Origin of the sequence: Micromonospora sp. WMMC273 (genome assembly GCF_027460285.1) — a bacterium.
GTDB classification, from domain to species: domain Bacteria; phylum Actinomycetota; class Actinomycetes; order Mycobacteriales; family Micromonosporaceae; genus Micromonospora; species Micromonospora aurantiaca.
The window spans coordinates 3,983,178-4,096,717 of record NZ_JAPZBE010000001.1; the positions used below are offsets into that span (position 1 = coordinate 3,983,178).

Annotated in this window: 106 protein-coding genes (2 of these 106 cut by a window edge); 44 read left to right on the forward strand and 62 right to left on the reverse strand. The window is 72.7% G+C overall.

Features of this window, described 5'->3' with window-relative positions:
* Together O7611_RS18285 and O7611_RS18290 are read left to right on the forward strand one after the other, a co-directional pair.
* Positions 1-344, forward strand: the 3' portion of a protein-coding gene (locus O7611_RS18285; RefSeq protein ID WP_135241096.1) for a DUF6230 family protein. The gene continues 286 nt to the left of window position 1, outside the view; 344 of the gene's 630 nt are visible here — the last part of the coding sequence; its start codon lies off the left edge, out of view; its stop codon occupies positions 342-344.
* Between the two features lies 1 nt (position 345).
* On the forward strand, positions 346-921 hold the full coding sequence (locus tag O7611_RS18290; protein ID WP_269697297.1) for a DUF6114 domain-containing protein: 576 nt from the start codon (positions 346-348) through the stop codon (positions 919-921).
* Between the two features lies 1 nt (position 922).
* Here the strand turns inward: O7611_RS18290 and murD are convergent, their stop codons facing one another.
* Positions 923-2,269, reverse strand: coding sequence for a UDP-N-acetylmuramoyl-L-alanine--D-glutamate ligase (gene murD, locus O7611_RS18295; protein WP_194803072.1), 1,347 nt, complete (start codon positions 2,267-2,269; stop codon positions 923-925).
* 83 nt (positions 2,270-2,352) lie between these two features.
* Here murD and O7611_RS18300 point away from each other — a divergent pair, with 83 nt between their 5' ends.
* Positions 2,353-3,702: a hypothetical protein gene (locus O7611_RS18300; RefSeq protein WP_194803071.1), complete on the forward strand. Its 1,350-nt coding sequence runs from the start codon at positions 2,353-2,355 to the stop codon at positions 3,700-3,702.
* Positions 3,703-3,922: 220 nt separating this feature from the next.
* On the opposite strand, the gene O7611_RS18305 is transcribed toward O7611_RS18300, so the two are convergent.
* From O7611_RS18305 to O7611_RS18315, 3 genes are all read right to left on the reverse strand, one after another.
* Positions 3,923-5,722 carry a PucR family transcriptional regulator gene (locus O7611_RS18305; protein ID WP_442929356.1) on the reverse strand — a complete coding sequence of 600 codons (1,800 nt, stop codon included), beginning with the start codon at positions 5,720-5,722 and terminating at the stop codon, positions 3,923-3,925.
* A 104-nt stretch (positions 5,723-5,826) separates the two neighbouring features.
* The gene (gene argG / locus O7611_RS18310) at positions 5,827-7,278 is read right to left on the reverse strand and encodes an argininosuccinate synthase (RefSeq protein WP_194803069.1); all 1,452 of its coding nucleotides are present in this window, start codon (positions 7,276-7,278) and stop codon (positions 5,827-5,829) included.
* Between the two features lie 45 nt (positions 7,279-7,323).
* A complete protein-coding gene (locus O7611_RS18315; protein WP_228532936.1) occupies positions 7,324-8,136 on the reverse strand; it encodes a TrmH family RNA methyltransferase in 813 nt (270 codons plus the stop codon).
* Between the two features lie 102 nt (positions 8,137-8,238).
* Between O7611_RS18315 and O7611_RS18320 the strand changes: the two genes are divergently transcribed.
* Positions 8,239-10,071: a thiamine pyrophosphate-requiring protein gene (locus O7611_RS18320; RefSeq protein ID WP_194803067.1), complete on the forward strand. Its 1,833-nt coding sequence runs from the start codon at positions 8,239-8,241 to the stop codon at positions 10,069-10,071.
* A gap of 4 nt (positions 10,072-10,075) precedes the next feature.
* Here the strand turns inward: O7611_RS18320 and O7611_RS18325 are convergent, their stop codons facing one another.
* The gene (locus tag O7611_RS18325; RefSeq protein ID WP_194803066.1) at positions 10,076-10,636 is read right to left on the reverse strand and encodes a dihydrofolate reductase family protein; all 561 of its coding nucleotides are present in this window, start codon (positions 10,634-10,636) and stop codon (positions 10,076-10,078) included.
* Positions 10,637-10,750: 114 nt separating this feature from the next.
* Here O7611_RS18325 and O7611_RS18330 point away from each other — a divergent pair, with 114 nt between their 5' ends.
* Positions 10,751-11,350 (forward strand): thymidylate kinase, encoded by a 600-nt coding sequence (locus tag O7611_RS18330; protein ID WP_269697298.1) that lies wholly within the window; start codon positions 10,751-10,753, stop codon positions 11,348-11,350.
* 9 nt (positions 11,351-11,359) lie between these two features.
* On the opposite strand, the gene O7611_RS18335 is transcribed toward O7611_RS18330, so the two are convergent.
* From O7611_RS18335 to O7611_RS18350, 4 genes are all read right to left on the reverse strand, one after another.
* Entirely contained in the window at positions 11,360-13,561 is a 2,202-nt protein-coding gene (locus O7611_RS18335) for a transglycosylase domain-containing protein (RefSeq protein ID WP_228532927.1), read from the reverse strand.
* 91 nt (positions 13,562-13,652) lie between these two features.
* Positions 13,653-14,456, reverse strand: coding sequence for a hypothetical protein (locus O7611_RS18340; RefSeq protein WP_194803064.1), 804 nt, complete (start codon positions 14,454-14,456; stop codon positions 13,653-13,655).
* A gap of 128 nt (positions 14,457-14,584) precedes the next feature.
* On the reverse strand, positions 14,585-15,691 hold the full coding sequence (locus tag O7611_RS18345; protein ID WP_013287363.1) for an SPFH domain-containing protein: 1,107 nt from the start codon (positions 15,689-15,691) through the stop codon (positions 14,585-14,587).
* Positions 15,692-15,696: 5 nt separating this feature from the next.
* The gene (locus O7611_RS18350) at positions 15,697-16,170 is read right to left on the reverse strand and encodes an NfeD family protein (RefSeq protein ID WP_194803063.1); all 474 of its coding nucleotides are present in this window, start codon (positions 16,168-16,170) and stop codon (positions 15,697-15,699) included.
* A gap of 98 nt (positions 16,171-16,268) precedes the next feature.
* Between O7611_RS18350 and O7611_RS18355 the strand changes: the two genes are divergently transcribed.
* The gene (locus tag O7611_RS18355) at positions 16,269-17,579 is read left to right on the forward strand and encodes a serine hydrolase domain-containing protein (RefSeq protein WP_194803062.1); all 1,311 of its coding nucleotides are present in this window, start codon (positions 16,269-16,271) and stop codon (positions 17,577-17,579) included.
* Positions 17,580-17,981: 402 nt separating this feature from the next.
* On the opposite strand, the gene O7611_RS18360 is transcribed toward O7611_RS18355, so the two are convergent.
* Positions 17,982-18,794, reverse strand: a complete 813-nt coding sequence (locus O7611_RS18360) for a DUF3097 domain-containing protein (RefSeq protein WP_194803061.1) — start codon at positions 18,792-18,794, stop codon at positions 17,982-17,984.
* 161 nt (positions 18,795-18,955) lie between these two features.
* On the opposite strand from O7611_RS18360, the gene O7611_RS18365 reads away from it, so the two are divergent.
* Positions 18,956-19,750 (forward strand): hypothetical protein, encoded by a 795-nt coding sequence (locus tag O7611_RS18365; RefSeq protein ID WP_135241109.1) that lies wholly within the window; start codon positions 18,956-18,958, stop codon positions 19,748-19,750.
* Between the two features lie 138 nt (positions 19,751-19,888).
* Entirely contained in the window at positions 19,889-20,344 is a 456-nt protein-coding gene (locus tag O7611_RS18370; protein ID WP_269697299.1) for a GNAT family N-acetyltransferase, read from the forward strand.
* 224 nt (positions 20,345-20,568) lie between these two features.
* Here O7611_RS18370 and O7611_RS18380 read toward each other — a convergent pair whose 3' ends face one another.
* The 7 genes from O7611_RS18380 to O7611_RS18410 form a co-directional block, all read right to left on the reverse strand.
* Positions 20,569-21,348, reverse strand: a complete 780-nt coding sequence (locus O7611_RS18380; RefSeq protein ID WP_269697300.1) for an HAD-IIA family hydrolase — start codon at positions 21,346-21,348, stop codon at positions 20,569-20,571.
* A gap of 33 nt (positions 21,349-21,381) precedes the next feature.
* Complete coding sequence (locus O7611_RS18385; protein WP_194803059.1) at positions 21,382-22,413, reverse strand: ferrochelatase; 1,032 nt, start codon at positions 22,411-22,413, stop codon at positions 21,382-21,384.
* 135 nt (positions 22,414-22,548) lie between these two features.
* Entirely contained in the window at positions 22,549-23,316 is a 768-nt protein-coding gene (gene fabI / locus O7611_RS18390) for an enoyl-ACP reductase FabI (protein WP_135241111.1), read from the reverse strand.
* Between the two features lie 23 nt (positions 23,317-23,339).
* Positions 23,340-24,095: a beta-ketoacyl-ACP reductase gene (gene fabG / locus O7611_RS18395; RefSeq protein WP_194803058.1), complete on the reverse strand. Its 756-nt coding sequence runs from the start codon at positions 24,093-24,095 to the stop codon at positions 23,340-23,342.
* A 555-nt stretch (positions 24,096-24,650) separates the two neighbouring features.
* Positions 24,651-25,601, reverse strand: coding sequence for a VWA domain-containing protein (locus O7611_RS18400; protein ID WP_194803057.1), 951 nt, complete (start codon positions 25,599-25,601; stop codon positions 24,651-24,653).
* Entirely contained in the window at positions 25,598-26,554 is a 957-nt protein-coding gene (locus O7611_RS18405) for a DUF58 domain-containing protein (protein ID WP_194803056.1), read from the reverse strand. Before O7611_RS18405 ends, O7611_RS18400 begins: the two co-directional genes overlap by 4 nt.
* Complete coding sequence (locus O7611_RS18410; protein WP_269697301.1) at positions 26,533-27,639, reverse strand: AAA family ATPase; 1,107 nt, start codon at positions 27,637-27,639, stop codon at positions 26,533-26,535. Before O7611_RS18410 ends, O7611_RS18405 begins: the two co-directional genes overlap by 22 nt.
* A gap of 254 nt (positions 27,640-27,893) precedes the next feature.
* Here O7611_RS18410 and O7611_RS18415 point away from each other — a divergent pair, with 254 nt between their 5' ends.
* From O7611_RS18415 to O7611_RS18425, 3 genes are all read left to right on the forward strand, one after another.
* A complete protein-coding gene (locus tag O7611_RS18415) occupies positions 27,894-28,103 on the forward strand; it encodes a hypothetical protein (RefSeq protein WP_120568985.1) in 210 nt (69 codons plus the stop codon).
* A 73-nt stretch (positions 28,104-28,176) separates the two neighbouring features.
* Positions 28,177-28,704 (forward strand): PH domain-containing protein, encoded by a 528-nt coding sequence (locus tag O7611_RS18420; protein WP_194803054.1) that lies wholly within the window; start codon positions 28,177-28,179, stop codon positions 28,702-28,704.
* Positions 28,701-30,194, forward strand: coding sequence for a PH domain-containing protein (locus O7611_RS18425; protein WP_442929357.1), 1,494 nt, complete (start codon positions 28,701-28,703; stop codon positions 30,192-30,194). Before O7611_RS18420 ends, O7611_RS18425 begins: the two co-directional genes overlap by 4 nt.
* A 90-nt stretch (positions 30,195-30,284) precedes the next feature.
* Here O7611_RS18425 and O7611_RS18430 read toward each other — a convergent pair whose 3' ends face one another.
* A complete protein-coding gene (locus O7611_RS18430; protein WP_194803053.1) occupies positions 30,285-31,349 on the reverse strand; it encodes a phosphatase PAP2 family protein in 1,065 nt (354 codons plus the stop codon).
* A 115-nt stretch (positions 31,350-31,464) separates the two neighbouring features.
* Between O7611_RS18430 and O7611_RS18435 the strand changes: the two genes are divergently transcribed.
* Together O7611_RS18435 and O7611_RS18440 are read left to right on the forward strand one after the other, a co-directional pair.
* Positions 31,465-31,869, forward strand: a complete 405-nt coding sequence (locus O7611_RS18435) for a thioesterase family protein (RefSeq protein ID WP_194803052.1) — start codon at positions 31,465-31,467, stop codon at positions 31,867-31,869.
* The gene (locus tag O7611_RS18440; protein ID WP_194803051.1) at positions 31,866-32,693 is read left to right on the forward strand and encodes an MBL fold metallo-hydrolase; all 828 of its coding nucleotides are present in this window, start codon (positions 31,866-31,868) and stop codon (positions 32,691-32,693) included. The genes O7611_RS18435 and O7611_RS18440 overlap by 4 nt, the downstream gene beginning before the upstream one ends.
* Before the next feature lie 13 nt (positions 32,694-32,706).
* Here the strand turns inward: O7611_RS18440 and O7611_RS18445 are convergent, their stop codons facing one another.
* Both O7611_RS18445 and O7611_RS18450 read right to left on the reverse strand, forming a co-directional pair.
* The gene (locus O7611_RS18445; RefSeq protein WP_194803050.1) at positions 32,707-33,609 is read right to left on the reverse strand and encodes an aminoglycoside phosphotransferase family protein; all 903 of its coding nucleotides are present in this window, start codon (positions 33,607-33,609) and stop codon (positions 32,707-32,709) included.
* A 7-nt stretch (positions 33,610-33,616) separates the two neighbouring features.
* Positions 33,617-34,117, reverse strand: coding sequence for a MarR family winged helix-turn-helix transcriptional regulator (locus O7611_RS18450; RefSeq protein WP_194803049.1), 501 nt, complete (start codon positions 34,115-34,117; stop codon positions 33,617-33,619).
* Positions 34,118-34,200: 83 nt separating this feature from the next.
* Here O7611_RS18450 and O7611_RS18455 point away from each other — a divergent pair, with 83 nt between their 5' ends.
* Positions 34,201-35,427 carry a multidrug effflux MFS transporter gene (locus O7611_RS18455; protein ID WP_194803048.1) on the forward strand — a complete coding sequence of 409 codons (1,227 nt, stop codon included), beginning with the start codon at positions 34,201-34,203 and terminating at the stop codon, positions 35,425-35,427.
* Between the two features lie 16 nt (positions 35,428-35,443).
* Here the strand turns inward: O7611_RS18455 and O7611_RS18460 are convergent, their stop codons facing one another.
* The gene (locus tag O7611_RS18460) at positions 35,444-36,373 is read right to left on the reverse strand and encodes a carbohydrate kinase family protein (RefSeq protein WP_194803047.1); all 930 of its coding nucleotides are present in this window, start codon (positions 36,371-36,373) and stop codon (positions 35,444-35,446) included.
* 337 nt (positions 36,374-36,710) lie between these two features.
* Between O7611_RS18460 and O7611_RS18465 the strand changes: the two genes are divergently transcribed.
* Positions 36,711-37,847, forward strand: a complete 1,137-nt coding sequence (locus O7611_RS18465; protein WP_269697302.1) for a lytic polysaccharide monooxygenase auxiliary activity family 9 protein — start codon at positions 36,711-36,713, stop codon at positions 37,845-37,847.
* A 60-nt stretch (positions 37,848-37,907) separates the two neighbouring features.
* On the opposite strand, the gene asnB is transcribed toward O7611_RS18465, so the two are convergent.
* Positions 37,908-39,869, reverse strand: a complete 1,962-nt coding sequence (gene asnB / locus O7611_RS18470; RefSeq protein WP_194803045.1) for an asparagine synthase (glutamine-hydrolyzing) — start codon at positions 39,867-39,869, stop codon at positions 37,908-37,910.
* A gap of 113 nt (positions 39,870-39,982) precedes the next feature.
* On the opposite strand from asnB, the gene O7611_RS18475 reads away from it, so the two are divergent.
* From O7611_RS18475 to O7611_RS18485, 3 genes are all read left to right on the forward strand, one after another.
* Positions 39,983-41,458 carry an aminopeptidase P family protein gene (locus O7611_RS18475; protein ID WP_194803044.1) on the forward strand — a complete coding sequence of 492 codons (1,476 nt, stop codon included), beginning with the start codon at positions 39,983-39,985 and terminating at the stop codon, positions 41,456-41,458.
* A 263-nt stretch (positions 41,459-41,721) separates the two neighbouring features.
* The gene (locus tag O7611_RS18480) at positions 41,722-43,497 is read left to right on the forward strand and encodes a hypothetical protein (RefSeq protein WP_269697303.1); all 1,776 of its coding nucleotides are present in this window, start codon (positions 41,722-41,724) and stop codon (positions 43,495-43,497) included.
* A gap of 291 nt (positions 43,498-43,788) precedes the next feature.
* Positions 43,789-45,651 (forward strand): hypothetical protein, encoded by a 1,863-nt coding sequence (locus O7611_RS18485; protein ID WP_269697304.1) that lies wholly within the window; start codon positions 43,789-43,791, stop codon positions 45,649-45,651.
* A 70-nt stretch (positions 45,652-45,721) separates the two neighbouring features.
* On the opposite strand, the gene pulA is transcribed toward O7611_RS18485, so the two are convergent.
* Both pulA and O7611_RS18495 read right to left on the reverse strand, forming a co-directional pair.
* Positions 45,722-51,217 (reverse strand): pullulanase-type alpha-1,6-glucosidase, encoded by a 5,496-nt coding sequence (gene pulA / locus O7611_RS18490; protein WP_269697305.1) that lies wholly within the window; start codon positions 51,215-51,217, stop codon positions 45,722-45,724.
* Positions 51,218-51,360: 143 nt separating this feature from the next.
* On the reverse strand, positions 51,361-52,005 hold the full coding sequence (locus O7611_RS18495; protein WP_228533114.1) for a cellulose binding domain-containing protein: 645 nt from the start codon (positions 52,003-52,005) through the stop codon (positions 51,361-51,363).
* 196 nt (positions 52,006-52,201) lie between these two features.
* Between O7611_RS18495 and O7611_RS18500 the strand changes: the two genes are divergently transcribed.
* Positions 52,202-52,801 (forward strand): GNAT family N-acetyltransferase, encoded by a 600-nt coding sequence (locus O7611_RS18500; RefSeq protein ID WP_194803551.1) that lies wholly within the window; start codon positions 52,202-52,204, stop codon positions 52,799-52,801.
* 39 nt (positions 52,802-52,840) lie between these two features.
* Here the strand turns inward: O7611_RS18500 and O7611_RS18505 are convergent, their stop codons facing one another.
* Positions 52,841-53,494, reverse strand: coding sequence for a GOLPH3/VPS74 family protein (locus tag O7611_RS18505; RefSeq protein WP_128137146.1), 654 nt, complete (start codon positions 53,492-53,494; stop codon positions 52,841-52,843).
* Between the two features lie 198 nt (positions 53,495-53,692).
* On the opposite strand from O7611_RS18505, the gene O7611_RS18510 reads away from it, so the two are divergent.
* The gene (locus O7611_RS18510) at positions 53,693-55,204 is read left to right on the forward strand and encodes an APC family permease (protein WP_194803552.1); all 1,512 of its coding nucleotides are present in this window, start codon (positions 53,693-53,695) and stop codon (positions 55,202-55,204) included.
* Between the two features lie 52 nt (positions 55,205-55,256).
* Here the strand turns inward: O7611_RS18510 and O7611_RS18515 are convergent, their stop codons facing one another.
* Positions 55,257-55,646, reverse strand: coding sequence for a hypothetical protein (locus O7611_RS18515; RefSeq protein WP_194803553.1), 390 nt, complete (start codon positions 55,644-55,646; stop codon positions 55,257-55,259).
* A 41-nt stretch (positions 55,647-55,687) separates the two neighbouring features.
* Positions 55,688-56,512: a hypothetical protein gene (locus O7611_RS18520; RefSeq protein ID WP_269697306.1), complete on the reverse strand. Its 825-nt coding sequence runs from the start codon at positions 56,510-56,512 to the stop codon at positions 55,688-55,690.
* Here O7611_RS18520 and O7611_RS18525 point away from each other — a divergent pair.
* Together O7611_RS18525 and O7611_RS18530 are read left to right on the forward strand one after the other, a co-directional pair.
* Positions 56,511-56,699, forward strand: a complete 189-nt coding sequence (locus tag O7611_RS18525; RefSeq protein WP_141708223.1) for a hypothetical protein — start codon at positions 56,511-56,513, stop codon at positions 56,697-56,699. The two genes, O7611_RS18520 and O7611_RS18525, sit on opposite strands and share 2 nt — an antisense overlap.
* Before the next feature lie 41 nt (positions 56,700-56,740).
* Entirely contained in the window at positions 56,741-57,628 is an 888-nt protein-coding gene (locus O7611_RS18530) for a hypothetical protein (RefSeq protein ID WP_228533116.1), read from the forward strand.
* Between the two features lie 729 nt (positions 57,629-58,357).
* On the opposite strand, the gene O7611_RS18535 is transcribed toward O7611_RS18530, so the two are convergent.
* Entirely contained in the window at positions 58,358-59,011 is a 654-nt protein-coding gene (locus O7611_RS18535; protein ID WP_194803130.1) for a DedA family protein, read from the reverse strand.
* Positions 59,012-59,034: 23 nt separating this feature from the next.
* Positions 59,035-59,391 carry a VOC family protein gene (locus O7611_RS18540; protein WP_194803131.1) on the reverse strand — a complete coding sequence of 119 codons (357 nt, stop codon included), beginning with the start codon at positions 59,389-59,391 and terminating at the stop codon, positions 59,035-59,037.
* 156 nt (positions 59,392-59,547) lie between these two features.
* Here O7611_RS18540 and O7611_RS18545 point away from each other — a divergent pair, with 156 nt between their 5' ends.
* On the forward strand, positions 59,548-62,403 hold the full coding sequence (locus O7611_RS18545; protein ID WP_194803132.1) for an aconitate hydratase: 2,856 nt from the start codon (positions 59,548-59,550) through the stop codon (positions 62,401-62,403).
* Positions 62,404-62,468: 65 nt separating this feature from the next.
* Here the strand turns inward: O7611_RS18545 and O7611_RS18550 are convergent, their stop codons facing one another.
* Complete coding sequence (locus tag O7611_RS18550; RefSeq protein WP_013475922.1) at positions 62,469-62,783, reverse strand: hypothetical protein; 315 nt, start codon at positions 62,781-62,783, stop codon at positions 62,469-62,471.
* Between the two features lie 88 nt (positions 62,784-62,871).
* Between O7611_RS18550 and O7611_RS18555 the strand changes: the two genes are divergently transcribed.
* Entirely contained in the window at positions 62,872-63,639 is a 768-nt protein-coding gene (locus O7611_RS18555; RefSeq protein WP_269697307.1) for a DUF5753 domain-containing protein, read from the forward strand.
* Positions 63,630-63,815, forward strand: coding sequence for a DUF397 domain-containing protein (locus tag O7611_RS18560; protein ID WP_194803134.1), 186 nt, complete (start codon positions 63,630-63,632; stop codon positions 63,813-63,815). Before O7611_RS18555 ends, O7611_RS18560 begins: the two co-directional genes overlap by 10 nt.
* A 6-nt stretch (positions 63,816-63,821) precedes the next feature.
* Here O7611_RS18560 and O7611_RS18565 read toward each other — a convergent pair whose 3' ends face one another.
* Positions 63,822-64,337: a GNAT family N-acetyltransferase gene (locus O7611_RS18565; RefSeq protein ID WP_269697308.1), complete on the reverse strand. Its 516-nt coding sequence runs from the start codon at positions 64,335-64,337 to the stop codon at positions 63,822-63,824.
* Between the two features lie 274 nt (positions 64,338-64,611).
* On the opposite strand from O7611_RS18565, the gene O7611_RS18570 reads away from it, so the two are divergent.
* Both O7611_RS18570 and O7611_RS18575 read left to right on the forward strand, forming a co-directional pair.
* Complete coding sequence (locus O7611_RS18570; protein ID WP_194803136.1) at positions 64,612-65,577, forward strand: trypsin-like serine peptidase; 966 nt, start codon at positions 64,612-64,614, stop codon at positions 65,575-65,577.
* Positions 65,578-65,667: 90 nt separating this feature from the next.
* Complete coding sequence (locus O7611_RS18575; RefSeq protein WP_194803137.1) at positions 65,668-65,874, forward strand: hypothetical protein; 207 nt, start codon at positions 65,668-65,670, stop codon at positions 65,872-65,874.
* A 144-nt stretch (positions 65,875-66,018) separates the two neighbouring features.
* Here O7611_RS18575 and O7611_RS18580 read toward each other — a convergent pair whose 3' ends face one another.
* Complete coding sequence (locus O7611_RS18580; RefSeq protein WP_194803138.1) at positions 66,019-66,249, reverse strand: hypothetical protein; 231 nt, start codon at positions 66,247-66,249, stop codon at positions 66,019-66,021.
* A 95-nt stretch (positions 66,250-66,344) separates the two neighbouring features.
* Here O7611_RS18580 and O7611_RS18585 point away from each other — a divergent pair, with 95 nt between their 5' ends.
* The gene (locus O7611_RS18585) at positions 66,345-67,046 is read left to right on the forward strand and encodes a TetR/AcrR family transcriptional regulator (protein ID WP_269697309.1); all 702 of its coding nucleotides are present in this window, start codon (positions 66,345-66,347) and stop codon (positions 67,044-67,046) included.
* A 13-nt stretch (positions 67,047-67,059) separates the two neighbouring features.
* Here the strand turns inward: O7611_RS18585 and O7611_RS18590 are convergent, their stop codons facing one another.
* On the reverse strand, positions 67,060-67,464 hold the full coding sequence (locus tag O7611_RS18590; RefSeq protein ID WP_269697310.1) for an SRPBCC family protein: 405 nt from the start codon (positions 67,462-67,464) through the stop codon (positions 67,060-67,062).
* A gap of 84 nt (positions 67,465-67,548) precedes the next feature.
* On the opposite strand from O7611_RS18590, the gene O7611_RS18595 reads away from it, so the two are divergent.
* Both O7611_RS18595 and O7611_RS18600 read left to right on the forward strand, forming a co-directional pair.
* Positions 67,549-68,019: a YfbM family protein gene (locus O7611_RS18595; protein WP_269697311.1), complete on the forward strand. Its 471-nt coding sequence runs from the start codon at positions 67,549-67,551 to the stop codon at positions 68,017-68,019.
* 51 nt (positions 68,020-68,070) lie between these two features.
* Positions 68,071-68,847 carry a hypothetical protein gene (locus O7611_RS18600; protein ID WP_194803142.1) on the forward strand — a complete coding sequence of 259 codons (777 nt, stop codon included), beginning with the start codon at positions 68,071-68,073 and terminating at the stop codon, positions 68,845-68,847.
* 10 nt (positions 68,848-68,857) lie between these two features.
* Here the strand turns inward: O7611_RS18600 and O7611_RS18605 are convergent, their stop codons facing one another.
* A complete protein-coding gene (locus O7611_RS18605; protein ID WP_269697312.1) occupies positions 68,858-69,589 on the reverse strand; it encodes an SDR family oxidoreductase in 732 nt (243 codons plus the stop codon).
* A 95-nt stretch (positions 69,590-69,684) separates the two neighbouring features.
* Here O7611_RS18605 and O7611_RS18610 point away from each other — a divergent pair, with 95 nt between their 5' ends.
* Positions 69,685-70,533, forward strand: a complete 849-nt coding sequence (locus O7611_RS18610; RefSeq protein ID WP_194803144.1) for a LysR family transcriptional regulator — start codon at positions 69,685-69,687, stop codon at positions 70,531-70,533.
* A 19-nt stretch (positions 70,534-70,552) separates the two neighbouring features.
* On the opposite strand, the gene O7611_RS18615 is transcribed toward O7611_RS18610, so the two are convergent.
* The 8 genes from O7611_RS18615 to O7611_RS18650 form a co-directional block, all read right to left on the reverse strand.
* Positions 70,553-71,035: a GNAT family N-acetyltransferase gene (locus O7611_RS18615; protein ID WP_194803145.1), complete on the reverse strand. Its 483-nt coding sequence runs from the start codon at positions 71,033-71,035 to the stop codon at positions 70,553-70,555.
* Positions 71,036-71,064: 29 nt separating this feature from the next.
* Positions 71,065-71,673: a GTP-binding protein gene (locus tag O7611_RS18620; RefSeq protein ID WP_013287415.1), complete on the reverse strand. Its 609-nt coding sequence runs from the start codon at positions 71,671-71,673 to the stop codon at positions 71,065-71,067.
* Positions 71,654-72,043, reverse strand: coding sequence for a DUF742 domain-containing protein (locus O7611_RS18625; protein WP_013287416.1), 390 nt, complete (start codon positions 72,041-72,043; stop codon positions 71,654-71,656). Before O7611_RS18625 ends, O7611_RS18620 begins: the two co-directional genes overlap by 20 nt.
* Positions 72,040-72,465, reverse strand: a complete 426-nt coding sequence (locus O7611_RS18630) for a roadblock/LC7 domain-containing protein (protein ID WP_030503283.1) — start codon at positions 72,463-72,465, stop codon at positions 72,040-72,042. Before O7611_RS18630 ends, O7611_RS18625 begins: the two co-directional genes overlap by 4 nt.
* A 66-nt stretch (positions 72,466-72,531) precedes the next feature.
* Positions 72,532-75,018: a sensor histidine kinase gene (locus O7611_RS18635; RefSeq protein WP_194803146.1), complete on the reverse strand. Its 2,487-nt coding sequence runs from the start codon at positions 75,016-75,018 to the stop codon at positions 72,532-72,534.
* 80 nt (positions 75,019-75,098) lie between these two features.
* Positions 75,099-76,658 (reverse strand): prenyltransferase/squalene oxidase repeat-containing protein, encoded by a 1,560-nt coding sequence (locus O7611_RS18640; RefSeq protein WP_194803147.1) that lies wholly within the window; start codon positions 76,656-76,658, stop codon positions 75,099-75,101.
* Positions 76,655-77,530, reverse strand: a complete 876-nt coding sequence (locus tag O7611_RS18645) for a terpene synthase family protein (protein ID WP_269697313.1) — start codon at positions 77,528-77,530, stop codon at positions 76,655-76,657. The genes O7611_RS18640 and O7611_RS18645 overlap by 4 nt, the downstream gene beginning before the upstream one ends.
* Positions 77,527-78,864 (reverse strand): cytochrome P450, encoded by a 1,338-nt coding sequence (locus tag O7611_RS18650; protein ID WP_194803197.1) that lies wholly within the window; start codon positions 78,862-78,864, stop codon positions 77,527-77,529. Before O7611_RS18650 ends, O7611_RS18645 begins: the two co-directional genes overlap by 4 nt.
* A 311-nt stretch (positions 78,865-79,175) precedes the next feature.
* Between O7611_RS18650 and O7611_RS18655 the strand changes: the two genes are divergently transcribed.
* Entirely contained in the window at positions 79,176-79,424 is a 249-nt protein-coding gene (locus O7611_RS18655) for a DUF2630 family protein (RefSeq protein WP_013287422.1), read from the forward strand.
* Between the two features lie 46 nt (positions 79,425-79,470).
* On the opposite strand, the gene O7611_RS18660 is transcribed toward O7611_RS18655, so the two are convergent.
* From O7611_RS18660 to O7611_RS18670, 3 genes are all read right to left on the reverse strand, one after another.
* Positions 79,471-80,400: a serine protein kinase RIO gene (locus O7611_RS18660; protein ID WP_194803149.1), complete on the reverse strand. Its 930-nt coding sequence runs from the start codon at positions 80,398-80,400 to the stop codon at positions 79,471-79,473.
* A gap of 238 nt (positions 80,401-80,638) precedes the next feature.
* The gene (locus tag O7611_RS18665; RefSeq protein ID WP_194803150.1) at positions 80,639-81,283 is read right to left on the reverse strand and encodes an HAD family hydrolase; all 645 of its coding nucleotides are present in this window, start codon (positions 81,281-81,283) and stop codon (positions 80,639-80,641) included.
* Positions 81,284-81,342: 59 nt separating this feature from the next.
* Positions 81,343-82,188 carry a carbon-nitrogen hydrolase family protein gene (locus tag O7611_RS18670; protein WP_194803151.1) on the reverse strand — a complete coding sequence of 282 codons (846 nt, stop codon included), beginning with the start codon at positions 82,186-82,188 and terminating at the stop codon, positions 81,343-81,345.
* Between the two features lie 105 nt (positions 82,189-82,293).
* Between O7611_RS18670 and O7611_RS18675 the strand changes: the two genes are divergently transcribed.
* From O7611_RS18675 to mug, 6 genes are all read left to right on the forward strand, one after another.
* Positions 82,294-82,866 carry a TetR/AcrR family transcriptional regulator gene (locus tag O7611_RS18675; protein WP_194803152.1) on the forward strand — a complete coding sequence of 191 codons (573 nt, stop codon included), beginning with the start codon at positions 82,294-82,296 and terminating at the stop codon, positions 82,864-82,866.
* Between the two features lie 104 nt (positions 82,867-82,970).
* Positions 82,971-83,888: a TIGR04222 domain-containing membrane protein gene (locus O7611_RS18680; RefSeq protein ID WP_269697314.1), complete on the forward strand. Its 918-nt coding sequence runs from the start codon at positions 82,971-82,973 to the stop codon at positions 83,886-83,888.
* On the forward strand, positions 83,885-84,703 hold the full coding sequence (locus O7611_RS18685) for a DUF692 domain-containing protein (protein WP_269697315.1): 819 nt from the start codon (positions 83,885-83,887) through the stop codon (positions 84,701-84,703). Before O7611_RS18680 ends, O7611_RS18685 begins: the two co-directional genes overlap by 4 nt.
* Positions 84,700-85,146: a hypothetical protein gene (locus O7611_RS18690; RefSeq protein ID WP_194803155.1), complete on the forward strand. Its 447-nt coding sequence runs from the start codon at positions 84,700-84,702 to the stop codon at positions 85,144-85,146. Before O7611_RS18685 ends, O7611_RS18690 begins: the two co-directional genes overlap by 4 nt.
* A 31-nt stretch (positions 85,147-85,177) precedes the next feature.
* Positions 85,178-85,939, forward strand: a complete 762-nt coding sequence (locus O7611_RS18695) for an SDR family oxidoreductase (RefSeq protein ID WP_269697316.1) — start codon at positions 85,178-85,180, stop codon at positions 85,937-85,939.
* 112 nt (positions 85,940-86,051) lie between these two features.
* Positions 86,052-86,672, forward strand: coding sequence for a G/U mismatch-specific DNA glycosylase (gene mug / locus O7611_RS18700; protein ID WP_194803157.1), 621 nt, complete (start codon positions 86,052-86,054; stop codon positions 86,670-86,672).
* Positions 86,673-86,753: 81 nt separating this feature from the next.
* Here the strand turns inward: mug and O7611_RS18705 are convergent, their stop codons facing one another.
* The 3 genes from O7611_RS18705 to O7611_RS18715 form a co-directional block, all read right to left on the reverse strand.
* Positions 86,754-88,736 (reverse strand): ABC transporter ATP-binding protein, encoded by a 1,983-nt coding sequence (locus O7611_RS18705; protein WP_194803198.1) that lies wholly within the window; start codon positions 88,734-88,736, stop codon positions 86,754-86,756.
* Positions 88,737-88,868: 132 nt separating this feature from the next.
* Positions 88,869-89,636, reverse strand: a complete 768-nt coding sequence (locus tag O7611_RS18710; protein ID WP_194803158.1) for an enoyl-CoA hydratase/isomerase family protein — start codon at positions 89,634-89,636, stop codon at positions 88,869-88,871.
* A gap of 43 nt (positions 89,637-89,679) precedes the next feature.
* Positions 89,680-89,907, reverse strand: a complete 228-nt coding sequence (locus O7611_RS18715; RefSeq protein ID WP_007072022.1) for a helix-turn-helix domain-containing protein — start codon at positions 89,905-89,907, stop codon at positions 89,680-89,682.
* A gap of 476 nt (positions 89,908-90,383) precedes the next feature.
* Between O7611_RS18715 and O7611_RS18720 the strand changes: the two genes are divergently transcribed.
* The gene (locus O7611_RS18720; RefSeq protein ID WP_269697317.1) at positions 90,384-90,899 is read left to right on the forward strand and encodes a cadmium resistance transporter; all 516 of its coding nucleotides are present in this window, start codon (positions 90,384-90,386) and stop codon (positions 90,897-90,899) included.
* 147 nt (positions 90,900-91,046) lie between these two features.
* Positions 91,047-92,150 (forward strand): IS30 family transposase, encoded by a 1,104-nt coding sequence (locus O7611_RS18725; protein WP_442929358.1) that lies wholly within the window; start codon positions 91,047-91,049, stop codon positions 92,148-92,150.
* A gap of 91 nt (positions 92,151-92,241) precedes the next feature.
* Here the strand turns inward: O7611_RS18725 and O7611_RS18730 are convergent, their stop codons facing one another.
* Entirely contained in the window at positions 92,242-93,849 is a 1,608-nt protein-coding gene (locus O7611_RS18730; RefSeq protein ID WP_064445312.1) for an ABC-F family ATP-binding cassette domain-containing protein, read from the reverse strand.
* Between the two features lie 246 nt (positions 93,850-94,095).
* On the opposite strand from O7611_RS18730, the gene ypfJ reads away from it, so the two are divergent.
* Positions 94,096-95,010 carry a KPN_02809 family neutral zinc metallopeptidase gene (ypfJ, locus tag O7611_RS18735; protein ID WP_269698124.1) on the forward strand — a complete coding sequence of 305 codons (915 nt, stop codon included), beginning with the start codon at positions 94,096-94,098 and terminating at the stop codon, positions 95,008-95,010.
* Between the two features lie 69 nt (positions 95,011-95,079).
* Here ypfJ and O7611_RS18740 read toward each other — a convergent pair whose 3' ends face one another.
* The 12 genes from O7611_RS18740 to O7611_RS18795 all read right to left on the reverse strand — a co-directional run bounded on the left by O7611_RS18740 (position 95,080) and on the right by O7611_RS18795 (position 109,343).
* Complete coding sequence (locus O7611_RS18740) at positions 95,080-96,291, reverse strand: RCC1 domain-containing protein (protein WP_269697318.1); 1,212 nt, start codon at positions 96,289-96,291, stop codon at positions 95,080-95,082.
* A gap of 165 nt (positions 96,292-96,456) precedes the next feature.
* Complete coding sequence (locus tag O7611_RS18745; protein WP_194803160.1) at positions 96,457-97,095, reverse strand: acVLRF1 family peptidyl-tRNA hydrolase; 639 nt, start codon at positions 97,093-97,095, stop codon at positions 96,457-96,459.
* An 85-nt stretch (positions 97,096-97,180) separates the two neighbouring features.
* Positions 97,181-100,885, reverse strand: coding sequence for a M12 family metallo-peptidase (locus O7611_RS18750; protein ID WP_269697319.1), 3,705 nt, complete (start codon positions 100,883-100,885; stop codon positions 97,181-97,183).
* A 351-nt stretch (positions 100,886-101,236) separates the two neighbouring features.
* The gene (locus tag O7611_RS18755) at positions 101,237-101,911 is read right to left on the reverse strand and encodes a LysE family transporter (RefSeq protein ID WP_194803161.1); all 675 of its coding nucleotides are present in this window, start codon (positions 101,909-101,911) and stop codon (positions 101,237-101,239) included.
* 693 nt (positions 101,912-102,604) lie between these two features.
* Complete coding sequence (locus O7611_RS18760) at positions 102,605-103,042, reverse strand: metal-sulfur cluster assembly factor (RefSeq protein ID WP_269697320.1); 438 nt, start codon at positions 103,040-103,042, stop codon at positions 102,605-102,607.
* Entirely contained in the window at positions 103,039-103,512 is a 474-nt protein-coding gene (gene sufU / locus O7611_RS18765; protein ID WP_194803162.1) for a Fe-S cluster assembly sulfur transfer protein SufU, read from the reverse strand. The genes O7611_RS18760 and sufU overlap by 4 nt, the downstream gene beginning before the upstream one ends.
* Complete coding sequence (locus O7611_RS18770) at positions 103,512-104,816, reverse strand: cysteine desulfurase (RefSeq protein WP_269697321.1); 1,305 nt, start codon at positions 104,814-104,816, stop codon at positions 103,512-103,514. Before O7611_RS18770 ends, sufU begins: the two co-directional genes overlap by 1 nt.
* A gap of 8 nt (positions 104,817-104,824) precedes the next feature.
* A complete protein-coding gene (gene sufC, locus O7611_RS18775; protein WP_013287444.1) occupies positions 104,825-105,598 on the reverse strand; it encodes a Fe-S cluster assembly ATPase SufC in 774 nt (257 codons plus the stop codon).
* Positions 105,598-105,942 (reverse strand): non-heme iron oxygenase ferredoxin subunit, encoded by a 345-nt coding sequence (locus tag O7611_RS18780; protein ID WP_013475890.1) that lies wholly within the window; start codon positions 105,940-105,942, stop codon positions 105,598-105,600. The genes sufC and O7611_RS18780 overlap by 1 nt, the downstream gene beginning before the upstream one ends.
* On the reverse strand, positions 105,942-107,084 hold the full coding sequence (gene sufD / locus O7611_RS18785; RefSeq protein ID WP_194803164.1) for a Fe-S cluster assembly protein SufD: 1,143 nt from the start codon (positions 107,082-107,084) through the stop codon (positions 105,942-105,944). The genes O7611_RS18780 and sufD overlap by 1 nt, the downstream gene beginning before the upstream one ends.
* Before the next feature lie 55 nt (positions 107,085-107,139).
* On the reverse strand, positions 107,140-108,570 hold the full coding sequence (sufB, locus tag O7611_RS18790) for a Fe-S cluster assembly protein SufB (protein WP_013287447.1): 1,431 nt from the start codon (positions 108,568-108,570) through the stop codon (positions 107,140-107,142).
* Positions 108,567-109,343: a helix-turn-helix transcriptional regulator gene (locus tag O7611_RS18795; RefSeq protein WP_194803165.1), complete on the reverse strand. Its 777-nt coding sequence runs from the start codon at positions 109,341-109,343 to the stop codon at positions 108,567-108,569. Before O7611_RS18795 ends, sufB begins: the two co-directional genes overlap by 4 nt.
* 98 nt (positions 109,344-109,441) lie before the next feature.
* Here O7611_RS18795 and O7611_RS18800 point away from each other — a divergent pair, with 98 nt between their 5' ends.
* Together O7611_RS18800 and O7611_RS18805 are read left to right on the forward strand one after the other, a co-directional pair.
* Complete coding sequence (locus O7611_RS18800) at positions 109,442-110,404, forward strand: COX15/CtaA family protein (RefSeq protein WP_194803166.1); 963 nt, start codon at positions 109,442-109,444, stop codon at positions 110,402-110,404.
* A 73-nt stretch (positions 110,405-110,477) separates the two neighbouring features.
* On the forward strand, positions 110,478-112,145 hold the full coding sequence (locus O7611_RS18805; protein ID WP_194803167.1) for a right-handed parallel beta-helix repeat-containing protein: 1,668 nt from the start codon (positions 110,478-110,480) through the stop codon (positions 112,143-112,145).
* Positions 112,146-112,169: 24 nt separating this feature from the next.
* Here O7611_RS18805 and O7611_RS18810 read toward each other — a convergent pair whose 3' ends face one another.
* Positions 112,170-112,886, reverse strand: coding sequence for a CPBP family intramembrane glutamic endopeptidase (locus tag O7611_RS18810; RefSeq protein ID WP_194803168.1), 717 nt, complete (start codon positions 112,884-112,886; stop codon positions 112,170-112,172).
* A 62-nt stretch (positions 112,887-112,948) separates the two neighbouring features.
* On the opposite strand from O7611_RS18810, the gene O7611_RS18815 reads away from it, so the two are divergent.
* Positions 112,949-113,540, forward strand: partial view of a TetR/AcrR family transcriptional regulator gene (locus tag O7611_RS18815; RefSeq protein ID WP_194803169.1) — the 5' portion only. The gene runs 2 nt beyond the window's last position; 592 of the gene's 594 nt are visible here — the first part of the coding sequence; the start codon lies at positions 112,949-112,951; its stop codon straddles the right edge of the window (only 1 of its three bases is visible, at position 113,540).

A 113,540-nucleotide genomic window follows, 5' to 3' on the forward strand; every position in this document is an offset into this window, starting at 1 on the left:
CGGCGATCGACAAGGCCGAGCTGACCAATCTCTGCCAGAGCATCAACCTGGGCGGGACCAACCTGCGGATCACCGCCGGCAATTCCGGCAAGCCCGTCTCCGCCCGCACGCTCGTGGTCGACGGCGACGAGATCGCCGGTAACGCCTCCTTCAAGAACATCGACGTCGGGCAGGACGCCAGCACCGTCGACAAGGTCCCCGGGGTCAAGGGCAACCCGGGTGTGTTCGCCCAGCAGGCCGACACCGTGACCATCACCAACCTGCGGCAGAACAACTACGCCACCACCGCCGCCGTCTTCACGCTGCCCAACCTGCGCATGGGCTTCAGCTCCGAAGGGTGCTGAGGTGAGCGCGGGACAGCACGCGGCGCCCGCCGCCGGCGTCCGGACACGCTGGCGGCGCTGGCGCCGGGCGCGGCCGTTCACCGCCGGGCTGCTCATCGCGCTCGGCGGCGCGGAGATGCTCGTGACGCTGCGCGCGCCGCTCGGGGTGCTGCTGCACGTCGGGCCGCAGGGGCTGGCCGCGTACCTGGTCCCCCTGGTCCTGGTGATCTGCGGCGTGCTGCTGATCACCACGCCGCAGCAACGCGTCTTCTACGCGGTGCTCTCCCTCGTGCTCGGGCTGGTCTCCTGGCTCACCTCGAACCTGGGCGGCTTCCTGATCGGCATGCTGCTGGCGCTCGTCGGCGGGGCGCTCGCGTTCGCCTGGACGCCGGTGAAGCGGCGGGCTCCCCGCGCCGGCCCGGCCGCAACGCCCGCCGACACGACGCCCGCCGACACGACGCTCGCTGGCGCGACGCCCGCCGGCACGACGCCCGGGCCGCGCGAGCCGGTGGACGGCTCGGCGCCCACCGAGTCGCTCGACGCGCTCCTGTCGGCCGAGCCGGGGCCGCCGCGGCACACGCGGGCGGAGCGCGGCTGACTCAGCGGGCGGTGTCCGCGACCGCCTGCGCGAACACCTCGGAGCGGTGCTCGAAGTTGCGGAACCGGCCGTAGCTCGGCGCGGCCGGGGACAGCAGCACCACCCCGCCGGCCGGGGTGAGCTTGCGGGACAGCCCGACGGCGGCGACCAGGTCGTCGGCCAGCTCGGTACGCACCGACGGCAGTCCGGACAGCGCCTCCACGATGCGGGGGCCGCTGTCCGGCACGCCGATCACGGTGATCTCCCGATCGGCCAGGTGCGCGCGCAGCGGGCTGTAGTCCAGCCCCCGGTCGGCGCCGCCGACGATCACCGTCAACGGCCGCCCCTCGTACGCGTCGATCGCGTGCATGGCCGCGTACGGGCTGGTGGCGAGCGTGTCGTCGACGAACGTGAGCCCGGACGGGTCGGCGATCTCGGTGAGCCGGTGCGCCAGGCCCTGGAACTCGGCGACCGCCACGGCGAGGCTGTCCTTGCGCGCCACCACGTCGACGCCGAGCGCGTCCAGCACGGCGAGCGCGACGCAGAGGTTGCCCTCGTTGTGCCGCCCGACCAGCGGCAGCACCGCGCGCGGGAACAGCGGCGTGTCCCGCAGGTGGAACCACTGCGTACCGTCCGGCCCGGTGGCCACGTGCGTGGTGTCCGGCGAGCCGGCCCGGATCGCGGCCCGGTCGCCCAGCTCCGCCGCCAGCCGCGGGTCGGCGCCGTTCACCACGACGGCGTGCGGGCCGTGCGCGATCAGGTTCAGCTTGTCCCGGTAGTACTCCCGCTCACCGCCGTGCGCGTCCAGGTGCTCCGGGAACAGCGCGGTCACCACCGCCACGCGCGGCGAATCGGTCAGGTCGGAGCACTGGTAGCTGGACAGCTCCAGCACGTACAGCTCCGCCTCGGGCAAATCCAGCAGCGGCACCCCGATGTTGCCGCCGAACACGTTCGGCCGGTCCATCGCGGTGAGCAGGTGACTGATCAGGCTGGACGTGGTGCTCTTGCCCTTGCTGCCGGTCACCCCGACGGTCCGGTCCGCGTGGTCGGCCATCCACAGCGCGCTGCCCTGCGTGACCGGCACGGACCGGCGGCGCAGCTCCACCATCCACGGGTGGGTGTTCGGCACACCCGGCGAGCGGACCACCACGTCGGCGGCGGCCAGGCGCTCGAAGCCCTCCTCGCCGGTGACGAGCGGCGCGGCGGCGGCCAGCGGGCCGTCCCAGGGCAGCGTGAGGAAGTTGGCGCTGTCGTCGACGACGACCAGGCCGGCCGGCCCGTGCGCGGCGATCGCGGTCACCGCGGCCCGGCCCTCGCGGCCGGCGCCCCAGACGGCGACATGACGTCCGCGCAGATCAGACAGGCGCACGGGCTCTCCTCGGACTCGGTCGACGGCGGGCAGGGTCCGGCCCAGCCGGACACGGACGGACGAACCAGGGCCTAGTATGGCGTGTGCCCAACGAGCAGCTGCGGCGGATGGACGCCTTCACCTTCCCGTCCTACTCGATCGACTTCGCCACCGGCGAGGTCCTGTTCGACTACGCCCTGACCGGTCCCGACGGCGAGCAGCGGTTCACCGAGGTGATCATGCTTCCGCTGCCGGCCGAGCCGGTCTCCGACGCCACAGCTGCCACCCTGTCCCGGGTGCTGGAGCTGCTGCACGTGGTCGCCGGCGTCAGCTACTACAAGGCCGCCGCGCCGCCCCGGCTGGTGCTGCCCGCGCCGCTGGGCGCCGCCGCCGTCGAGCTGGTCACCGCCGTCTACACCAAGGGCCTCGCCGAGTACGCGTACCGCAACGAGCTGCCGCACGTGCTGGAACTGCGGCCCGAGGTGCCGTCCGGCACCGTGGACCCCGCGGTGCCGGTGGACAACTCCGACCGTCGTCCGCTGTCGGCTGTCGGCGGCGGCAAGGACTCCATCGTCACGCTGGAGGCGCTGCGCCGCGCCGGCCTCGACCCGGTGCCGTTCTCGGTCAACCCGAACCACGTGATCGTGTCGGTGAACGAGGCGTCGGACCTGGTGCCGCTGGCCGCCCGGCGGCGGCTGGACCCGGTGCTGTTCGAGCTGAACGCGGCCGGTGCGCGCAACGGGCACATCCCGGTCACCGCGATCAACTCGCTGATCGCCGTGGCCACCGCCGTCCTGCACGGGCTCGGCCCGGTGGTGATGTCGAACGAGCGCTCCGCGTCCGACCCGAACCTGATCTGGAACGGCCACGAGATCAACCACCAGTGGTCGAAGGGCGTCGAGGCCGAAGGGCTGCTGCGCGCGGCGCTGGCCGAGCACGCGGGGCTCACCGAGCCGTACTTCTCGCTGCTGCGCTCCCTGTCCGAGCTGCACATCGCCCGGCTGTTCGCCGAGATCGACCGGTACGACGCGGTGGTGACCAGCTGCAACGCCGCGTTCAAGCTGCGCGACGCGAGCGAGCGCTGGTGCCGCGACTGCCCGAAGTGCCGGTTCGTGTTCCTGGCCATGTCGCCGTTCATGCCCCGCGAGCGGCTGACCGGCATCTTCGGCGGTGACCTGCTGGCCGACGAGTCCCAGATCCCCGGTTACCGGGAGCTGCTCGGCATCGACGGGCACAAGCCGTTCGAGTGCGTGGGCGAGGTGGAGGAGTCTGTGGTCGCGCTGAGCCTGCTCGCCCAGCAGGACCAGTGGCGCGACGCCCCTGTGGTACGCGCCCTGGTGGCGGCGCTGCCCGACACCGCCTGGCAGGCGGCGGCCACCTCCGACGTGTTCACCCCCGGCGGCGACAACTTCATCCCCGCCCCCTACGCCAAAACCCTGACCGCCCTGACCTGACCCACCCCCTTTCCTCCCGCCCCCGCCCCCGCCCTCGCCCCGCCCCGTCGATCAAGAACTTGACGGTGCGAATTCCGGCGAATCACCGGCTCAACCTCATGATCACCCCCGCACCCCATCGATCTTGGAGTTGTGGCACCTCTGATAACGGTGGTAGTAGGCATTCCGGGCGCCACAACTCCAAGATCGGCGCGGGACAGCCCGGGAGGGCGGGCCGCGGTCAGGGGGTGCGGATGGCGTCCAGGGCCAGCAGGGCCACGTGCAGGGACAGGCACCTGTCGACCGAGTCGAGGTCGGCGTCGAGGATGCGGCCGATACGGGCCAGCCGCTCGTAGAACGCCGGCCGGGACAGGTGCGCGGCGGCGGCGCCGGCCGACTTGTTCCGCCCCTGCTCCAGGTACGCCCGCAGCGTGCCGAGCAACTGCTCCCGCGGGTGCTGGGCGTCGTAGGCGAGCAGGGGCCCGAGTTCGCGCTCGACGAACGTCTGCAACCGGGGCTCGTCGCGCAACAGGTGCAGCAGCCCGGCCAGCCCCACGTGCGGCAGCCGGTAGCAGGGCAGATCCCGGGGATCCCGCCGGGCCGCCTCGGCGACCTGCCGCGCCTCGATCAGTGACCGGCGTGCCTCGCGCAGGCTGCTCACACCGGACCCGGCCGCCACCACGATCGCGGCCCGGGGCGGCGCGTCGACCGGCCGCGCGCTCCCCGACGCGACGGCCCGTCCGGCGGGACGGTCAGGCGACTCCGACGGGCGGGACGCCGGGCGGGCGGCGGGGGCGGCGTCGAGGCGTACCCGGCGCAACGCCGCGGCGAACGCGGACAGTGCCTTCTCCTCGGCGGCCGGGTCGGGGAGCGCCAGCAGCGCGCCCACGGCCTGGTCGTCGAGCGGGCTGGTCAGCGCGGTGAGCTTGGCGTCCCGGACGGCCTGGCTGACCGCCTCGGCGAGGTCGCGCAGCCGGGCCGGGCCGGCTTCCGGGTCCTCGGCGTCGGTGTCGCGGCGCGCGCCCCGGCGGGCGGCGGCCGGCTCGTCGTCGGGGGCGCCCGCGTCGCCGGACGGCTCGTCGGCGCGGTGGCGGACCACGACGCCGACCAGGTGGCGGCGGTCCAGGACGACGCCGAGCGCCTTGGCGCGCAGCGCCACCTCGTCCACCGGGCGGGTGTGGTCGATCAGCGCGGTCAGCAGCGTGCGGTGGATCTGCCGTTCCAGCCCCTCGGCGTCGCGCCGGATCAGCCGGCCCAGCGCCAGCGTGGAGGCGGCCCGTTCGATCAGGATGGTCAGCCGGGTCGGCGGGGTGGACTCGGTGGCCGGCCAGCGCAGCAGCAGCCGTCCCCAGTCCTGTCCCCGCGCGCCGACTGTGGTGACGAGCCAGCCGCTGTCCGGGTCGTACGCGGTGCGCCCGGGCGGGCGGATCTGCCGCGAGTGCCGTTCCCAGCCGTCCAGCAGCAGTTGGGCGTTCTCCCCCGCCGGGTCGTACGCGAGCACCTGCCGGGACAGGTTCTCCAGCACCATCGGGCAGCCGGCCAGTTCGGCGGCCTGCCGCAGCACCTCGGCCGGTTCGGCGCCCTCCACTGACAGTTCGGTGAACCGCTGGTGGATCTCCTCGGTGGCGCGCAGTTCGGTGAGCTGGGCGTCGACGATCAGCGCGTGCACCGCCTCGGTGATGCGGACGAACGGGGTGCCCCGGCGCAGCTCGATCAGGGGCAGTCCGCGTCGTTCGGCGGCGGCGGCCATCACCCGTGGGACTCCGCTGACGTAGCGGCGGCCCAGTTCGACCACCAGCCCGGAGACGCCGACGTCGGCCAGGGCACCGATGAACTCGCGGAGCCCGGCGTCGTCGCCCGGCAGGCCGATCCCGGTGGTCAGGACCAGTTCGCCGCCGCCGAGCAGGGTGGCGATGTCGGGTACCTCGGCGATGTGCACCCAGCGCACCGACCGGTCCAGTCCGGCGTTCCCCGCGACCAGGCGCGGCGCGCCGTGGCGCACGGGCACCAGCTCCAGCACCTCACGCACGGTAGGGAACACGGGCGACACGCTACCCTGCGTCACCACCGTTGCCGAAAGCCACACCGCCCGCCGGCCCGCCGAGAAGGCGGGGACCGGCGGGCGGACGGAACGAAGGATGGCGATCAGTCGACGCCGAACTCCATCGCGGCCCGGTCGAGCGCCTCGTCCTCGGCGGTGGGCACGCCCCGGGACGCGATGGCCTCGGCGCCGCCCTGCGGCATGGCGCCGATCAGCCCGGTCGAGGCCGCCTGGGCGGCGCCGACGACCCGCTGCGGGGTGCCGCCGCCGACCATGCCGACTGAGGCGTACTGCTCCAGCTTCGCCCGGGAGTCGGCGATGTCCAGGTTGCGCATGGTGAGCTGGCCGATCCGGTCGGCCGGGCCGAACGCCGAGTCCTGGGTGCGCTCCATCGACAGCTTGTCCGGGTGGTAGCTGAACGCCGGGCCGGTGGTGTCGAGGATCGAGTAGTCCTCGCCCCGGCGCAGCCGCAGCGTGACCTCGCCGGTGACTGCCGTGCCGACCCAGCGCTGCAGCGACTCGCGCAGCATCAGCGCCTGCGGGTCCAGCCAGCGGCCCTCGTACATGAGGCGACCGAGGCGGCGGCCCTCGTTGTGGTAGTTGGCGAGGGTGTCCTCGTTGTGGATGGCGTTGACGAGCCGCTCGTAGGCGGCGTGCAGCAGCGCCATGCCGGGGGCCTCGTAGATGCCGCGGCTCTTGGCCTCGATGATCCGGTTCTCGATCTGGTCGGACATGCCCAGGCCGTGCCGGCCGCCGATGGCGTTGGCCTCCAGCACCAGGTCGACGGCGCTGCCGAACTCCTTGCCGTTGATCGTCACCGGGCGGCCCTGGTCGAAGCCGATGGTGACGTCCTCGGTGGGGATCTCCACGGTCGGGTCCCAGAACTTGACGCCCATGATCGGCTCGACCGTCTCGATGCCGGTGTCCAGGTGTTCGAGCGTCTTGGCCTCGTGGGTGGCGCCCCAGATGTTGGCGTCGGTCGAGTACGCCTTCTCGGTGCTGTCCCGGTAGGGCAGGCCGCGCTCCAGCAGCCACTCCGACATCTCGGTGCGCCCACCCAGCTCGGTGACGAAGTCGGTGTCCAGCCACGGCTTGTAGATCCGCAGCTGCGGGTTCGCCAGCAGGCCGTACCGGTAGAACCGCTCGATGTCGTTGCCCTTGAACGTCGAGCCGTCGCCCCAGATCTGCACGTCGTCGGCGATCATCGCGCGGACCAGCAGCGTGCCGGTCACGGCGCGGCCCAGCGGCGTGGTGTTGAAGTAGGCCCGCCCGCCGGAGCGGATGTGGAAGGCGCCGCAGGTCAGCGCCGCCAGCCCTTCCTCGACCAGGGCGGCGCGGCAGTCGACGAGGCGGGCGACCTCGGCGCCGTAGCTGAGCGCGCGGCCGGGCACCGACGCGATGTCGGGCTCGTCGTACTGGCCGATGTCAGCGGTGTAGGCGCAGGGGACGGCGCCCTTGTCGCGCATCCACGCGACGGCTACCGAGGTGTCGAGGCCGCCGGAGAAGGCGATGCCGACACGTTCGCCGATGGGCAGGGAGGTGAGAACCTTGGACACAAGGAAGATTATGCACGGTCTCGCATGGTCATGCAAGCTGGTCCGTCAGAGCGCGTCCTCACGCCCCAGCTCCCAGAACGCCACCGCCGCGGCGGCCGCCACGTTCAGCGAGTCCACACCGCGCCGCATCGGGATCACCACCCGCACGTCGCTGGCCGCCTGCGCCGCCGCGGTCAGCCCCGGCCCCTCCGCCCCGAGCAGCAACGCCGCCCGCACCCGCTGCGCCGGAGTCAGCCGCTGCATCGGTACGGCATCCGGCGCGGGCGTCATCGCGAGCACCGTGAACCCGGCCGCCCGGACCTGGTCCAGCCCCGCGGGCCAGCGCTCGAGCTTGGCGTACGGCACCGCGAACACCTCGCCCATGCTGACCCGTACGCTGCGCCGGTACAGCGGGTCGGCGCAGGTCGGGGACAGCAGCACCGCGTCGACGCCGAGCGCGGCGGCGCCCCGGAAGATCGCACCCAGGTTCGTGTGGTTGTTGACGTCCTCCAGGATCACCACCCGCCGGGCGGCGGCGAGCACCTCGTCGGCGGAGCGCAGCGGCTTGCGGTGGAACGACGCGAGCACGCCGCGGTGCACGTGGAAGCCGGTGGCGCGCTGCAGCACGTCCGGCGTGGCCGCGTATACCGGCGCGTCACCGGTGTCCAGGTCGGCGAGCTGGTCCACCCGCTTCGCGTCGACCAGGTAGGACCGGGCCGGGTAGCCGGCCCGCAGCGCCCGCCGCAGCACCAGCTCCCCCTCGGCGATGAACAACCCGTGCGGCGGTTCCCAGCGGGTACGCAGCTCCACGTCGGTGAGCGCGCGGTAGTCGGCGATCCGGTCGTCGTCGGGGTCGGTGATCTCGTGGACGGGCACCAGGCGATTCTGCCCGGCCCGCCCGGCCGCTCCGGCGCGGGCCGGGTTTCCGGCGTCCCGGGCGGGGAAGCAAGCCGGGAGGCCGACGGTGACGGAGGAACCAGGATGGGCGCGGATCACGACGGCAACCTCCCCCGCGACGCCACAGTCGCCGACTACCTGGTGGCCCGGCTCGCCGAATGGGGCGTGCACCGCTACTACGGCTACCCGGGCGACGGGATCAACGGCATGACCTCGGCGTTGCAGCGCGCCGAGGGGCGGGCCCGGTTCATCCAGGTCCGGCACGAGGAGACCGCCGGGTTCGCGGCCGGCGCGCACGTCAAGTACGGCGGCGGCCCGCTCGGCTGCGTGGTGGTGACCAGCGGCCCGGGCGCGATCCACGCCCTCAACGGCCTGTACGACGCCAAACTCGACCACCAGCCGGTGGTGGCGTTGCTCGGGCACACCGCGCTGCCCGCCGAGGGCGGCGGCTACTACCAGGAGGTGGACCTCCTCGCGCTCTACAAGGACGTGGCCTCGGCCTTCCTGGCCCAGCTCGACGACCCGTCCCAGGCCCGGCACCTGGTCGACCGGGCCTGCCGCACGGCGCTGGCCCGGCGTACCGTGACCGCCCTGGTCCTGCCGTCGGACGTACAGGACCTGCCGGCGGTGCCCCACCCGCCGCACGCCCACGGCTACTACCACACCAGCGCGGTGCCGAGCAGCGAGCCGACGGTGCCGCCGGAGGCCGACGTGCGCCGCGCCGCCGAGGTGCTGCGCGGCGGCGAGCGGGTGGCGATGCTGGTCGGGCAGGGCGCGCTGGGCGCCGTGGACGAGATACGCCGGATCGCAGACCGCCTCGGCGCCGGGGTCGCCACCGCGCTGCTCGGCTTCACCGCCGTCGACCACCGCCAGCCGTGGGTCACAGGCGCGATCGGCCTGCTCGGCAGCCGCCCGAGCTGGCAGCTCATGCGCGAGTGCGACAGGCTGCTGATCGTCGGCAGCCAGATGCCGTACTCGGAGTTCTATCCCCCGGAGGGCCAGGCCCGGGCGGTGCAGATCGACATCGACGGCACCCGGATGGGGCTGCGCTACCCGACCGAGGTGAACCTGACCGGCGACGCCGGACCGACGCTGCGCGCCCTGCTCGAGGAACTGGGCCCGGGGCCGGGCCCGACCGCCTGGCGGGCCACCCTCGCCGACGCCACCGGCAAGTGGCGGGCCTCGCAACGCGAGGTCGCCGCCCAGCCCGCCGACCCGGTCAACCCGCAGTCGCTGTTCACCTCGCTCGACGACGCGCTGCCGGACGACGCCATGCTCGCCGTCGACTGCGGCACCGCCACCGCCTGGTACGCCCGGCACGTGCGCGTGCGCCCCGGCATGCTGGCCAGCCTCTCCGGCACGCTGCTCTCGATGGGCGGCGGGATGCCGTACGCGCTGGCGGCGAAGTTCGCCCACCCGGACCGGCCGGTGATCGCGCTGCTCGGCGACGGCGCGATGCAGATGAACGGCGTCAACGAGCTGATCACGGTGGCGAAGTACTGGCGGGAGTGGGCCGACCCGCGGTTCGTGGTGCTGGTGCTCAACAACCGGGATCTCGCGTTCGTCAGCTGGGAGCAGCGTTCCAGCGAGGGCACGCCGATGTTCCCGGACAGCCAGGACCTGCCGGATGTGGCGTACCACAGGTGGGCCGAGGTGCTGGGCCTCGGCGGTGAGCTGGTCGACTCCCCCGGCCGGGTGGACGGCCTGTGGCAGCGGGTACTCGACGCGGACCGCCCGGTGGTGGTGAACGCCGTGGTGGACCCGGCCGAGCTGATGCTTCCGCCGCACTTCACCGCCGAGCAGGCCCGCAAGACCGCCGCCGCGGTGCTGCGCGGGGACAGCGACCGGGCCGGCATCGTACGGCGCGGCGTACCGGCCGCGCTCGCCACGTACCGGCCCCGCCGCCGGGGCCGCTGAGGCGTCAGGCCCGCGCGTAGCGCAGCAGCACCGACCGTGCGTCGAAGGCGCGCGTCTCGACCAGCCGCAGGCCCTGCCGGGCCAGGCCGGGCAGCACCTGCCGCCCGCCGCCGAGCACCACCGGGTGCACGATCACCTCGTAGGTGTCGACGAGCCCGAGCGCGGCCAGCGCCGTCGCCGCCCCGGTGCCGCCGGTGACCAGCAGGTCGCCGGGGAACCGCTCGCGGACCTCGGCGAACTCCTTCGCCAGGTCGCCACCGCCGACCACCACGGCGCCGTGGCCCGCCTCGGCGAGCGTCCGGGAGACCACGACCTTCGGGGTACGCCGCCAGACCGGCGCGAACGCCAGGTCGTGCGGGTGGTCGGAGATCGACTCGACCTGCGGCCAGTAGGAGGACATCATCTCCCACACCCGCCGCCCGTAGACGAAGGCGTCGGCCCGCTCGGCCAGCCCGATCGAATACGCGGACAGCTCCTCTCCCATCTCCGGCCAGTCGAACTCGCCGTTCGGGCCCTCGATGAAGCCGTCGACCGACGTGTGCACCCCGTAGATGACGTTGCCCATGATGTGTTCCTCCGCGTCGCGGCGCGTCCCGGCCGGGCGCGCTCACCGGTGGGTCGGAGCCGCCCGCCCGGATCCGACAACCGGGCGTCGTCGATTTCCGGCTAGCCTGCGGGCGTGGCCCGCCCCCTGATGATCGCACTGATCGGTGTCGACGGTTCCGGCAAGACGACCCAGGCCAGGGCGCTGGCGGCGCGGCTGCGGGAGCGGGGTGTCCGGGCGCGGTACTTCGAGAACGCCGGTGGCCGGCCGCTGTGGAACCGGCTGGCCCGCGCACTCGGTCGCGCCGACGGGGTGGCGCTGTTCGGTCGTACCGTCTATCCGGCCCTGGAGGCGACGGTGCGCGCGGCGGCGATGGCCCGGACCGTGGCGGTGGCCCGCCTGACCGGACGGGTGGCGGTGCTGGACCGGTGGACCTGGTGCCAGGACGTGATCATGGCGGCCCGGGGCGACCGGGGACGGCACGTGGTGCGCGCCGTCTACGCGGTCTTCCCGCGCCCGGCGGTGGTGTGCTTCCTGGCCACCTCGCCCGAGGTGGCGCAGCGGCGGGTGGCCGCGCGGGCCATCGACACCGAGGAGCTGGCGCACCTGCGCGCGCTGGACGGGGCATACCGGGCGCTGCCGGAGTTCGGCTCGTTCGTCACGCTCGACGGCGACGGCACCCCGGACGAGGTGGCCGCCGCCCTCGATGCGGCGGTGCGTGCGGCGCGGCGGTGAGAGAGGCCGTTACCCCCGCTCACGCAACCAGCGCAGCACGTCCGAGGGCAGCTCACTCTCCTGGCGCTGCTCGCGGCGGTCCGGCTCGGTCCGCCGGGGCGGCTGCGGGCGCTGCGGGTCGCCGACCAGCGCCCGGCTCGGCGCGGTGAAGTCGGCCACCGGCTTGCCGGTGAGCGCCGTCTTGATGGTCCGCGCCACCGCGTCGATCACCTTCGCCTGCACGGCGGAGCCGACCAGGTCGGTGACGTCGTCCGGGTTGGCGGCGATGCCGGCGACCGCGACCTGCGGGGTGTAGCCGACGAACGTCTCGGTGGCGTTGCGCTCCGAGCTGCCGGTCTTGCCGGCCACCGGGCGGCCGACGATCCGGTCGACGGCGGTGGCGGTGCCGCCGTTGCACTGCTCGAACGCGGACTGCTGACCGACCGGGCAGCGGGCCGCGTCGGTGGCGGCGCGGGCCACGTCCGGTTCGAGCACCCGCTTGCAGGACGGCTGCGCCACGTCGACGGCGTCGCCGTCGGGCGCGGTCACCGAGACCACCGGCAGCGGCGTGCAGTACGTGCCCTCGGCCGCCACCGTGGCGTACGCGTTCGCCAGGTCCAGCGGGGTCGTGGCGGCCACGCCGAGCGTGAACGCGCCCCAGTTGGCGGCGTTGTCGCGGGCGAACGCGGCGTCGGAGTCGGCGCGGAAGGTGATGCCGAGGCGCTGGGCCATCTCCACCACCTTGTCCTCGCCGACCTGTTCGGCCAGCCAGACGAAGTACGTGTTGACGGACCGGCCGAAGCCGTCCCATATCATCCGGTAGCCGTCCATCCACTGCGGGTTGGCGTTGGCCGGGCACCACGTGCCGTCGCAATTGCCCTCGTCGTCCGAGGCGTACCGGGTGGGCAGCCGGCTCGGGGCGTCGAAGCCGGTGGACAGCGGCTTGCCCGCCTCCAGCGCGGCCAGCATGGTGAACATCTTGAACGTCGAGCCGGCCTGGTAGCCGTCGACGCTGGCGCCGCCGGAGATCAGCGGGTTGACCGTGTTCGGGTGGTTGGCCTGCCCGTCCGGGTTGGCGTCGAGGCTGTAGTGCCGGTTCACCGCCATCGCGAGCACCCGGCCGGTGCCCGGCTCGACCGCCGCGATCGGCAGCGCCCGCTTGTTGCCGTACCCGTAGACCTTGGTGGCCTGCTCCTGCGCGGTCTCCTGGATCTTCGGGTCGAGCGTGGTGACGACCCGGTAGCCGCCGCGGCGCAGCGCCTGCTCCCGCTCCTCGGGGGTGCTGCCGAACGCCGGCTGGGTGATCCACCAGCGGCGCAGGTAGTCGCAGAAGAAGCCCCAGTCGTCGTGGCCCTGGGCGGTGGCGGTGCAGCCGTTGGGCTGGGCGGTCGGGCGCAGCGTCAGCGCCTCGGCCTTGGCCGCGGCGGCCTGCTGCGCGGTGATCGCGCCGGTCTCGGCCATCGCGTCGAGCACGTACCCGCGCCGGGTCAGCGCCTGGTCCTTGTCGCCGTCGATCGGGCTGTACGCGTCGGGCGACTGGACCAGGCCGGCGAGCAGCGCCGCCTCGCCCAGCGTCAGGTCGGCCGGGGCCTTGCCGAAGTAGCGCTGGCTCGCGGCGGCGACGCCGTACGCGCCGGAACCGAAGTACGCGATGTTGAGGTAGCGGTTGAGGATCTCGTCCTTGGACAGCGACTGCTCCAGCGCGTTCGCGTACCGGATCTCCTGGAGCTTGCGCCCGACGGTCTGCTCGGTGGCGGCCTGCCGCTCCTCCGGGGTGCGGTTCGGGTCGGTCTTGAGCACGTTGCGGACGTACTGCATGGTCAGCGTGGAGCCGCCCTGCTCGGTGCCGCCGCCCTTGACGTTAGCCACCAGCGCACGGGCGATGCCGCGCAGGTCAGCGCCGCCGTGCGAGTAGAACCGCCGGTCCTCGGCCGCGATGATCGCCTGCCGCATCACCGGGGCGATCTCGGCCAGCGGCACGTCGGTGCGGTTCACGTCGTAGAACGTGGTGATCAGCGTCTTGCCGTCGTTTGCGTAGAGGTAGGAGCGCTGCGGCTGCACCGGGGTGCGCAGCGCGTCGGGCAGCTCCGCGTACGCGCCGAGCGCGGCCCGGGCGGCGAACCCGCCGAGCAGGCCGCCGGGAAGCGCGGCGAGCGCGAGGACGAGCCCGGCGAGCAGGCCGGCCAGCAGCACGGTGAACAGCCGCGACAGCGGCGACCTGGGAGACGGCATGGACGCAAGGATTGCCACGAAAGCCGCCTACCGGCCACCTCGCCAGGCAACTGTCAGTTACTTCACGGCGACCGCCCAGCTGAAGAAACGGTCAGCCCGCCCCGAGTGGGCCCTTCGGTGACGCGGGCGGCACGGGTGCGGCGGCGACGCTCGCCGCGGCGGCGTCCCGGGCGATGGTCTCGGGCACCAGGCGGCCGCTGCGGTAGCCGATGCCGATGCCGGCGACCAGCACGAAGATCGCGCCGAACGTCTGCAGCGAGCCGATCAGCGCGCCACCCAGCCCGAGCAGCGGGGCGGCGATCATCAGCATCGTCCCGTCGCCGTAGGAGAACATCCCGGACCGGGCGACCGACCAGCCGGTGAGGAACCAGCCCGCGCTGTAGAGGGTGGCGCCGAACAGCACGATGCCACGCGCGGTCACGCCGAACACCGGCGTCTGCTCGGCCAGCCCGGCGAAGGGCAGCATCAGCACCATCCCGCCGATGCTCGCCAGCAGCCCGGCCAGTGCGACGCGGCGGCAGCGGGTGGCGGCGAGCAGGCCGGTGAGCGCCAGCAGGGCGAGCAGCCCCAGCCACACCGAGGCGACCCAGCCGACCAGGTAGAGCGGCCGGCCGTCGGCCGGGTACGGGTCGTTGCCCACGCCGCCGTCGCTGGCCATCGCCACCAGGCCGTAGAGAACCGCGTACGCCGGGAGCAGCCAGACCGCCGCGCGGGCGAACCGGCGGATCGACCAGGCCCAGGTCGCGTCGGTGGCCGGCGCTCCCGGGCCGGGTTCGGAGACGAACGGCAGGACCCCGAAACCCCCTCCGGTACGCCGGGAACCGATCGGTCCGGCGGGGTCGTGCGCGCCGGGGACCGGGGTACGGGAGAACAGCCGGTTCGCCGGGTCCTTCATGCCTCACCTCGTTCGCGCCGCGGGTGGCCCGGGGCACGCAACGGCGCTCCGGCCCTGCTCACCACCCGTCCTGGAACCGATGGTGGCAGTCGCCGGAGCGCCGCATGAGGGATTCTCGGATTTGCCGGTCAGCCCCGCTCGCGCTGGTCCGCCGGGTCGTTCACCAGGCTGGCCGGGGACACCGGCTCCGGCGCGGGCAGACCCTTCGGATTGTTGCCGCCGGTGGCCTGCGCCTCCGCCACGCGTACCTCGTCGTGGATCTCCTGGGCCGCGACGGCCGCGGCCTGGGCGGCCTCGGCGGCCTCCCGCTCGACCTCGCCGGCGCTCTTGGCGGCCTCCGGCGACGGCACGTCGCCGGCCATGTTCGCCAGCCCGCCCAGCGCGCCGCCCATGCCCTCCAGGGCCTTGGTCAGCTCGGTCGGGACGATCCAGACCTTGTTGGCGGTGCCGTTGGCGATCTGCGGCAGCGCCTGGAGGTACTGGTACGCAAGCACCTTCTGGCTCGGGTTGGCGGTGTGGATCGCGTCGAAGACGGTACGGATCGCCTTGGCCTGGCCCTCCGCCTGGAGGATCCGGGCCTGGCGGTCACCGTCGGCGCGCAGCACCGCGGCCTGCTTCTCACCCTCGGCGGTGAGGATCTGCGACTGCTTGTGCCCCTCGGCGTTGAGGATCGCGGCACGGCGGTCCCGCTCGGCACGCATCTGCTTCTCCATCGAGTCGCGGATGCTCGGCGGCGGCTCGATCGCCTTGATCTCGACCCGGGTCACCTTGATGCCCCAGCGGCCGGTGGTCTCGTCCAGCACGCCGGACAGGTGCCGGTTGATCTCCTCGCGGCTGGTCAGCGCGCGCTCCAGGTCGAGCGAGCCGATCACGTTACGCAGCGTGGTGACGGTGAGCTGCTCGATGGCCTGGAGGAAGTTGGAGATCTCGTAGGTGGCGCGAACCGAGTCGACCACCTTGAAGTAGAGGACCGTGTCGATCGAGACGACCAGGTTGTCGGAGGTGATCACCGGCTGGGGCGGGAAGCTGACCACCTGCTCGCGCATGTCGACCTTGGTACGCACCGCGTCGACGAACGGCACCAGCAGGTTCAGGCCCGGGTTCAGCGTGCGCTTGTACCGGCCGAGTCGCTCCACCACGTCCTGACGCTGCTGCGGCACGATCCGCACCGCCTTGAACAGCGTCACCACACCGATCAACGCCACCGCGATCATCAGGATCGCCAGAAACTCCATACCGTTCACCTTTTCGCTTCGGGCAGCTCGCCCGGGGTGGAAATGTCGTCCTGCCATACCAGGGCGGTAGCGCCCCGGACCTTTATCACCTGCACCCGCTCACCCTCGGCGTACGTGCGCGTCGCGTCGTACGAGCGGGCCGTCCACAGCTCACCATCGATCTTGACCATGCCCCGGTCGGCGTCGACCGGCTCCAGGACCACAGCGGTGGCCCCTTCCAGCGCCTCGACCCCGAACGGCTGCTCCCCGGTCTCCAGCGCCGGCCGGGCATGCCGCCGGACCACCGGACGGACCACCGCCACCGACAGCGCCGACACCACCGCGAAGACCACCGCCTGGAGCGCCACCGGCGCACCGAGCGCCGCGGCGCCGGCGGCGGCGAACGCCCCGACCCCGAACATGATCAGGAAGAGCGTCGTCGTGAAGATCTCGGCGACCGCTAATACCACACCCAGAACGATCCAGAACACGGCGTCCACGAGAACAATCCTGACACGTCAACGCACGTGTCATCGAACTGTCATGATCGCTAGGCTCGGCACGGCGTACCGCGCCGCCGGCCGACGAGGAGGACGACATGCCCCTGCTGCCCGAGACCGCGCGTCAGGTGGACCTGCTGGTCGCCCGGGCCCAGGCCGAGGGGCGGGGTCCCTCGCTCGCCCTCGGCGTGGTCCGCGACGGCCGCCTGGCGCACCTGGCGGTCGCCGGTGAGACGCCCCGCCCGGACGGCGACCTCCAGTACCGGGTCGGCTCGATCACCAAGACCATGACCGCGGTGCTGGTGATGCAGCAGCGCGACGCCGGGCGGCTGGCACTCGACGACCCGCTCGACGCCCACCTGCCCGGCACCCCGGTCGGCGCGGTGACCGTGCGCCAACTGCTCGGCCACGTCGGCGGCCTGCAACGCGAGCCGGACGGCGACTGGTGGGAACGCGCCGAGGGCATGGACCTGGACACGCTGCTGGCCGGGCTGACACCGGGCAAGATCGCCTATCCGCCGCACTTCGTCTACCACTACTCGAACCTGGCGTACGGGCTGCTCGGCGCCGTGCTGGAACGGATCACCGGCACGCCGTGGGCGGAGCTGCTGACCGAGCGGCTGCTGACGCCGCTGGGCATGCGCCGCACCACGTACCACCCGGCCGAGCCGTACGCCCACGGCTACGTCGTCCACCCCTGGCACGAGACGCTGCGGGAGGAGCCGCGCACCGACACCGGGGCGATGGCGCCGGCCGGGCAGCTCTGGTCGACGGTCGAGGACCTGGGCCGCTGGGCGGCGTTCCTGGCCGACCCGGACCCGGCGGTGCTCTCCCCCGCCACGCTCACCGAGATGTGCGCCCCCGTCGTCATCAACGACCTGGACGCGTGGACCGGCGGGCACGGCCTCGGCATCGAGCTCTACCGGGTCGGCGACCGGGTGTACGTCGGACACGGCGGCTCCATGCCCGGGTACGTGGCCGGCCTGGCCGTGCACCGGCCGACACGCACCGCCGTGGTCAACTTCGCCAACGCGTACGGGCTGCGCGGCCACCACATCGGCGCGCTCGGCCGCGAGGCGCTCACGCTGGTGCTGGACGCAGAACCGGCCGCGCCCGCCCCGTGGCGCCCGGCCGGCCCGCCCGCCGCCGACGTGGCCGCGCTGACCGGCCGCTGGTGGTGGATGGGCGGCGAGTACGAGTTCCGCGTCGACGCCGCCGGTGACCTGGTCGGCGGTCAGGTGGGCCGGCCGCTGCTCCGCTTCACGCCGGAGGGCCCGGACCGGTGGCGGGGCCGCTCCGGCTCCCAGGACGGCGAGATCCTCACGGTGATCCGCGACGCTTCCGGCACCCCGACAGCCCTCGACATAGCCACCTTCGTCCTAACCCGAACCCCCGACGACCTCCCCTGACATCCCTCGCCCCCGCCCCCGCCGCCCCCGCCGCCCCGCCGATCTTGCACTTGTGGCCCCTATTTCGCCCCGCTATGCCCGATCCGCGGGGACCACAACTCCATGATCGACGCACGTGGCCGCCCTTCACCCCGGTGATCAAGGAGTTTGCGTCGGCGTTGATCTCCAGCACGCCCACAACTCCTTGATCAACCAGGCGAGGGGCACGAGGGCGCCGGAACAGAACCCGGAAGGGGCGGGGACAGGAGATCCGGGGGCGGGCGGAGCCGGCGCACGGCGGGGCCGGGGGCGACCGTGACCGGCGCAGGGATCAAGCCTGACCGCCCGGAGCCGGGCACGGTCGCCCCCGGACCCCAACCGCAACCACGGCCCTGACAACGACCACGACCGGGCAGCGACCAGTCAGACAGGCTCGGTGACGAAGTCGATCAGGCGCTCCATCGCGTTGATCAGCGGCGTCTCCACGTCGGCGAAGCTGTCCACCCGGGACAGGATGTGCCGCCACATGTCCGCCGGCTCACCCACCCCGAGCGCCGCGCAGACGCCCTCCTTCCAGGGCCGCCCGGGAGGAACCACGGGCCACGCCGCGATGCCGAGCGCCGCCGGGCGTACCGCCTGCCACACGTCGACGTACGGGTGCCCGGTCACCAGCACGTGCGGCGAGTTCACCCGGGCCACGATGCGGCTCTCCTTCGAGCCGGGTACGAGGTGGTCGACGAGCACACCGAGCCGGCGACCCGGGCCGGGCGCGAACGCGCGTACCTCGTCGGCGAGCGCGTCGATGCCGTCCAGCGGTTCCACCACCACGCCCTCGATGCGCAGGTCGTCGCCCCAGATCCGCTCGACCAGCGCGGCGTCGTGCACGCCCTCGACCCAGATCCGGCTGGCCTTGGCGACCTGCGCCCGTACGCCGTCCACAGCGATCGACCCGGACGCGGTACGGCGGCGCGCGGCGGGCACCGGTGCGCGGGCCGGGCGTCGCAGCGTGACCGGCCTGCCGTCGAGCAGGAACGCGGCGGGCAGCAGCGGGAAGTTGCGCCGCCGTCCGTGCCGGTCCTCCAGCACGACCGCGCCGGAGTCGAAGCCGACCACCGCGCCGCAGAACCCGGAGTCGGCGTCCTCGACCACCAGGTCGGGTTCGGCGTCGACCTCGGGGGTGACCTTCCGTCGTCGCCAGTCACCGGCCAGCACGTCCCCGTCGTATCGCCCCGCCATGCCGCTGACGCTAACCAGCGCCCCGGCGTGTCGCTCGCCGACGCGCCGACCGGGCCGTCATCCGTCGGCACGAAACGGTGCGAAGGGGGTAGTTGGGGCCAGGTCGCGCCGCCGGAGCGGCAGCCGAGACAGCAGCGGCGCGGAGCACGTACCCTTTCCGCATGTCCTCCCCCGCAACGGGCGCGGCCACACTGGCTCCGCGCCGGTCGAGCCGGTTCGTCGCCTGGGTGCGTGCCTGGCGAGCCGGCCTGGTGCCCTTCGACGAGGTGGCCGACGCCGTCGCCGGCGACGAGGAGCACCTCGTCGCCGACGCCCCCGGCACCTGGACCGACGTGTCGCTGCGGGAGGCGCTGCCCAGCCTCGCCAAGCATTCACCAGACGACATCCGCCTGGTGCTGCCCGCGCCCGGTGACCCGCGCGGCCTGCCCGGTCCGGGTGCGTTCGCCGGGGCGGCGCTGGTGGCGGGCGAGGCGGTGGTGGCGAGCGGGATGGGGCTGGTGCCCGAGGTCCGTACGCACACGTCCGGCTCGGGGATGACCTGGGAGACGGTGCTCTGGCGGGTGCATCCGCTACCGGCGGACGCGCCGAAGGCGTCCCTCACCACGCCCGGCGCGGCGGAGGCCGAGGCGGAACTCGCCGCCGTGCTGGCCGAGACCACCGCCACGCTGACCCGGCTGGACGTCGCACAGTGGCGGCCCGAACTCGCCGGGGCGCTCGCCGCGCTGCGCCGGCCGGACGGCGCCACCGACCTGCCGCCCGGCTTCGACCCGCGCGCCCGCCGCCTGTTCGCCCGCGCCGCCGTACTGGATCGGGTGCTCGCGCTGGCCGGGGAGAGCGCGCCCGGCGGCGCGGTGAACACCTACGAGGCGCAGCAGCGGGACGCGGCCCTGCGGCCGCTCACCACCGCGTGCCGGCAGGCCCTGGTGGCCGCCTGCAACGCGCCGCTGCGACTCTAGGGTCTGGTGTGAAAGTCGCTGGCCACGGGCCGCGGGCTGTGTTCCCATGCCGCAGTGAGGAGCGAGAACGTGTTCGGCGCGGACGTACCCCCGACTGTCCGACAGCGGTCTGATCGCGACCTCAGTGACTGTGTGCGGGTGCTGGCAGAGGTTCATGAGCGCGACGGTTATCCGGTGAGCTGGCCCGATTTCCCGGCCGCATGGCTCACGCCGCCATCGCTCATCGCCTCCTGGGTGGCGGAACTGGGTGGCCGCATGGTCGGTCATATCGGCTTGTCCCGAAGCGACGCGGGAGACGCGGCACCTGGGCTGTGGGGCGCTCGTGCAGGTGTGAGTATCGACGCGACTGCCGTGGTCAACCGGTTGTTCGTCGCTCCGTCGGCCCGCGGCCACGGGATCGGTGCGCTGCTGATGGCGCAGGCTGTCGAAGAAGCACAGCATCGCGGTTTGCATCCCGTGCTCGACGTGGTGGCTTCTGACACTGCGGCGGCGGCTCTGTACGAGAGGCTCGGCTGGCAGCTGCTGGCCACAGTCGAACAGCGGTGGAGCCCGGAGCAGAAGGTCGCCGTCCGGTGTTATGCGGCGGCAACCTGAGGGTAGTGCCCCTGGTCACAGCCGTTCGTTGAGGACTGCGACCGGCACGGCCGCCTCGTAGCGTACGGCACGCTTGTCGTATCTCGTGGCGACCGCACGATGGCGCTTGAGCCGGTTGACGCCGCATTCGACCGCATGCCGCTCGCGGTAGTCGGTCTTGTCGAACTTCGGTGGCCGCCCACCGCCTGGCCCTCGCGGCACCGGAACCGGACGGACGCCGCGGCTCAGACCTCGTCGATCAGGTCGGCCACCGAGTCGACGATCCGCGACGGACGGTACGGGTACCGCTCGGCCTCGGTCCGGCTGCTGATGCCGGTGAGCACCAGGATCGTCTCCAGCCCGGCCTCCAGGCCGCACAGGATGTCGGTGTCCATCCGGTCGCCGATCATCGCGGTCGACTCGGAGTGCGCGTCGATGGTGTTCAGCGCCGAGCGCATCATCATCGGGTTGGGCTTGCCGACGAAGTACGGGTCGACACCTGTCGCCTTCGAGATCATCGCAGCCACCGAGCCGGCCGCCGGCAGCGCGCCCTCCATCGACGGGCCGGTGGCGTCGGGGTTGGTGCAGATGAACCGGGCGCCGTCGTTGATCAGCCGGATCGCCTTCGTTATCGCCTCGAAGCTGTAGGTGCGCGTCTCCCCCAGCACCACGTAGTCCGGGGCGAAGTCGCTGAGCACGTACCCCACCGCGTGCAGCGCCGTGGTCAGGCCGGCCTCACCGATGACGTACGCGGTGCCGCCCGGCCGCTGGTCGGCCAGGAACTGGGCGGTGGCCAGCGCGGACGACCAGATCGCCTCCTCCGGCACGTTCAGCCCCATCCGGGCCAGCCGCGCCTGGAGGTCGCGGGGCGTGTAGATGGAGTTGTTCGTCAGCACCAGGAACGGCTTGCCGGAGGCACGCAGCTTCTTGACGAACTCCGGGGCACCGGGCACCGGCTGCCCCTCATGCACCAGCACGCCGTCCATGTCGGTGAGCCAGCTCTGCACCGGCTTGCGGTCAAGCATCGTGTCGTCCCCAGGGGTGTCGTCGGGTCGGGCTCAGGGCCGGCGGGCCGGGGGTACGCAGCACAGCGCCGGGCAGGTGTCCCAGGCCGGCAGTTCGCCGAGTCGGCGGCGCAGCCGCTCGCCGTCCGGGGCGGTGCGCTCCAGCACCAGCTCGCGGACCATCGTCACGAACCGGGGGTCGACCCCCGGGGTGCCGGCGCGGACGAAGTCCAGGCCGAGCTGCTTGGCCGTCTCCAGCGCCTCGGTGTCCAGGTCCCACACCACCTCGAGGTGGTCGGAGACGAAACCGATCGGGCTGACCACCACGCTCGTCACGCCCTGCTCGGGCAGCGTCGCCAGGTGGTCGTTGACGTCCGGCTCCAGCCACGGCACCTGCGGCGGCCCGGACCGGCTCTGCCAGACCAGGTCGTACTCCAGGTCGGGCGCGGCCGCGGCGTGCACCAGCCGGGCGACCTCCTCGAGCTGGGCGGTGTAGCGGCCGCCGTGCGGGCCGGCGGTGGCCGCCGCGGACATCGGGACGGAGTGCGCGGTGAAGACCAGCCGGGTGCTGTCCCGCTTCGCCGGGTCGAGCTGGGCCAGCGCGGCGCGGACCGCGTCGGCGTGCGGCTCGATGAAGCCGGGGTGGTCCCAGAACTGGCGCAGCTTCTCGATCAGCGGGGCGTCCGGGCCGACGGCGGCGCGGGCCGAGGCGATGTCCTCCTGGTACTGCCGGCAGGAGGAGTAGCCGCCGTACGCGCTGGTGACGAACGCCAGGGCCCGGGTGATCCCGTCGTCGCGCATCCGCGCCACCGTGTCGGCGAGCATCGGATCCCAGTTGCGGTTGCCCCAGTAGACCGGCAGGTCGACGCCGTTGGCGGCGAAGTCCGCGCGGATCGCCGCGAGCAGGTCACGGCACTGCTGGTTGATCGGCGACACCCCGCCGAAGTGCAGGTAGTGCTCGGCGACCTCGGCCAGCCGCTCGGGCGGCACCCCCCGCCCCCGGGTCACGTTCTGCAGGAACGGGAGAACGTCCTCGGGCCGCTCCGGGCCGCCGAAGGAGACCAGCACCAACGCGTCGTACGCCATGGGGCCATTCTTCCTCGCCCGCCGTCACGGCGTGGCGACGCCCCCTGGTCGGTGTGGTGACCACCCGGGCCGCAGCGTGTTAAAAAGGGCCCCTTCCGCTGCACGAGGCGTTGAGAAGGGGCCCTTCCTTACATCTCAGGCGCCGATGGCGTGGTAGCCGCCGTCGACGTGGACGATCTCACCGGTGGTGGCCGGGAACCAGTCGGACAGCAGCGCCAGGCAGGCCCGCGCGGCGGGCTCCTGGTCGGTGAGGCTCCAGCCCAGCGGGGCCCGCTCGGTCCAGGCGTCCTCGAACTGGTCGAAGCCGGGGATGGACTTGGCCGCGATGGTGCGCAGCGGGCCGGCCGCGACCAGGTTGCTGCGGATGCCCTGCTTGCCCAGGTGCAGCGCCAGGTAGCGGGAGGCGGACTCCAGCCCGGCCTTCGCCACGCCCATCCAGTCGTAGACCGGCCACGCCTTGGTGGCGTCGAAGGTGAGGCCCACCACGGCGCCGCCGGCGGACATCAGCGGCAGCGCGGCCATCGCGAGGGACTTGTACGAGTAGGTGGAGACCTGGAGCGCGGTGGCGACGTCCGCCCAGGGGGCGTCGAGGAAGCCGCCGCCGAGGCAGCTCTGCGGGGCGAACCCGATCGAGTGCACCACGCCGTCGAGGCCGTCGACGTGCTCGCGTACCTTGTCGGCGAGCCCGGCCAGGTGCTCCTCGTTCGTGACGTCCAGCTCGATCACGGGCGCCGGCTCGGGCAGCCGCTTGGCGATCCGCTCCACCAGGGAGAGCCGGCCGTAGCCGGTGAGCACGACCTGGGCGCCGTTCTCCTGGGCGAGCTTCGCCACCGAGAAGGCGATCGACGCGTCGGTGATGACGCCGGTGACAAGCAGCCGCTTACCGGCGAGAAGTCCGGACATTGCGTGTCTCCTCCGTGCTCTGCTCAGTGGCCCATGCCGAGGCCGCCGTCGACCGGGATGACGGCGCCGGTGACGTATCCGGCCGCGTCCGAGGCGAGCCAGGTGACGACGCCCGCGACCTCGTCCGGGGTGGCCATCCGGCCGGCCGGGATCGACTTGCGGATCTCCGCCTTGCGCTCCTCGGGCAGGCCGGCGGTCATGTCGGTGTCGATGAAGCCGGGCGCCACCACGTTCGCGGTGATGTTGCGGGCGCCCAACTCGCGGGTGATCGAGCGGGCCACGCCGACCAGGCCGGCCTTGCTGGCCGCGTAGTTGACCTGGCCCGCGCCGCCGGAGAGACCGACCACCGAGGAGATGAAGATCATCCGCCCCCAGCGACCGCGGAGCATCTTCGTCGAGGCCCGCTTGGCGACCCGGAACGAACCGGTCAGGTTGGTGTCGAGGACGCGGGCGAACTGCTCCTCGGACATCCGCATGATCAGCGTGTCGTCGGTGATGCCGGCGTTGGCGACGAGCACCTCCACCGGGCCGAGTTCGGCCTCGATCGTGGTGAACGCGGCGTCGACCGACTCGGCGTCGGTCACGTCGCACCGCACGCCGAACAGGCCGTTCTGATGGCCGGCTCCGCCTGCGCCAAACCCCGGCTCGGCTGCTCCGGCACCGGGGACTCCGCCGCTGCGATAGGTGACGGCCACCCGGTCGCCCTGCTTGGCGAACGCCTGCGCGATGGCCAGGCCGATCCCCCGGTTCCCGCCGGTCACCAGCACGGTTCGGGCCACGGATCCCCCTCTGCTCCAGTGATCTCTCGGTCGGTCGGAGCCTAGGGGTTACCGACAGGTAAGCGCTAACCCGCGCAGGTCACGGCACCGCTCCCGCCGGGGTCCGCGGGACCGGCGACCGCGCGCGCGGCACCCGCACCCCCGGTGTACGATGATCGCGTCTGCGGGCCGGTCTGCGCCCGCGCCGGGCCCCGCCGACCGCTGGAGGTGATCGCTGTGCGAGATAGCGATCCTCCCAGTCGTGGCCGGGCCCACCGTCAGCCCCGCTGAGCCACGGCTCGGTCGACGCGGCTGACCCGCTTCCCGCCCCCGCACCGCATCCGCTCTCCGGCGACCACGCCGGGGTGTGGCCTGCCGCGCGGCGGAGCACCCGGTCACGACTTCGTGCGCGTACGCCCCGCCCTCCCACGGCCCGCACCGGGCCGACCGTCGCCACGGAGCACACCCATGAGCCGTTACGTCGCCCCGCTGGGCTTCACCCTCGCCGCCGTCTGGGTGGCCGTCCTGTTCGTGCTGGCCGGCGGCGGTCACTGACCACCGCCGGCCGGTTCCGGCTCACACGAGCCGGGACGTCCAGAGCAGACTCAGCGCGCCCGCGCACAGCGCCAGCAGCAGCGCGATCCCCGCGTACCACTGGGTGATCTCGCGCGGCTCGGTCCGGTAACCGATCGAGCTGCCCATGTCCTGGTAGACCTGCTTCAGCTCGCTGGCCGACGCGGCCTCGTAGAAGAAGCCCTGCGTGGTCTCCGCGAGCTGGGACAGCGCGGTGCGGTCCACCGGCACCCGCTGGAGCTGCCCGCCGATGTCGACCTGCCCCGAGTCGGTGCCGAACGCGATGGTGGACACCGGCACGTTCGCCGCCTGCGCCGCCGCGGCGGCCTCCTCGACCGAGCGGCCCGACGTGCGGTAGCCGTCGGACAGCAGCACGATCCGGGCCGGCGGGATACCGGCGGCGCCGTCGGCCGGCACCGAGCGGATCGCCTCCAGGCAGGTGAACACCGCCTCGCCGGTGGCTGTCGCCTCGGCCAGCACCAGCCCGTCGATCGCGCTGGTGACGGCGGCCCGGTCCTTGGTCGGCGGCACCAGCACGTTCGCCGACTTGGCGAACGAGACGAGCCCCAGGTTGTAGCTCTCCGGCAGCTCGCCGACGAACTGCTTCGCCGCCTCCTGGGCCGCCTCCAGGCGGTTCGGCGACACGTCGTCGGCCTGCATCGACAACGACACGTCGATGGCGAGCATCACGGTGGCCCGCTCCAGCGGCTCGCGGGTGTCGATCGCCGGGCGGGCCAGCCCGGTCGCCAGCACCAGCAGGCAGAGCAGGAACGCGGTCGCCGCGACGTGCCGCCGCCAGCCCAGTCCCTTGGGCGCGACGGTACGCAGCAGGTCGACGTTTGTGAACCGCAGCGCGTACTGCCGGCGGTGCAGTTGCCGCCAGACGTACGCGGCGGCGAGGGCGAGCACCGGCAGCACGGCGAGCAGCCACCACGGTTGCAGAAAACGGATCATCGAGTCGTCCCTCTGGTGCGGGCGTGCCGCTGCGCGGCGACGAAACGCACCATGTCCAGCAGCCAGTCTCGGTCGGTACGCAGGCGCAGGTGGGCCGCGCCCGCGGCGCGCAGCTCGGCGGCGATCGCCCCGCGCTGGGCGGCGGCCGCCTCGGCGTACCGGCGGCGCAGGCCCGGGTCGGCGGTCTGCACCTCGTGCAGTTCGCCGCTCTCCGGGTCGACCACCGGCAGCACCCCCACGTCGGGCAGTTCCAGTTCCCGCGGATCGACCACCTCGACGGCCAGCACGTCGTGGCGGACCCGCAGCTTACGCAGCGGTCGGCCCCACTGCTGCGGCGGCGCGAGGAAGTCGGAGATCACCACCGCCACGCCACGCCGCCGGGGCGGCCGGTTGAGCATGTCGACGAGCGCGCCGAGGTCGCTGCGGCCGGGCCGGATCTCGGCGCCCGCCACCGCCCGCAGCAGCCCCTGGGCCTCTTTGCGGCCGGAACGGGCGGGCAGCCGCAGCATCGTCCCCGGCCCGCCGGCCCCGCCGGTGCCGACGACGGCGCCGATCCGGTTGCCGCCCCGCACGGTCAGGTGGGCCAGCGCGGCGACCGCGGCGACCGCCACGTCCCGCTTGAGCCACCGCCCGGTGCCGAAGTCCAGGCTGGCCGACATGTCGACGGCCAGCCACGTCTCCAGTTCACGGTCGGCCACCGTACGCCGGACGTGCGGCATGGTGGTGCGGGCGGTGACCGGCCAGTCCATCCGGCGCACGTCGTCGCCGGGCCGGTACTCCCGGGACTCCCCCGCCTCGCTGCCCGGTCCGGGCAGCAGCCCGGCGTAGTCGCCCTGGAGCAGCCCGTCCAGCTTGCGGGTGACCATGATCTGGAGCCGGGCCAGCACGGCCCCCGAGCGGTCGCCGGCGGCGCTCAGCGGGGTGGGCGAGGTCACGGCCGCTGCCCGGGCCATCCGTTGTGCGGGACGGCCGGTGGCGGCGGTGTGGACTGCTGGCGGGGCGCGACGGCGGGCAGCGGGATGGTCGACATCACCCGGTGCACGATGTGGTCGGCCGGTACGTCGTCGGCGAGCGCGTCGTAGCTGAGCACCAGCCGGTGGCGCAGGATGTCCGGGGCGATGTCCTGCACGTCCTGCGGCAGCGCGTAGTCCCGGCCGCGCAGCAGCGCCAGCGCGCGGGTGGCCCGGACCAGGCCGAGCGAGGCGCGCGGGCTGGCGCCGTACTGGATGAGCTGGGCCACGTCGGGCATGCCGTGCTCGGCGGGCGCCCGGGTGGCGAGCACCAGCCGGACCGCGTAGTCGACGAGCGCGTTGTGCACGAACACCTGGTCGGCCTTGCGCTGGAGGGCGACCAGGTCCGGGGTGTCGAACACCCGGGCCGGCTCGGGCGGCGCGACGCCCATCCGGTAGACGATCTCGCGCTCCTCGGCGTCCGTCGGGTATCCCACGACGATCTTCATGAGGAACCGGTCCCGCTGCGCCTCGGGCAGCGGGTAGACACCCTCCTGCTCGATCGGGTTCTGGGTGGCCATGACCAGGAACGGGTCCGGTACCCGGTGGCTCTCGCCGCCGATGGAGACCTGCCGCTCGCTCATCACCTCCAGCAGCGCCGACTGCACCTTGGCGGGCGCGCGGTTGATCTCGTCGGCGAGCAGGAAGTTGACGAAGACCGGGCCCAGCTCGACGTCGAACTTCTCGCTGGACTGCCGGTAGATCCGGGTGCCCATGATGTCGGCAGGCACCAGGTCGGGGGTGAACTGGACCCGGGCGAACGAGCCGCCGACGACCCGGGCCAGGGTCTCCACGGCGAGCGTCTTGGCCACACCCGGCACACCCTCCAGCAGGCAGTGCCCCCGGGCCAGCAGCGCGACGAACATCCGCTCGACCATCCGGTCCTGGCCGACGATCACCCGCTTGGTCTCGAACAGTGCCCGCTCCAGCAGCGTGGCGTCCTGGGCCGGGGTGGTGCCCGCCGGGGGCGGCGCGTCCGGCGCCGCCTCGGTCGGGTTCGGCACGTCGGGTGTGGTCGGCTGGGCCACCGGTCCTCCACAGCAGGGTCGTCGTCGTGGCGTGGTGCGTATCAAGACTGTCATGCCTCGCTGAGAGCCGAGGGTGGGAGAGGCACGATTTTCGCCGCGCCGTCCCACCACACCGTCCCGCCGCGCGGGAAACGCTGAACACGGGTGGACAACAAGGGGTCCGCAGTGTGTACGATTCACCCCGTCGCCGGGCGGCTCCCCCCGTGGCCGCCCGGCGCTAAAACTCCCGGCGTGCGGCCTCTAGACTCGCCCCGGTGACGACTCCCACCACCCCGGACGAGACGCTGATCTGCTCGGCGCGAGGGTGTCGCGCACCCGCCGCCTTCCAGCTCCGCTGGCACAATCCCCGCCTGCACGCGCCGGACCGGCGCAAGACCTGGCTGGCCTGCCCGGAGCACCGCGGCTCCCTCGGTGACTTCCTCGAGGCACGCGGCTTCCTCCGCGAGGTGGTCCCGCTTCCCTGATCGCCTACGCTCGAAGCGTGAGCGAGCAGACGACCCGAGTCCGTACCGGCGGCGAGCACGGCAGGTCTCCCCGATGAGCGGTGACGGCCCCGCCGGCCTCCCGCCCGCCTCGCGCAGCGCGCTGGAGCCCTGGCCGGACACGGTCCACTGGCAGCCGATCTCCCGCGACCTGATCTGGGTGGAGCTGATCCGGCTCGGCATCGGGCTGGCCGTGGCGCTCGTGGTGCTCGGCGTGGCCTGGGCGCTGTCCGGGCACTGGCTGCTCGGCGCCGCCGTCGGCGTGGCGCTGCTGATGGGCGTCTGGCGGTCCGTCACCATCGTGCGCGCGGTCCGCGCCTGGGGGTACGCCGAGCGCGACGACGATCTGCTCGTGCGCCACGGCCTGCTGGTGCGGCGGCTGTCCATCGTGCCGTACTCGCGGATGCAGTTCGTCGATGTGAGCGCCGGTCCGCTGGAGCGCGCGTTCGACCTCGCCACCGTGCAATTGCATACGGCCGCCGCCGCGAGCGACGCGCGCGTGCCCGGCCTGCGCCCGGCCGAGGCGTCCCGGCTGCGCGACCGACTGACCGCGCTGGGCGAGGACCGGGCGGAGGGCCTGTGAGCGAACGGAGCGACTCCGGCGCCCCGCCGCCCCACGACGACCGGCCCGACCCGACCCCCGGACCACCATACGGGTACGGACCCCCGCCCGGACCCGACGCGACGCCCGGGCCGTGGCCCGCGCCGCTGCCGCCGTACCCGGGACCGTGGGGTCCGGCGGCCGGACCGCCCGGCGGCGAGGAGCCACGGCAGCGGCTGCATCCGCTCAGCCCGGCACTGCACGGCGCGAAGTCGCTGGTCGTGGTGATCGCCGGGCTCTCCTGGTCGACGCTGTCGCGCGTCGGGTTCGGCTGGTTCGCGGTGCTGGTCACCGTCTTCGTGCTCGGCGCCACAGTGCTGTCGGTGGTGAGCTGGTGGAACACCGGCTACCACCTGGTGGGCCGCGAGCTGCGGGTCTACGAGGGCCTGCTGTGGCGGCGCACCCGGGCCATCCCGCTGGAGCGGTTGCAGGCGGTCGAGGTGGTCCGGCCCCTGCTGGCCCAGCTCACCGGCCTGGCCGAGCTGCGGCTGGAGGTGGTCGGCGGGGGCAAGACCGAGGCGCCGCTCGCATACCTCAGCGTGGCCGAGGCCACCGCGCTGCGGCAGCGGCTGCTCGCGGTCGCCGGTCGCTCCGCCCCGGCACCGGTGCCGGCGGCCGAGCCCGGCGCGCCGGTCGCGCCGCCCGTGCCGGAGGGTCGCCGGCTGCACGCCGTCCGCAACCAGGACCTGCTGGTCAGCCAGCTGCTCACGCCGCAGGCGTTCCTGCTGCCGCTGGGCCTGGTGTTCGTCGGCGCCCAGTTCCTCTCCGAGGGCTCGTGGTCGTTCATCGCGGTGGCGAGCACGCTCACCGCGATGGCCGGTGTGGTGCTGCAACCGATCCGCCGGGTGCTCGACGACTGGAGCTTCCGGCTCGACCGGGACGACGGCACGCTGCGCGTGCACAACGGGCTGCTGGAGACGCGGATGCAGACCGTGCCGCTGCACCGGGTGCAGACGGTACGGGCGACGTGGCCGCTGCTGTGGCGGATGAAGGGGTGGCTGCGGCTGCGGCTGGAGGTGGCCGGCTACTCGGCCGGTGAGCCGGACGACCGCAACCGCCCGGACCGGCTGCTGCCGGTCGGCGACGCGGGCACCGGCGCGATGGTCGTGGCGGAGGTGCTGCCCGGCGTACGGCTGGACGCGCTACCCGCCACGCCGCCCCCGTCACGGGCCCGGTGGCTGCGGCCGCTGAGCCGCAAGGTGGTCGGCGCCGGTCTCGACGAGCGGGTCTTCGTGGCCCGCTCCGGGTTGCTGACCCGGCGGTTGACGCTGGTGCCGTACGCCCGGATCCAGAGCGTGCGGGTCACGCGGAGTCCGGTGCAGCGGCTGCTGCGGCTGGCCACCGTGCACGCGGACACCGCCGGTGGGGCCGGGGCGGCGGCCGTCGACCGGGATCTGGCCGACGCGTGGGAGCTGGCCGCGGAGCTGACCGAGCGGTCGCGCGCCGCCCGCCGTACCGACAGCGGCCGCTGACCCCGGCGGGCCGCGACGCCACGACGGCGGTACGGCAACGACGGCGGCGCGGCTACGACCCGGCCGCCCGAGACGGCCGGTGGCGCGGGCCTACCGGCGCTCGGCGGGCACCGCGTCCCGGTCGTCGGCGGCGCGGTCCGGGGTGTCGGCGTCGCCGTCGGCGGACGGCTCGCCTGCGGCGACGGCGGGCTCACCGGCCCGCCGGGCCTGCCGCGCCGCCCACCAGCGCTCGGCCAGGCCGACCACCAGGAACGTCATGCCCACGTACGCCCAGCCGACCAGCACGTCGATCAGGTAGTGCTCGCCGCTGTACATCAGCGTGAACGTCATGGCCAGCGGGTACGCCAGCATCAGCGGCCACCAGCGCTTACGCACCGACCGCATGAAGAACAGCACCACGAACAGCGCGAACGCGGTGTGCAGCGACGGCATCGCGGCCACCGGGTTGGAGGCGATCTGCCCGGCGTTGAGCAGGTTGCCCGCGCCGTGCATGCCGATCTCCTTCCACCCCCGGGTGGAGATCCGCGCGACCTCGGTGAGCAGGCCGTTCTGCGCCGCCCACCACGGCGGCGCGGCCGGGTAGGCGAAGTAGGTGACCAGGCCGGCCGCGCACAGGAAGCCCCAGCGGGACATGTACGCGATCCAGCGCCGCCGGTTGCGCATCCACAGCACCGCGGCGGCGGCGAACGTCGCCACGAAGTGCGAGAAGTAGATCCAGCTCACCAGCACGTCCCACCAGCGCACCTCGGACGCGTCGTACAGGCGCTCCTGGAGCCAGATCGTCGGCACCTCGCCGCCGGTGAGCCAGCCGGTGAGGAAGCGGTCGGCGATGATCAGTTCCATCGCGTGCGGGGTGGCGCCGTTGTCGGCGAACCCGCGGGACAGGTTGTACGCGGCCAGAAGCAGCACCACCGGGATCCAGTCCCGGGCGAACCGCAGGTGGCTGCGCCACGGGCGGGCCGAGTTCCACGCGATCGTGCCGGCCCAGATCCAGAGGAACGCGTACGCCGGGTCGGTGGGCAGGCCGATGGCGAGCCAGGCGACGACGAAGGCGACGCCCCAGATGGTCATCGCGATCACACGGCGGCGCCCGCCGTCGGGCGACTCGGTGGTCGCGTCGGGGGCGGGGGTCGGAGATTGTGTCAGCTCGGCCATCGCGGACAAGGTTAACGGCGGGCGACGGGCGGGCATGCGGGCGGGCGGTGGCGACCGGACCGGTGGCGGCTCGGACGCCGGACGGGCGCGGGCCGGCTGCACTAGGCTCGGCCGCATGCAGGAGCAGCCGGAGTCGCCCTTCACGCCGGGCCTGACCGCCCGGGTCGAGCTCACAGTGACCGACGCCGACACCGCGCAGGCGGTCGGCTCGGGGGACGTGCCGGTGCTCGGCACACCCCGGGTGCTGGCGCTGGCCGAGGCGGCGACGGTGGCCGCCGCCGCGACCCGGATGCCGTCCGGGTCGACAACCGTCGGCGTCCGGGTGGAGCTGGAGCACCGCGCTGCGACGCCGGTGGGGCGTACCGTGGCCGCCCACGCCGAGCTGGTGAAGGTCGACGGGAAGCGGCTCGTCTTCGACGTGACGGTCACCGACGGCCCCACCGTGGCGGCGCAGGGCCGGGTCGAGCGGGTGCTCGTCGACCGGCAGCGCTTCGTCGAGCGGGCCGTGCGCCAGTCATGACCGCCGGGTTCTCCGAGGTCGCCGCCGGGGTGCACGTGCTGCGCGAGCCGACGCTCGCGGTCAACGTCGTGCTGGTGGTCGGTGACGGCGCGGCGCTGCTGGTGGACACGCTCTCCACCGCCGGGCAGGCCCGGGAACTGGCGGCGGCGGCGCGGGCAGTGACGCCGTACCCGTGGACGATCGTGAACACGCACCACCACTTCGACCACTGCTTCGGCAACGCCACGCTGGCCGGGCCGGACACCGCGATCTACGCGCAGGCCCAGGCCGCGGCGGCGCTGCGGGACCGGTCCGACGCGGTGCGCCGCGCCGCGTACGAGGAGATGCGTGCCGGGCACCCGGCGCTGGCCGAGGAGCTGGCGCACACCGAGCTGCGGGCGCCGACACACGAGGTGCACGAGGAGACGGTGCTCGACGTCGGCGGCCGGCGGGTGGTGCTGCGCCATCCCGGGCACGGGCACACCGACGCCGACCTGGTGGTGCACGTGCCTGATGCGGACGTGCTGGTCGCGGGCGATCTGGTGGAGCAGAGCGGACCGCCGGCGTTCGAGGAGTCGTACCCGCTGAAGTGGCCGGACGCGCTGGCCGACCTGCTGCGGCTGACCACGCCCACGACGGTGGTGGTGCCCGGCCACGGCGAGCCGGTCGGCGCGGACTTCGTCCGCGAGCAGCACGCGCAGCTCGCGCGGCAGGCGTGGCTGATCCGCGCCGGGCACACCGGCAGCGCCCCGCCGGAGCGGGTGGCGGCCGAGTCGCCGTTCGGCGCCCGGCCGGGCCTGATCGCCGCCCGTCGCGGCTACGCGGAGCTGGACGGCACGGCCTGACCGGCGGCCGGGTTCAGCCGGCGTCGGCCAGGATCTCCCGGAGGCGGTTGCGACACTCGGCGACGAACGCCGGGAACGTGTGCCAGTAGTAGGAGACGCCGCTGGCCGCCACGCCGAGCGCCCAGGCGCGGGCCCGCGCCCAGGTGACGTCGTCCACCCCGAGCGCATCCCGGTAGGCGTGCCGGGCCGGCGGCGGAAGGTCCCAGATCGGCGCGTGTTCGGCGTCGGGGTGCCCGACGGTCAGGCCGCCGAAGTCGATGACCGCCCGCAGCCGGCCGTCGTGCACCAGCAGGTTTGTGGGTTTGAGGTCGCCGTGCAGCCAGACGTGCGGCCCGGCGGGTTCGGGCAGGGTGAGGGCGTCACGCCAGAGCCGGACCAGGGTGCCGACGTCCGTCTCGTCGCCGATCAGGGTCCGGCAGTCGTCGAGCGCCGCGGAGATCCAGGTGTCGCAGGGCCGGAGGCTGCCGCCGCGGTAGCCGCTGAGCGGGCCAGCGCGGGTCGCGCCCATCAGGTCGGTCGCGTGCAGGCGCCGGACGAACGCGGCCAGGTCGGCGCCGAGCGCGGCCCAGTCCGCGACCGTGCCGGCCCGGACCTCGTCGCCCGGTATCCAGCGCTGCACCGACCACGGCAGCGGGAAGGCGTCGGCCGGGACGCCGGCGTACACCGGCTCCGGCACCCGGTACGGCAGTAGCGGCGCGAGGCGGGGCAGCCACCGCTGTTCCTTGCGCAGGGCGCCGGCCTTCTCGGCGGTGCGCGGCAGGCGGACGAGCAGGTCGGCGCCGAGGCGGTACATCGTGTTGTCGGTCCCGGCGCCCGCGGGCGTGAGCGGCAGGGCGGCCCACTCGGGGCGCTGTGCGGTCAGCAGCGCCCGGACGACCTGCTCGTCCACGGGTATCTCGTCCTGGTGCAGGGCCATCGGGTGATCATGCGGGGCGGGACGGCGCTGCGGCCACCGGGTTTCCGGGGGCCGGCCCGGGGCGGGCGGGGCCCCGCAGCGCGTCCCGCAGCGCGTCGAGGTGCGGGGCGGCGGCCAGGATCGCCGCTCGTACCGGCGGGTCCAGCTCGGCCAGGGCGTCGGCGAGCAACGCCGCGCGGTGGGCCTCGTAGTGGGCCATCCGCTCCCGGGCGGCGTCGGTGACGCGTAGCCGGACCACACGGCGGTCGTCGGGGTCGCGGTCACGGGCCAGCAGCCCGGCGTCGGTGAGGTCGCGAACCAGCGTGCTCACCGTGTTGGGCGCGGTGCAGAGACGCCGGGCCACCTCCTTGCCGCTGATCCCCGGCATCTCCCGGACCAGCAGGAGCACTTCCACCTGCGCCTCGGGCAGCGGATCCCGGCCCACCCGTGCTCCGGTCCGGCGGCGCAGGAGCCGGTGCAGCTCCCCCAGGGCCGCGCCGAACCGCGCGACCTGCTCGTTCGTCGCCACGGAGTCACCCGCCTCACATCGCAATAGTTCTGACTACAGATGTAAGGTACCCCGGACGCACCAGATCCAGGGGGTACCCACTCGTGAGCAACGCCGCGCCGACCGCCGCGCGCCCGGCCGCCGGCCGCACCACCGCGTCCACCGGTGGTGTGACGCTGCTGGTGCTGCTCGGCGCGCTCACCGCGATCGGCCCGCTGTCGCTGGACATGTACCTACCGGCGTTCCCGGCCATGACCCGCGACCTCGGCGCCGACCAGGCCGGCATCCAGCTCTCGCTCACCACCTGCCTGATCGGTCTCGCCCTGGGTCAACTCGTCACCGGTCCGCTGAGTGACCGCTGGGGGCGCCGCCGGCCGGTGCTGGTCGGTGTGGTCGCGTACACCGTGCTGGCGCTGGCGTGCGCCGCGGCGCCGAACGCCCCGCTGCTCGCCGCCGCGCGGTTCGCCCAGGGCGTCGCCGGCGGCATGGGCGTGGTGGTCGCCCGCGCGGTGGTCCGCGACCTCTACTCGGGACGGGACGCCGCGAAGTACTTCTCCCGGCTCACCCTGGTCTTCGGCGTGGCGCCGGTGGCGGCGCCGGGCGTGGGCAGCCTGGTGCTGCGGTTCGGCTCGTGGCGGGCGGTCTTCGTGGCGCTCGCCGTCATCGGGGCGGTGCTCGCCGTCGCCGTCGCGCTGCGCCTGCCGGAGACGCTGCCGGCCGAGCGCCGCAGCACCGGTGGCCTGGGGGCCACCGTCCGGACCATGCGGTCGCTGCTCGCCGACCGGGTCTACCTCGGGTACGCGCTGACGCAGGGCTTCGCGTTCGCCGGGCTGTTCGCGTACATCTCCGGGTCGTCGTTCGTGTTCCAGGACGTCTTCGGCGTCTCCGCGGCCGTGTTCAGCGTGATCTTCGGCGTCAACGCGCTCGCCCTGGTCGCGGTCGGGCAGGCCAACGCCCGGCTGCTCGACCGGTTCACGCCGCGCCGGCTGCTGGTCACCACGCTGGTGGCCGGCCTGGTCACCGCAATCGGCGTGCTGAGCGGCGCGCTGGCGGGCAGCCTGGCCGTGACGGCGGTGGCGCTGTTCGCCTTCGTCGGCTCGCTCGGCATGGTGATGCCGAACAGCACCGCGCTGGCGCTGGACGCGCACGCCCGGCACGCGGGCACCGCGGCCGCGCTGATGGGCGGCATCCAGTCGGTGGTGGGCGCGCTCGCCGCGCCGCTTGTCGGGCTCGGCGGCGAGGGCAGCGCGCTGCCGATGGCGGTGGTGCTGGCCGGCGCCGCGTTCCTGTCGCTGACCGCCGTCGTGACGCTGGCCCGTCCGCGCACCTGAGCACGGGGCGGACGGGTCACGGGAAGCGGGTGGCGACCGCGGTGCGGGTGGGCATGGCGGTGGCGCCGCCCGGTGACTCGCACACCACAGCCGCCACCCGCAGCGCGAACGCGACCCGCTCCCGCCACCCGGCCGGGTCGGCCGGCTCACCGGCGGCCAGCAGGTCGGCCACCAGCGCGCCCATCACCGAGTCGCCCGCGCCTGTCGCGTCCACCGCATCCACCTTCGGCGCGGGTACCCGGACCACGTCGTCGCCGGCGGCGACCAGGGCGCCGTCCGCGCCGAGCGTGACCACGACCGTGCTCGCGCCCAGTTCCCGCAGGTACGCGGCCACGCCCTCGACCGGCTCGTCCGGGTAGAGCAGCCGCGCGTCGGCGCTGCTGAGCTTGACCAGGTGCGCGGCGGCGGCGAACTCGGCGACCACCGCCCGCAGCCCGTCCAGCGCGCCCGGCGCGGTGAGCAGCCGGGGCCGCACGTTCGGGTCGAACACCCGCAGCGCGCCCGCGATCGACCAGGCGCGCCGCGCGGCGGCGAGCACCAGCGGGTCGAGCAGCACGATCGAGCCGCAGTAGAGCACGTCCGCGCCCTCGACCAGCGCCACGTCCAGGTCGTCCGGGCCGAGCAGCGCGTACGAACGGGGTTCGCCGTAGAAGCGGAAGTCGGGCTCCGCAGCGGCGAACGTGGCCACGGCGAGCGCGGTCGGGGCCGGCACCGTCACCGTCCCGCTCACGTCCACTCCCGCCCCGGTGAGGAAGGCGCGGATCCGTCCGGCCAGCGCGTCGTCGCCGAGCGACCCGACGAACCGTGCGTCCCCGCCGAGCCGGGCGATCGCCACCGCCACGTTGAGCGGGCCGCCGCCGATCGCCTGCCGGTAGACGGGTTCCCCGTCGTGTTCGGCATCGAGCAGGTCCACCAGTGCCTCGCCGAGCACCACCGCGTACCCCATCCTGGCTCCCCTCGTCGTCCTCTCCCCCGATCCTGTCGCATGCCGGTGCCACCGCGCGCCGGGACCCGGGCATCGAGCGCCGCCTATTGCGGGCGGCGTGCGGACGTGGTGGGATGGCGGTGCCGGGTGACGACGCGGGGGCTGCCGCGTCACCGGCCGCCGGGTCGATCCGACGCGAGGGCATCCACGGTCCGTTTGGCGACGGACCGCAGATGGTGCGCGCCCGTCGACGGCCCCGGCCGCACGCCGACCGGGCGCGGGCACCGCGATCGTCGCATCCGCTCGTCGCAGCGGAGCGGGCCGAACCGGGCCACGCTCCGCGAGTCAGGAGATCCCCGTGCACCGAACCCGATCCCGTACGGCCGCGTTGCTCACCGCGGCCGCCACCCTGACCCTGGGCGCGTTCGCCCTGGTCACCAACTCCGGACCGGCGGCCGCGCACGGCGCGGCCATGACGCCGGGCGCCCGCACCTACCTGTGCTGGAAGGACGGCCTCACCGGAACCGGTGAGATCCGGCCGAACAACCCCGCCTGCTCGTCGGCGGTGGCCGAGAGCGGGGCGAACTCGCTGTACAACTGGTTCAGCGTGCTGCGCTCAGACGCAGGCGGGCGCACCGTCGGGTTCATCCCCGACGGCAAGCTGTGCAGCGGCGGCAACCCCGGCTTCAGCGGGTACGACGCGGCGCGCAACGACTGGCCGCTCACGCACCTGACGGCCGGGCGGTCGATCGAGTTCCGGTACAGCAACTGGGCCCACCACCCGGGCACGTTCTACTTCTACGTGACCAAGGACAGCTGGAGCCCGAACCGGCCGCTGGCCTGGAGCGACCTGGAGGAGCAGCCGTTCCTGCAGGTGACCAACCCGCCGCAGCGCGGCGCGGTCGGCACCAACGACGGTCACTACTACTTCACCGGCAACCTGCCGTCGAACAAGAGCGGCCGGCACATCATCTACTCGCGCTGGGTCCGCTCGGACAGCCAGGAGAACTTCTTCGGCTGCTCGGACGTGACGTTCGACGGCGGTAACGGCGAGGTGACCGGGATCGGCTCGGGCGGCAGCAACCCCCCGACGACCGCGCCCCCGACCACCGCGCCGCCGACGACCGCGCCCCCGACGACCGCGCCGCCGACCTCACCTCCGCCGGTGACGACCAGCCCGACCATGCCGGCCGGCTCGTGCATGGCGGTGTACAAGGTGGTCACCGCCTGGGGCGGCGGTTTCCAGGGCGAAGTGACGATCATGAACCACAGCACCCGAACCTACTCCGGATGGACCGCGAACTGGACCTGGCCCAGCGGCCAGACCATCAACCAGGTGTGGAACGGCACGTTGAGCGGCAGCGGGGCGTCGGTGAGCGTCTCCAACGCCGCCTACAACGGCAGCGTCCCGCCGGAGGGCACCACGACCTTCGGCTTCACCGCGAACTTCTCCGGCACCAACACCCTGCCGACAGTCACCTGCACCGGTCGCTGATCACGCGCTGAGAAGGGCCCCCGGGGAACATCCCGGGGGCCCTTCCTCGTCACGCTCGGGTCAGCGGACCATGCTGCCCACGACCGGCTTGGTGAGCAGCGCGGACTGGTTGCGCTGGATGCCCGGGTCGAGCGTCTTGGCCACGAAGATGGCGTGCCAGATGCAGAAGATCAGCACGGTCCACACCTTGCGGGAGTGGTCGGCCTCCTCCCGCTTGTGCTCGTCCAGCAGGCGCAGCGCGTACGACAGGTCGATCAGGTCACCCGCGCCCGAGGTGGACAGCACGTGCCGCGCCCACTCGTACATCTCGCCGCGCAGCCAGACCCGGGTCGGGGTCGGGAAGCCCAGCTTCTTGCGGTTCACGATGGCCGGCGGCACGACGCCCTGCAGCGCCTGGCGCATCGCGTACTTGGTGGCCTCGGAGCGCGGCGGCAGCTTCAGGTCGACCGGGATGCCGGCGGCGACGTTGAACACCTCCCGGTCCAGGAACGGCACCCGCACCTCCAGCGAGTGCGCCATCGAGATCCGGTCGGCCTTGACCAGGATGTCGCCACGCAGCCAGGTGTAGAGGTCGACGTACTGCATCTTGGTGACGTCGTCCAGCTCGGTGCACTCGGCGTAGATCGGCGCGGTCACGTCCGTGTAGCGCACCGAGGGGTCGTAGCGGCGCAGCAGGTGCTGCTTCTCCTCCTCGGTGAACATCCGGGCGTTGCCGTAGTAGCGCTCCTCGATCGGGGTGGTGCCGCGCTCCAGGAAGCTCTTGCCCTTGACGCCCTGCGGGATGGCCTTGGACACCGCGCGCAGGCCCTTCTGCACGCCGTCGGGCAGGCTGTTGACCGCGTTGAGCGACAGCGGCTCCCGGTAGATCGTGTAGCCGCCGAAGAACTCGTCCGCGCCCTCACCGGAGAGCACCACGGTGACGTGCTCGGCGGCCTTCTTCGCCACGAAGTACAGCGGCACCAGCGCCGGGTCGGCGACCGGGTCGTCCAGGTGCCAGACGATCTTCGGCAGCGCGTCGATCATGTCCTGCGGCCCGATCTTGGTCGGGATCGTGGTCACGTCGAGGTGCCGGGCCGAGTCCTGGGCCACGTCGATCTCGGAGTAGCCGGGCACGTCGTAGCCGACGGTGAAGGTGAGGATGTTCGGGTTGAACTCGCGGGCCAGCGCCACCACCGCGGTGGAGTCGATGCCGCTGGACAGGAACGAGCCGACCGGCACGTCCGAGCGCATGTGCATCCGGACGCTCTCGCGCAGCGTCTCCCGGATGTCGTGGTAGAGCCGCTGCTCGTCGGAGACCGGGGCCGGCCGGAACACCGGGCGGTACCAGCGGCGCACCTCGATCCGGCCACCAGGAGTCCAGGTCAGGTACTCCCCCGAGCCGATCCGGCTGATCCCCTTGTGCAGCGTGCCCGGCTCGGGAACGTACTGCAGCGTCAGGTAGTGGCTCAGGTTCGCGGTGTCGATGCCCGCGTCGCCCTGGTATGCCGAGTGCGCGAACGGCAGCAGCGCCTTCTTCTCCGAGGCGAGGTAGAGACCGTCCTGCGTCTGGAGGTAGTGCAGCGGCTTGATGCCGAAGTAGTCCCGCGCGCCGAAGGCCCGCCGCTCCTGCCGGTCCCAGATCACGAACGCGAACATGCCGCGCAGCTTGGTGAGCACCTGCTCACCCCAGTAGTGGTAGCCGGCGACGATCACCTCGCCGTCGCCGTTCGTGGCGAACTGGGCGCCGTAGTCGCGGATCAGCTCCTCGCGCAGCTCGATGTAGTTGTAGATCTCGCCGTTGAAGGTGAGCAGGTACCGCCCGCCCGCGTAGGGCAGGGGCTCGTGGCTCAGCGCCACATCGATGATCGCCAGGCGCTTGTGCGCGAACACGCCGTCCGCGTACCGGCCGGAGGCGTCGCCGACCACCTCGACCCCGGTCTCGTCCGGGCCACGGTGGTGCAGGCACTCCAGTGCGCCGGCGATGTTGTCGCGGTGGGCGGCGGCGTCGCCGCGCGCGCTGAAGAAGGCCAGGAGTCCGCACATGGCCGCCATCTTTCCACGCGCCGGAAGCCGCCGTCGCGGCACCGCAGGCACCTCCCGCTGTCGTGCGCGCGGTACCGTCGGGACCAGCGACGAGGCTCAGGGAGGGGCGGATCATGGCCGAGGAGCGGACCCGGCAGGGCAAGGCGGCGGACGGCACGGAGTCGCACGACCCGGATTTCCCGGAGGCGTTCCTGTCGTTCATGCGGCAGGGCTGGCGGGACACCGAACTGCCGGTCACCCCGCGCGCGGAGGTGCCCAACCACGCCAAGCGGCGGGCCGCGCTGGCCGAGGCCTTCCCGGGCGAGACGCTGGTCATCCCCACCGGCAACGAGAAGGTACGCGCCAACGACACCGAGCACCGGTTCCGGCCGGGCAGCGACTTCGCGTACCTGACCGGCGACCTGGAGCCGGACAGCGTCCTCGTGCTGCGGCCGGGCGGCGAGGCCACGCTGTTCATGCGGCCCCGGTCGTCGCGGGTGACCGACGAGTTCTTCCGCAGCCGCCACGGTGAGCTGTGGGTGGGCCGCCGGCCGACGCTGCGGGAGAAGTCGACCGAGCTGGGCCTGCCGACGGCCGACCTGAGCGAGCTGGACGCGGCGCTGGCCGACCTGGCCCCGGGGCGCACCCGGGTGCTCCGCGGTTTCGACCCTCGGGTGGACGCGGCGGTGCGTCAGTACGACGGCGCGCGCGCCGAGGGTCAGCCCGGCCGCGACCGGGAGCTGGCGATCGCGATCGCCGAGCTGAAGCTGGTCAAGGACGAGTGGGAGATCGCGCAGCTCCAGGAGGCGTGCGACGCCACGGTGCGCGGCTTCGAGGACGTGGCGCGGGCGCTGCCGGCCGACCGCGGGGTCTCCGAGCGGCTGCTGGAGGGTGTCTTCGCGCTGCGCGCCCGGCACGACGGCAACGACGTCGGCTACGGCTCGATCGTCGGGGCCGGCGAGCACGCCACGATCCTGCACTGGGTGCACAACCACGGCGCGACCCGTCCGGGTGAGCTGCTGCTGATGGACATGGGCGTGGAGAACCGCAACCTCTACACCGCCGACGTGACCCGGGTGCTGCCTGTCGACGGCCGGTTCACGCCGTTGCAGCGTCAGGTCTACGACGCGGTGTACGCCGCGCAGCAGGCCGGCATCGAGATGTGCCGGCCGGGCGTGGCGTTCCGGGACGTGCACCTGGCCTCGATGCGGGTGCTCGCCGAGGCGCTGAAGGATCTCGGGCTGCTGCCGGTGAGCGTGGACGAGGCGATGGACCCGGCCTCCACGGTCTATCGGCGGTGGACGCTGCACGGCACCAGCCACATGCTCGGTATCGACGTGCACGACTGCGCCAACGCACGCAAGGAGACCTACCGCGAGGGGCCGCTCGGCGAGGGGTACGTGCTCACCGTCGAGCCGGGGCTCTACTTCCAGCCGGAGGACGAGTTGGTCCCGGAGGAGCTGCGGGGCATCGGCGTGCGGATCGAGGACGACATCCTGGTCACCGCCGACGGCCCGGTGAACCTGTCGGCCGGGCTGCCGCGCGCCTCCGCCGAGGTGGAGACCTGGCTGGCCGAGCAGCGTGAGGCGGGCCCCCGCCTGCCCGGCTGATCCCCGCGGCCGCGAACCTTCGGGCCCCACCACCGCGCCTCGACGGCGGGTGGTGGGGCCCGCCGCCGTCTGGGCCGTTGCGGTCCCCCTGACGTGGTTGGTCACCGACCGCCGTTCGTGGGAGGAATGCGGGCTTTTTTCGGATACGTCTTCCTCGCGAGGAACCTTCTCATACGGTGCTGATCAGAGGCTACAACCGGTTTGTAGCTGGTCGCCCGGCCTGGGGCGGTGCGACCCGTTTGGGAAGAACCGAAAGGGCTCTCATGTCGAACGACGTAACGACACCCGACGGCGGCGCTCCGATGGCGCCCCCGCCGCGGACGAGCAAGCGGCGGGCGCTCTGGGTCGCCACCGGCGTGGCCGGGCTGACCGGCGTCGTCGGGCTGGCGGCACTCGGCGGGCTCGCCGCCCGCGACGACAAGTCCGGCACCGAACCGGTGGCGGAGAACCACGCCGCCGCGCCGCAGAACGCCGCCGACGACTCCCGCGCCGAGGGCGGGAAGGGCGGCGAGAAGGGCGAGGACGGGTACGGCAAGGACGGCAAGGACCGTGGCCAGGAAGGCCGCGACCGTGGCGAGTGGGGCCCGGACAAGGGCGAGTGGGGCAAGGACGGCAAGGACGACCACGGCAAGACCCGCGAGGTCCCCTGCAAGGACGACGCCCTGATCGACGCCCTCGAACTGGCCAACCGCGACCACGGCGGCACCATCAAGCTCGCCGAGAACTGCACCTACGAACTCGGCGTCAAGGACCGCAAGTTCGGCTCCGCCCTGCCCGAGATCAAGCAGGACGTCACCATCAAGGGCAACAACTCCACCATCAAGCGCGACGCCGAAGACACCTTCCGCATCTTCCGCGTCGTCGACGGCGGCGACCTCACCCTCAAGGACCTCACTGTCAAGGGCGGAAACGCCAACGAATTCAAGTACCCCGGACCGTCGGTACCGAAGACGGCCGGACCGGCCGACCTGGACGACGACAAGCGGTTCGAGGGCGACGGTGGCGCGCTCCTGGTCGAGCGTGGCGGCAGCGCACACCTGGACAACGTGAAGCTGGTCGACAACAACGCCGAAGGTGACGGCGGCGCCATCGCCAACTACGGCCGCACCTGGCTCAAGGAGAGCAAGGTCGTCGACAACCACGCCCAGGGCGACGGCGGCGGCATCTACAACGAGGGCATCCTCAAGGTCGAGGAAACCCACGTCGACGACAACACCGCAGGCGGCAACGGCGGCGGCATCGCCAACGGCGGCGGTGAGCACCACGGCGGGCCGGTCGACCTGGCCTCGGCCGCGAAGCCCGGCAAGGGCGACAAGGGCGAGCACGGCAAGCACCGCGCGGGCACCGTCGAGATCATCGGGGCGCACGAGGGCAAGGACGCCTCGCTGAGCACGCTGAGCCACAACCGGGCCGGTCACAACGGTGGCGGTCTGTTCAGCAGCGGCGGCTGGGTCACCGTCTCGTTCACCGCGATCGGCGGCAACGTCGCCTGCGAGAACGGCGGCGGCGTCTACGCCGAGAACACGGACCTGCTCCTGGAGAAGGTCCACGTGGCGGGCAACCACGCCGACGGCGACGGCGGCGGCGTAGTGACGACCGGTAGCCGGGACTGGGCCGGCAACGGCGCCGAGAAGGACGGCCTCGCGGGAAGCGCCACGATCGCCGACAGCGCGGTGGTCGACAACACCGCCGGCCGGTTCGGCGGCGGCATCTTCAACGGTGAGTGGCTCATCAAGATCGAGGACGGCTTCCTCACCCGCGACCACGACAAGGACGACAACGCCACCCTCACCATCCGCGACACCGACATCAAGGGCAACACCGCCCTCAACGGCGGCGGCATCTTCAACAACAAGGCGAAGATCACCCTGACCAAGACCCACGTCACCAAGAACACCGCCACCGACTCCAGCAAGCTCCACCGGGTCGCCGGCGGCGTCCTCAACAACGAAGGACGCGTCAAGCTCGACGACAAGTCCCTCATCAGCAACAACGACCCCACCAACTGCGCCAACACCGTCGAGGACTGCTTCAACTGATCGAACCACCACATAACCGGGGAGCCCTCCTCGCGCCGCTGACGGCGTGCGGAGGGCTCCCACCCCCGCCGGCGGCCCGACTGGCCGCGGTGTCCCCCGCCGGGGCGTCCGGACCGCACTGCGCCCGCCCATCCCACCCGCACCCTTATGCGGGTTTTTTTCGTATATGGCCACGAGGCGAAGAAGGTTCTCATACGGTCATCTTCAGCAGCTACAACCGATTTGTAGCGAAGGCCGCCTCGCCAGGGCGAAGCGACCTTGTCAGGTACAAGGAGAGGGCAGAGAGCTCCGATGTCCAACTACCTTCGCAATAACGATGACGCCACCAGCAAGACCATCTCCCCGCTCCGGCGTCGCCGGATGTGGCTCGCCACCGGCGTTGTGGGCCTGACCGGAGCGGTCAGCCTCGCCGGCGTGGCCTACGCGACCACCGGGGCCACCGGCCCGCACCGGCTCGCCGACGTCAAGTGGTCGACCACGCAGCAGCTCAGCGACGACGACCACGGCGACAAGGGCGCCGAGGGCGACTACGGCCGCGACGGCTACGACAAGGACGGGTACGGCAAGGACGGCAAGGACCGTGGCCAGGAAGGCCGCGACCGTGGCGAGTGGGGCCCGGACAAGGGCGAGTGGGGCAAGGACGGCAAGGACGACCACGGCAAGACCCGCGAGGTCCCCTGCAAGGACGACGCCCTGATCGACGCCCTCGAACTGGCCAACCGCGACCACGGCGGCACCATCAAGCTCGCCGAGAACTGCACCTACGAACTCGGCGTCAAGGACCGCAAGTTCGGCTCCGCCCTGCCCGAGATCAAGCAGGACGTCACCATCAAGGGCAACAACTCCACCATCAAGCGCGACGCCGAAGACACCTTCCGCATCTTCCGCGTCGTCGACGGCGGCGACCTCACCCTCAAGGACCTCACCGTCAAGGGCGGAAACGCCAACGAGTTCAAGTACCCCGGTGGCGGCCAGCCGCCGGCCGCCGCTCCGGCCGCCGCTCCGGCGGTGGCGGCCCCGGCCGCTCCGGCTGTCGCGGCTCCGGCCGCGGCGACCACGGCCGCCGCTGTCACGCCCGTCGCCGACGGCATGAACGGCGGCAAGGACGACGACAAGCGGGTGGAGGGTGACGGTGGCGCGCTGCTCGTCGAGCGTGGCGGCAGCGCCTACCTGGACAACGTGAAGCTGGTCGACAACAACGCCGAAGGTGACGGCGGCGCCATCGCCAACTACGGCCGCACCTGGCTCAAGGAGAGCAAGGTCGTCGACAACCACGCCCAGGGCGACGGCGGCGGCATCTACAACGAGGGCATCCTCAAGGTCGAGGAAACCCACGTCGACGACAACACCGCAGGCGGCAACGGCGGCGGCATCGCCAACGGCAGCGGCCTGTCCGGCGGGCACGGCCCGGCCGCCTCCGCCGCGCCGAAGGGCTACGACCCGAAGGGCAAGCACCACGAGGCCGGGATCGTCGAGATCTTCGGTTCCGACCACGGCAAGGACGGCGTCAAGTCCAGCCTGTCGGACAACCGCGCCGGCAAGAACGGTGGCGGTCTGTTCAGCAGCGGCGGCACCGTCACGGTCTCCTTCACCGCGATCACGGGCAACACCGCCTGCGAGAACGGTGGCGGCGTCTACGCCGAGAACACCGACCTGCTCCTGGAGAAGGTCCACGTCGCCAAGAACCACGCCGACGGCGACGGCGGCGGTGTGGTGGTCACCGGCGGCAAGCACTGGGGCTACCCGGAGAACAAGGAGCACGCCAGCGCCACGATCGCCGACAGCAAGATCGTCGACAACACCGCCAACCGCTTCGGCGGCGGCATCTTCAACGGTGAGTGGCTCATCAAGATCGAGGACGGCTTCCTCACCCGCGACCACGACAAGGACGACAACGCCACCCTCACCATCCGCGACACCGACATCAAGGGCAACACCGCCCTCAACGGCGGCGGCATCTTCAACAACAAGGCGAAGATCACCCTGACCAAGACCCACGTCACCAAGAACACCGCCACCGACTCCAGCAAGCTCCACCGGGTCGCCGGCGGCGTCCTCAACAACGAAGGACGCGTCAAGCTCGACGACAAGTCCCTCATCAGCAACAACGACCCCACCAACTGCGCCAACACCGTCGAGGACTGCTTCAACTGACCTGACGGCCCGGGGTACGCGACCGGCCCCCTGCCACGTGACGTGGCAGGGGGCCGGTCGGCCGTGCGGGTCAGCTCTGGACGAACACCGCCACGCTGCGCGCGGGCACGGTGAACGTGCCGGCGGCCCGGTCGAACGACGCGGTACGCAGCGCCGGGTCGGCCGAGTTCCGCAGCACCGGGTGCAGTGCCACGTTCGCGCCGCGCAGCCCGGTGACGGTCTGCTTCGCCGTCTCCGGCGTGGCGTTGAAGACGACAGTCACCGACTTCCACGTCCCGTCCAGCCCTCGCGCGTCGAGGGTCATGGTGAGCACGCCCGGGGTCTCAGTCGTCCCGGACAGCGGGAACGCCACCCGCTTCTGCACCTGCTCGGCGGTGTCGAGCCCGAACACCGGCGAGGACCGGCGTACGCGCAGCAGCTCCGCGTACCGGGCGTCGGCCAGGTCGATCGCCGCGCAGTCCGGCACCAGCGACGGATCGGCGAGCAGCGGCTTCGCGTACGACCACTTGTCCTTGTTGTCGGCCTCCGGCGGCAGACCCGCGCCGAACCCGTTGCCCTGGGCGCAGTCCCACCGGATCTGGTTGAACCAGTCACCGGAGTTGTACGAGTTGCGGTCCAGCGACTTCGAGCGCAGCCGCTCCGAGCCGGTGGTCACGAACCCGGCGCCCTGCCCGAGCGCTGTGGTCGCCAGTGCGAGCACCTGCATCCGGGCCCGGTCCTGCGCCGAGGTCCCCTGCGGCAGCTTGTACGCCAGCGCGTCGTACAGGATCTCGTTGTCGTGCGCGTCGACGTAGGTGACCGCCTCGCCGGGCGCGGCCGTGTATCCGGCCGGGGCGCCGTTGTAGTCGACCTGCGCCCCGGTGACCCGCTTGCCGGTGGAGTCGGTGAACCGGTAGCCGCGCAGGTTCCCGGTCAGCCCCACCTTGATCAGGTCGTGCTGGTGCAGCAGCCGGGCCCGCTGCTCGGCCGCCGAGCCGTTGACGTCGTCGCCGTTGGGGTCGGTGTAGAGGCCGGAGGCGAAGCCCTGCACCCGCGGGTTGGCGTCGAACGGGCCGCCGCCGCGCACCGCGTCGCGGAGCCGGTCGTTGAACGTGCCGACGCCGGTACCGGCCATGTTGGCCTGGGTGGCCTGCGTGAACCGGGCGTCGTCGGCGACCTCGCCGAAGTTCCAGCCCTCGCCGTACAGCAGGATCTTGCGACCGTCCACGCCGTCGCGGGCGAGCGTGAGCTTGTCCAGCGCGGCCCGTACGGCCAGGATGTTCGCCTTCGGGTGGTGGCCCATCAGGTCGAACCGGAAACCGTCCACCTTGTACGCCTTGGCCCAGGTGACCAGCGAGTCCACCACGAGCTTGCCCATCATGGCGTGCTCCGGCGCGGTGTTGGCGCAGCAGGTGGAGTTGGCGACCGTCCCGTCCTCCAGGAGCCGGTGGTAGTAGCCCGGCACCACCTGGTCGAGCACCGACTTCGGGTCGGCGCCGGCGGCCGAGGTGTGGTTGTAGACCACATCCATGACCACCCGCAGGCCGGCCTTGTTCACCCCGGCGACCATCTGGCGGAACTCGGTGGTGCGCTTCGCGCCGTTCGGATCGGTGGCGTACCCGCCCTCGGGCACCGTGTAGTGCAGCGGGTCGTACCCCCAGTTGTAGCCGTCGGTGCCGGCGACCGCCGCGACGCACTTCTGCTGCTCGTCGGAGTCCGGCGGCAGCGCGGCCAGGTCGCAGTTCGGCCGGGCCTGGTCGGCCCGCTTCTCCGGGATGGTCGCGAAGTCGAAGGCCGGCAGCAGGTGCAGGTGATTGACCCCGGCGTCGCCGAGCTTGCGCAGGTGCTTCATGCCGGCGCTGTTCGGGTCGGTGAACGCCAGGAAGGTGCCCCGCTGGTCGGCGGAAACCGTGGTGTCGGCGATGGAGAAGTCCCGTACCGACAGCTCCGAGATCTGGACCTTCGACGCCGGCACCGGGGCCGGCTTGCGCAGGTTCGCCCAGCCGGCCGGCGCGAGCGCCGGATCGGTCAGGTCGACGATCTGGCTGTGCGTGGAGTCCGCCGCGAGCGCCACCGAGTAGGGGTCGGTCACCGACGCGGTGACCATCTTCTGCGTGGCCGGCTGCCACGCCTGCACCCGGTAACGGTAGTAGCGGCCGTTCCACGCCTTCGTGCCGCGGACCGACCAGACGCCGGTGCGGTCGTCGCGGTGCATCGCCACTGTGGACGGCCGGGCCGTGGGCGAGTCGAACAGCTCCAGCGACACGGTCCGCGCGGTCGGCGCCCACACCGCCAGGGTGGGCACCCGGCCGGCGAACGTCGGGCCGAGTTTCGCGCCGGTCGCCGCCGCGTAGACGTCGTCGAGCACGCCGGGAATCTGCACGCCGGTGGCGGCGAGCAGCACGCCCTCGGCGTCCCGCTCGGTCACCACGATCTGGCCGCGCAGCGCCGCCGGCACCTTGGCCAGGTCGGCGCGGTCCAGCGTGAAGGCGCGCGAGGCCCAGAGATGGGGGTACGCCTGCCGTTGCGCCTCGGTCAGCCCGTTGCGCTGGGCTCGCAGGCCGATGGTGGTGTACGTGCCGGTCAGCTCGCCGTCGGCGAGGCCGATTCCGCCGGCCGGGGCGACGGCGAGCGCATACCGCCTGCCGTCGGTCGGCCCGGTCGCCCAGGCGACTGTGGACCTGTCGATCCACTGCGCCTTCTGCTTGGTCAGGTCGAGGTCCTTGGCGGCGCCGGACGTGGTGGTCGGCAGCAGCCGGCCCTTCACGCCCGCGAGCAGCCACACCTCGCGCCCGGCACCGGCGAAGTCGAGCCGCTGGTCCTCGGGCTGATCCTTCTCGTCGCCTCGGTGGATGATGTAGCTCAGCCCGGTCGCCCCGGCGGCGAGGGGCACCCGGAACACCGCGCCGTACGCGTCGATCTTCTCCGGCTTGAGCGGGGCCGCCCAGTCGGTCGGGGTGGCCGCACCGTCCCACAGGTGCAGGCCCCAGCCGTCGTAGTTCCCGTCGGCCTTGCGCCAGTGGATCAGCGCGGTGTCCTGCGCCACCGGCGGGTCGGGCTCGCCGGTGGCGGCCTGCCGCGTCGGGTAGACCGCCGGGTCGCCCTGCTTGACCCAGACCTCGCCGGTCGCAGTCACGTCGATGGTGCGGTCGTTCGCCACGTCCTTGTTGCCGTCGCCGTCGATCACGAGGAACCCGACCGTCTTCGCGCCGGGCTTGAGCTTGACCCAGGCGAACCGGCCGTACGAGTCCTCACCGGCGAACGGCTGCCCGGCGGGCCACTGCGTCACGTACGCCGGGTCGATGTCGCCCCAGGCGTAGAGCCGCCAGTCGTCGTACCCGCCGGCCGGGCGCTGGTAGTGCACGATCGCCCAGTCCCGCGATTCACCCTGCGCGGGGGTGCCGACGGTGCCGGTGGCGCGGGCGGTGGCGGTGCGGCCCTTGCCGTCGCGGACCACCGCCTTGTACTCCACGCGGGTGCCGCCGGGCAGGCCGGTCAGGTCGTGGTGCACGGTGTACGGCGCACGCTGCGCGGTGCCGAGCAGCGTCCACTTGCCGCCCGCGACCCGGGCGGCGAACGTGACGGTGGCGAGCGGGTCGCCGGTCACCTGGGCGGTGACGGCGGCCTTGCCCGGGACCGGCGCGTCGCCCGGCTCGGTGATCGTGATCGTCGGGGCCCCGGCCTGCGGGATCGCCCGGTCGGCCTTGAGCACCAGCGCCGACATGGCCGGCACGGTGACGCTCAGCTTGCCGTCCGCGCCGGCGGTCGCGCCCGCGGCGCCGCCGTACACGCCGGTGAAGCGGGCGCCGGCCGACCAGGTGTCCACGCTGACAGTCTGCGGGGTCGCGGCATTGTTCACCGCGGCCACGTACTCGATCCGGTCGGACGGCAGGACGCGGGAGAACGCGAAGACGCCCGGCCCGTCGGCCGCGTACCGGGTCACCTGCACACCGTCGCGCAGCGCCGGGTGTGCCGACCGCAGCTCGCCCAGCTCGGCGACGGTCCGGTAGAGCGGGTGACGGGTGTCGTACTGGTCGGCGGCGTGGGTGCGGGTGGTGCCGATCAGGTCATCGTCGAGGTAGTCGGCGGTCCGCGAGGCGAACATGTCCTGCCGGGCGTCCTTGTCGCCGCCCGGTCCGGTGAAGCCCTGCTCGTCGCCGGAGTAGACGACCGGCTGGCCACGGGTGAGGAACATGAGCTGGTGGGCGAGCCGGCTGCGGTTCAGCTGGGTGGTGTCGTCACCGCCGGCGGCGGCGACGAACGAGCCGATCCGGCCCATGTCGTGGTTGCCCAGGAACGTGGTGAGCCGGTTGGCGTTCGTGTCCCGCGCGGAGTACAGGTCGTCCTTGGCGTAGACGTCGGCGAGCGACTTGGCCGAGCCGTCGGCGGCGGCGTAACCGCGTGCCGCCTCCTGGAACGAGAAGTCGAGCGTGGCGGGCAGTCCGCCCTGCCGCACGTAGGTGGACTGGATCTCCTGCTCGGCGCTGTAGACCTCGCCGAACATGAAGAAGTCCTTCTTGCCGGCCTTCGCGGCGGCGGCGTCGATGCCGCGCGCGAACTGCGGCCAGAAGTCGAGGTTGGCGTGCTTGACGGTGTCGAGGCGGAACCCGTCCACGCCGGCCTTGCCGATCCACTGGGTGTAGATGTCGGTCATGCCGCGGACCACCTCGGGACGCTCGGTCCACAGGTCGTCGAGGCCGAAGAAGTCGCCGTACTCGCTGTTCTCCCCGGCGAAGGTGGAGTCACCGCGGTTGTGGTACATGGTCGGGTCGTTCAGCCACGCCGGTACCTTGACCTTCGCGTCGGCCGGGGTGGCGAACACCGGGGTGTACGGGAACGACGTCGAGTTCACCGCCGGGAACCTCCGGGTGCCGTCGGCGTAGTTGCGGTCCTCGAAGGGCCGCCCCTGCGCGTCGCGGTAGGGCGCGGTCTTCTTGTCCACGTAGCCGTACTTGTCCTCGGCGTACCGGATGACGTCGGCGGTGTGGTTGACGATGATGTCGAGGTAGACCTTGATGCCCCGGCGGTGGGCCAGGTCGACCAGCTTCTTGAGCTCGGCGTTGGTGCCGAAGTGCGGGTCGACCTGGGTGAAGTCGGTGATCCAGTAACCGTGGTAGCCGGCCGAGACGTCCGCGCCGGTGCCCTGCACCGGGCGGTTCTTGAAGATCGGCGCGAGCCAGATGGCGGTGGTGCCGAGCCCCTGGATGTAGTCCATCCGGTCGATCAGGCCCTTGAGGTCGCCGCCGTGGTAGAAGCCCTTGTCGGCCGGGTCGTGGCCGGTGGCGAGCCGGCCGCCGGTGAGGCCGCCGGTGTCGTTGCGCTTGTCGCCGTTGGCGAACCGGTCCGGCAGGACGAAGTAGAACTGCTCCGCCTTCGCGGTGCCGGTGCCGGCCTTGAGCAGCGCGTCGGGGGACGGCTCGCGGTTCCACTGCGGAGCGTTGCCGGCGGCCAGGACGTCGGGGGTGGCGGCCGGGCGGGTGGCGTCGGCGCCGAGCTGGTGGAGGGCCACCGGCACGCCGACGAGAGTGAGTACGAGGGAGGTGACCAGGGCGAGCAGCGCCTTGGGGGATATCGGCGGGGGTTTCATCGACGGCCTTTCTCTGGTCGCTGATTCGCCCGCACGCTAGCCCTTGCCGAAACATTCTGCAATACCTTGCAAACACTGCCGCAACAAAGCAGACAGCTTGCAAGAAGAGACGTGGACGCCGGCCCCGGTCCGGGGCGCCGGAACTACCGCTCGGCGCAGGGCGAGCGGTCGACGGTGCAGCTCAGCGGCCGGGTACCGGCCCGCTCGATGTGGAACCGCACCGGCAGGGACTGCCCGGGGGCCAGGTCGAACCCGCTGCGGTAGGTGAAGACGCCGTCGTCGAAGCCGAACACGCCCTGCTCGGCGCCCTCGACCCAGGCGGTGACCAGCCGGCCACCGGGGAACGTCGCGCGGACCGTCCAGCCGTGCGGCGTACGCGCCGTGTTGACGAGCAGCACCTCGCCGATGAAGCCGCCGTCGAAGGAGCTCATCACGCTGTACCGGCCGGTCACCGCCGACGGCGGCGGGGGCGGCGGAGACGGGGGCAGCACCGGCCGGGCCACGCCCCTGGGGCTGGGAGTCGGCGCGGCAGGCGTCGGCCGGGCCGGCACCACGGTGGACCGGGGCGACAGGCCCGGCACCACCGCGGCGGTGGCGGAGACCGGCGACGGACCGGTGGCGCCGACCTCCGTGGGGGTCAACGGCATGCCCGGCAGCGACATCAGCGGATCCGGCGGACCGGCCGCCGGGAACGTGCTGCGGCCCCGCACCGAACCGAGCGCCACCACCAGCAGGACCACCATGACGACCACGCCGGCGGCGACGAGGATCCAGGGGGACGAGGTCATGGCGGCTCCGGGCTGCGGGCCGGGGCGGCGCGTGCGGGACATGGTCCTCCTGTCGGGGTCCGAGCCAGCGTAGCCACCCGGGACGGGTCGCGGCGAGCGCCGGAGATCGGGGTCTGCCGCACGGCGTTGGCACCTGATACCTTGCACGCCGATCAATGACCACAATGGCTCGTCGAGCCGGTAGGACGGTTGGCCAGTGACTGAGTGGCAGGACAGTATCCGGCGGGCGTCCGCGGCGGACGCCGCCGTCGTGACCGCGATTCTCGCCGAAGCGTTCATGCGGGATCCGGTGAGCGGCTGGGTCTTCCCCGACGACGGCCACCGCGCGTCGGTCCATCGCGCCTTCTTCGGACCGTTCGTCGCGCTGGCGCTGCGCACCGGTGAGGTGTACGTCGCCGGTGACGGGCTGGGCGCCACGCTCTGGCTGCCCACCGGCGAGGGGCACGACGCCGAGGACGGCGGCGAGTTCGACGGGCTGGAGGCCGCGATCGGCGCGGAGGCCATGAAGCGGTTCGGCACGCTCGACGAGATGATGAGCGCCCGGCACCCCGCAGAGCCGCACTGGTATCTGCCCTTCATCGGGGTGCACCCGGACCATCACGGCAAGGGCGTCGGGTCGGCGCTGCTGCGTCACAGGCTGGCCGAGCTGGATCAGGCCGGCACGGCGGCGTACCTGGAGGCCAGTTCGCCGCGCAACGCCGCGCTCTACGAGCGGCTCGGATTCCGGCGCCGTCCGGTCACGCTGGACCTGCCGGAGGGCCCCAGCCTCTACCCGATGTGGCGCGACCCGTCCTGACCGGCACCGTCCCGCCCCGGCTCGGCCCGGGGCGGGACGTCATCGCCGTACCGTCGTGGTGGTGACGTCGAGCGCGCCCACGACGGCGGCGAGCAGCCCTTCGAGCTGAGCCGGCAGGAACCGGCGGCAGTCGCGCATCCGCGTGGCCACCTGCGGGTCGAAGATGTGCGCGGCCAGGCCGACCGCCTCGGCGAGCGTCGCCAGCAGCAGCGTGCCCGGGTCCAGCTCGGCCGGGGACGAGTGCATCAGCATCGCGGTCAGCCGCACCCGGGGCGAGGCCGCCTGGTTCGGGTCGATGGCCGGCCAGCGCACCGTACGGCCGATCAGTTTGCCCTGCTCACGACGGAGCACACCGGCGGTGACCAGCCGGGTGCCCACCCGCTCGTTGATGTTGAGCTGGGTCCGCAGGTAGCGGATCCACAGCCGGGCCGGATGCGCCCCCTCGCGACGCAGGATCTCGGTGATCAGCAGGTCGGTCAGCGGCTCCTGCCACAGCCGCGGATCGACGGCGGCGATCCCCCCTCCGTCGAGGGCGATCCGGCCCTCGAACATCAGCTCGGCGAGCGCGGCGCCGGCCAGCCCGCACTCCAGCCGGTCGACCGCGACGTGTGGCTTGCCGGTGAACTCGTCGTGTCCGATAAGGAACAGCGCATCCGCAAGCCGGTAAGTGGCCTGCGCCCCGGGGTAGGTCATGGTCCATCCTCGAACGGTGGCCGTGATCGTCGACACGGGACGGTACGGCATGACCACGCACAGCTCAATTCCGGCCGTTCAGGCGCACCCCAATCGATATCGAAGCGGGGTTGTCACGATACGTGATCACCAATACCCTGCTTCAGGTTGTTCCGAAGTAGACACATCAATCCCCTCACCCCCTCCCCGGGAGAAGCCTTGTCCTCCGATCCGTTCTTCTCCGACGGTGGGCTGCGCCGCGGTCGTCTCGGCACCGCTCACCTCGTCTTCTTCACCGTCGCCGCGTCCGCCCCGCTGACCGTTCTCGGCGGCGGTGTCACCACCATGTACGCGGTCAGCGGCAACATCGGCGCCGCGCTCGGATACGTGCTCCTGGCCGCCGTACTGGCCGTCTTCGCCACCGGCTACGCCGCGATGAGCCGGTACGTCGCCAACGCGGGCGCCTTCTACGCGTACATCGCCAACGGCCTCGGCCGGGCCGGCGGGGTGGCCGGCTCGGCGGTCGCTCTCGCGGCGTACAACGCGATCCAGATCGGTCTGTACGGCCTGCTCGGTGCGATCCTGGGCGACTTCATGGACGCCAAGACCGGCATCAGCCTCGACTGGTGGGTCTGGGCGCTGCTGGCCTGGGTGTTCATCGGCGCGCTCGGTGTGCTGCGCATCGACCTCAACGCCACGGTCCTCGCCGTCCTGCTCATCCTCGAGTGCGTAGCCGTGCTGATCTTCGACCTGGTCGCCTTCGCCAACCCCGACGGCGGCACCGTCACCACCGCCGGCATCAGCCCCGGCCACCTGTTCGGCGCCGGCTTCGGCGCGGTGCTCGCGTTCACCATCGCCTCCTTCACCGGCTTCGAAAGCGGCGCGATCTACAGCGAGGAGGTCAAGGACCCGCGGCGCACGGTGGCCCGGGCCACCTACATCGCGGTGGCGTTCACCGGCCTGTTCTACGCCTTCTCGGCCTGGGCGCTCACCGTGCTCACCGGTCCGGAGAACGCACCGGCGGCCAGCGCCGAGGCGGGTCCGGGCATCATCTTCGGCGCGCTCGACCAGTACACCGGCGCCGTCGTCGCCGACATCGCGAACGTCCTGTTCATCACCAGCGTGCTGGCCGCCCTGCTGTCGTTCCACAACGGCGTGGCGCGTTACCTGTTCGCGCTGGGCCGGGAGCGGGTGCTGCCGGGATTCCTCGGCGCCACCTCCAGCCGCAGCGGCGCGCCGGTCGCGGGCTCGCTGGTGCAGAGCGTCCTCGCCGTGGTGGTGTTCCTGGCGTTCGCGATGACCGGCCGTGACCCGGTCATCGACCTGTTCACCTGGCTGTCCGGCGCCGCCGCGGTGGGCGTCGTGCTGCTGATGACGCTCACCTCGGCCTCCGTGGTGGGCTTCTTCCGGGGCCGTCAGGGCCCGGAGAGCGCGTGGCAGCGGGCGATCGCCCCGGCGCTCGGCACGGTCCTGCTCACCGCCGTGCTGCTGGTGCTGCTGTTCAACTTCGACGCGCTGCTCGCCCCCGACACGGCGAGCTACCTGAAGTGGCTGCTCCCGGCGATCCCGGTGGCGGCGGGCGTGGTCGGCCTGATCTGGGGCGCGATCCTGCGCACCAGCCGCCCGGAGACGTACCGCCGGATCGGCCAGGTCACCGAGGAGGGCCTGCACGAGCCCGGCCTGCACCCGGCCCCCGAGGCCGACCGCTGGGCCGGCGCCCACCACCGCTGACGTCAGTCGGTGCGGCGGCCGGCCCGCGTGGCCGGCCGCCGCACCACCACGATCAGGCGGTACGGATGACGGTGCAGATCACCGGGCCGTCCTCGGTGGTGCGCAGCAGATAGCGGTATCGCTCGCCGGGGACCGCGCGGCCCTGACTGTCCAGGAACTCCCAGCGCACCGCCACCTCGGTGAGCAGCGCCGAGATCTGCTGCACGTCCTCGATCTGCGCGTTCGCCGCGACGAGTTCCCGCTCCTGGTAGTCCGGTGCGGCGCCGACGAAACTGAGCGCCACCGCCGCCGGCGAGGTGAACGAGAAGCTGTAGGTGTCGGCGACCACCAGCCCGGGCAGGGCGTAGCAGCCGGCGATGGCCGGCACGTCGGCGGTGGTCAGCGCCACGCCGTACCGGTCGAAGAAGTCGGTGAGCGTGTCGAGGTCGGTGGAAGCCGTCACGACGCTCCTCATTACCGGCGCGCCCTCGCGGCAAACCTTCCTCAGCGCGGCGGGATCCGCACCTCGATCTCGGCGCCGAGGTGCGCGCCGCCGCTGAGGTCCAGGTCGTCGCCGCTCCAGAACCGCCCCGGGTCGTACCAGTTGGGCCGCCGCCCGGCGGGCAGCAGACCCATCGCCTCGTAGGTCACGGCGACGACCTCGGCGCAGTACGCCGTCTCCAGCGCCGCCGCGTTCTCCCTGCTGGTGTCGCCGGTCTCGCCCTGGCCGCCGGTCTCGCCCTGGCCGCCGGTCTCGCCTCGGCCGCCGGTCTCGCCTCGGCCGCCGGTCTCGCCGGCCCCGCCCTGGCTGCCGGTCTCGCCCCTGTCGATGATCCTGCTCAGGATGCCGAGCTGGTTCCGGTCGCCGGTCCCGCCCCGGAGGCCGCCGAGGCTCAGGCGGCGCGGATGCGGCAGCCGGCCCCGCGCCCACCGCCAGGCGAGCTGCGCGGTGGACGGGAACGGCGTCCCGTCCAGACGCGCCACGGTACGCAGCACCGCCTCCTCCATCGCGGTGTCCGCCGGCGGTTCGAGCTGGCGCAGCCAGCCCCGCTGGCCGTACCGGTTGGCCCAGACGCAGACCGCGTCGCGCAGGTCGTGCAGCTGCACGCCGCGCTGATGCGTGCCGGTCCACATGTCCGGCAGCGAACGGCCCAGCTCGGCGTGCCACATCAGCGGCGGCATGTCGTCGAGCACCACGGCCATGCCCACGTGGTTCACCGGGCTGTTCGTGGTGAGCTGGATGGCCCGGTCGGGCACGCTGCGTCCGCGGAACACCCACAGATCGCCGGTGCGGGTCAGCTCCACGGCCTCGTCCAGGCTGATGCTCATGGAGGACTACCCTATGCGGATGCGGCAACGGATGCGGTGGTGGAAGGTACTCGGTCTCGCGGGTCTCGCCGGCGTCGCGGCGACCGGCGTGGTGGTGGCGCGGGCCGAACGGCGGCGCCGGGCGTACACCCCGGAGGAGATCCGGGACCGGCTGCGCGAGCGGCACGCCAAGGCCTCCTCGTCCTGACCGGACAGTCGGGGGCGGCGGATTCTCCTACCATCGCAATGATGGGAACCGTTTTCTGGGAGAGCCCGTTCGTCCTCGATCCTCCGCCCGCCGCCGTGGAGCGGCACGGCGACGTCGACCTGCACGTGCCCACCGGCGACGGCCGGCATCCCGCGGTCGTCGTCGTACACGGCGTACCGGGACCGCCCGAGGCCCCCGACGCGCGGGACTGGCCGCTCTACCGGGGCTACGGCGCACTGCTCGCCGAGGCGGGCGTGCTGGCCGCGATCCCCCGGCTCACCGTGGCGAGCCCGGACGACCTGTACACGGTCGCCGCCCGGGTGGCCGCCGCCGCCGAACTGCTCCGCGCCGACCCACGCGTCGACGCCGACCGGATCGGCCTGTGGTTCTTCTCCGGCGCCGGCCTGCTGATCGGCGACTGGCTCCGCGACCCGCCCGCCTGGCTGCGCGGCGTGGCGGCGACGTATCCGCTGCTGGCACCGCTGCCCGGATGGCCGCCGGTGGACCCGCGCTTCCGCCCGGTCGACGCCCTCGACCTGCCCACAGACCCGGACGCCGCCACTCCGTCCGGCACCGCCTCCCCCGACGACGCCGACATCGACGCCGCGCAGCCGGACGCAGCCTCCACCGGCGTCGACCCCACCCGGCCGGACGCGACCTCTCCCGACGCCGCGAACGTCGACGCCGCGCATGCGGAGGGCGCGGCGCGGCCGACGCTCGTGCTGACCCGGGCGGGGCGGGAACGGCCCGAGGTCGCCCCCACCGTCGAGGCGTTCACTGCGGTCGCGCGGCGGCGCGGCATCCCGCTGTGCGTGGTGGACGTGCCGAACGGGCAGCACGGATTCGACGCGCTGGACCACACCGAGGAGGCCCGGGCCGCAGTCCGTACCGCCCGCGACACCTTGATCGCCCTGCTCACCGCCCCCTGACCCCGGCCGCCCCGCCCACCGCCCACTTCCCGGGATCGCCGTCCCGCAGAGCGGAACCCACAAAGATCTTGGTAGGAAATGGCCCTCATAGGGGCCATTTCCTACCAAGATCTCCACCAACCCACGGGCTGACCGCGAGCAGGGGCGCCCCAGAAGCACCACAGCCCCAACCCCACCGCCCCCACCGCGTCGATCATGAAGTTGGCGGCGACAAATCGGGCACCAACCACCGCCAACTTCATGATCGACGGGGCAGGGCAAGCGCGGGGCATCGCGCGCATCCCGTTCACCCCAATCACCAGGCCCAGCGGTCCCCTGCGCCCTGCCCCAGTCACCCGGCCCATCGGTCCACCGCGCCCTGCCCCTGCCCCGCCGCCGGTCGCCCGCCCATCGCCCGTCCGGCCCGAACCGCCCCGCCTGCCCGGCCGGCTCCGGGCGGCCACGCCCCGCCCTGCCGACCCGACCCTCCCCCGTCCGCCCCGCCCCACTCACCCGCCCTTACTCCGCGTCGGTGATCAAGGAGTTTGTGTCACTGCGGGAGCCCTCACAGGACACAAACTCCTTGATCACCGGACGAGGGCGGGACCGGACGAGGGCGGGACGACGCGAGGGCGGGACGACGCGAGGGCGGGACGGCGCGAGGAGAGCGCGCTGTTGCCCTGGCCGGTGATGTCCTGGGAGCGCTGGACTGGTCGTCCGCCTTCGGGCGGGGCGGGTGGGCGTCCGGCGTCAGCGGTCGGTGGCGGGGACCGGGGTGGGCTGATCGGGGGCTTCGGCCTGGGGCAGGCGCTTGGCGCGACGGCGCAGCCACGCGGTGCTCGCCACGCCGGCCAGCACGGCCAGCACCAGCCCGGCCCAGGAGATGTCCTTGAGCCAGTGCTCGGCGGCCTGCCCCACGTAGAACAACAGGTAGGTGGTGCCGAACGCCCACACCAGCCCGCCTGCGGCGTTCGCGACCAGGAACCGGCGGTACGGCACGCGCAGCGCCCCGGCGAGCGGGCCGGCGAGGATGCGCAGCAGCGCGACGAACCGCCCGAAGAAGACGGCCCAGACGCCGTGCCGGGCGAAGCTCAGCTCGGCGCGGGCCAGGTGTGCCGGGCCGAGGTGTTTCGGGAAGCGCCGGCCGAGGCGTTCCAGCAGTGGACGGCCGCCGCGCCGGCCCACGGCGTACCCGATGGAGTCACCGAGGATGGCGCCGGTGGCCGCGGCGGCGGCCACCCACTCGGGCCCGACGACGCCGGTGGCGGCGAGCAGGGCGGCACTGACCAGCACGATCTCGCCGGGCAGCGGGATGCCCATGCTCTCCACGCCGATCACCACGCCCACGAGCAGGCAGATGAGGCCCGGTGGGAGGGCGGCGAGCCAGTGCTGTACGTCGACCACCAGCCGACCCTACCCGCGCCCGGTCAACCCGCGGGGGCCAGGAACTCCAGCCGGTTGCCGTGCGGGTCGTACGTGTGGAACCGCCGCATGCCGGGAATCTCGTCGTCGCCCCAGGTCACCGTGTACCCGGCGGCGTCCAGGCGGGCGGCCAGCTCGTCCAGGTCGGTGCGCAGCAGCGCGGGGTGTGCCTTGCGGGCGGGGCGGAAGTCGTCCTCGACGCCCAGGTGCAGTTCGGCGTCGTACCCGGTGAACCAGCAACCACCGCGGGCGGCGAGGGCCGGCGGTTTGGGCTTCTCGGTGAGGCCGAGCAGGCCGGTGTAGAAGGAGCGGGACGCGTCCTCGGAGCCGCGCGGGCAGGCGAGCAGGACGTGATGGATCATGGTGGCACCTCCTCGTCCCGCAGCGTGGCACGAGGTTGCGTGAATAGCAAGACGGACGTACGGTTTTGTAGAGACCGACGCAGGTAAGTGTCGCCTAACCACGGCGGCGTACCGGTCGGTGCGACAAACTGCTCAGGACTACTCACGGTCGCTGGTGTGAAGGAGTACGACGTGGCGAGCCTCGACACCTTCGGTGCGAAGACCCAGCTACGCGTCGGAGACGCGAGCTACGAGATTTTCAGGATCGACAAGGTGGAGGGCCACGAGCGGCTGCCCTACAGCTTGAAGATCCTGCTGGAGAACCTGCTGCGGACCGAGGACGGCGCGAACATCACCGCCGACCACATCCAGCAGCTCGGCGCGTGGGACGCCACCGCCGACCCGAGCGTGGAGATCCAGTTCACCCCGGCCCGGGTGCTGATGCAGGACTTCACCGGCGTGCCCTGCGTGGTCGACCTGGCCACCATGCGCGAGGCGGTCCGTGACCTGGGCGGCGACGCCACCAAGGTCAACCCCCTCGCCCCGGCCGAGCTGGTCATCGACCATTCGGTCATCGCCGACCTGTTCGGCCGCGAGGACGCCTTCGAGCGCAACGTCGAGCTGGAGTACGAGCGCAACAAGGAGCGCTACCAGTTCCTGCGCTGGGGCCAGACCGCGTTCAACGAGTTCAAGGTCGTCCCGCCGGGCACCGGCATCGTGCACCAGGTCAACATCGAATACCTGGCTCGTACGATCATGGAGCGCAACGGTCAGGCGTACCCGGACACGGTCGTCGGCACCGACTCGCACACCACGATGGTCAACGGCCTGGGCGTGCTGGGCTGGGGCGTCGGCGGCATCGAGGCCGAGGCCGCGATGCTCGGCCAGCCGGTCAGCATGCTGATCCCCCGCGTGGTCGGCTTCAAGCTCTCCGGTGAGATGCCGGCCGGCACCACCGCCACCGACCTGGTGCTGACCATCACCGAGATGCTGCGCAAGCACGGTGTGGTCGGCAAGTTCGTCGAGTTCTACGGCCCCGGCGTGAGCGCGGTGCCGCTGGCGAACCGCGCCACCATCGGCAACATGTCGCCGGAGTACGGCTCGACCGTGGCGATCTTCCCGATCGACGCCGAGACCGTGCGCTACCTGGAGCTGACCGGCCGCGACGCGTCTCAGGTGGCGCTGGTCGAGGCGTACGCCAAGGAGCAGGGCCTCTGGCACGACCCGGAGCGCGAGCCGGAGTACTCCGAGCGCCTGGAGCTTGACCTCGGCACCATCGAGCCGTCGCTGGCCGGCCCGAAGCGGCCGCAGGACCGGGTGCCGCTGGGCAGCGCCAAGACGCTGTTCCGTGCCGCGCTCAGCGACTACGTGGCCGCCGACGAGACCGGGGGCGACCCGGGCCGCAAGCCGGGCGTGCCGCAGCAGGAGAAGCCGTTCGGCGCCGACGGCCCGGCCGACGAGGCGTCGGCCGAGTCCTTCCCGGCCAGCGACTCCCCCGCCAACGGCGTGAACGACCCGGCGGACGCGCCGCGCGACCTGGAGACCGCCGCGGTGGGCGCGGGCGGCCGGGCGAGCAATCCGGTACGCGTGACCGGCGCCGACGGCGTCGAGTACGAGCTGGACCACGGCGCCGTGGTGATCGCCGCGATCACCTCCTGCACCAACACCTCGAACCCGCAGGTGATGATCGGTGCCGCGCTGCTGGCCCGCAACGCGGTGGAGAAGGGCCTGGCCCGCAAGCCGTGGGTGAAGACCACCCTGGCGCCGGGCTCGAAGGTCGTCATGGACTACTACGACCGCGCCGGGCTCACGCCGTACCTGGAGAAGCTCGGCTTCAACCTGGTCGGCTACGGCTGCACCACCTGCATCGGCAACTCCGGCCCGCTGCCGGAGGAGGTCTCGGCCGCCGTCAACGAGGGCGACCTCGCCGTCGTGTCGGTGCTCTCCGGCAACCGCAACTTCGAGGGCCGGATCAACCCGGACGTCAAGATGAACTACCTGGCGTCGCCGCCGCTGGTGGTCGCGTACGCGCTCGCCGGCACCATGGACATCGACCTGGCGAACGAGCCGATCGGCGAGGACGCCCAGGGCAACCCGGTGTTCCTGCGGGAGATCTGGCCGAACAGCGCCGAGATCCAGGACGTCATCGCCTCCGCGATCGGCGCGACCGGCTTCAGCGCCGCGTACGCCGACGTGTTCGCCGGTGACGAGCGCTGGCAGTCGCTGCCGACCCCGACCGGTGACACGTTCTCCTGGGACGGCGAGTCGACCTACGTGCGCAAGCCCCCGTACTTCGAGGGCATGCAGCAGGAGCCGGCCCCGGTGCAGGACATCGCCGACGCGCGCGTGCTGGCGAAGCTGGGCGACTCGGTGACCACCGACCACATCTCCCCGGCCGGCTCGATCAAGGCGGACTCCCCCGCCGGCAAGTACCTGGCCGAGCACGGCGTGGCCCGCCACGAGTTCAACTCGTACGGCTCCCGCCGGGGCAACCACGAGGTGATGATCCGGGGCACATTCGCCAACATCCGGCTGCGCAACCAGCTCGTCCCGGGTGTCGAGGGCGGCTTCACCGTCAACCACCTGACCGGCGAGCAGACCTCGATCTACGACGCCTCGATGGCCTACCAGGAGGCGGGCGTCCCGCTGGTCATCCTGGCCGGCAAGGAGTACGGCTCGGGCTCGTCGCGGGACTGGGCGGCGAAGGGCACCATGCTGCTGGGCGTGAAGGCGGTCATCGCCGAGTCGTACGAGCGGATCCACCGCTCGAACCTGATCGGCATGGGCGTGCTGCCGCTGCAGTTCCCGGGCGGCGAGACCGCCGAGTCGCTGGGCCTGACCGGCACCGAGACGTTCTCGATCAGCGGCGTCACCGCGCTGAACGACGGCGACACCCCGCGCACGGTGAAGGTCACCACCGACACCGGTGTGGAGTTCGACGCCGTGGTCCGCATCGACACCCCGGGTGAGGCGGACTACTACCGGCACGGCGGCATCCTGCAGTACGTGCTGCGCCGCATGATCGCGAGCTGATTCGCGTACGGCTGACACAGGGCCGCTTCCCGCTCCGGCGGGAAGCGGCCCTCGCCGTACCGTGGTCATCGCAGCCGGAGCGCGACGGCGCGTGCCTCCGCGTCGGTGAGCGGCAGGAACCACAGGAAACGCCGCACGATCGCGATCGGGTCCGGGCCGTCGGGCCGGCCGCGCAGGTCGCGGATGGCCTGCCGGGTGAGCCGGGAGAACTCGGGGATCATCGTGGCGCGGCGGGCCGCGTCGGTGGGCGCGGCCCGCAGGGTCGGGCACGGCCAGGGCTCGCCGCAGCGGTCGCAGCGCCAGGCCGGACCGCACGCGCGGTGGCCGGTCAGCGGCAGCACCACCCGGGGGTACGCCGATGTGGGTGTCGGTTCGGTCATGCCTCCACCGTGCCGAGGGTGCCCGAACAATCACACAGCGTTGTGTAATCTCCTTCGGACGGTTCTTTTGCTCCGGGGAGGAACGGGCATGAACCATGCTTTCGTCACCGCGCTGGCCGGCGCCGGCCACACCGCCGAGAGCCTGGCGGAGCGGCTCGGCCTGCACCCGAAGACGGTGGCCCGGTGGGCGAACCCCGGGCACATCCCGCAGAGCCGGCACCGCGCGACTGTGGCGAACCTGCTGGGCCAGCCGATCGAGGCGCTCTGGCCGGACGCGGTCCGCCGCCGTGAGCCGGTCTGGTTCCGCCCGTGGGTGGACATCGAACGCGAGGCGGTCGCGCTGCGAGCCTTCCAACTGGCGTGGGTGCCGGGCCTGCTGCAGACCGAGGCGTACGCCCGGGCCACGTTCATCGGCCAGCCGCTGACCGCCGACGAGGTCACCGACCTGGTCACCGCCCGGCTGGACCGGCAGGGCATCCTCACCCGGCCGCGCGGGCCGCTGTACGTCGTGGTGCTCGACGAGCAGGTGCTGCGCCGCGCCGCCGCCGGCGACCGCGCGCTGATGGCCGCGCAGGTGACCCACCTGCTCACCTGCGCCGAGCTGCCGAACGTACAGCTCCACGTGGTGCCGGTGGACACACCGACCTATCCCGGGCTGGACGGGCCGTTCGTCATCGCGGAGCTGCGCGACGGCAACCGGGTGGCGCATGTGGACAGTCAGGCCCGCGCGCAGATCATCGAGCAGCCCTCGGAGATTGCTACCCTGGAGCGTCGGTGGGAACGCATCCGGGGCGAGGCGCTGCCCCGCGCGCGGACCCTGGAACTGCTGAGGGAAGTGGCGACGGCATGGACCTGAGCGGCGCCCGGTGGCGCAAGAGCACCCGCAGCGGTGGTAACGGCGGCGACTGCGTCGAGGTCGCCGGCAACCTGCCCGGCGTGGTCGGCGTCCGCGACTCGAAGGACCCGGCCGGTCCGGTGCTCACCTTCACCCCGGCCGCGTGGACCCGGTTCCTGGCGTCGACCCGCCGCTGAGCCCGGTCAGGCCAGGCGCGCGGCGTACACGTGCACCGGATCCCCCGATTCGGACGTGGTCGCACGCTCGAAGCTCAGCCCGATCCGCTCCGCGACCCGCTGCGAGGGCGTGTTGTCCGGGTGGATGATCGCGACGAGACGGTCGACGCCCAGCCGGTCGCGCGCGTGGTCGCGGCACACGGCCGCCGCCTCCGTGGCGAATCCGCGACCCTGCATCCCGATCCGCAGGTGGTAACCGACTTCGACCTCCGTCACCCCGTCCACCGGCTGCGGAGTGAGACCGCAATCGCCGACGAACTCGCCTGTCGGCCGTGACCTGAGCACCCATAATCCGAAGCCGTGGTCGCGGTAGAGGCCCTCGTTCCAACGGATCCAGTCCAGTGCCTCCGCCCGGATCTTCGGTCGCGGGTAGTAGCGCATCACGACCGGGTCGCCGAGCATGGCGGCCATGTCATCGAGGTCGCCGACGGTCATCTCGGCGAAGGTCAGTCGTTCGGTGGCGAGCGGCGGATCAGCAGTCATCGTGGCCCCGGTCCCTTCGTCACGGCTTCGAGGCTACCGAGGCCGAGCGCCGCTCACGAACCGGCGGAATCGATCAGCCCGCGGGAGCCGGCAGCCCACTCATTGCTGAATTGGAATTCGATAATGTTCCCCGATCGCACATCCGACACTGCAAACAATCGACGTCCATGATTCGTTGACACGATCCGAAGCACGTCGATACGTTGCCGACATCGCGATGAACAACGGGGGCGCTCCAGTTTCGATCCGGGAATCGAACACTGGGAAGGATTTCATGAAGACGACGATCAGACTTCTGGCCCTGCCGGCCCTGATCCTGCCGGCGATCCTCGCCGGCGCTCCGGCGCTGGCCGGCACCGGCACCACCGCGGGCACGGCCGCTCCGGCCGCTGTCACGTCGATCGAGCGCAAGGCGGGGTCGTCCGCGCAGGCCAGGGCCTACTGGACGGCCGAGCGCATGGCGGCGGCCACTCCGGCCGACGAGGTGGAGAAGTCCGCCGGCCCGGTCACCCAGAGCCCTGCGGCGGAGCGGGTGCGGCGCTTCGCGGAGGCGGTGGCGCCGAAGGACGGCAGCGGCTTCGGCGCCCAGCTGAACGAGTCGATCACGGTGGGGAAGATCTTCTACACCAGCTCGACCGACGGCCTGGGCCACTACTGCTCGGCGAGCGTGGTGAACAGCCCGGCGCGCAACATGGTCTTCACGGCCGCGCACTGCGTGCACGACGGGCCGGGCCGGGACTGGCACACCGCAAACTGGATGTTCGTGCCGTCGTACCGCAACGGTGCGCAGCCGTACGGCACCTGGGACTGGTCCACGCTCGCGGTGCCGAGCGGCTGGATCAGCACCCGCGAGCGGCAGTACGACGTGGCTGTCGCGCTCGTCTACGGCAGCCGGTCGATCGTGGACGCGGTCGGCGCCAACGGGCTGCTCACCGGCGGTGGGCGCGCGTACCACTACGACATCTTCGGCTACCCGAGCAACAAGGACAGCGGCGAGATCCAGTGGGTCTGCTCGGGCACGTCGCGGGACGCGGGCAGCAACCGGATCGAGATGAACTGCGGCTTCGGGGGCGGTTCGAGCGGCGGCCCGTGGTACTACAGCTACGACAACACCACCAGGCGCGGTGACGTGCACGGGGTGATGAGTTACTCGAGCGGCTCGAACACGAACGGCTCGCCGTACTTCTCCGCCGCGGTGGTGGGGACGCTCTACAACACGTACGCGAACGACACCTGGTGAACGACGGTCCGCCTGGTGTGCCGCCCGGCGCACCAGGCGGACCGGCACCAGGCGAACCGGCACCGGCCCCCACGACCCGGAGGAGGCGACATGTCACACCGTGTGCTGATCGGCGCGGCCGCCGTCGCGGCGCTCGCCGTGGCCGCGGCCGTCGTGGTCGTCGCGGCGCGCGACGGCGGCTCGGCGCGGCCGGCGCCGCCCGGCCCGGTGGTTGCGACGCACAATCCGAGCCCCGGCGCCACCGACCCGTCCGAATACTGGACGAGGGAAAGAATGCGTGACGCGATCGGCGACTGAATCGCCGAATTGCGTCCGCCGGATCTGCGTTCGCCCGAATCGAATTCCGGCGCACCGGTACGCCGAATTCCTTCCGACTCACGGTCACCCGCCGAGCCCGAGGCGCAATTCCCATTCGCGGAGGGCGTAACTGGCGGCGAGTCCTCACGGAACGGTGTCGGAGTAGACCTCGACGTCGTAGAGCAGTTGCACGTTGCGGCGGCCGTTGGTGATGCCGACGAAGACCGGATCACCGGCCGGGGTGCGGCCCTGGCGCCACACCTGTTCCCGGGCCGCTTCCCGCGACTCGTGATGGACGCCGCCGTCACGATGCAGGTGCAGGACGCGGCGGGCCGTGGCCGGGTCGCTGTCGAGGTGGACTCGCAGCAGAGGCATGGCGTCCCTCCTTGCCCACTGTCGAGGCCGCACTTTCGTCTGTTCAATGAGCTTACCGACGTTAAGCTGCCTGTCCAGTGAACTAGAGTGGCTCCATGACGGCGACAGAGCCCGGTGCGCCGACGACGCCGGTGTGGCTGCGGGCAGGTCCGCCGCGGGCGCGGCGCAAGCCGCCGCTGACCCTCGAACGCATCGTGGAACTCGCGGTGACGGTGCTGGACGAGCACGGCGTCGAGGGCCTGACGATGCGACTGCTCGCCCAGCGGCTCGACGTGACGGCCACCGCCCTGTACTGGCACGTGAAGACGAAGGACGACGTCCTGGACCTGGCCGTCGACCGCGTCTTCGGTGACGTGCCGGTTCCGAAGGCCGGCGACGACTGGACGGAGGACATCCGCGTCCTGGTCCGGGCCTGGCGCGGCGTCATGCTGCGCCATCCCTGGGCACCGAAGCTCATCGGACGTCCGATGCTCGGGCCCAACGTCCTGGCCCGTACCGAGTTCCTGCAATCGGCGCTCGTGCGGGGCGGCTGTCACGGACTTCGGCTCGCGGTGGCCACGCGACTGCTCGCCAACTACGTCATCGGCGCCTCGCTCACGGAAGCCACGTGGCACCGGAGCGCGGACCCGGGCGCGAGAGCCGCAGCCCGCGACCACATCGCCGCGAACGCCGACGCCTATCCGACCCTCGACGCCTCCGGCCATCTCGACGACACCCGATGGGACGACGACCTGCTGTTCGAGGAGGGCCTCGACGCCGTCATCCGGGCGGCGGCACGGACACGGACGCCGGACTGACCACACGCGCCTCTCAGCCGGCGGCGCTCTCCAGCACGGCCTTGAGCCGAGCCAGGTCCGCCTCCACGAGCGCGGTGTCCCGGTCGAAGTCCGCGTCGCTCATGCCGGGCATCCGCCGCAGGCTGAACACCACCTCGGTGGCGTCGCCGTCGGCGATCGCGCGCAGCGGCACGTACACCGTCTCGCCGGACGGCGTCAGCACCTCGTGGTCGAGCACGCCGTACTCGTTCGCGGACGCGAACGTCAGCCGCGCCCGCCCTTCGGGCGTGTCCACATACCAGTGACCGTCGACCGAAACGACCGGGCCGCCGAGACCCGGCGCCCAGCGGGGCAGGTTCGCCGGGTCGGCGGCGAAGGCGTAGACGTCCGCTACCGGCCGGGCGATGTGGACGCTGAGATGCCGGGTGTCGGTGGCCATGCGCCGATGATGGCACGGCTGTCGGACGCTCGCGTTACGCTGCCGCCGATTCCCACCGGCCCTCCCGAGAGGCAACTCATGGGCATGATCTTCAACGCACGCCGGCTGTCCGCCGAGGAGCTGGCGGCGGTGCTCGCCGACCCGGAGAAGGTCGGCACGCTGTTCCCGGGCGGGCCGGACGAACTCAATCTCGACAAGGCGTGGCACGGGCTGCACTACCTGCTGACCGGCACCACGTACGAGATCCGGGGCGACGCCGGGCCGGCCATCCTGGGTGGTGACCCGATCGGTCCGGACCTCGGCATGGGCCCGGCCCGCCTGCTGATGCCCGACGACGTCCGCATCGTGGCCGCCGGGCTCGACGCGGTGGACGACGCGACGCTGCGGGCCAGCTTCGACCCCGGCGCCATGTCGGAGGCCGAGATCTATCCACACATCTGGGACGACGGCGACGACGAGTTCGACGGCTATCTGCTGCCGAACTTCACCGCGCTGCGCGACTTCTACCGCGACGCGGCGGCGAGCGGAGACGCCGTGCTGCTCGCCGTCACCTGACCCGCCGGAAACGGGTACGCGCCGACGGGAAGCCGCCGGTAGCGTGCCGGCGTGGGACTCGACGCGTTCGTGTACTGCCGGTGCTGGCAGGACGGCCTCGCCACGCCCTGCCCGGTCGAACCGGTCGGCATCGACGAGGAGGGCTACCTCGCGCTGTTGCTGCCGTGGAAGCGCCACGAGGCCGCGCACCGCACGTTCGACGCCTGGCAGTCGGAGGCGTGCCCGCACAAGGCCATGGAGCAGGCGAGCGAGCACGTGTCCAACTGGGCCGGCGTGCGGCTGTTCCAGCAGGCGCTACGCGCCGCAGGCCCGGAGCGCTTCCCGACGCTCGCCACCGCGCTCCCGAACCTCAACGGCGGCTCGGTGCCGGCCGACCGGGCGGCGGTCGCGCTCGCCGAGCTGGACGCGTTCGCGCGCACCGACCGGATCACCGACGAGGTGGAGCTGGTCGACGAGGCGACCGGCCGGGTGCTGATGCAGTACGTCGAGAGCTACCACGGGGTGTTCATGCTGGGCCCGGATTTCCGGGCCGGGGTCGATCCGGACGGCTTCTTCGTTGTCGACACCGCCGACCCGCCCGCCACGCTGTTCCGGGCCGTGCGGTTCGGTCAGCGGCCGCTGCCCGGCGACCGGGTGGAGTTCACCGCCGGCGGGACGCGGACGGTGGTGGCGATGCGGCCGGTGGGCGAGCACGGTGAGCCGCCGCCCGAACGGCTCGGGGTGCGGACCAGGAGCCGGTCGGGCGGCGACTTCGCCTACATCGTGGAGCCGCTGCGCCGGCTGTGCGCGGCGTCGGTGGCGACCGGCAACCCGGTCATGTGGTGCTGACGAACGGCGCTCACCACGGGATCACGCCCGCGTCCTCGAAGTAGCCGCCGGTCGGCCCGTCGTCCGGCAGCGTCGCCAGCCGGATTCCGATCGCCGCGCCCTGCTGCGGGGTCCGCACGCCCCGGAAGCCGTTCAGGTCGGTCGCGGTGAAACCCGGGCAGCCGGCGTTGATCAGGATGTTCGTGCCGGCGAGCGCCCGCGCGTACTGGATGGTCACCGCGTTGAGCATGCTCTTCGACGGCGAGTACGCCACCGACAGCGGGCCGGTCTGGTGTTCGCCCTCCGAGGCGCTCTGCCGGGTCAGCGAGCCGACGCCGCTGGACATGTTGACGATCCGCGGCGTGGCCGAGCGGCGCAGCAGCGGCAGCATCGCCTCGGTCACCCGGACCACCCCGATCACGTTCACCTCGACCGCCGTCCGGATGGTCGCGAGGTCCACGTCACCCGGGTGCTGGGGCACACCACCTGTCACGCCCGCGTTGTTGACGAGCACGTCCAGGCCGCCGGCCTCCGTCTCCAGCAGCCGGGCGGCGGCGGTCACGCTCGCGTCGTCTGTGACGTCCAGCGGTACGCCGAACGCGTCCACGCCGCCCGCGCGCAGCTTCGCCACCGCCTCGGCGAGCCGCTGCTCGTTCCGGGCGCCGACGCCCACCCGCCAGCCCAGCGCGCCCAGGCCGGCCGCGATCTCGTACCCGATTCCCTTGTTCGCGCCGGTCACCAGCGCGATCGTCCGTTCGCTCATGGTCTCGATCCTGTCCGCGCGGCGGACGGGCCTCCAACACCACCTCGGTAGTGAGCGATACCCGACGGGTATCGATCCGGCGGTACGGTGGCGGGATGGAGACGCGGGAGCTTCGCTACTTCGTCGCGGTCGCCGAGGAACTGCACTTCGGCCGCGCCGCGCGCCGCCTCGGCATCGCCCAGCCGCCGCTGTCGCGGGCGATCCGCCAGCTCGAACGGCGCCTCGGCGTGACGCTGCTGGAACGGGACAGCCGCCGCGTCGTGCTCACCCCCGCCGGTGCGGTGCTGCTCCGGGAGGGCCGGGCCGCGCTGGACGCCGTGGACGCCGCCGACCGCCGTACCCGCCGCGCCGGTGAGGCCGTGAACGGCGGCCCCGGACTCGTGCTGGCGACGAAGGCGGGTGCATCGAGCGAGCTGCTGCCGAAACTGCTCGACGCGTACGCGGCCGAGCCGGACGCGGTCCCCGTCGAGGTGCTGCTGTGCGGCATCGGCGAACAGGAACGGCTGCTGCGCGACGGTCGGGCCGACGTGGCGCTGCTGCACCTGCCGTTCGACTCGACCACGGGGCTGGACACCGAGGAACTGGTCACCGAACAGCAGGTGGCGGTCCTGCCGGCCGGACATCCGCTGGCCCGGCGGCCGCACCTGCTGATGGCCGAGGTGGAGACGTTGCCCGGCCTGCCGATGCCGCGCTGGCCCCGGGCCGACGGGTCGTACCCGGACGGTCCGGGCCCCGAGGTCCGGGACCACGCCCAGTTGTTCCAGCTCATCGCGCTCGGCCGCACCGCCGTGGTGCTGCCGGAGTCGGTCCGGTCGCTGCTGCTCGCCGACCTGACCGCCGTGCCGGTGCCGGACGCCCCGGCGGTGACCACTGTGATCGCGTGGCCGCCGCACAGCCGGTCCCGGCCCCTCGCCGCCCTGATCCGGACCGCCACCCGCCTCTGACCCTCCTCTGACCCGGCTCCTAGGCGGGCAGATCCTTGCGCATCTGCTGGGTCACCACCCGGTAGCCGGACGTCTCGTACAGCTTTCGCGCCGTCTCGTTGGCGCCGAAGACGTTCAGCTCCAGCGCCTGGGCGCCGTGCTCCCGGGCCGCCCGCTCCCCGGCCGCGAGCAGCGCCCGCCCGAGCCCCCGGCCCCGGTGCCCGGCGTCCACCTCGATGTCGTAGAGGAACGCGCAGTCGGCGAGACCGCGCGGGTGGGTGAGACCGATCCACAGGCGCCCCACCGGCGAGCCGTCGGCCAGCACGCCGAGCAGGAAGAGCATGCCGGGCGTGTCCATGCCCTGCGGCAGGAAGGCGGCGCTCTCCCGCCGGGCCCGGTCGAGCGCCTCCTCCGGAGTCCAGTTGCCGGCGGCCACGTGCTCCTGCGCGTAGCCGGCCGCCAGGTCGTCCTGCCAGCGCTCGAACTCCTCCGCCGACATCGCCCGTACGCTCACCTCGGTCATCGCCACTCCCCCGTCGATGTTGTGACCGCTCAGTCCTCGGCGGCGCGGCGGCGCGCCTCCCGCAGCTTCATGGCGTGCTCCAGCAGCGTGATCAGCACCTCCTTGGCCGACTCCCGCTTGCGTGCGTCGCACAGCACCACCGGTACGCCCGGGTCCAGGTCGAGCGCGGCCTGCACCTCGTCCAGGCGGAACGTCTTGGCGCCCTCGAAGCAGTTCACCGCCACCACGAACGGCGTACCGCGCCCCTCGAAGTAGTCGATCGACGGGAAGCAGTCGGCCAGCCGGCGGGTGTCGGCGAGCACCACCGCGCCGAGCGCGCCGAGCGCCAGCTCGTCCCAGACGAACCAGAACCGGTCCTGCCCGGGTGTGCCGAACAGGTAGAGCACCAGGTCGTCGCTGATGGTGATGCGGCCGAAGTCCATCGCCACCGTGGTGGTCGACTTCTCCTCGATGCCGGACAGGTCGTCGATGCCGATCCCGGTCTCGGTCAGCACCTCCTCGGTGCGCAGCGGCCGGGTCTCGCTGACCGCGCCGACCATCGTGGTCTTGCCGACGCCGAACCCGCCCGCGATCAGGATCTTGATCGCGGTGGGCAGCGGAGCGGCGCCCGCCGGCCGCTCAGAGCGCCCGTAGTCCATTGATTACCGCCTCGAAAACGTGCTCGTCGGGAAGGCCGGCGGTGGTCGCGCGCGGCTCGCGTACCTGTACCAGGCTGCGGGCGGCCAGGTCTCCGAGGAGGACCCGGACCGTGCCCACCGGCAGGTCGAGATGGGCGGCGATCTCGGCCACGGAGAGGATCCGCTGGCAGAGGCCGACGATCGCCACGTGCTCCGGGCCCAGCCCGGACTCCGACCCGACATCGGTGCGGGTCGAGGTGACCAGCGAGATCAGGTCGAACGTGCCGGTGACCGGGCGGGCCCGGCCTCCGGTCACCGCGTACGGGCGCACCACCGGGCCGGCGTGGTCGTCCACCCACTCCTGCTCCGCGGAGTCCCCCCGGCCGGTCATCGTGCCGCGTTCTCGCCGAGGGGCTGTTCCCGGGTCGGTGACGCGACGAACCGGCCGACCCGGGTGACGAGCATGGCCATCTCGTACGCGATCAGGCCGACGTCCGCGTCCTCCGAGGCCAGCACCGCCAGGCATGCGTTGCGCCCGGCCGCTGTGACGAACAGGAAGGAGGACTGCATCTCGATGATGGTCTGCTGTACCTGTCCGCCACCGAACCGCTTGCCCGCGCCGCGGGCCAGGCTCTGGATGCCCGCCGCCATCGCCGCCAGGTGCTCGCCGTCGTCCCGGCTCAATCCGCGGGACGAGGCCATCAACAGTCCGTCGGTGGAGAGCGCCACGGCGTGCTCCGCCTGCTTGACCCGGCCGACCAGGTCATCCAGCAGCCACGTCAGATCCGCGCTCGAAGCCGTCTTCTGCGCCACTCGTCGTCCTCATCTTCCCGGCTTGTGTGCCGTCAGCTTCCGGTTTCCGTCGCGTCGACGTCCCGGTCAGGTAACCTGCTCGTCCGCGTCGGCCGGCCCACCGCCGGCCCCCTGCGCTCCGCCGAGCAGGCGTGCGGCATCGGTACGGCCGCGTCGGGTGCCGCTCTGGTAGGAGCTCATCATCCGGCGCACCTGCTCCGGTGCACGCGCCGTGTCGTCGTCGGCGGCGTCGTCGTCCGCCGCGTTCTGGTCGTGCCGCAGCTCCGGCACGAGGCTGGCCTGGCGTACCCGGACCGGCAGTCCCGCGTCGGTGACCGGCGCCGTCTCCGCCTCGGTCTCCGGCTCCGTCGCCGGCGACGCCTCCGCCGCGTCGGTCGTGGCGGCGGGCCGCCGCTCCACCACCGCCAGCTCCGTGGTCGGCCCCGCCACCGCGGGCTGCCGCTTGCGGGTACGCGCCGGCAGCCCGGACGGGGTCAGCCGGGGCGCCCGCGTCACCGGCTCCGGCACCTGCGGGGCGGGCTCGGACGGCTGGTCCGATTCGGCGGCGCCGTCCGGACCGGGCGGGGTCGCCGGTCCGTCGCCGTCGCCGGCCGGCGTGCGCCGCACCGGGTCCGGCGCAGGTGCCGTGGGAAGGGCCGTCCCGGGTGCGGGCAGGGCGTCGGCCCCGTCGGCCCCGTCGGCGGTGATCAGTTCACGCGGGATCAGCACCACAGCGGTGGTCCCGCCGTACGCGGACTCCTTGAGCTGCACCTTGACGCCGTGCCGCTCGGTGAGCCGGCTGACCACGAACAGGCCGAGCCGGGCGGCGTCGGCGAGGTTCAGCTCGGACCGGTCCACGATGCGCGCGTTGGCGGCGGCCAGCTCGTCGGCGCTCATGCCGAGGCCACGGTCCTCGATCTCGATGGCGAAGCCGTTCGCCACCAGTTGACCGCGTACCTCCACCGTGGTCTGCGGCGGGGAGAAGGAGAGTCCGTTCTCGATCAGCTCGGCCAGCAGGTGGATGACGTCACCGACGGCACGGCCGGTGAGCGCCACCTCGCCGAGCGGGCGCACGGTGACCCGGGTGTAGTCCTCGACCTCGGCGACCGCGCCGCGCACCACGTCGACCATGGGGACGTTGCGCCGCCAGGCCCGGCCCGGCGTCGAGCCGGAGAGCACGATCAGGTTCTCCGCGTTGCGCCGCATCCGGGTGGCCAGGTGGTCGACCCGGAACAGGTCCTCCAGCTCCTCGGCGTCGTGCTCGCGCCGTTCCATCGCGTCCAGCAGCGTGAGCTGCCGGTGCACGAGCGCCTGGGTGCGCCGGGCCAGGCTCAGGAACACGTCGCGGACGCTGCGGCGCAGCTCGGCCTGCTCGACGGCGGTGCGGACGGCGGTCTCCTGCACGACGTTGAACGCCTTGCCCACCTGACCGATCTCGTCGTCGCCGAACTGCAGTGGTGGCGCCTCGCGGGCGACGTCCACCTCCTCGCCGCGGCCGAGCCGGTCCACCACGCTCGGCAGGCGTTCGTGGGCCAGCTTGAAGGCGGCCTCGCGGAGCCGTTCGAGCTGGCGGACGAGCGCCCGGGCCGTGGTGATCGAGACGACCACGGAGGCGATGACGGCGATCAGGCCGAGACCGGCGGCGAGCACCAGCCGTACGATGACGCCCACCGCGACCGGCGTGGCCCGGGACACGATGTCCTCACCGCCGGCGAGGATGACCTCGCGCAGGTCGGCCATCGCCTTCTCGGCGGCGGCCTGCCACGCCGCGGCGGTCACCGGGGGGCGCACCTCGGCACCCTTGGCCGCGAGCACCTGGTCCTGGAGCGTGCGGAGCTGCTGGAACGCCTCGCCCTCGACCATCCGCTCGAAGCGGGCACGGTCGCCGGGGGCGAGTTCGCGGGCGGTGCGGTCGGCGAGGAACCACTGCGCGCCGACCAGGCGGGCGAACGCGGTCTGCTCGCCGACGGTGATCCGGTTGGCCGCGATCGCGCCGGTGAGCAGCGCGTCCTGTTGGGACAGCAGCTCGCGGGACCGGTTGAGGTCGATCAGCGCGGCGGTGTCCTTGGCGATCTCGTCGTCGTCGAGGCCGCCGAGGGCGTCGAAGACCGCGAAGATCCCGTCTACCGCCTCGTCGTACGCGATGAGCGTGGTGGTCCGGTCGATGGTCTTGCGGCTGACGTCGGCGCGGATCTGGCCGAGCTGGTCCAGTTCGGTCTTCAGCTCGTCGAGCCGCTGCATCAGCTCCTCGCTGGCCGGGATCTCGGTGCGCCAGTCCCGCACCGAGCGCCACAGCGCGCCGGCGGTCTCGTCGGTACGCGCGCGCTGGGCCTCCAGCTCCTGCAGCCGGCTCGGGTCGGACTCACCGAGGTAGCGCAGCGACAGCCGGCGTTCGGCCTGCAACTCCTGCAGCAGCGGGTCGCTCGGCTCGAAGACGCGCGCGTTGAGCGTCTGCACGCCGAGCAGGTTGAATCCGTCCCGTACGGTCACCCACGCGGCGAACGCCCAGAGCGCGGTCAGCGACGCCAGCAGCGCGATGATCTTCGTACGGAGATTCGTACTGCGGGAACCCATCACACCGTCCTGGCCCGGTCTTCGGTCGGTTCGGAATCCGATCGACTCCGGCGCACGCTAGCAGCCGTCGTGAACCTCATTCAAGCGATCCTGATCATGGTAGGTGCGGCCCCGGTCCAGGCCGCCCCGGCACGGCCGGAGGCCGCCAGCACCGCGGCGCGCACGATCCGCGTCGGGCGGTAGAGGTCCTTGTCGTGCCATAGTGCCGGTTCACCCTCGGATCCGTCCAGCTCGGACAGTCGACGACGCCCCCGCACCAGCGCCGACGTGATCCGGGGGTCACCGGGCCGGCCCGCGTCGGCCAGGGCGAGCACCCCGTACGCGGTCTCCTCGGCGGTGCCGTCCCACCGTCCCCAGGAGCCGTCCGGGCGTTGCGTGTCCAGCAGCCAGGCCACCCCGCGCTCGACGGCGGTACGCGCCGCGCCGTCCGGCGCGTGGTCGGCCAGTGCCAGCAGCACCGCATACGTGGCGTAGTACGGCGAGGCGTGCCAGCGGTCCTCCCACCGCCCGTCCGGCTCCTGCCGCTCCAGCAGCCACTCGGTGACCCGGCGCCGGGCGCCGGTGACGCCGGGTGCGCTCGGATGCTCGCCGAGCGCGTCGAGCACGTGCGCGTTCGTGGTCAGCGAGGCGCCGTCCTCCCCCGGCCAGGTGCAGAAGTGCGCTCCGGTGTCGAACCCGGCCAGCGGCGCGACACCGGGTGCGCGGCCCAGCCGGGCCAGCGCATAGAGCGTGACCGCCGTGGTGTCGGCGTCGGCGGGCAGGCCGGGCGCGGTGGCCGCGCCGGACGGTCCGACCGCGGCGCGCAGCTCGGTCAGCACCGGCTCGGGCGCGCCGACCGGCACTCCAGCCCGGACCAGGATGCCGAGCACCCAGGCCCGCTCGAACACGGTGATCGGGCTCGCGCAGGGCACCGGGCCGGGCCGGGCGACCGTGTTCAGGTAGTCGAGCGCGGGCCCGGGCTCCGGGCCGCCAAGCCAGGCGGCGGTGGCGGCCGGTGAGGCGCCGACCGCGCCGCTGACCGAGGGGCGCACCCCGGGCGCCCGGTACGCCAGCTCGCCCGCCACCTCCAGCGCGTGCGCCAGCTTCTCCGGCACCGGGCGTCCGGTGGCGAGCAGTCCGCGTACCCGGTTCAGGCGGGCCGGGTCGAGACCGGCCGGCAGCGGCAGGCGGGGCCGGCCGGCCCACTCGGCCAGCCCGGGTGGCGGCCCGGCCGGGCCGCCGAGGTGCCGGTCCACGGCGGTCAGCAGCGCCGGCACGATCAGGTCGGTGGCCGGCAGGTCCGGCGGGGTGCCGTCGCGCAGCGCGCCGGTCAGGTACGTCAGGCCCCGGCGCGCGGCGTCGGCGGGCGCGACGGACGGCCCGTCGCGGTGCAGCACGGCGAGCAGGGCCTCGACCGCGCTCAGCGTCGGCACCAGCGCGTACCCGCCGGGACCGCCCCAGCCGCCGTCCGGGCGCTGCCGGTCCAGCAGCCAGGCCACGCGCCGGTCGTGGCCGTCGAGCCAGGGTGCGAGCGCGACCAGCCGTCCGGTCTCGTAGACCGACGCCGACGTCTGTCCCTCCGGTTCGCCGCCGAGCGCGGTGATCAGGTCGTGCGTGGTCCCGGACCGGGTGGCGGGCACCGATCCGGCGGTGAGCGTCACCGCACGCCCCAGAAGTCGGTGTTCCGGTAGAAGCCGGCGGTGAAGCCGAGCTGCCGGGACAGGAAGCCGGCCTCCCGCGGCACCTCGCCGGCCAGCTTCGCCAGCAGGACGCGGCAGTGGTCGACCTGCTCGGCGAAGAGCCGCTCGACCTCGGCCGGATCGTCCACCAGCAGCAGCGCGTTGAGGTCGCCGGACTCGGCGTCGCGGCGGTGGGTGCCGAGGTCGTTGACCAGGCGCAGGGCCCGCTGCACCTCGTCGCCGACCTCGATCAGCCGCGCCAGCGTGGCGGCGTCGGACACCGATCCGGTGTGGATCCAGTGGGCCACGTTCACCACAGTGGCGGCGAGGTTGTCGGCGTTGGCGAGGTACTCGGCGAGCGTGGGACGGCCGGTGTGCCGCCAGTCCCACTCGCGGGCCATCGCGTCGAGCGTGCGGGCCATCGTGTCGCGCCAGAGGCCGCGCAGCGCCGGATATGCGGGTGCGGCGGCGACGTCGTCGCGCAGCTCGGCGAGGAACCGGCCCAGCGGGTCGGCGGACTCGCCGCCGTCGAGCACGTCCAGGCAGACGGCGGTGATCCGGTCGACCTCGGCCCGGCTGGTGGCCTGGTGGTCGACCAGCCAGTCGACGGCGAAGCCCCAGAGCACCGCGCGGTTGGTCACCGCCAGCTCGGCGGCGGTGTGCCAGGGGGCGCTGAACGCCATCGCCTGCGCGATGCTGCTGAACAGCGTCGCGTCGAACGGGTCGCCGGGGAACAGCTCGGGGTGCGCGGCGGCGGCCCTGCGCAGGCCGCGCTGGCCCTGCGCGGCGAGCGCGCAGACCCGGCCCTGCTCCGCGGCGACCGTAAGCGGATCGGGTGTCGGCCCGTCGGTCATGCCGGCTCCGTCCGCCCGGCGGCGACGAGCGTCAGCTCGACGCGTTCGCGCGGCCGCAGCGCCGCGGCCAGCCGCAGTCCGGGTACGCCGGGGCGGTGCAGCCGGAAGCGGTAGCGGCTGAGCATGGTGGCGAGGATGAGCTGGGCCTCCAGGTAGAACAGGTACATGCCGAGGCACTGGTGCGGCCCGCCGCCGAACGGGAAGTGGGCGTACCGGTGGCGGGTGCGGACGCGCTCGGGGCGGAACCGTTCCGGGTCGAACTCGTCCGGGCGGTCCCAGAACTGCCGCATCCGCTGGGTGATCAGCGGGCTGACCGCCATCGTGGCGCCGGGCTCGATCGGCACGCCGTCGATGACGTCCCCGGCGACCGCACGGCGCGGGATGATCCACCCGATCGGGTAGAGCCGCAGCAGCTCGTCCAGCACCATCCGGGTGTAGGTGAGCCGGCTCAGGTGCTCACGGCGTACCGGCTCGCCGCCGACCACCTCGTCGATCTCGGCGTAGAGCCGCCCGGCCACCTCGGGGTGCTGGTCCAGGTGCGGCCAGGCCCAGGTCAGCACGTTGATGGTGGTCTCCGTGGTGGCGGCGAACATCGCCACTGTGTCGTTGCGGACCTGCCGCTCGTCGAGCTGCCGCCCGTCGTCGGTGCGGGCCTGCCAGAGCGTCGAGATGACGTCGTCGCCCTGGTCGGCGGACTCCCGCGTCTCGCGGACGATCGGCACCAGCACGTCGTCGACGATGCGGACGGCGCGGGCGAACGTGCGGTCGCCGGGCATCGGCAGGGACAGCGGCGCGAACGGCACGATGATCCGGGGGATGACGGCGGTGGCGATGCGGTCCTGCGCCTCGATGACGCGCATCGCGTCCGGCACCGAGATCCGGTCGGCGAACAGCACCTTCATGATCGCCCGGCTGACGATGCGCGCCTGCTCCACGCCGATGTCGACCGGCTGGCCGGCGCGGGCCGGCTCGTCCAGCTCCTCCACCGCGTCACGGATCGCGTCGGCCATCCCGTCGACCAGCGCCTCGACCCGCTTGGCGGTGAACATCGGCTGGAGCATCCGGCGGCTGGCCGACCAGATCTGCCCCTCGCCGAGGATCCCCTCGCCGAACAGCCGCTTGACCGGGCGCCAGAACAGCCCGTCACCTGCTCGTTCGTAGTTGTCCGCCCGGTCACGCAGGACGTGCTGCACGTGCTTGGGGTGGGTGACCAGGTAGGGGCGGAACGAGCCGAGGTTGAGCCGGACCAGTTCACCTTCGGTACGGTTACCGATGTCGATGAGTGCGCGGGCGGGGTCGCGGAGCACCGCCGGCAGGATCTGCCGCAGCGGCACGGTTCGGGGTCGGCCGGTGGGCCTCGGTGTGTCCGTCGGTTCGGGCACCTGAACGCTCCCTCGGTTGACTCAGGGTCGCGACTCCGTATCGACCCGTGACGTTGCTCGCGAGCATGCCATCCTGAGCCGCAGATCAAAAGGCAGGTCGGAGGATATTTCACGTAACAACAATCTCTTTGTCGAGAATGGAGCCCGTGGGATATGCGTCACTCGCGTACACAGTGGCCGTTGCGGAGAGCGAGCAACGCTCACCTCTGACGGACGGCGGCGGAACGCGGGCGCGGACCCGTCCGCTGTGCCAAGCTTCGGGCATGGACGACAAGACCATCCTGAGCCGGATCTCGGAACTCGTCGACGAGGAGCACCGGCTGCGTGCCGACGCGCAGCAGCACGAGGCCGGCACCGACGACGAGGCGCGGGAGCGGCTGCGCGCGCTGGAGGAGTCCCTGGACCAGTGCTGGGACCTGCTGCGCCGCCGCCGCGCGGCCCGCCAGGCACACGGCGACCCGGACGCCCAGGGCGAACGCCCGGTGCCCGAGGTCGAGCGCTACCTGCAGTGACCCGGACCGGCGTCCCGGGCGGTCTCCCGCCCGGGACGCCGGCCGGTCAGCGGACGCCCGCCTCCCGCAGCAGCGCCTCGGTCAGCGCCATCGGGTCGGTCACCGTCGCGGGCATCCCGCGGGCGGTGAACCAGGCGGCCACCACCCGCACATCGCGGGCCAGGAAGTCGGCCCCCTGCGGGTTCGCCACCACGTCGACCACCTGGGGCAGGTCGATCATCACCAGCCGGCCCGCGTGCACCAGCAGGTTGTACGGGGACAGGTCGCCGTGTGCGTACCCGGCCCGGGCGAGCACCGTCAACGCCTCCACGAGCTGGTCCCACAGGTCGCGCAGCTCGTCGTCGTCGGGCCGGACCTGGGCCAGCCGCGGCGCGGCCTCCCCCGCCTCGGCGTCGCCGACGAACTCCAGCATCAGCTCGGTGCCGAGCAGCTGCACCGGGTAGGGCACGGCGATCCGCCCGGAGGCGGCCCCGATCTCCCAGAGCTGGGACAACGCGGCGAACTCGGCCGCCGCCCACTGCCCGGCGATCATCTGCCGGCCGAACGCGGTGCGGCCGGTCATCGCCCGCATCTCACGGGACCGGCGTACCCGGCGGCCCTCCAGGTAACCGGCGTCGCGGTGGAACAGCCGGTGCTGGGCGTCGCGGTAGCGCTTGACCGCGAGCAGGCAGGCGCGGTCGGTACCCGGCACGGCACGGCGGACCAGGTGGACGTCCGCCTCCTTGCCGGTCTTGAGTACCCCGAGCTCGGTGTCCCGGGCGGCCAGTTCGGTGACCAGCCACTCCGGGTGCGGCTCGGGGCCGTGGACGGCCTGGTCCCAGGAGGACCAGGCGTCCTCCGCCTCGGGCTCGGCGTCCGGGTCGGTGAGGGTCGGCGGGGTACGCCGCCCCCGCTTCAGGAAGTCGGGTTCGTCGTCGTCGAAGCGGCTCTTGCCGCGGCCTCGGCGCTGCGGCGCCGGGATGTCGTGATCGCGCACGGGTGGATCTGTCCTTCGATCGAGGCTGGTGGAGGCAGGTGGTAAGACCCTGCGAAAACGGCCATGACCGACCCCCTCTCCTCGACCGGGCACACCCGGCTGCGCAGTCGCGCGGCACCATGCTCGTGCCCCGCCCGCGGCGGGTCAACGGATTTTCCGCGCGGTGCGCCACCGTGCCGCCGCGCCGCCTGCCGGCCCGCGCCGCCGTGCCGCCGCCGGCCCGCGCCGCCGAGCGCCGTCAGCCGGCCAGGACGGCCGCGACGGCGGCGATCAGACCGTCCTCGATCCGGGTGGGCGCGAACCTCGGATCGGCCCAGCGGCGTCCCCGGTGCAGCCAGACGCTGGGCAGGCCCACGGCTGTCGCGCCGCCGATGTCCGCCTCCGGGCTGTCGCCGACCACCCACGCGCCGCGCAGCGGCATCCGGGCCCGCTGGGCGGCGAGCGCGAAGATCCTCGGGTTCGGTTTGCTGACGCCCGCCTCCTCGGATATCACCCAGTCGGCGACGTAGCGGTCCAGGCCGGTCTTGCGGATCTTGGCGTCCTGTTGACGGGACGCGCCGTTGGTGACCACCACCGGCACCCAGCCGGCGTCCGCGGCGATCCGCAGCGCGCAGGCCACCAGCGGGTCCAGCCGCATGTGCGCCACCACGCCGTCGTGCAGCTCGTCGACCAGGTCGATCGAGGGGATACGCAGCGCGTACCGGTCACGGATCGCGTCCGCCACGTCCCACCTGTTGGTCAGCCCGTCCGCGTCCACGGACACCAACCAGTCGAGGTCGGCCGGCGGCGCGCCGATGCCGTCCAGGAAGCGTTCTCCCCAGGCGCGGAACGGCCCGTCGCGGTCCAGCAGGGTGTTGTCCAGATCGAGCAGGAGCAACGGCACCTGGGCACCCTACGGGACGGGCCGGAGCACCGACAGGGCCGAGGGCCCCGCCACGGCGATCAGGCCACGAGGACGGCGCGAGCCGCCCCGGCGTCGAGCGGGCGATCCCGCAGCATGGTGTGCGCCGCACGGGTGGCGGCCAGCGCGTCCGGGTCCAGCGTGGCCACCAGCACGTCCTCACCGGTGTCGGCGCCCCGGGCCAGCGGCCGGCCCTCCGGGTCGTACACCGCCGCGCCGCCGTTGAAGCGCCACGGATCGGCGCCGCCGACCGAGTTGGCGAACACCACGTACATGGTGTTGTCCAGCGCCCGCGCGGCGTAGTAGAGGTCGCGGCGGTGCGCCGAGCCGGCCAGGTACCCGCTCGGGCAGAGGTAGCCGTGCGCGCCGTCGCCCGCGGCGGCCCGCGCGTGCTCCGGGAAGCAGCCGTCGTAGCAGACGCCCAGTCCCAGCCGCCACGTGTCGACCTCGAGCGTGGCGCCCCGGCGGCCGGCGTCGAACAGCTCCCGCTCGCCGCTCCAGAGCTGCTGCTTGTCGTACGCGGCGGTGACCGTGCCGGCCCGGTCCACCACGAGCGAGGAGATGGTGCGCCGCCGGTCGGGGTGGCGGACGGCGGCGCCGATCACGACGGCGGCGCCCGCGTCGGCGGCGGCGGAGCGCAGCGGGTCCAGCCGGGCGTCGGTCACCCGGCCGTCGGCGTCGGCCGCGACGTCCGTGCCCTCCGGATCGGCGCCGAGCGTCGGCGGATGGTACGCCGGCAGGAACAGCTCGGGCAGCACCACGACGCGGGCACCCTCGGCCCGGCCGACGAGGCGGGCGGCGGCACGGGCGTTGCCGGCGACGTCACCGGGGACGGGCTGGGCCTGGACGGCGGCGACGGTGAGCGGGTGCGCGGGCGGGGCGGTCACGCGCCGATCCTAACCACTCGGCGATGCGCGGATGATCATCCGGAATCGCATCTCAAGCCGTACGTACGGTTTGCATCGGCCGGTTCCACCTGGGACGATCCGTTCGTGCCCAGAGTAAGTCAGGACCAGCTCGACGCGCGCCGGCAGGAGATCCTCGCGGCGGCGCGGGCGTGTTTCGCCCGGCACGGCTACGAGGGCGCCACAGTGCGGCGGCTGGAGGAGGCCACCGGCCTGTCCCGGGGCGCGATCTTCCACCACTTCCGGGACAAGGACTCGCTGTTCCTCGCCGTGGCCGAGGACGACGCCGCCGCGATGGTGGAGACGGTGGCCCGTAACGGCCTGGTGCAGGTCATGCGCGACCTGCTCGCCCGGGCCGTCTCGCCGGACACCACCGGCTGGCTCGGTAGCCAGCTGGAGGTCTCCCGCCGGCTGCGCACCGACCCCGCCTTCGCCAAGCGCTGGGCGGAACGGTCCGAGGCGATCGCCGCCGCGACCCGGGAGCGTCTGCTGCGCCAGCGCGAGGCGGGTGTGCTCCGCGACGACGTGCCGATCGACGTGCTGGCCCAGTTCCTGGAGCTGGCCTACGACGGACTGGTGCTGCACCTGGCGATGGGCCGGCCGGCCGGCGACCTGGCCCGCGTGCTCGACCTGGTCGAGGAGGCCGTCCGCCGGCACTGAACCGGCGCCGGTCTCGGTCCGGTAACTACGCCCCTCCAGGAGATCGACTCTGGCGCGCCTGCTCCACAATGAGCCGCGACCCCTCCTCGCGACAGGAGCAGACGATGACCCCCTCCGACACCTGGGGCATCCCCGGCCCCGTATTCCTGCGCTGGTACCTCCTGCTCGCCGTCGTCCTGGTCATCGGTGCGATCGTGTACCGGCGGCGCATGCTGGCGGGCACGCCGGTGACCGCGTACGGCGACCTGGGTCCGCAGCAGGTCGCCTACCTCAACGGTGGCGACCAGCTCGCCGTCTGGGCCGCGCTCGGCGGGCTGCGCCACTGCGGCGCGGTCGGCGTCCGGCCGGACCGGCGGCTCACCACCGGCGGCCCGCTGCCGGCCGGCGCCACCCCGCTGGACCAGGCGGTGCACCACGCGGCCAGCCGCGGTCTGCGGACCCGGGAACTGGCCGCCGACGAGTGGGTCCGGCGGGCGCTCGACGAGCTGCGCGACGGCCTGGTACGCCGGGGTCTGGCCCTCGACCAGGAGCGGCGCCGGACCCTGCGGCGCGGCGCCCTGCTGGTCGGAGCCCTGCTGGTGATCGGCATCGTGCGCGCGGTCTCCGGGATGCTCAACGACCGGCCCACCGGCTGGCTGCTGCTCAGCCTGTTCCCGCTCGGCCTCGCGTTCGTGCTGCTCAACCGCGTGCCCTGGCGCACCCGGGCGGCCACCGCCGCGCTGAACGACATGCGCCGCCGGCACGCCTGGCTGCGACCGGCCGCCGGGCCCGCCTACTCCACGTACGGCGCGACGGACGTGGCGCTGGGCGTGGCCCTGTTCGGCACCGCCACGCTCTGGACGATGGATCCGGGCTTCGCGGAGCAGGCCGAGATCCAGCGGCAGGCGATGGGCAGCGCGGGCGGCGCGAGCACCGGCACCTCGTGCGGCGGCGGGGCGACCGCAGGCGGCAGCTCCTGCGGGGGCGGCAGCTCGTGCGGCGGGGGTGGTGGCTGCGGCGGGGGCGGCGGGTGCGGCGGATGAGCGGCCCGTCCGGCGTCGGCATCGGCTGGCGCCCCGAGATCGCCGGTTTCGTCGCCGGGCTGCCGGGGCTGCGCTTCGTCGAGGTGGTCGCGGAGGCGGTCGCCCCGGCCGGGCCGCTCCCGGACGGGCTCGCCGAGCTGCGCGGACGCGGCGTCGACGTCGTACCCCACGGGGTGCGGCTGTCCCTCGGCGGCGCGGAACCGGTCGATCCGGCCCGGGTGGCGCACCTGGCCGGGGTGGCCGCGGCCCTGGACGCGCCGCTGGTGAGCGAGCACATCGCGTTCGTGCGGGCCGGCGGCCTGGAGGCCGGTCACCTGCTGCCGCTGCCGCGCAGCCGCGAGGCGGTCGCGGCGGTGGTGGCGAACGTCCGGCGGACGCAGGCGGAGCTGCCGGTGCCGCTGGCCCTGGAACCGATCGCGGCGCTGTTCGACTGGCCGGACGACGAGCTGGACGAGGCGGACTTCCTCACCGAGATCCTCGACGCCACCGACGCGCTGCTGCTGCTCGACGTGGCGAACGTGCACGCCAACGCCCGCAACCGGGGCGGCGACCCGGCCGCGCTGCTGGACCGGCTGCCGCTGGAGCGCATCGCCTACGTGCACGTGGCGGGCGGTGCCGAACACGGCAGCTTCTACCACGACACGCACACCGACCCGGTGCCCGCCGCCGTGCTGGACCTGGTCCGCGAGCTGTGCACCAGGCGCCGGCCGCCCGCGCTGCTGCTGGAACGCGACGGGCACTACCCGCCCGCCGCCGAGCTGCGGGGCGAACTCGACGCGCTGGCCGCCGCCTCCGGCCACCCGGTTGTCACGTGAGCGGCGACCTGGCGGCCCGGCAGGCCGAGCTGGTCGCCGCGCTCGTCGCCGGTGGACCGCTGCCGCCGGGCTTCGCCCCGGCCCCGGTCGAGGCGGCCCGCCGGGCGCTGCTGCGCAAACGGGCCGGCGACGTGGCCCGGCACTGGCCGCTGCTCGCGGCCGGCCTCGGGTCCGCCTGGCCGGCCACGTTCACCACGTGGGCCGACGGCCGTCCCACGAACGGTTCCCTTCGCGACGGCTGGGACCTGGCCCGCGACCTGCGCGACCGTCACGCGCTGCCGCCGCTGGGCGCGGACGAGCTGGCCGCGCGGGAGTCCGCGAGCCGCTACGACGGCCACCGCCCGCCCCGGCCGCGCCGGCTGCCGGCCCTCGCCCGGACCGGCGGCGCCGTCGCGGTTCAGGTTCTCGGCCGGGTACGCCTGGTGCGGCCCGCCCCGCGCTGACAGGCACCCGCCGGTACGGCAGGATCGGTGCATGGATCTCGGACTCGCCGACCGGGTGTACGTGCTCACCGGCGCCTCCGGCGGCCTCGGCTTCGCCACCGCCGAACACCTCGTCGCCGACGGCGCCCGGGTGGTCATCTCCGCGCGTACCCCGGAACGGGTGGCCGCCGCGATCGAGGCGCTCGGTGACCCGCAGCGGGCGATCGGGCTGACCGCCGACCTCGCCGACCCCGCCACCCCGGAGCGGCTCGTCGCCGCCGCCCGCGAACACTTCGGCCGTCTCGACGGTGCGCTGATCTCGGTCGGCGGCCCACCGCCCGGCACCGCCGCCACCGTCAGCGACGAGCAGTGGCGGGAGTCGTTCGAGACGGTCTTCCTGGGCAGCGTCCGGCTCGCCCGCACGGTGGCCGGCGCGCTCACCGACGGCGGCGCGATCGGGCTGGTGCTGTCCACCTCGGTACGCGGACCGCTGCCCGGGCTCGGCATCTCCAACGGCCTGCGGCCGGGCCTCGCCGGCGTGGCCAAGGACATGGCGGACGAGTTCGGCCCGCGCGGCGTCCGCGTGGTCAGCCTGCTGCCGGGACGGATCATGACCGACCGCAACCGGGAGCTGCTGGCCGGTTCCGGCGATCCGGAGCGGGCCCGCGCGCAGGCCGAGGCGGCGATCCCGCTCGGGCGCATCGGCGACCCGGCGGAGTTCGGCCGGGTGGCCGCGTTCCTGCTCTCCCCCGCCGCCGGGTACGTCACCGGGATCACCGTTCCGGTCGACGGCGGCGCGCTGCGCGGGCTGTGACGGTGGGCGCGACGGCCGGGCTTCCCGCGGCGGTGGGCGGGCTTTCCGCGGCGGCCGGCCGGGTGCGGGTGGCCGCGCCCGCGGCGGGCCGTTCACCCGGGACGGTGGGCCGATGAGCGATCGACGGCGGCCGGGCGGTGGACGGCCCGAGGCCGCGCCCGGACCCGGCACGCCCGCCCGCAGCCATCCCCGGCCCAGCCGCGAGCAGCTCGCCGCGGCGGCCGACCGGCTGCTGCCCGATGTGATCGCACCCGGTCTGGACGTGCTGTTCGTCGGCATCAACCCGGGCCTGTGGTCAGCGGCCACCGGCTGGCACTTCGCCCGCCCTGGCAACCGGTTCTGGCCCGCCCTGCACCGCGGCGGCTTCACGCCGCGGCTGCTGCACCCCAGTGAGCAGGACATGCTTCCGGCGCTGGGCCTCGGCATCACCAACATGGTGGCCCGGGCCAGCGCCCGTGCCGACGAGCTGACCGCCGATGAACTGGTCGACGGCGCCGCCACGCTCACCGCGAAGGTCGAGCACTACCGGCCGCGCTGGGTGGCGGTGGTCGGGGTGACCGCGTACCGGATCGGGTTCGCCCGGCCGAAGGCCGGTTTCGGGCCGCAGCCGGAGACGCTCGCGGCGGCCCGGCTCTGGGTGCTGCCCAATCCGAGCGGCCTGAACGCCCACTTCACCCCGGAGACGCTCGGCGCCGCGTTCGCCGAGCTGCGCGCCGAGGTCGTCGCGGGTTAGGGCTTCGGTCGTCGCGGGCCGGTCGTCCGGCGCCGCCGCGCTGTCGACGGCTCGGCGCCGGGATGTGGTCTCGCCGGGCCGCTAGTTGGCGGCGGCCGGGGGCATGGCCTCGTGGGCGACGTAGGTGCCCATCGGCACCGTGGTCACCACCGGCTCGGGCTGCTCGGCCTCGGCGTGGGGCGCGGGCGAGTCGGTGACCGCGAACTGGGTGCGGTACAGCTCGGCGTACAGGCCGCCGACCGCCACCAGCTCGTCGTGCCGGCCGCGCTCCACGATCCGGCCCTCGTCGAGCACGAGGATCTGGTCGGCGTCGCGCACCGTGGAGAGCCGGTGCGCGATGACCAGCGCGGTACGCCCGGTCAGCGCCACCGACAACGCCCGCTGCACCGCCGCCTCGCTCTCCGAGTCCAGGTGGGCGGTGGCCTCGTCGAGGATCACGATCGACGGGGCCTTGAGCAGCAGCCGGGCGATGGCGATGCGCTGCTTCTCGCCGCCGGAGAAGCGGTAGCCCCGCTCGCCGACAGTCGTGTCGAGCCCGTCCGGCAGCGCCCGGACCAGGTCGGCGACCTGCGCGCCGGCCAGCGCCGCCCAGATCTCGTCGTCGGTGGCGTCGGGCTTGGCGTAGCGCAGGTTCTCCCGGATCGTCTCGTGGAACAGGTGCGAGTCCTGGGTGACCACGCCGATCTCGTCGCGCAGGGAGGCGAGCGTGGCGTCTCGTACGTCGACGCCGCCGACGAGCACCTGGCCGTCGCTGACGTCGTAGATCCGGGAGATCAGCATGGACAGCGTCGACTTGCCGGCGCCGGACGGACCGACCAGGGCCACCATCTGACCCGGCTCGACGGCGAACGAGACGCCCCGCAGCACCGGCTCGTTCACCGTCCGGTCGAGCGTCGAGACCTCCTCCAGGGAGGCGAGGGACACCTCGGCGGCGCTCGGATAGCGGAAGCGCACGTCGCGGAACTCGACCCGGCCGTTGCCGCGCGGCACCGGAACCGCGTCGGGCTTCTCGGCGATGGTCGGGCGCAGGTCGAGCACCTCGAAGACCCGGTCGAAGGAGACGAGCGCGCTCATCACGTCGACCCGGACGTTGGACAGCGCGGTCAACGGGCCGTAGAGGCGGGTCAGCAGCAGCGCCAGCTTGACGACGGTGCCGGCGCTGACCGCCCCGGTGACCGCGAGCCAGCCGCCGACGCCGTACGTCAGCGCCTGGGCCAGCGACGCGACGAGCAGCATCGCCACGAAGAACGTCCGCGAGTACATCGCGGACTGGATGCCGATGTCGCGCACCCGCTCGGCCCGGCGGGCGAACCGGTCGGCCTCCACCTCCGGCGCGCCGAACAGCTTGACCAGGAGCGCGCCCGCCACGCCGAAGCGCTCGGTCATCGTGGCGTTCATCTTGGCGTCGAGGTTGTACGACTCGCGGGTGATCTCGGCCAGGCGCCGGCCGACCCGGCGGGCCGGGATGATGAAGATCGGCAGCAGCACCAGCGCCAGCACGGTGATCTGCCACGACAGCACGAGCATCGCCCCGGCGGTGAGCACGAGCTGGATGACGTTGCTGACCACGCCGGACAGCGTCGAGGTGAACGCCCGCTGGGCGCCGAGCACGTCGTTGTTGAGCCGGCTGACCAGGGCGCCGGTCTGGGTGCGGGTGAAGAACTGCAGCGGCATCCGCTGGACGTGGTCGTACACCCGGGTGCGCAGGTCGAGGATGATGCCCTCGCCGATACGGGCCGAATACCACCGCTGGACCAGCGAGAACAGCGCGTCGGCCACGGCGAGCGCGGCGATGATCAGGGCGAGCCGGACGACGGTCGAGCGGGCGTCCGCGCCGCCGCCGGCGATCGCGTCGATGACGTCGCCGGCGAGCAGCGGCGTGGCCACGCCGATCACCGCGGCGATGACCACGGTGATCAGGAAGACGACGATGTCGCGCCGGTAGGGCCGGGCGAACGCGACGATCCGCCGGGCGGTGCCGCGTTTGAGCTCGTGGGCGGAGACCTCGTCGCGGTTGCGCAGCGACCGGAGCATGCTCCAGCCGCCCATGCCGCCGCCGGCCATCGGGTGGGACACTCGTCACCTCCGGGTCGTCGGGGCAGCATGAACCGTCGGAGTCCATTCTCCCGACGCCTGTGACAACCTCGCGAGTAACCCAGATCTTCCCGAACGGTCCTTACGAAATCGCCGTACCGGCTATTCGCCCCGCCCGGCCAGGTCCCGGATCCGCCGGGTCTGCGCCTCCCGCTCGGCGCGCTGCTGCTCGGCGTGCGAACGGTCGGCCGCGCCCGCGAGCAGCGCCTTGATCTCGATGATCGCGTCCCGGTTGTTGGCGAGCAGCCCGGCGGAGAGATCACGCACGGCGCCGTCCAGCTCGTCGTTCGGCACCACGAGCGTGGCCAGGCCGATCCGGTCCGCCTCGGCGGCGTCCATCCGCCGGCCGGTGGCGCAGATCTCGAGCGCCCGGGAGTAGCCGACCAGCTCGACCAGGCGGCGCGTGCCGGCCAGGTCGGGAACCAGGCCGAGGGTCACCTCGGCCATCGAGAGCTTCGCGTCGGCGGCGAGCACGCGCATGTCGCAGGCCAGCGCGAGCTGGAAGCCGGCGCCGATGGCGTGGCCCTGCACGGCGGCGATCGACACCACGTCCGGCCGGTGCAGCCAGGTGAACCCACCCTGGTAGTCGGCGATCCGGTCGGCGCACTCCGCCTCCGGCATCGCGGCCAGCTCGGCGAAGGAGCCCGGCCCGGTCGCACCGGCGACCGTCAGGTCCAGGCCCGCGGAGAAGGCGCGCCCCTCTCCGCGTACGACGACGACGCGCACGTCGCCGGGCAGGTCCCGGGAGAAGTCGCTCATGGCGCGCCACATCGCCGGGGTCTGGGCGTTGAGTACGTCGGGCCGGCACAACGTCACCGTCGCGACCGGCCCGTCGCAGTCGAAGCGCACTCCGGTCGTCTCGGCGGTCACCGGACGCCCCGGAACGCGCTGATGGACGACGCTGGGGGGCGGGTCACGCCTTCTTCCGGCGCCGGGCGCCGCCGCGCTGCCGCAGCTGCACCCCGGACTCGGTGAGCACCCGGTGGATGAACCCGTAGGAACGGCCGGTCGAGGCCGCCAGAGCACGGATGCTCTCTCCGCCGGTGTACCGCTTTACCAGGTCTTTGGCGAGCGTCTGACGCTCGGCCCCGACGATCCGGCGACCCTTCTCAGTGCTGGTGGCTGTGCCGGTGGCTGCCATGCTGATTCCTCACGTCCCAGACTGTGCGGTTCGGATACGGTCCCACCTATTAGACCGCCTCGGACGATCATGCGCCAGATATCAACTATTCGCCAACCGACACGCTACGCAATGTCAGCTTCCCGATAGAGTGATCCTTCCGGCCGGCTGATCCGCACCGCCCCGCCGGCGAGCCTGCACGCGGCAGTTCGGCGAGGTGGCGGCATCGCAGCGGGGGGACGAGCCCCACGCCCCGCCTCGTGACCGCTTGTCCATGCCGCCGAAAGCACGAGACGTACCCCCAACCGGCCCACCGATCGACAGGCGACGATTCACTTCGCCCTACTTCGGCGAAGTGGCGGCATCCTCCCGCATGATCGACACCACTTCCCCGAAGTGGCTGCATCACCATGCTCCGGACACCTCCACTTCGGCGAACTGGTGTGGATCATGCGATGGCCGGTGCGGCGGGCCGTATCGCGCGCGGGGTGTTTGACGTGATCACGGCCGCGGCGGGTGCCGCCGGTGTCTTCGCCGCCACCGATCTCGACGACACCGTCGTGCTCATGGTGCTGTTCGTGACCCTCCGGCACGCCGGACGCCCCCGGCCCTGGCAGATCGTCGCCGGGCAGTACGCGGGCATCGGCGCGCTCGTCGCGGTCGCGGTGGTGGCCGCCGCCGGGCTGCTCGTGGTGCCGGACCCGTGGCCCGGCCTGCTCGGCCTGCTGCCGATCGCGCTCGGCATACGCGCGCTGATGTCCCGCGGCGACGACGAGCCGCCGGCGGTGGTCGGCAGCCTGCTCGGCGTCGCCGGGGTCACCGTGGCGAACGGAGTCGACAACGTCGCCGCCTACGTGCCGGTGTTCCGCTCCCTCGACCCGGCCACCGGCCTGGTCTGGCTGCTGGCGCTCGCGCTACTGGTGGCCGTGTGGTGCGCGGTCGCCGCCGCGCTCGGCGGCACCCCCGGGTGGTGGCCCTGGTCGGCCGCGCCGGCCACTGGCTGGCGCCGGTGATATTCATAAGTCATCGGCGCGACCATCCTGCTCACCTCCGGCGTCCTCCCCCACCTGGCCACCCTCCGGACCTGACCGACCCGCCCCGACCCACCCCGTCGATCATGAAGTTGACGGCGATCTGGATCTGGCGGTTTCTAGGCTTCAGTGCAACTGATCTTGGTTGGGCTGGAGGGGCTGGTGGCGAGGCCGGGTGTGATGACGTTCGGGCATCGGCAGGTGTTGGAGCATCTGTGGGGGTCGGGTCGGACGATCTCGCAGATCGCGGAGGTTCTCGGGGTGCCGGTGTGCACGGTGTCGCGGGAGGTGGCGCGGAACAACAGTGCGCGGCACGGGACGAGGAACCCGCTCGGGCGGTCACTGCCGTCCGGGCGGGCTCGGCGTCCGTATCGGTGGGGGTATCAGGCGCAGTGGGCGCAGCGGCGTTCTGACGGGGCCCGGCGGCGGCCGGTGGTCTCGAAGTTGGCGGCGGGCACGCGGCTGCGGCAGGTGGTGGCGGGGAAACTGGCGCGTAGGTGGTCTCCGAAGCAGATCGCCGCGTGGTTGCGGGCCACGTTCGCCGACCGGCCGGAGTTGCAGGTGTCCCACGAGACGATCTACCAGGCGATCTATGTGCAGTCGCGGGGCAGCCTGCGGGCGGAGTTGACCCGGCAGGTGGCGCTGCGCTCGGGTCGCACCCAGCGGCGCCCGCAGTCGCGGGCCGCGGGTGCCGCCCGTAGTCGGCGGCCCTGGATCGGGGACCTGCGGATCAGTAACCGGCCGGCTGAGGCTGCCGACCGGGCGGTGCCCGGGCACTGGGAAGGTGACCTGGTCATCGGCAAGGCCGGAGCCTCGGCGATCGTGACCCTGGTGGAACGGACCACCCGCTATGTGATGCTCGGCGCGCTGCCTCACGGCCGCGACAGCGAAGCCGTCATCGGTGTCCTCACCGCCCTGGCAGCCCGCATGCCGGCACACCTGCGCCGGTCGCTGACCTGGGACCAAGGCACGGAAATGGCCACCCACCCGGTGTTCACCGTCGCCACCGGCTGCCCGGTCTACTTCTGCGACCCCCACAGCCCCTGGCAACGCGGCACCAACGAGAACACCAACGGGCTCCTACGCCAGTACTTCCCCAAAAGCAGCTACGACTTCCGCGCCATCGACCAGCGCGGCCTGGACCACGTCGCCCACGAACTCAACACCCGGCCCCGCGAAACGCTGGGCTGGAACACCCCAGCCCAACGCCTCGCACAACTCATCACCACCTGACGATTGCACTCACCCCTTGACCCCGCCTCTCCAGAAGTGCCGTCAAGCTCATGATCAACAGGGCTGGCGCGGGGGAAGAGCGAGGGCGGGGTCAGGCCAGCTCGACCAGCTCCAGCAGGTCGTCGGACCAGGCGTCCTCGTCGCCGTCGGGAAGCAGGATGGCGCGGTCCGGCTTGAGCGCGCTGACCGCACCCGGGTCGTGCGTGACCAGCACGATCGCGCCCGGGTAGCGGGCGATCGCGTCGAGCACCTGCTCCCGGCTGACCGGGTCCAGGTTGTTCGTCGGCTCGTCCAGCAGCAGCACGTTGGCGCCGGAGCAGACCAGCGTGGCCAGGGCCAGCCGGGTCTTCTCGCCACCGGAGAGCACCCCGGCCGGCTTGTCCACGTCCTCGCCGGAGAACAGGAACGCGCCGAGAATCTTGCGCAGGTCGGTGTCGGTCTGGTCGGACGCGGCGCTGCGCATGTGCTCCAGGATCGTCCGGTCCACGTCGAGCGTCTCGTGCTCCTGGGCGTAGTAGCCGAGCCGCAGCCCGTGCCCGGGGCGCACCTCGCCGGTGTCCGGCTCGAGCAGCCCGCCGAGCATCCGCAGCAGCGTGGTCTTGCCGGCGCCGTTGAGGCCGAGGATGGCCACCCGGGAACCCCGGTCGACCGCCACGTTGACGTCGGTGAAGATCTCCAGCGACCCGTACGACTTGGACAGCCCGGTCGCGGTCAGCGGCGTCTTGCCGCACGGCGCGGGGCTCGGGAACCGTACCTTCGCGACCTTGTCCGCGACGCGGACCTCGTCCAGGCCGGAGAGCAGGCGCTCGGCGCGCCGGGCCATGTTCTGCGCGGCGACGGTCTTGGTGGCCTTGGCCCGCATCTTGTCCGCCTGCGCCATCAGGGCGCCGGCCTTCTTCTCGGCGTTTGCGCGCTCGCGGCGGCGGCGCCGCTCGTCGGTCTCGCGCGCCTCCAGGTACGCCTTCCACCCCAGGTTGTACGTGTCGACCACGGAGCGGGTGGCGTCCAGGAACCAGACCTTGTTGACCACGGCCTCCAGCAGCGAGGCGTCGTGGGAGATCACGATCAGGCCGCCCTTGTGGTTGGCGAGGAAGCCGCGCAGCCAGGTGATCGAGTCGGCGTCGAGGTGGTTCGTGGGCTCGTCGAGCAGCAGGATGCCGCCGCCGTTCTCGCCGGCGTCGCGGAACAGGATCCGGGCCAGCTCGATGCGGCGGCGCTGACCGCCGGAGAGCGTGCCGATGGTCTGCGCCAGGGCGCGGTCGGGCAGGCCGAGGTTGGCGCAGATCCGGGCCGCCTCGGCCTCGGCCGCGTAGCCGCCGAGCGAGGCGAACTGGTCCTCCAGCGCGCCGTAGCGGCGGACCAGCCGCTCGTCGTCGGCGCCCTCGGCGAGCTTGTTCTCCAGCTCCTTCATCTGCGCCATGAGCACGTCCAGCCCGCGGGCGGAGAGCACCCGGTCCCGGCCGGTGACGTCCAGGTCACCGGTACGCGGGTCCTGCGGCAGGTAGCCGATGGCGCTGCGCCGGTCGATCTGGCCGCCGTACGGCTGCCCCTCCCCGGCGAGCACCTTCAGTGTGGTGGTCTTGCCGGCGCCGTTGCGGCCGACCAGGCCGATCCGGTCCCCCGGCTGCACCCGCAGGGTGGTGTCGGACAGCAGGATCCGGGAACCGGCGCGCAGTTCCAGGCCGGTGGCAGTGATCATCTCGGAGTACTCGCTCTCGGGTCCGGAAGGGCTGATTCAGGGCACGCGAAAGCGCCGGCGGGTGGAATTTCCCGTCGGCGCGGGGCGGTTCAGCCTTCGCAGCGCAGCACGGGGGCAAGTGTACCGGGCCCCGCGGGCCCCCTCCCCCGGATTACCGCGCAAGATCATCGGGTACGAAATCCGCCGTCCGGACCCGGTCCGGTACCGCAACCATCACAAACGGACACATCGGTGATCGGGGTCAACATGGAGCTGAACGAGAACGCGCGGGTCGACACCAGCCAGGTGGACGACCGGCGAGGGTCCGGCGGAGGCGGCGGGATGGGCATTCCGATCCCGATCGGCGGCGGCCGGGGCGGGATCGTGGGCATCATCATCGCCGTACTGGTCGCCCTGGTGGGCGGCGGCTTCGGCCTCAACGCCGCCACCAACGGCGGCGGTGACGAGCAGGGCGACAACACCTCGCTGGAGCAGAAGTGCTCGGCGCAGGACGCGCTGAAGCAGCTCGACTGCCGCAACGCGCTCTACGTCAACTCGATCCAGGCGTACTGGCGTACCGCGATGCCGGAGGCGTTCGGCGAGCAGTACCGGCCGTCGAAGACGGTGTTCTTCAGCCAGAACGTGAGCACCGCCTGCGGCGCTGCCGACTCGGGCGTGGGCCCGTTCTACTGCCCGGCCGACGACCTGGTCTACATCGACCTCACCTTCTACAAGCTGCTCGCCGACCAGCTCGGCGCCGAGGGCGAGTTCGCCCAGCCGTACGTGCTGGCCCACGAGTACGGCCACCACGTGCAGGACCTGCTCGGCACCGAGGCGCAGATGCGCCGCCAGCAGCAGCGCGATCCGCAGAGCGCGAACGCGCTCTCGGTGAAGCTGGAGCTGCAGGCCGACTGCTACGCCGGGGCGTGGGCGAAGAACGCCACCGGCACGGCCGACGACAAGGGCCAGAAGATCTTCAAGAGCATCACCGAGCAGGACATCTCGCAGGCCATCGACACCGCCGAGAAGATCGGTGACGACGCGATCCAGCAGCGGTCCGGCCGGCCGGTGAACCCGGACGAGTTCACCCACGGCAGCTCGGAGCAGCGCAAGCAGTGGTTCACCAAGGGCTTCACCACCGGTGACCCGAAGTCCTGCGACACCTTCGGTTCGGGGGCCTGAGCCGCTCGTGCACCGGCCCGCACCGCCGACCTGGTCGGCGGTGCGGGCCGATGTCGTTTCCGGGGCCGGTCAGGCCGGCAGTGTCACCTGAGCCGGGGTGGACCGGTTGACGGTCGTCCCGTCACCGAGCTGGCCCCCACTGTTGTCGCCCCAGCACCACAGTCCGGCGTCGGTACGGATCGCGCAGCCGTGATCGGTGACCGCGAGGCCGCCGGTCCAGGTGGTGGCCGTACCGACCTGGGCGGGCGCGGACCGGTGGTTGGTGCTGCCGTCGCCCACCTGGCCGGCCGAGTTCTTGCCCCAGCACCACAGGGTGCCGTCGGTACGCGACGCGCAGGACGTGTCGCTGCTGGCGGCGATCCGGTTCCACGTGGTGGCCGTGCCGATCTGCACCGGCGCGGTCCGGTACGTGCCGCTCACGCCGAGCTGCCCGTATCCGTTCTCCCCCCAGCACCACAGCGCGCCGGAGCGGACCCCGCAGGTGTGCGCGTACCCGGCGGCGACGCCGGTCCACCCGGTCGCGGTGCCGACCTGCGCGGGCGCGGTCTGGGGCGTCAGGTTGCCGAGCCCGAGCTGGCCGTCCGAGCTGGCCCCCCAGCACCAGAGCGTGCCGCCGGTCCGGACACCGCAGGTGTGCCCGTAGCCGGTCGAGACGCTCACCCAGTCGGTGGCCGTGCCGACCTGCAACGGGGTGTTCGCGACGTACGGCGAGGCGCCGACGCCCAGCTGGGTGGTCCGGTTGAAGCCCCAGCACCAGAGCGTGCCGTCGGTGCGGATCGCGCAGGTGTGCTGGGGGCCGGCGTCGACCCGGGCCCAGGTGGTCGCGGTGCCGACCTGCACCGGGGTGCTGCGGCTGGTGGTGCTCCCGTCGCCGAGCTGACCCCGGAAGTTCGAGCCCCAGCACCACAGCGTCCCGTCCGTGCGGACCGCGCAGGTGTGCCCGGAGCCGGCGTCGACGTTCGTCCAGGTGGCGGTGCCGACCTGCGTCGGGGCGCTGCGGTTCGTGGTGGTCCCGTCGCCGAGCTGGCCGCCGTAGTTCGAGCCCCAGCACCACAGTCCCCCGTCGGTGCTGATCGCGCACGTGTGCGCGCCGCCCGCGGTGACGCTGCTGACGGTGGGCGCGGCGAGGGCGGCGCGCTGCACCGGGCCCGCGTTCGCCGTACCGGCCGTGAGTGCGGTGGTGAGCACGAGGCTTCCGACGCTCATCGCCGCCGCCGCGACGAGGAGCCTCGTCGCACGGCGCCACCGGGCCCGCAGCCGGCCGTCCTGATATCCGCTCATGAAGTTGTTCTCTCCCAACGATGTCGGCACGTGATGGCGGAGGTGAAGCGGGCCCTGCGGGTCGCCCGGAGACCCGCCGCTTCGTGACACCGACCATATGCATCGAGTCGATTCGATGCATCATCGAGGAGCGGGATTGCGCCGTCTTGAGGTGATCTTTCCTGTTCAGCGGACCAGGATGTGGACCGCCCGGGCGGCGGCGACTGCCGCCACCAGCACCGCGTGCCGGGGTTCCGGCACGTCGAGCAGGCGCGGCGCGCGCAGCGTCGCGAGCGGGGCCAGCCGCCGGTCGGCCAACACGGTGTCCACCGCGCGCCGGTCGCCGCCGCACACCAGCGCCGCCAGCGTGCCCGCCTCCGGCAACAACAGGCGTACGGCCAGCTCGGCCGCGTCGCCCAGGGCGGCCTTCGCCTGGTTGTCGCGCCGCCGGGCGAACCGCTGCTGGGACCAGCCGCCCGCCGCGGTCCGGCCCTGCACGTACCGGGTGTCCACCTTGGAGACCGCCAGGTCGGTGCCGTCGGCGACGCCGACCGCGACAGCGCCCTTGCGGGCCAGGAGCAGACCGAGCCGGCGGGCCGCCGTGGCGGAGGCGACGAATCCGGGTACGTCCGCCGACGCGCTCGCGCCGGGCGGGGTGTGCAGCTCGGCGGTGGCGCCGTCCGGGGCGGTGAGCAGCAGCCCGTACTCCTGGACTGTCGTGGTCGGCGGGCCGTGCCGGTCGGTGAAGCCCTCGACCCAGCGGGCGACGCGGCCGGGGTCGACCTCGACCCACCGGCCACCCCCGGCGGCGGGTCGGCTGCTCATGGCCCGACGGTACGCCATCGACGGACCCGGGAACGCAACGCGGGAGGACACCGTGACCGGTGCCCTCCCGCGTCTGCCGCGTGGATCAGTGGACGGTGAGGTTGCCGCCCTTCAGCGTGACCTCGGCGGTCGCGCCGCCCGTCCAGTCGGACGAGAAGAGCAGCGAGCCGCCCCGCCACAGGGTCAGCCCGACGGTGTCGTTCCTACCGGGGGCGCCCCTGTCGGTCACCGTCACGGCCAGGGTCAGGCCGGAGGCCACCAGCTTGCCCTTGTTGTCGTACAGGGCGGCCTGGTAGCGCACCTGGGCGGCCTTGCCCGCCGAGGTGACGCCGAGCGCGTCGACGGCGTCGGCCTCGATCGTGTACGACTTCCCGCCGGAGCGGAACTCGACCTCGGCCTTACCGGTGGCGGGCTTGTTCGGCTTGCCCGGCTTCGCGTTCAGCTCCACCTCGACAGTGGAGTTCACGTCGGCCGGGTAGGTCCCCGCCGAGCGGGTGGCGGTCAGGTGACCGCCGCCGGTGAGGAACCCGCCGTCGGAGACGGCGACTGTCACCTGGGCGGTGGTGCTGCCCGTGTAGTTGCCGCCGACGGTCGCGGTGACGGTGTGCGTGCCCTTCGGCAGGGTGGCCGTGCACGCCGCGGACGCGGTGGTGGTGGCCGTGCCGAGCAGGGCGGGCACTGCGGCGCAGAGCGTCACGCCGTCCTTGGTGAAGGTGACGGTGGCGGTCCGGATGTCACCGGCTGTGGTGTCCGTGGCGCCGGGCAGCACCGAGCCGTCCCGGACCACGGCCCGCAGCAACACCTGGCTGGACGAGCCGCCGGTCGCGGTGTTCACGAGCGTGTCACCGGCCCAGCTGACCGCCGCGTCCTCGGCGGCGACGGTGACGGTGAACGAGGTGCTGCCGGTCAGACCGGAGCCGTCGGAGGCCGTCACGGTGACCGGGTAGTCGCCCGGGGCCGCCGTGGTGGTGCCGGCGACCGTCCAGGTGCGCGCCCCGGGCCGGGCGTCCGTCGCCGAGGTGCTCGCGACGGCCAGGGACAGGCCGGCGGGCAGCCCGGTGGCGGCAGCGGTCAGGTCCGCGCCCGTGGTGTCGCCGTCGGTGGCGGTCACCGTGACGGCGGGCGAGAGCGCGTCGCTGTACTGCACACGCACGCCGCCGTCCGGGGCGGTGCTGGTGACGACCGGGGCGGAGCGGATGGTGAAGTCGGCGTCGTTGACGTCGAAGAAGACGTTGCCGACCGCCTCGATCTTGATCCGGGCCTTCCCGGTCGCCACGTTCGGCAGCGTCACCGTCGCGGTGCCGGTGTTCGCGGTCTGCTCGGCCAGCACGTACGGGAAGGTCAGCCCGCCGTCGGCGGACAGCGAGATCTTCACCTGCGCGGCGTTCACCGGCGCCACGTCGGTGCCGGCCACGTCCCACGTCACGGTCTGGGTCGAGCCGCCGTCCAGGACGGCGGCGGCGCCCTGCGAGGTCACCAGGAACGGACCGGCGTCCGGCGCCAGCACCACGGAGACGTCGGCGCTGCCGATGCCGCCGCCGCCCAGCCGCCCGTCCCGGGCGGTGAGCTTGAAGTGCAGGGTCCGGTCGCCCGCGATGCCGACCCAGTCGCGGGTGGGCAGGAACTCGGAGTAGCAGTCGACCAGCTCGGCCGGCACGTTCGAGGCGCCACCGGTGGCCGGTGGCGCCGGGGGCGCCGGGCAGGCGCCGGTGGCCGCGTTGGTGTTGCCGGCCAGGATCTGCCGCAGGTCCGGGAACACCCGGGTCGAGTCGGTGGTGACCGCGTTCAGACCCGGCGAGTAGTACTTCAGCGTGTCGGTCGGCGACACGATCGCCGCCTCGCCGAACACCCGGAACAGCGGGCCGTTGACCTTCGTGTTGTTCGTCAGCGCGGTGCCGGTCGTGGCACCCCTGTCGTTCTGCTCCCACAGGTACGTGACGGTGTCGCCGTCGGCGTCGGTGGCGCTGCCGGTCAGCGCGAACGGCGTACGCACCGGGATGGTGACGGTGTCCGGCACGGTGACCACCGGGGCGTGGTTGGTGGTCTCCTCGACCAGCCAGCCGCCGTTGTCGATGGCGCCGCCCTTCGCCGTCTCACCGACGAAGCCGGAGGCACCGGCGGCGTTCGTCAGCTCCAGCGACGCCACGTTCGTGGTCGCCAGCGTGCCGCCGAAGGTCACCTGGAAGCCGTTGTCGTTGAGCGTGCCGCTGCCACCGAACGCGGCCACGGTGACGGTCGCGCCGGCCGGCCAGCCGGCGATGCCCTCGACGGCGGCCTTGATGCCGGCGGTGGTGTAGTTGACGCCCCGCACGATCGGCGCCGAGTCGCTGCCCGCGTAGCTGATGGTGAACGAGTCACCGTCGGCGTCGAACCCGTACAGCGAGACGCTCTGCACCTCGTTGATGGCGGGGCGGTTCGACGTGACGTAGTTGGTGATCTCGGTGTAGCTGCGGTGCGACCAGTACGGGTCGCTGTGCGGCTGGAGGTTGTCCTGCTGGCAGATGCCCGCGTACGCCATGATCGACGAACCGCTGCCCGGCTCGTACGAGTTGGCCGCGCTGCGGTTGCCGCCCGAGCAGTTGTACTGCGTGCCGTTGAAGGTGTGGTTGCCGGCGAACTGGTGACCCATCTCGTGCGAGACGTAGTCGACCGCGTAGAAGTCGCCGACCGGCGTGGGCAGGCCGGTGCAGCCCTGCGCCTTGCCGTTGCCGCCGATCACGCCGAGGCTGGCCACGCCGCCTCCGTTGACGCCCAGGCCGACGTGGCCCACGTCGTAGTTGCTCGCGCCGACCAGCTGGCCGAGCACGATGCGGTTACGGCTGAGCGTGCCGCCGCCGCAGGAGGTGAGCTGCGCCGGCGTGAAGCAGGCCGCCGCGCCGCACGGACCGTTCGGCTCGGTGGCCAGGGCCGGTGTGTTCAGGTTCGTCTTGTCGGTGTCGTTGATCAGGACGAGCCGGATCGCGGTCTCGTCCTCGTAGATCTGGGTGACCCGGTTCATCAGCGTCACCTTCGCGGCGGTGACGTTCTCCGCGCCGAAGTAGGTGGCGTACGACGGGTCGGTCACCAGCGCCACCCGGTAGGTGCGCAGCTTCACCAGCGGCCCGGCCGGCACCTCCGCCTCGGCGATCTCCTCGGCCAGCGCGTGCGCCTCCTGCGTGACGTCCTCACGCTCGACGAACTCGCCGTCGGGGTGCTCCAGGTCGCGGGCGAAGTAGCTCGCGTACAGGCTCTGGTCGCGCTGGTAGTACGGGTCGATGTACCAGTTGCCCTTCGCCGAGCGGACCGAGGCGTGGAACCCGAGCGGGGTGAGGTCCGCCCGGATGGTAGCGGTCGGGTCGTCCAGGCCCTTGCCGGCGTACGTGGTGATCTCCGGGTGCTTCGCCGCCAGGCCGGCCTCCATCACCGGCGAGTCGACCAGCTCGAAGCGCTGGAACGTGCCGTCCGGAGCGGGCAGCGACACCACCTGCTTCGCCACCCGGGCCACCGCGACGCGCTTCTCCGCCGGCGCCTTGTCCAGCAGGCCCTGCATGGTGCCGCGGTCCAGCTTGTACGCGGCCAGTCGCTTGGCCTTGATCGCCGCCTTGCGGCCCGCCTTCGTGGCCGCCGGTTTGCCGTCCACCTTCTGCCACGGTCCGTGGACGCCGGGAGCGGCGGAGGCGGGCGCGGGCGCCGCGAGAACGGGAAGCGTCGCCGCGGCCAGCGCGGCGACGAGGAGGGCAGCGGTCCGTCCGCGCCGAGGCGGTCCGGCGGGCTGCCGGTCGCGCGGCGGGCGCCCGAGGGTGATCCTCAAGTCTTCTCCCTGTTCGGTCGGGTGTGGACTGACGCACGACCGGTGGGGATGACCGGACGTACGTGAACGGTCCACGGATTGTTCCGTGACCCTAGGACCACTCGCGACTTCGAACATCACCCGCAAAGAGGATGCGGTTCTACCTGGACGGTGATCCGGGTCGTCCCGGCTTGCGGGATCTGCGCTTCGCAGGCCCGGCACGGCCGGCCTGACGACCGAGGGCACCTGTGGTCGGACGCGGGACCGGGACGGCTCCTTCCGTCATCCGGAACCGCCGTTCCGGCCGATCCCGGGGTTACGGATCATGAACCGGCCCGCAATCCGGCCGACACATCGGCGTGTCCACGTCGGTCAGACAGCGAGCACCGTGGCGACTGCGAGCGCGGCGACGATGACACTGGACAGCAGCGCGGTGACCTGCCGCCCGCGGGGACCGGTGAGGGCCCGGCCGATCAGCGTGCCGCCGCCGGCGATCAGCAACTGCCAGCTCGCCGAGGCGAGGAACACCCCGGCGGTGAAGGCACCCGCGCCCGCCGGACCACCACCGAGCACGTCACCCCGGCCGAGGACGAGCGCCACGAAGTAGACCACTGTGGCCGGGTTGAGCAGGGTCAGCGCGAGGACCGCGGCGAACGCCCGCACCGGTGTGTCCAGCCCGCCCCGCGCCGCCGCCGTCCGATGCGGCCCGCCTTCTCGGGCCGGTCCGCCTTCCACGCTCGGCTCTGGCGTCGGGGCGGGTGGGCGCAGCGCACGCCAGGCGGTGAGGCAGGCGAGAGCCAACAGCACCCCCGCGGCGACCAGTCGCAGCGGACCCGCGACCGGCGCGAGCCGGCTCGCCACCGCGGCGCCGCCCAGCGCCGCCACGGCCGCGTAGAGCCCGTCGGCGCTGGCCACGCCGAGCGCCGCAGCCGCACCGACCCGGAACGAGGTACGGGCGCTGAGTCCGAGAATGAGGATCGCGATCGCGCCGACCGGAATGGCGACGCCGTAGCCGGCGACCAGGCCGGCCAGGAACGCCCCGGTCACGACGACGGGTGATGGGTCGAGGCGGCCGAGGGCAGGGTGCGCTGTCGACGCGCGGCAGTGGCCGCACGGACAGGAACCTGCTTCGGGTACGCCTCGATCACCGGCTCATCCTGCGCCCCACTCCCCCACCCCGCGACCGCTTTTCCCGCGCGCCCGCACGCGCACCCCGCGGCTGGGCTGGGCTGGGCTGGGCTGGGCTGGGCTGGGCTGGGCTGGAGATCTTGGTACGAATCTGCCTCCTCGGGGGCGATCTCGTACCAAGATCTCGCCGTTCCCGGCCCCGCCGCCGATGGCAGTGCCGTCAGCCCACCTTGATCGACACCACTACGCCGATGTAGCGGCATCAAAGCGACTCCGACCACACCACTTCGGCGAAGTGGTGTCGATCAAGCCGAACAGGCGGACAGTTTCCCACAACTAGGGAGCCGGATCCCGGCATGAGGGAAGCGAGGAGGTCACGGAAGGAAACGGCCGCCCAAGGGGCGTTCTCGTACCAAGATCTCGCCGTTCCCGGCCCCGCCGCCGATGGCAGTGCCGTCAGCCCACACCTTGACGACACCGCTACGTAGCGGCATCAGACCCCCTCCAACCACAACACTTCGGCGTAACGGTGTCGATCAAGCCCGCAGACACGACGGGCGCGGCATCCCCTTGGCAGGGGTGCCGCGCCCGTGGCGGTGACCGGGAGAACGGTCAGACGTTGAAGCCGAGCGAGCGGAGCTGGTCGCGCCCCTCGTCGGTGATCTTGTCGGGGCCCCACGGCGGCAGCCACACCCAGTTGATCCGGATGTCGTTCACCAGGCCGCCGCCCGGACCGGTGGTCAGCGCCTGCCGCGCCTGGTCCTCGATGACGTCGGTCAGCGGACAGGCCGCCGAGGTCAGCGTCATGTCCAGGGTGGCGACGTTCTCGTCGTCGACGTGGACGCCGTACACCAGGCCGAGGTCGACCACGTTGATGCCCAGCTCGGGGTCGACGACGTCCTTCATCGCCTCCTCGATGTCACCGATCGCGGCCTTGCCGCCGGCCCGGGCCGCCGCACCCGCTGCCGCACCGTCGGCAACAGTCCCGTTGACGGCGGTGCCGTCCGTCGCCACCGCGCCGGCCTCGGGGGTCATGTTCACGTCGCTCATGCCTTCACCTCCGGGCTCACGCCCACCCCGGCGCGTGCCGCGGCGTCCTTGAACGCCATCCACGACAACAGCGCGCACTTCACCCGGGCCGGGTAGCGCGCGACACCCGCGAACGCCACCCCGTCTCCGAGCACGTCCTCGTCCGGCGTGACCTGGCCCCGCCCGGACATCAACTGCACGAACGCCTCGTGCACCACGGCGGCGTCGCTCGCGGCCCTGCCGCGCAGCAGCTCGTGCAGGATGCTCGCCGACGCCTGGCTGATCGAGCAGCCCATCCCGTCGTACGAGATGTCGGTGAACACGCTGCCGTCGGTCGCCACCCGTACGGTGATCTCGTCGCCGCAGGTCGGGTTGACGTGGTGCGCCTCGCCGACCCGGGCCGCCGGGTCCGTCGCGTCCCGCAGACCACGGCCGTGCGGGTGCTTGTAGTGGTCCAAAATGATCTCTTGATAGAGAGATTCAAGTTGCATCAGTCGAACACCTTCCGCACCCGCTCCAGACCCGCCACCAGGGCGTCGATCTCCGCAGTGGTGGTGTAGAGGTAGAACGACGCCCGCGTCATGGCCGGCACCCCGAAGCGGGTGCACACCGGCTTGGCGCAGTGGTGGCCCACCCGCACCTGCACACCGAGCGAGTCGAGCACCTGCCCGACGTCGTGCGGGTGCACGTCACCGAGCGCGAACGAGATCGTCCCGCCCCGGCCCACCGGCACCGTCGGGCCGAAGATCCGCAGCTCCGGCACGGTGGCGAGGGCGTCGAGCGCGTACGCCGTCAGCTCCTTCTCGTGCCACTGGATCGCCGGCATGCCGATCGCGGTGAGGTAGTCCACCGCCGCGCCGAGCGCCACCGCCTCGGCGATCGGCGGGGTGCCCGCCTCGAACCGGGCCGGCGGCGCGGCGAACGTCGAGCCCGCCATCGTCACCGTCTCGATCATCGAGCCGCCACCCATCACCGGGGGCATCGCGGCGAGCAGCTCGCCCCGGCCCCACAGCACGCCGATCCCGGTCGGGCCGCACATCTTGTGCCCGGTGAAGACGATGAAGTCGGCGTCGTAGTCGACCACGTCCATCGGCAGGTGCGGCACCGACTGCGAGCAGTCGAGCAGCAGCAGCGCGCCGACCTCGCGGACCCGCGCGGTGATCCGCGAGGTGGCGTTGACGGTGCCGAGGATGTTCGACATGTGCACCAGCGAGACGATCCTCGTCCGCTCGGTGACCAGGTCGTCCAGGCCGGACTCGTCGAGCCGGCCCTGGTCGGTGACCGGGAACCAGCGCAGCGTCGCGCCGGTGCGCTCCGCCAGCAGCTGCCACGGGACGATGTTCGAGTGGTGCTCCATCTCGGAGATCACGATCTCGTCGCCGGGGCCCAGCCGGAACCGCGGGTCGCCGTCCGCGCGCAGCGAGGCGTTGGAGAACGCGTACGCCACGAGGTTGATCGCCTCGGTGGAGTTCTTGGTGAACACCACCTCGTCCACGCTCGGCGCGTTGATGAACGCGGCGATCTTCGCCCGCGCGCCCTCGTACGCCTCGGTCGCCTCGGTGCCCAGCGTGTGCACCGAGCGCGACACGTTGGCGTTGTGCAGCGCGTAGTGCTCGGCGAGCACGTCGAGCACCTGCCGCGGCTTGTGCGAGGTGTTCGCGCTGTCCAGGTAGACGAGCGGGTGACCGTTGACCTCCCGGTCGAGGATCGGGAAGTCGGCCCGCACCTTCGCCACGTCGAAGCGGGGCACGTCGTCGTACTGCGGCATGCCCGCCGGGATGGCCATCGAGGTCATGTCGAGTCTCAGGCCCGCGCCGCGCCGGCCCCGGCGACGTACCGCTCGTAGCCCTCTTCCTCGAGCTTGTCGGCCAGCTCCCGGCCGCCCTGCTCGACGATCCGGCCGGCCACGAAGACGTGCACGAAGTCCGGCTTGATGTAGCGCAGGATGCGCGTGTAGTGGGTGATCAGCAGCAGGCCGGTGTCACCGGTGTCGCGCACCCGGTTCACGCCCTCGCTGACCACGCGCAGCGCGTCCACGTCCAGACCGGAGTCGGTCTCGTCGAGGATCGCCATCTTCGGCTTGAGCAGCTCCAGCTGCACGATCTCGTGCCGCTTCTTCTCGCCACCGGAGAAGCCCTCGTTGACGTTGCGCTGGGCGAACGCCGGGTCCATCTGGAGCTTCTCCATCGCGCCCCGCAGCTCCCCGGCCCAGGTGCGCAGCTTCGGCGCCTCGCCGTCGATGGCGGTCTTGGCGGTACGCAGGAAGTTGGCCACGGACACGCCGGGGACCTCGACCGGGTACTGCATGGCCAGGAAGAGACCGGCGCGGGCCCGCTCGTCGACGGACATGGACAGCACGTCCTCGCCGTCGAGGGTCACCTCGCCGCCGGTGATCTCGTACTTGGGGTGACCGGCGATCGAGTACGCCAGCGTGGACTTGCCGGAGCCGTTCGGGCCCATGATGGCGTGCGTCTCGCCGGAGCGCACGGTCAGGTCGACCCCGTGCAGGATCGGCTTGAGCTCACCCTCGGGCAGCTTGACCGACACCTTCAGGTCGCGGATCTCCAGGGTGCTCATCAGCGGGTCACTCCATTGCTCGGCAGCGGACGGCCGTCGCCGTCCACGGAAAGGTAGATGTCGCCGTCGCGGACTTCGACGGGATAGACGGGTACGGGTTCGGTCGCGGGCAGCCCGGTGGGCTCACCGGTACGCAGGTCGAAACGGGATCCGTGCAGCCAGCACTCCAGCGTGCAGCCCTCGACCTCGCCCTCGGACAGCGCCACGGCGGCGTGCGAGCACTCGTCGTGCACCGCGTAGAACACGTCGTCCTCGCCGTGCACGATCGCGACCTGCACGCCGTCCACGTCGGCGCTGATCGCGGTGCCCTTCGGCACGTCCTCGGTGGAGCAGATCTTGAGCATCAGGCGCCGGCCTTCGCCAGCCGGGCCTCGATGGCGTCGCCCAGGCGCTCGCGCAGGTCCTCGACCGGGATCTTGTTGATCAGCTCGGCGAAGAAGCCGCGCACCACCAGGCGCCGCGCCTCGGCCTCCGGGATGCCCCGGGCCATCAGGTAGAACAGCTGCTCGTCGTCGAACCGGCCGGTCGCGCTGGCGTGCCCGGCGCCGGCGATCTCGCCGGTCTCGATCTCCAGGTTGGGTACGGAGTCGGCCCGCGCGCCGTCGGTGAGCAGCAGGTTCCGGTTGATCTCGTACGTGTCGGTGCCGGTCGCCTCGGCACGGATCAGCACGTCGCCGACCCAGACCGTGTGCGCGTCGTCGCCCTGCAGCGCGCCCCGGTAGCCGACGTTGCTGCGGCAGTCCGGCACGGTGTGGTCGACCAGCTGCCGGTGCTCCAGGTGCTGGCCGGAGTCGGCGAAGTAGACGCCGTACAGCTCGGCCTCGCCGCCGCGCTGGGTGTACTCGACAGACGTGTACTGCCGGACCAGGTCACCGCCGAGGCTGACCTGCACGTGCAGGATCCGGGCGTCGCGGCCCAGCCGCACCTTGAGGTGCTGCGCCTGCACCGCGTCGTCGGCCCAGTCGGCGACGGTGACCAGGGTCAGCTTCGCCCCGTCGCCCACAGTCACCTCGACGTTGTCGGCCAGCGTGGCCGAGCCGACGTGCTCGATCACCACTGTGGCCTCGGCGAACCGGTCCACCTCGACGAACGTGTGACCGAAGGCGAGCGCCTCGGCGTTCTCGCCGACCACCCGCAGGCGCACCGGCGCCTCCACCACCGCGTCGCGGTCGACGCGCACCAGCAGCGCGCCGTCGGCCCCGCCGTACGCGAGCGCGCTGACCCGGTCGAACGGGGTGAGCACGCTGCCCACCCGCGGGTCGTCCCGGCCGATCCGGTCGACGGTGACGCCCTCGGGCAGGTCACCGTACTCGTGCCGGACCGTGCCGGTCGCACCCTGCGCCGACCCGGTCAGGCCGCGCAGGCGCTTGAGCGGGGTGAAGCGCCACTCCTCCTCCAGGCCGGTCAGGGCCGGGAAGTCGGCGACGTCGTACGAGCGGAGCGCCTGCGACTTGGTCGTGGGCGGCGCGGAAGCCTGGGTAGTCATCTCTTCCTTGGTCTGTTCAGCGACGACGGTGTCAGTGAGGCGAGGGTGGCCGGCGTCAGCCGACCGCGCCCTCCATCTGGAGTTCGATCAGGCGGTTGAGCTCCAGCGCGTACTCCATCGGGAGCTCCTTGGCGATCGGCTCGATGAAGCCGCGCACGATCATCGCCATCGCCTCGTCCTCGCTCAGGCCCCGGCTCATCAGGTAGAAGAGCTGGTCCTCGCTGACCTTGGAGACGGTCGCCTCGTGCCCCATCGACACGTCGTCCTCGCGGATGTCGACGTACGGGTAGGTGTCGGAGCGGGAGATCGTGTCGACCAGGAGCGCGTCGCACTTGACCGTGCTCTTGCTGCTGGTCGAGCCCTCCAGCACCTGCACCAGACCGCGGTACGAGGTGCGGCCGCCGCCCCGGGCGATCGACTTCGACACGATGGTCGAGGAGGTGTGCGGCGCGGCGTGCACCATCTTGGCGCCGGCGTCCTGGTGCTGGCCCTCGCCGGCCATCGCCACCGACAGCACCTCGCCCTTGGCGTGCTCGCCGGTCATGTAGACCGCCGGGTACTTCATGGTGACCTTGGAGCCGATGTTGCCGTCGACCCACTCCATGGTCGCGCCCTCGTGGCACACGGCGCGCTTGGTGACCAGGTTGTAGACGTTGTTCGACCAGTTCTGGATGGTCGTGTACCGGCACCGGGCGTTCTTCTTGACGATGATCTCCACGACGGCGCTGTGCAGCGAGTCGGAGGAGTAGATGGGCGCGGTGCAGCCCTCGACGTAGTGCACGTACGCGCCCTCGTCGACGATGATCAGCGTCCGCTCGAACTGGCCCATGTTCTCCGTGTTGATCCGGAAGTAGGCCTGCAGCGGGATGTCCACGTGCACGCCCTTCGGCACGTAGATGAACGAGCCACCGGACCAGACGGAGGTGTTCAGCGCGGCGAACTTGTTGTCGCCGACCGGGATGACCGTGCCGAAGTACTCCTTGAACAGGTCCTCGTGCTCCTTGAGCGCGGTGTCGGTGTCCAGGAAGACGACGCCCTGCTCCTCCAGGTCCTCACGGATCTGGTGGTAGACGACCTCGGACTCGTACTGCGCCGCGACACCGGCGACCAGGCGCTGCTTCTCCGCCTCCGGGATGCCGAGCTTGTCGTAGGTGTTCTTGATGTCCTCGGGCAGGTCCTCCCAGGAGGTGGCCTGCTTCTCGGTGGACCGCACGAAGTACTTGATGTTGTCGAAGTCGATCCCGGTGAGGTCGGCGCCCCAGTTCGGCATCGGCTTGCGGCCGAACAGCCGCAGGCCCTTGAGCCGCAGGTCGAGCATCCAGGCCGGCTCGTTCTTCTTGGCCGAGATGTCCCGCACCACCGCCTCGCTGAGGCCGCGCTGGGCGGACGCCCCGGCGACGTCGGGGTCGGCCCAGCCGTACTCGTAACGGCCGAGGGCCGCGAGCTGCTCCTCCTGGGTCAGGGGCTGGACGATCTGCTCGGTCATCTATCTGTCCTCACAGTGGTGACGGTGGAACCGGACTGGGCGGGAATGTGCGTGGTGCACACGCCGTCGCCGTGCGCGATGGTGGCCAGGCGCTGTACGTGAGTGCCGACCAGACGGGAGATCACTTCGGTCTCGGCCTCGCACAGCTGAGGGAACTCGGCGGCCACGTGCGCCACCGGGCAGTGGTGCTGGCAGAGCTGGCCGCCGGAGGCGATCGTGGACGCGTTGGCAGCGTAGCCCTCGGCGGTCAGCGCGCCGGCGAGCGCCTCCGCCCGCGCGAGCGGGGCGTCACCGGCGTCCTCCATTGCTGCCCGGCAGCGGGTCTCCAGCGCGGAGACCTGCTCGGCCGCGAACGCCGCGACCGCCTCGGTGCCGCCGGTGCGGGCGATCCACCGCAGCGCGGCGGTGGCCATGTTGTCGTAGTGGTGGGTGCCACAGCGGCCGCGGCCCGCCTCGGTGAGCGCGAAGACCTTGGCCGGCCGGCCGCGCCCGCGGCTGCCGCGCACGGCCTGCTCGCGGGCGACCACGTCACCGTCGGCGAGCATCGCGTCGAGGTGGCGGCGGATCGCCGCCGGGCTCAGGCCGAGCGCCGAGCCGAGCTGCGCGGCGGTGGTGGGACCACGCTCCAGCAGCAGCTGGGTGACCCGGTCGCGGGTCGACAGGTCGGCCGGAGCGGTCTCCCGCTCGCCGGGCCGTACGCCGCGACGTGCGCGCGAACCACCGGCGACCGGACCGGTCACCGGCGTTCGGGAGAGCGCCGCCGCGTTTTTCACAACGGCAACGTTACGTAATTCGCGGAGGGCCCGCAAACCCGGGGTCCGGTGATTCCGACCACCGGGGTGCCGGAGTCACCCGATCGGGATCAACTACGGTGCGTAGGATTCGCTCCGTGAAGCGATCCGTCCGGTTTCCGGTCTCCGCCACGCTGCTGCGCCGCCTCGCGCTCGCCTCGATCATCGCGAACGTCGCGATCGTGGTCACCGGCGGGGCCGTCCGGCTCACCGCCTCCGGCCTCGGCTGCCCCACCTGGCCCCGGTGCACCGAGGACTCCTACACCACCACGCCCGAGATGGGCGTGTACGGGGTGATCGAGTTCGGCAACCGGCTGCTCACCTTCGCGGTCGGAATCATCGCGCTCGCCGTGGTGCTGGCCGTGCTGGCGCACCGCCCCCGCCGCCGCGGGACGCTGCCGCTGGCGGTGGGCGTGCTGTTCGGCATTCCGGCCCAGGCGGTCATCGGTGGCATCACCGTGCTCACCAACCTCAACCCGTGGGTGGTCGGGCTGCACTTCCTCGCCTCGATGGCGGTGATCGCGGTCGCGTACGCGCTCTGGCGGCGCATCAAGGACCCGGACGGGCCGGTGTCCCCGACCGTACCGGCGCCGCTGCGTACCCTCGCCTGGATCACCACGGCGGTGAGCGCGTCGGTGCTGGTCGTCGGCACGTGGGTGACCGGCAGCGGACCGCACGCCGGCGACCACGGCGCGGCCCGCAACGGCCTGGACCCGGCGGCGATCTCCCAGGTGCACGCCGACGGCGTCTTCCTGCTGATCGGTCTGTCGGTGGCGCTGTACTTCGCGTTCCGGGCGGTCGGCGCGGCTCGGGCGGCGCGGGCCGCCGCGGTGCTGATCGCGGTCGAGCTGGGCCAGGGCGTGATCGGCTTCGTCCAGTACTTCACCCACCTGCCCGCCGTGCTGGTCGGCGCGCACATGCTCGGCTCCTGCCTGGTGCTGCTGGCCACGCTGGGCGTGCTCTGGGCGACCCGGGAGCGACTGCCGGCCACCCCGGAGGTGCCGGCCGCGCCCGCCGAGCGACGGGTGGGCGCCGCCGCCTGAGCGCGGGCGTTACCGCGCGGCGGGAGCGGGAAAGCGGTCCGGGCCACCGACCGTCGCCCGAGGGGAGCTCCCCGTGTCGCGCAAGAGCCTCTCCACCACCACACCGCAACGGCTGACCCCGGTCGCCGGCGCGCCGCTGTGGTGCGACGCCCGCGAGTACGGCCTCACCGGCGACGGGGTCACAAACGACCAGCCCGCCCTGGCGGCGCTGGTGGACCGCCTCGGCGCCGGGTACGACGCCGACGGCCGGGCGCGGGTGATCTACTGCCCGCCCGGCCTGTACTCGATCCGTGACGCCGGCACCGTCTGGCGCAGCGGCGTCTCGCTGATCGGCGCCGGACCGGCGGCGACCCGCTTCCTGCTCAGCAACGAGGGCAACCGCAGCGCGCCGGTCCCGCTCGCCTTCTGGACCACGGTGCAGCACGGCGCGGACCGGGACCGGCACATCGCCGACTGCTCGTTCGCCGACTTCGAGATCGACGGCTCCGGCGTGGCCCAGACGTCCTACGACTACCTGGCCAAGGGGCTGGGCCTGCAGTACGTGGTGCGCGGCGTGTTCCGCAACCTCTACATCCACCACACCGGGGCGACCGGCCTGGGCTGTGACTTCCTCCAGGACAGCCTGATCGACGGCGTGGTCGTGGTGGGATGCGGCCGGCTGGACAACGGCGACCAGATGGGCGGCGCGGGGATCGGCGTCGGCATCGGCGGCTGGGGCGACGTGGAGCGCCTCACCATCGCCAACTGCACCACCATCGGCAACGGCACCAACGGCATCTTCCTGGAGCTGCAGAAGGACTACTGGACCCCGCCGCGCGGCATCCGGATCGTCGGCTGCCACAGCCAGGCCAACCGGTTCGGCATCTCCGACTGGGGCGCGGACGGGCTGATCGTCTCCGCCTGCACCATGACCAACAACCTGGAGGCCGGCTTCGACGTGTCGGGCAACGGCACCGCCGGGGTCGCCGGGCGCGGCGGCCTGGTCACCGGCTGCGTGATCGACTACAACGTCGGCGACGGCATCAGCATGGGCAACACCCCCGGCCCGTACGCGGTCCAGGCCAACCGGATCAGCCGCAACGGCGGTTTCGGCTACCACGAGCACGACCTGGGCCACGGCTACCGGGGTGCGGCGGCCGACGTGGTGATCCAGGACAACGACATCCGGGAGAACGCGCTGGACGGCATCCGGATCGACCGGCCGATGCTGGACACGTCGATCGTCGGGAACCGGATCCGGGACAACGGCCGCCGCTCCGCCCCGGCCTGCTCCGGCTCCGGCGAGGCGGTGCGATACGGCCCGCGCGAGGTCACCGACGGCAACGCCGACTGGCCGGCCGGCGGGCACCGGGGCAAGGTGGTGCGGGTCGGCTCGCGGGACGCGGTGGTGTCCGACAACAGCGCCACCGGGCTCTCCCTGGCCGAGGTACGCCCGGACGGCTCCACCGGCTGGAGCGCGGACACACCGGAGCCCGGCACGGCGTACGAGCTGCCCGACTCGCCACCGGCGTGCGGCGGCATCACGATCGCCGCGCCGTTCGACTCGGCCACCGTGCGCGGCAACCGGATCTGGCACCGGGACGCCGACACCCAGGCGTACGGCATCTGGGTCACCGAGGCGGGCAGCTGTGTCTCGTGCGCGTTCGAGGACAACGACCTGACCGGCGCCGAGGCCGCGCTGCGGCTGGACACGCCGCCGATCGGCGGCCGCTGGGCACGTAACCACAGCGACCGCGACTGAGCGCGCCGTCGCCGCCGCCGGCGGTCAGGCGGACGCCTCGGCGGCGAACGCCAGCGCGACGAGCGTCCCGTTGCTGACGGCGTGGGCGAGGATCGGCACCCAGAGGTTGCGGTGCCGGTGCAGCAGCCAGGCGAACAGCAGCCCGGCGAAGAGGGCGCTGACGGTGTTGAACACCCGGGGCAGGTGCACGACGGCGAAGAAGGCCGCCGACAGCACCACGGCGGCCACCGCGGGCAGCCGCGCGGCCAGCCCCTGGTAGAAGACACCCCGGTAGAGGATCTCCTCGTAGAGCGGGGAGACGACGGCGCCGAAGGCGAACGCGAAGGCGAACTGCACGAGCAGGCTTCCGGCGGGGTAGCCGCCCTCACCGCCGCCACCCTCGACGAGCGCCGCGGGCAGCGCCACCACGAGCACGAGGGTGAGCGCGGCCTTGGCCAGGCCCCAGCCCACCGCGGCACCCACCTGGCGGCCCGCCGGGCGGACGAGTCGCAGCGGCCTGGCGATCTCGCCGAAGCGGTGGCGCACCACCGCGAGGCCGACCGCGAGCTGGGCGCCGTTGATCAGGGCCCAGGCGATGGTGGACGCCGCCGTCTCCGGCATGCCCAGCCGCTCCGGTCCCCGGGCCAGGAAGTCCGCGACCGCCGAGTTGGCCAGGCCGACACCGACGGCGAGCACGAGCGCCATGTCGAGGTAGCTGAACCGGCGGGTGTCGCGTGCGGGGTCGGTGAGGGGTGCGGTCATGCCGGGCAACGTTAGGCGGCCGACCTATATCGGTCAAATGACCGACCATCTATGATCACGTCGTGCCCAAGGTTGTGGACCACGAGGAGCGGCGGCGTCATCTCGGCGCGGCGGCGTGCGTCGTACTGGCGCGCGCGGGGTCGGCCGGGATGACGGTGCGCGCCGTCGCCGCCGAGGCCGGCATGCCGCTGGCGACCGCGCAGCACTACCTGCCGACCCGGGAACTGATGGTCCGGGCGGCCATGGACCACCTGGCCGGGCGCGTGGTGGCGCGGGCCCGGACGATCCCCGCCGACCCGGTCACTCCGGAGGTCATCCGGCAGGCGGTACGGCAACTCGTCCCGCTGGACGCCGAACGCGCCTTCGAGGCCCGCGTCTGGCTGGTCCTCACCGCCGAGGCGCTCGTCGACGAGCAGGTCGCGGCGATCCTGGCGGAGAGCGAGGCGCAGATGCGGGCCAACGTCGAGCGGCTGCTCACGCTCGGCCGGGCCACCGGCGGCATCGCCGGGCACGTGGACGCGCGGGCCGAGGCCGCCGCGCTGGCGACGCTGCTGGACGGCGTCACGGTACGGATCCTGACCACCGGACTGGACCCGGCGGACGCCCGCACGGAGATCGACGCCCACCTGGCCCGGCTCGCACCGGCCGGCGCTT

Excerpts from the sequence above, each read along its gene's own strand:
- O7611_RS18495 (WP_228533114.1), bottom strand. The coding sequence starts at position 52,005 with ATGACCTCGTCCCCCTGGATCCTCGTCGCCGCCGGCGTGGTCGTCATG.
- O7611_RS18745 (WP_194803160.1), bottom strand. The coding sequence starts at position 97,095 with ATGAGCAGCCGACCCGCCGCCGGGGGTGGCCGGTGGGTCGAGGTCGAC.
- pulA (WP_269697305.1), bottom strand. The coding sequence starts at position 51,217 with ATGAAACCCCCGCCGATATCCCCCAAGGCGCTGCTCGCCCTGGTCACC.
- O7611_RS18780 (WP_013475890.1), bottom strand. The coding sequence starts at position 105,942 with ATGCTCAAGATCTGCTCCACCGAGGACGTGCCGAAGGGCACCGCGATC.
- O7611_RS18440 (WP_194803051.1), top strand. The coding sequence starts at position 31,866 with ATGACCGCCGGGTTCTCCGAGGTCGCCGCCGGGGTGCACGTGCTGCGC.
- O7611_RS18385 (WP_194803059.1), bottom strand. The coding sequence starts at position 22,413 with ATGGCGTACGACGCGTTGGTGCTGGTCTCCTTCGGCGGCCCGGAGCGG.
- O7611_RS18520 (WP_269697306.1), bottom strand. The coding sequence starts at position 56,512 with ATGAGCATCAGCCTGGACGAGGCCGTGGAGCTGACCCGCACCGGCGAT.
- O7611_RS18540 (WP_194803131.1), bottom strand. The coding sequence starts at position 59,391 with ATGATCCATCACGTCCTGCTCGCCTGCCCGCGCGGCTCCGAGGACGCG.
- O7611_RS18445 (WP_194803050.1), bottom strand. The coding sequence starts at position 33,609 with ATGGCCCTGCACCAGGACGAGATACCCGTGGACGAGCAGGTCGTCCGG.
- O7611_RS18400 (WP_194803057.1), bottom strand. The coding sequence starts at position 25,601 with ATGATCCGTTTTCTGCAACCGTGGTGGCTGCTCGCCGTGCTGCCGGTG.
- O7611_RS18485 (WP_269697304.1), top strand. The coding sequence starts at position 43,789 with ATGTCCAACTACCTTCGCAATAACGATGACGCCACCAGCAAGACCATC.
- O7611_RS18325 (WP_194803066.1), bottom strand. The coding sequence starts at position 10,636 with ATGGGCAACGTCATCTACGGGGTGCACACGTCGGTCGACGGCTTCATC.
- O7611_RS18740 (WP_269697318.1), bottom strand. The coding sequence starts at position 96,291 with ATGAGCGGATATCAGGACGGCCGGCTGCGGGCCCGGTGGCGCCGTGCG.
- sufC (WP_013287444.1), bottom strand. The coding sequence starts at position 105,598 with ATGAGCACCCTGGAGATCCGCGACCTGAAGGTGTCGGTCAAGCTGCCC.
- O7611_RS18685 (WP_269697315.1), top strand. The coding sequence starts at position 83,885 with ATGAGCGGCCCGTCCGGCGTCGGCATCGGCTGGCGCCCCGAGATCGCC.
- O7611_RS18635 (WP_194803146.1), bottom strand. The coding sequence starts at position 75,018 with ATGGGTTCCCGCAGTACGAATCTCCGTACGAAGATCATCGCGCTGCTG.
- O7611_RS18340 (WP_194803064.1), bottom strand. The coding sequence starts at position 14,456 with ATGAAGGACCCGGCGAACCGGCTGTTCTCCCGTACCCCGGTCCCCGGC.
- O7611_RS18555 (WP_269697307.1), top strand. The coding sequence starts at position 62,872 with ATGAACCATGCTTTCGTCACCGCGCTGGCCGGCGCCGGCCACACCGCC.
- O7611_RS18705 (WP_194803198.1), bottom strand. The coding sequence starts at position 88,736 with ATGGCCGGCGGCGGCATGGGCGGCTGGAGCATGCTCCGGTCGCTGCGC.
- O7611_RS18505 (WP_128137146.1), bottom strand. The coding sequence starts at position 53,494 with ATGACCTACCCCGGGGCGCAGGCCACTTACCGGCTTGCGGATGCGCTG.
- sufB (WP_013287447.1), bottom strand. The coding sequence starts at position 108,570 with ATGACCGAGCAGATCGTCCAGCCCCTGACCCAGGAGGAGCAGCTCGCG.
- O7611_RS18345 (WP_013287363.1), bottom strand. The coding sequence starts at position 15,691 with ATGGAGTTTCTGGCGATCCTGATGATCGCGGTGGCGTTGATCGGTGTG.
- O7611_RS18570 (WP_194803136.1), top strand. The coding sequence starts at position 64,612 with ATGAAGACGACGATCAGACTTCTGGCCCTGCCGGCCCTGATCCTGCCG.
- O7611_RS18360 (WP_194803061.1), bottom strand. The coding sequence starts at position 18,794 with ATGGCGGGGCGATACGACGGGGACGTGCTGGCCGGTGACTGGCGACGA.
- O7611_RS18590 (WP_269697310.1), bottom strand. The coding sequence starts at position 67,464 with ATGGCCACCGACACCCGGCATCTCAGCGTCCACATCGCCCGGCCGGTA.
- O7611_RS18715 (WP_007072022.1), bottom strand. The coding sequence starts at position 89,907 with ATGGCAGCCACCGGCACAGCCACCAGCACTGAGAAGGGTCGCCGGATC.
- O7611_RS18420 (WP_194803054.1), top strand. The coding sequence starts at position 28,177 with ATGAGCGGTGACGGCCCCGCCGGCCTCCCGCCCGCCTCGCGCAGCGCG.
- ypfJ (WP_269698124.1), top strand. The coding sequence starts at position 94,096 with ATGGAGCTGAACGAGAACGCGCGGGTCGACACCAGCCAGGTGGACGAC.
- O7611_RS18365 (WP_135241109.1), top strand. The coding sequence starts at position 18,956 with ATGTCCTCCCCCGCAACGGGCGCGGCCACACTGGCTCCGCGCCGGTCG.
- O7611_RS18380 (WP_269697300.1), bottom strand. The coding sequence starts at position 21,348 with ATGCTTGACCGCAAGCCGGTGCAGAGCTGGCTCACCGACATGGACGGC.
- O7611_RS18655 (WP_013287422.1), top strand. The coding sequence starts at position 79,176 with ATGGACGACAAGACCATCCTGAGCCGGATCTCGGAACTCGTCGACGAG.
- O7611_RS18480 (WP_269697303.1), top strand. The coding sequence starts at position 41,722 with ATGTCGAACGACGTAACGACACCCGACGGCGGCGCTCCGATGGCGCCC.
- O7611_RS18550 (WP_013475922.1), bottom strand. The coding sequence starts at position 62,783 with ATGACCGAACCGACACCCACATCGGCGTACCCCCGGGTGGTGCTGCCG.
- O7611_RS18620 (WP_013287415.1), bottom strand. The coding sequence starts at position 71,673 with ATGGACTACGGGCGCTCTGAGCGGCCGGCGGGCGCCGCTCCGCTGCCC.
- O7611_RS18615 (WP_194803145.1), bottom strand. The coding sequence starts at position 71,035 with ATGACCGAGGTGAGCGTACGGGCGATGTCGGCGGAGGAGTTCGAGCGC.
- O7611_RS18430 (WP_194803053.1), bottom strand. The coding sequence starts at position 31,349 with ATGGCCGAGCTGACACAATCTCCGACCCCCGCCCCCGACGCGACCACC.
- O7611_RS18320 (WP_194803067.1), top strand. The coding sequence starts at position 8,239 with ATGGGCGCGGATCACGACGGCAACCTCCCCCGCGACGCCACAGTCGCC.
- O7611_RS18580 (WP_194803138.1), bottom strand. The coding sequence starts at position 66,249 with ATGCCTCTGCTGCGAGTCCACCTCGACAGCGACCCGGCCACGGCCCGC.
- O7611_RS18585 (WP_269697309.1), top strand. The coding sequence starts at position 66,345 with ATGACGGCGACAGAGCCCGGTGCGCCGACGACGCCGGTGTGGCTGCGG.
- sufD (WP_194803164.1), bottom strand. The coding sequence starts at position 107,084 with ATGACTACCCAGGCTTCCGCGCCGCCCACGACCAAGTCGCAGGCGCTC.
- O7611_RS18760 (WP_269697320.1), bottom strand. The coding sequence starts at position 103,042 with ATGAGCGACGTGAACATGACCCCCGAGGCCGGCGCGGTGGCGACGGAC.
- O7611_RS18560 (WP_194803134.1), top strand. The coding sequence starts at position 63,630 with ATGGACCTGAGCGGCGCCCGGTGGCGCAAGAGCACCCGCAGCGGTGGT.
- mug (WP_194803157.1), top strand. The coding sequence starts at position 86,052 with ATGAGCGATCGACGGCGGCCGGGCGGTGGACGGCCCGAGGCCGCGCCC.
- O7611_RS18575 (WP_194803137.1), top strand. The coding sequence starts at position 65,668 with ATGTCACACCGTGTGCTGATCGGCGCGGCCGCCGTCGCGGCGCTCGCC.
- O7611_RS18810 (WP_194803168.1), bottom strand. The coding sequence starts at position 112,886 with ATGACCGCACCCCTCACCGACCCCGCACGCGACACCCGCCGGTTCAGC.
- O7611_RS18475 (WP_194803044.1), top strand. The coding sequence starts at position 39,983 with ATGGCCGAGGAGCGGACCCGGCAGGGCAAGGCGGCGGACGGCACGGAG.
- O7611_RS18730 (WP_064445312.1), bottom strand. The coding sequence starts at position 93,849 with ATGATCACTGCCACCGGCCTGGAACTGCGCGCCGGTTCCCGGATCCTG.
- O7611_RS18565 (WP_269697308.1), bottom strand. The coding sequence starts at position 64,337 with ATGACTGCTGATCCGCCGCTCGCCACCGAACGACTGACCTTCGCCGAG.
- O7611_RS18695 (WP_269697316.1), top strand. The coding sequence starts at position 85,178 with ATGGATCTCGGACTCGCCGACCGGGTGTACGTGCTCACCGGCGCCTCC.
- O7611_RS18525 (WP_141708223.1), top strand. The coding sequence starts at position 56,511 with ATGGAGGACTACCCTATGCGGATGCGGCAACGGATGCGGTGGTGGAAG.
- O7611_RS18460 (WP_194803047.1), bottom strand. The coding sequence starts at position 36,373 with ATGGGGTACGCGGTGGTGCTCGGCGAGGCACTGGTGGACCTGCTCGAT.
- O7611_RS18335 (WP_228532927.1), bottom strand. The coding sequence starts at position 13,561 with ATGCCGTCTCCCAGGTCGCCGCTGTCGCGGCTGTTCACCGTGCTGCTG.
- O7611_RS18625 (WP_013287416.1), bottom strand. The coding sequence starts at position 72,043 with ATGACCGGCCGGGGGGACTCCGCGGAGCAGGAGTGGGTGGACGACCAC.
- O7611_RS18355 (WP_194803062.1), top strand. The coding sequence starts at position 16,269 with ATGCCCCTGCTGCCCGAGACCGCGCGTCAGGTGGACCTGCTGGTCGCC.
- fabI (WP_135241111.1), bottom strand. The coding sequence starts at position 23,316 with ATGTCCGGACTTCTCGCCGGTAAGCGGCTGCTTGTCACCGGCGTCATC.
- O7611_RS18645 (WP_269697313.1), bottom strand. The coding sequence starts at position 77,530 with ATGACCGACGGGCCGACACCCGATCCGCTTACGGTCGCCGCGGAGCAG.
- O7611_RS18680 (WP_269697314.1), top strand. The coding sequence starts at position 82,971 with ATGACCCCCTCCGACACCTGGGGCATCCCCGGCCCCGTATTCCTGCGC.
- sufU (WP_194803162.1), bottom strand. The coding sequence starts at position 103,512 with ATGCAACTTGAATCTCTCTATCAAGAGATCATTTTGGACCACTACAAG.
- O7611_RS18435 (WP_194803052.1), top strand. The coding sequence starts at position 31,465 with ATGCAGGAGCAGCCGGAGTCGCCCTTCACGCCGGGCCTGACCGCCCGG.
- O7611_RS18405 (WP_194803056.1), bottom strand. The coding sequence starts at position 26,554 with ATGGCCCGGGCAGCGGCCGTGACCTCGCCCACCCCGCTGAGCGCCGCC.
- asnB (WP_194803045.1), bottom strand. The coding sequence starts at position 39,869 with ATGTGCGGACTCCTGGCCTTCTTCAGCGCGCGCGGCGACGCCGCCGCC.
- O7611_RS18530 (WP_228533116.1), top strand. The coding sequence starts at position 56,741 with ATGGGAACCGTTTTCTGGGAGAGCCCGTTCGTCCTCGATCCTCCGCCC.
- O7611_RS18770 (WP_269697321.1), bottom strand. The coding sequence starts at position 104,816 with ATGACCTCGATGGCCATCCCGGCGGGCATGCCGCAGTACGACGACGTG.
- O7611_RS18610 (WP_194803144.1), top strand. The coding sequence starts at position 69,685 with ATGGAGACGCGGGAGCTTCGCTACTTCGTCGCGGTCGCCGAGGAACTG.
- O7611_RS18605 (WP_269697312.1), bottom strand. The coding sequence starts at position 69,589 with ATGAGCGAACGGACGATCGCGCTGGTGACCGGCGCGAACAAGGGAATC.
- O7611_RS18595 (WP_269697311.1), top strand. The coding sequence starts at position 67,549 with ATGATCTTCAACGCACGCCGGCTGTCCGCCGAGGAGCTGGCGGCGGTG.